The sequence below is a fragment of the Ruegeria sp. AB6 genome (genome assembly GCF_056542685.1).
The window spans coordinates 1-115343 of sequence record NZ_JBQGAD010000009.1; the positions used below are offsets into that span (position 1 = coordinate 1).

Below are 115343 nucleotides of genomic sequence, written 5' to 3' on the forward strand. Positions count from 1 at the left end.
CCAGTCTATCCTGAGCGTCTCAACCGTCTTTCCAGTCCGTCAGCACCGTCTCCAGCGCCCCAGCACCGCCTCAGCAGCGCCGGTGAAGGGGTATTTACGGATTAGGTCTGGAACCTGCAACCCCCATTTTGAAAAAACTTTGAATTTCCAAGCAGAAACTTATTTAATTTAACAAAAACAACAGACTAACTTTAATAGTCGCATCGAAAACCCACCGAACAGAGTGTCACAGTAGAGGATGCATACCCCTTTCGCAGGAATCGTACCCAATGCTTGGTAGCCGTTCATGACTCGCAAATAAAACGCCGCCCAAGTTTCCCCGCGCGGCGTCGTATTGTGAGTGATGGTGGTCTAAATTACTTCAGGTCGAACCGGTCCGCGTTCATCACCTTGGTCCAAGCGGACACAAAGTCGGTGGTGAACTTGGCTTCGGCCCCGGCCTGACCATAGACCTCGGCCAGCGCCCGCAGTTGCGAGTTCGAGCCAAAGACCAGATCGACACGGGTCCCGGTCCACTTGACCTCACCGCTGGCGCGGTCGCGGCCTTCATAGACGCCCTTGCCTGCGGGCTTCCATTCGGTGCTCATGTCCAACAAGTTGGTGAAGAAGTCGGTGCTGAGCGTACCGACCCGGTCTGTGAACACGCCATGCTTGGTATCGCCGAAACTGGCGCCAATCACGCGCAGCCCACCAACCAGTGCGGTCATTTCAGGCGCGGACAAGGTCAATAGTTGCGCTTTGTCGACCAGCAACTCTTCGGGTGAAACGGTATAGTCACCTTTCTGATAGTTGCGGAAGCCATCAGCGATGGGCTCCATCACCGCAAAGCTATCGACATCCGTCTGGTCCTGCGACGCATCAGTGCGGCCCGGAGTAAACGGAACCTCGACATCCTGACCGCCAGCCTTGGCCGCCTGTTCGATACCTACGGCGCCGGCCAGAACGATCACATCCGCCAGCGAGACCTTTTTGCCGCCCGACTGCGCATCGTTGAACGCGGCTTGAACACCCTCGAGCACGGACAGCGCCTTGGACAATTTCATCGGCTCGTTCACATCCCAGTCTTTCTGGGGGGCAAGGCGGATACGGGCACCATTGGCGCCGCCGCGCTTGTCCGACCCACGGAAGGTCGAGGCCGAAGCCCAAGCGGTCGATACCAGTTCCGACACCGACAGGCCGGTTGCCGCGATCTTGGCTTTCAGGTTCGCCACATCCGCATCATCCACCAGATCATGATCTATGGCGGGGACGTTGTCCTGCCAGATCAGCTCCTCGGTCGGAGCTTCTTCACCGATATAGGCCGCGCGGGGGCCCATGTCGCGGTGGGTCAGCTTGAACCAGGCGCGGGCGAACGCATCTGCGAATTCTTCGGGGTTCTCATGGAAGCGCTTCGAGATCGGGCCATAGATCGGGTCCATGCGCATCGCCATGTCGGCGGTGGTCATCATGGTTTTGACCTTTTTCGACGGGTCATGGGCCTGCGGGGCCATGTCTTCTTCTTTGACGCCGACCGGCTCCCAGATCCATGCGCCCGAGGGGCTTTTGGTCAGGTTCCAGTCATATCCGAACAGCAGGTCGAAATAGCCGTTGTCCCATTGGATCGGGTTCGCGGTCCATGCGCCTTCGATTCCCGAGGTTGTGGTGTCGTCACCTTTGCCCGAGCCAAACTTGTTGATCCAGCCAAAGCCCATTTCCTCGATCGCGGCAGCTTCGGGTTCGGGGCCAACCAGATCGGGATCGCCCGCGCCATGCGCTTTGCCAAAGGTATGACCACCCGCAACAAGAGCCACGGTTTCCTCGTCATTCATCGCCATCCGACCAAAGGTGTCGCGGATGTCACGGCCCGAGGCCAGCACGTTCGGCTCACCATCGGGGCCTTCTGGGTTCACATAGATCAGGCCCATCTGCACAGCGGCCAGCGGGTTTTCCAGATCGCGTTCACCGGAATAGCGGCTGTTCGGGTTGTCGGTGGGGGCCAGCCATTCGGTCTCAGTGCCCCAATAGATGTCTTCCTCGGGGGCCCAGATGTCTTCGCGACCACCGGCAAAGCCAAAGGTCTTGCCGCCCATGGATTCGATGGCGCAGTTGCCCGCAAGGATCATCAGGTCAGCCCAGGAAATCTGGTTGCCGTATTTCTGCTTGATCGGCCACAGAAGACGGCGCGCCTTATCGAGGTTGCCGTTATCCGGCCAGCTGTTGAGCGGGGCAAACCGCTGGTTCCCGGTCGAAGCACCACCCCGGCCATCCGCCGTTCGGTATGTCCCGGCGCTGTGCCACGCCATACGAATGAACAATCCGCCGTAATGACCGTAATCCGCTGGCCACCAGTCCTGCGAATCCGTCATCAGCGCATACAGGTCTTCTTTCAGCGCCTTCATGTCGAGTTTTTTGAACTCTTCAGCGTAGTTGAAATCGGCATCCATCGGGTTCGAGGCCGGTCCGTGCTGATGCAGGATCGACAGGTTCAGCTGGTTCGGCCACCAGTCCCGGTTAGACCGGGTTCCTGCGCCGTGCATGACAGGGCATCCGCCTGCTTTGGGGTTATCACTTCCGTCCATGTCGATCTCCATTCCTGGCAAAATTCCGGCGCAGGTGCGCCGCTAAAAACTCGGTCGATCAAGAGCACATATAGATGACACTTTTATCCATCCTAAAAGCATGACGAAAAATCGCGCAGTCGTGATGGGCAGTAGCGACTCGGTAGGTCTTGTCTAGAACCGTTCTAGCAAAGACAATCCATGCGAATAAGTTTTGTTTATGGATGATTGTGATAACTAAAAGCTATCACAATTCAATCATTCCGCGCGCATCAGAGACGTCAGCCCGACCCGGTAGTCTGGATAAAGCAACTTTACCCCCAACTCATCCTTGATCCTGTCGTTTCTGACCCGCTTGTTCTCGTTGTAAAAACTGCGGGCCATCGGGGTTAGGTCGGCCTTGTCAAAAGGAACGGCGGGGGGCAGAGGCAATCCCTGCAACTCAGCCGCATAGGCAATGACATCCTGTGGTGGAACCGGTTCATCATCGCAGACATTATATATGGCGCCGGGATTTGGCGCGGCCATCGACGCCGCCAATACCTGCGCGATATCGGCCACGTGAATGCGCGAAAAGACCTGACCCGGCTTTATGATCCGCCGCATCCCAACGCGTTTCAGCTTGGAGAACGGACCGCGACCGGGGCCATAGATCCCCGCCAGCCGGAAAATATGCGTGGGCAGACCCGGAATGGTCAGCCATTGCTGTTCCGCCTGCACCCGCCATCTGCCCCTTTGGGCCGTGGGTGTTGCAGGGGTAGTCTCATCTACCCAATCACCCTGATGATCGCCGTAAACGGCTGTGGTCGACAAGTACCCGACCCATTTGAACTGCGCGGCGCGCTCGGTGATTTCGTCCTTCAAGGCCGCCAGAACCGGGTCACCTTCGGCATTAGGCGCCGTCGAGATCAGCAGATGCGTCACCCCGTCCAAATCAACCTGCTGTCCAGGCCAAACAACCGGCTCTGCCCCCGAAGCCCGCAGGGTTGGTGATTGCGCGGGGTCACGGGTGGTTCCGATGATGCGCCAGCCCGCGGGTGCCAAAAGCCGCGACAATTCCTGCGCGGAATAGCCATGGCCGAATGAATAAAGAGTACCAGTCATGCCGCCATTGATGATCCCCAAATCAGCCGGATGCAAGCGCGGGCGACGGGATACTTGATTCGAATCCCACAATGGGCCTTTCTTTTAGGCATGAGCGATAAAACCCCTGATCTGCATACGGCCTATGCGCTGGAAACGCCGGACGACAACCGGCGGCTTTATGCGGAATGGGCCGGGGACTATGACACAGGCTTTGCCACGCGTGAGGATTATCAGCTCCACATCCACACGGCGCGCGCCTTTGTAGGGGCGGGAGGACAGGGCCCGGTGCTGGATGTGGGCGCGGGGACCGGTCTGTGCGGTGATGTCCTGGTCGGGCTGGGCGTCGGTCCCATCGACGCCACCGATATCAGCGCCCAGATGCTGGATCAGGCCATGCGCAAAGACATCTACCGCGATGCAATCGAGGCCGACCTGAACGAGGGCATCCCTGTGCCGCGCGAAAGCTACTCGGGCATCGTGTCATCGGGCACCTTCACCCACGGCCACCTCGGCCCCGAGGCGCTGTTGCCCTTGCTGCGCGTCGCGCGCCACGGTGCGCAATTCGCCCTGTCGATCAACGCCCAACATTATGAGGCACTTGGCTTTGCCGAGGCGCTTCACAAGCTGGCTCAGGGACTGATCAGAAACCTGTCTCTGCCCGAAGTACGTATCTATGGCGACCTCGCCGTTGGTCCCAACAAGGACGACACGGCGCTCATCGCCTTGTTCGAGCGGATTTAGCGCCCTTTCCAGACCGGGTCGCGTTTCTCGGCAAAGGCGCGGGCGCCTTCCAGATTGTCCTCGGACCCATACAGAACATCCACGGTCGGCAATTGCCGCCGTGTGATCCGGTTCATAACGTCCTGAAACTTTGAATCCTCGGCCTCGCGCACGATCTCTTTGAGCGCGGCATAGACCAGGGGCGGCCCGCTGGCCAATAAACGCGCCAGTTCCCAAGCGCGGTCCATCAATTGATCACCGGGCACAATCTCGTTGATCAAGCCCCATGCCTTGGCCTCGCCCGGATCGAACCAGCGTCCGGTCAGCAGCAGTTCCATCGCGATATGATAGGGGATGCGTTTGGGCAGTTTGACACTGGCGGCATCCGCAACGGTGCCGGATCGGATTTCGGGCAGGGCAAAGCTGGCGTGATCTGCGGCGATGATCATGTCCGCGCTCAGCGCCAGTTCCAGCCCGCCACCACAGGCGATACCGTTCACGGCGGCAATCACCGGCTTGTTCATATCGCGCAGCTCTTGCAACCCGCCGAAGCCGCCCACGCCATAATCGCCATCCACCGCGTCGCCATCCGCCGCAGCCTTCAGATCCCAGCCGGGGCAAAAGAACTTGTCGCCGCCACCGGTGATGATTGCCACGCGCAGGTCCGGGTCATCGCGGAAATCCCGAAACACCTCCCCCATAACGCGGCTGGTAGCCAGATCAATCGCGTTGGCTTTGGGACGGTCCAGAGTGACCAGTAGAATCGCGCCGTCGCGCTGGGTTTTGACCGGGTTCATGTGCGTGCCTTTCGGATCAGTGCATCCACCGCCACGGCCCCTTTAGGCCCGCAAATCAGCGGATTGATTTCAACTTCGCTGACATGGGTTGCGTTGGCAATAACATAGGCCTGAACGGCCTCGACCGTAACCAGGATCGCGCCCATGTCGGCTGCGGGTTTGCCGCGATAGCCAGCCAACAAAGGCGCACAAGCCAGCTCGCCCAGCGCCTTTTCAACTACATGCCGAGGTGACGGGATCAGCAGCGACACCGAGTCCCGTAGGATTTCCGTCAACACCCCGCCCGCGCCTAAGGTCAGAACATAGCCATGGGCCGGATCGCAGGTGACACCGATTAGCAACTCGGCAACGCCTTCAGGTGCCATTTCCTCGATCAGAACCTCAGAGGTGCCGATCTGGGCCGCGACCGCTGGCAGATCGTCCGCGCTGACCCCTAACTGAACCGCCCCATGGTCTGATTTATGCGCCAGTCCAACGCCCTTGACGGCGAAAGGGCCCGTCATGTCACCGGCACTAGCGGCATCGGCCTGAGTCACCCGCCTTTTTGGAGTGGACACACCGAAGGCTGCTAGCTGGTCCTTGGCTTCCGCCTCGGTCAGCGTGACGTTTGGATTGGCAGTACTGGGAAGGACCACCGGATCAGAGTCCTGACCTGCAGGGCGCGCCGCCGCTTCGACAGCCGACAGTGCCTCATGCAGCCCGGCGAAGGGAATAACCCCGCCATCCATCAGGCGCTGCGCGACGTCCTCAGGCATCAGCTCGGGCAGAGTCGCTGTCACTGCAAAGGGCCGCCCGGTTTGTGCCACGCAATTCAACGCGGCCTGCGTCGCACAGGTCCAATCGGTTTGATCCGTGTGCGGATAGTCCACAATGGCCATAGTCAGTGCCTGTTCTGGCCCCATCATCGCCGACCAGGCGCGCGTCATCGCCTGCGTGTCGCGCCAGATATAGGTGTGGTAATCCAGCGGGTTCGCCAGCGCCACCATCGGCCCCAATGCCGCGCGTAGTTCGGTACTTTGCGTGTCAGTCAGAGGCGGAAAGTGCAGATCACGCCCCTCGGCCATATCCGCGGCCAAACTGGCCTCGCCCCCCGAGCAGCTGATCGTACCCAGCCCGTTGCCGTCCAGACGCCCGGTCACATGCAACAGCTTGAGGCATTCCAGAAAGTTGGGGATGTCATCCAATCGGGCAATCCCCAACCGATCCAGAAACGCCTGCGCACCCGCGTCTTGCCCCGCCAGCGAGGCCGTATGCGAAACCGTTGCCGCTTGGGCATGGACCGACCGACCCATCTTCAGCGCGATGATCGGGACACCGCGCTGACGAGCCTTTTTAGCCAGCGCCTCCCATTTGCGCAGATCGCCAAACCCTTCGATGTGCACGCCGATGGCCGTAATGCGGTCGTCATCCAACAACGCCGAGGCAATCTGGGCCTGATGCGTCTGTGCCTGATTCCCACAGGTCAACATGAAGGCCAACGGCAAAGCGCGGCGCTGCATGGTCATGTTGATCGCAATGTTCGAGCTTTGCGTTAGGATCGCCACCCCGCGATCCACAGGCCGCATGCCGTGCTGATCAGGCCAGACAGCCACACGATCCAGGCCATTGACGAAACCGTAACAATTCGGCCCAAGAATCGGCATGTCCCCTGCGGCGGCGATCAACTGATCCTGAAGGTCCGCGCCTGAATGGTCTTCAGCCTTTGCCTCGGTATAGCCCGAAGCGAAACAGACCGCACCGCCTGTCCCCATCGCAGACAGAATCCTGACAGCCTCAATCGTGGCGTGGCGGTTGATGCCGACAAAGGCCATGTCGGGCACATCAGGCAACGACTCGAGTGTCGGGTAAGCACTTTCCCCCGCGACGTCGGTTGCTCTGGGGTGCACAGGCCAAATTTCGCCCTCGAATCCAAACTTGCGTGCCTGCTCGATAACAGACGTACACCACGCGCCACCGCCGATCACGGCAATGGTCTTTGGGTTCAGCGCTCGGGCCAGCGCTGTCGTCATGCGCCCAGCGCCCGCAAGAGATCGCGGCTGATGATGTGGCGCTGAATCTCACTGGTGCCGTCCCAGATACGCTCAACCCGCGCGTCACGCCAGAATCGTTCCAGCGGGTAGTCGTCCATCAGACCCATCCCGCCATGCACCTGAATCGCCGCATCCGTCACCCGTGCCAGCATTTCAGAGGCGTACAGTTTGGCCGAGGCGATCTCACGGTTGGCGGGCAGCCCCTTGTCCAGACGATCGGCGGCGGCGAGGGTCAGCAAATCGGCGGCGTCAATCTCGGTGATCATGTCTGCAATCTGGAATGAGACGCCCTGAAACTTGCCGATCTTCTGGCCGAATTGCTCACGCGTGGCGGCATAGTCCAGCGCATAGTCGAACGCCCGCCGCGCGCGCCCAACCGACATTGCGGCAACGGTGATCCGGGTGGCGTAAAGCCAGGTGTTCATCACCTCGAACCCGCCATCGACCTCGCCCAGAACCTGTGCATCCGGCAAGCGGCAATCGTCGAAGTCCAGCACCATGTTCTTATAGCCGCGATGGCTGACCGACTTGTACCCATCCCGGATTGTGAAGCCGTGGGTGCCGCGATCGACCAGAAAGGCCGTGATGCGTTTCTTGGGACCTTTCGGCGTCTGATCTTCGCCGGTTGCGATGAAGACGATGATAAAGTCTGCATGTTCCGCGCCCGAGATGAAGTGCTTGGTGCCATTGACCACCCAGTCGCCCCCATCTCGCACGGCAGCGCATTTCATCCCCCGCACGTCCGAACCCGCACCCGGTTCAGTCATCGCCAGCGCGTCCATCTTTTCGCCCCGGACGGCCGGCATCAGGTAACGGTCGACCTGATCGCCTTCGCATGCCATCAGAATGTTCTGAGGCCGCCCGAAGAAATGGTTCAACGCCATCGATCCCCGGCCCAACTCGCGTTCGACCAGCGCAAATTCCAGATGGTTTAGCCCGGCACAGCCGACGCTTTCCGGGAAGTTGCAAGCGTAAAAACCCAACTCGATCGTCTTGCGCTTGATCTCGGCGGCGATCTCGTGTGGGACTTCGCCGGTCCGCTCGACCAACTCTTCGTGCGGGTAGATTTCGTTTTCGACAAAGCTGCGAACGGTCGCGGCGATCATCTCTTGTTCGTCGGACAGGCCATATTGCATCTGGGGTCTCCACATCTGGGGTTGCGGATATCCTGACGTGGCTTGCCAATCTGAATATGCAAAAATAGACCTATATCATGCAAAAATGGATCAAATCCCCCGCTGCGCCGCAGCAATTCGGAGTGCTTCTGTTCGACGGCTTTTCCAACCACTGCCTTGCGAATGCGGTCGAACCCTTGCGGGCGGCGAATTCCATCGCGGGGCGCAAGCTGTATGACTGGCAATTTCTGTCACTGGATCGCGCTCCCGTCACGTCATCTTCGGGGCTGCAAGTCGCACCGCACGACATCTTGCAGAATGCACGCGGCGATACTTTACTGGTCATGCCCTCTTACGGGTATCGGGCCCATGGCGGGTGGCGGACGCTGGCGGGGTTGCGGTCCGCAGCGAGGCGCTACAGCATACTGGCCGGGCTGGATACCGGAAGCTGGTTGTTGGCGTTGGCCGGATTACTGGACGGGCACCGCGCCACAATCCATTGGGAGGAGCTGGACGGTTTCACCGAACGTTTCCCCGAAATTGACGCACAGCGCGAACGCTACGTGATCGACGGCGACCGCATTACCTGTTCTGGTGCGATGGCGGCGTTTGATCTGGTGTTGCACCTGATTGGGCAAGATCACGGGCAGGCTTTGGCGCTGGAGGTCGCGCAGCTTTTCATGACTCGCGATTCCGCCAGGTCTCATTCCGGCGGGGCGGGTGCGACCAGCAGCTATGTGAACAAAGCGTTGGCCCTGATGCAGGAACATCTGGAAATGCCTTTGCCTATCCCCGAGATCGCCCGCCGGGTTGGACGATCGCAAAAGGCGCTGTCCGTGCGAATGCAAACCGAACTGGGCGCAGGCCCCGCACAGGTCTATCGCCGCCTGCGCCTGAACCTGGCCCGGAAACTGGCAGCCGAGACCGACCTGACTATCGCCGAGATCGCCCTGCGCGCAGGCTATGACGACCCAAGCGCCCTGACCCGAGCCTTTCGGACCGAGTTCGGGACCACCCCGCGCGCAATGCGATCCGGCTAGGTATACATCTGCTTTTTATAGGCCCGCGTCCGCGTCGTCGCCTCGGCAGACCCATCGTGATAGGTGCCAAACCACTTGTCGAAGGGGATTTCCGAGGTGCCGTAGTTGCACTCGAAATACCGGTGATGAAGCTGGTGGAAAAAGTCCCCCGCACGGGCCGCTTCAGTTTCTCCGGCTTTCAGCTTTTCAAACCCTGAATGGGACAGAACCGGGCTGATCTGCTGAAAATACGTGTGAAACAGAAGATGCAGAGGGTGGGACGGCACGATCAGATGGATGAAATAGGTCGTGAAATACAGCAGGTTTTCATACCAATGGTTCGATATCCCCGACCACGGGCCGATATTGACGTTGCGATGATGCACGGCGTGGACGTGTTTATAGAGCTTTGGGTGATGCTCCAGCCGATGTACCCAATAGAAATGCAAGCCAGACCACATCGGGATGAACAACATCCAGACGATAAACCAAATCGGCGCGCTGGCCCAAGTGACCGTCGGCACATATCCGTTGGCCATCGCCCAATAGATCACCCATTGATACACGGTTGCCACGGTCATGGCGCTGCCCAGCGTCCACCAGATATTGTCCCAGACCTGATTGCGGAAGGTGAAATTGCCGTTGTCTCTGGTCAGGTCGCGACGGTCGAACTTTTTGTACATGCCCTGCCCCTTGCGCATGTAAAGCCACCAATGCAGCCCGCCCGCCACCAAGATCTGAGGCACCATGTTCAGCAGCCAAATGCGGAACATCCACCACGGAGCAAAGCTCTTCATTGACTCTAACTTAGGGAAAAATACGACATAGGCAATGACCGCCAGCCCCATACACAGGGTCAGTGAGGAAATCTGCAACCAAGCTCCACTGTACCACTTCAGCACAGAGGCGGGGCGCGGAGGCCACGCGAACAGCGGGTTCAAACCCACCGGACCTTCGGGGTGATAGTGCCAGCGGGCGGCTTCGGGGTCTTGTGCAGTATCAGTCATGGAAATCCCTTTAGCTGGCGTAGTCCGAACCCTCTGCATCCAGCAGAGCCTTGATTTCCCGCAGATGCGCCTCGGCCTGATCAGGGTAGTCATCCAGTTCATGTGCGGTCTTTTCCGCAATCTCATCGGATAGCACGCGCAGCGGCTGGCCGGTTTGCAACGCGCGGATATAGGTCTCGGCCGCGCGTTCGAAGTAATAGAGGCGGTTGAACGTATCGGCCGGGTCGCTGCCAATCACCAGCACGCCATGGTTGCCCATGATCATCACCTTCTTCTTCGGGTCCGACAGCATCGCGGCGCAACGCTCCCCTTCGCTTTCAAAGGCCAGCCCGCCGAATTCCTGATCCACCACATAACGGTTGTAGAAGGTGGCCGTGTTCTGGTCGATCGGCGGAAGGGTGCTGTCCGCCAACGAGGCCAGAACGGTCGCAAAGATCGAATGCACATGCATCACGCAACGCGCATGCGGGCAATGGCGGTGAATCGAGCCATGCAGACCCCAAGCGGTCGGGTCGGGCGCACCGGGCTGGCTCATAACGTCGGGATCATTGGCATCCAGCAGCAGAAGGTTCGATGCTTTGATCCGTGCGAAATGCATCTGGTTGGCGTTCATCAGGAACTGCGTTCCGCCATCGTTCACCGCCAGGCTGAAATGGTTGGCCACGGCCTCGTGCATGTTCAGACGCTCAGTCCAGCGGAAAGTGGCAGCCAGATCGACCCGCTCGGGCCAGTGGTCGATATTGGGACGCAATTCAGTGACGGTCATGGCGGGCTCCTCCATCTGGTTTCTCAAGAAGGTGGCGACGCGAGGCGGATTTGACCAACGAAAAATTCTCGCCTATCCCATAAGCTCAGCTAATGGTGAGGTTATGCCAATGCAGACATCGCTGCCTCCGCTGGGTTGGCTGCGCACGTTCGAGGCCGCCGCGCGACACCTGTCCTTCACGGGCGCGGCGCGTGATCTGAACATGACGCAAAGCGCGGTCAGTCAGCAAATAAAATCGCTTGAGGGCTATCTGGGCCAACCTCTGTTCTTGCGCCGCCCCCGCGCGCTGGAATTGACCGAGGCCGGAATCACCTATCTGCCCGTGGTGCGCGAGGCGTTTCGCACGCTGGTGCGTGGCACGCAGGCCGTCACCGGCGCGCAGCAGAACGCGGTACAGGTTCAAAGCAACATCACCTTTGCGGTGAACTGGCTGGGACCGCGCCTGCCCCGGTTCCGGGCGGCGCACCCGGATGTGCAGCTGAACATCTTCACCGAACTCTGGGAGCCGCGCGAAATGGCCGAGGGTGCTGCGGTTGAGATCCGATACTCTCTGCGTCCATCCGACACGGTGCGCACCGAGTTACTGTGCACCGACCACTACTACCCGGTCTGCGCGCCGGGCTATGAAGTGCGGCTGGAAGATATTCAGGAACAGCCCCTGTTTGATTGCTCGAACCTGTTGTCGAATTGGCAGAATTGGATCACTGAACAGGGCCTAACTTGGGAAAATTCACCCATTACCTATTCAACAACCTATCTGGTTAGCCTCTCCGTTGCGATGGCCGGGGGTGGGTATTGCCTGACCCATGACACCATCGCCCGCGACCTGATCAAGCGCGGGCAACTGGTAGCACCCTTTGAATACCGCGCGCAGATGCCCGAGGCTTACTACCTGCTGCTGTCGCCTCAGGCCGAGGAAACGCCGGGTGCCGTCCTTTTCGCCGATTGGGTAAGGCAGGAAATTGCCCGCGATCTGGCGGGATAGGCGCTCCCGCCCATCGTCCGGGGGCGCTTGCGCGCCCCCTCCTCTGGTTGGGCCGGGCAGCGCTGACGCGCTGCGTGACGGTTTGATGATAGATGTTCGGCAGGGGTTGCACCTTCGGACACATTCAGAAAAGTTGAGCCATGGAATATACGCCTATCCCAAGTTGGCCCGATACCGCCCCCCGATTGATCGCTGTTGCCGCTGGACGTGATCCAGCCGACATGGTCGTGCGCGGGGGGATCTGGGTGAATGTTCACACACGTGAGGCGCTGCCGGATCACGACATCGCCATTGTCAACGGGCGCATCGCCTTTGTGGGACGGGATGCCGGACATTGCATCGGGCCAGATACACAGATCATCGAGGCCAATGGGCGCTATATGCTGCCCGGTCTGTGCGACGCGCATATGCATATCGAATCGGGGATGCTGACCCCGGCGGAGTTTGCCCGCGCGGTGATCCCTCATGGCACGACGTCGATGTTCACCGACCCGCACGAGATCGCCAACGTGCTAGGGCTGGAAGGCGTGCGCATGATGCATGACGAGGCGCTGATGCAGCCCGTGAACATCTTCACCCAGATGCCATCTTGCGCGCCGTCGGCCCCAGGGCTTGAAACCACGGGTTATGAAATCACCCCCGAAGACGTGGCCGAGGCGATGAACTGGCCCGGTATCATCGGGTTGGGTGAGATGATGAATTTCCCCGGCGTGATCCACGGCGACCCCAAGATGCTGGACGAGATCGCGGCGACTCAGAATGCGGGGAAAACCGTGGGTGGGCACTATGCTTCGCCCGATTTGGGGCCTGAATTCGCGGCTTATGTGGCCGGGGGCCCCGCTGACGACCACGAGGGAACTTGCGAAGCCGACGCCATAGCCCGGGTGCGGCAGGGGATGCGGTCGATGATGCGGCTGGGCTCGGCCTGGTATGACGTGGAAAGCCAGATCACAGCCGTGACCGAGAAAGGGTTAGACCCGCGCGGCTTTATTCTGTGCACGGATGATTGCCACTCGGGCACATTGGTGAATGAGGGGCATATGAACCGCGTGGTGCGCCACGCGATTGCCTGCGGTTGCGATCCGTTGATTGCGTTGCAGATGGCGACGATCAACACCGCCACCCATTTCGGGCTGGAACGCGAGATCGGGTCGATCACGCCGGGCCGGCGGGCGGATATTATCCTGAGTTCTGATCTGGCTGCGTTGCAGATTGAGGTGGTGATCGCCCGCGGCCAGATCGTTGCCGAAAATGGCGCGATTTCAGTAGACTGCCCGCATCTGAACTGGCCGGACAGTGCGCGCAATACGGTGCATCTGGGCCATACCCTGACCGATAAGGATTTTGAGATCAAAGCCCCCGAGGGCGCCAACCGCGTGCGGGCCAATGTGATCGGCGTGGTAGAAAACCAAGCCCCGACCAAGGCGCTGAAGGCAGAATTGCCGATCATCGGCGGGCTGGTCGAGGGCGAAGGCGACGTCTGCCAGATTGCGCTGGTCGAACGCCACCGCGCGACCGGAGGGGTCACGAACGCGTTTGTCTCGGGCTTTGGGTATCGAGGGCGCATGGCCATGGCCTCGACCGTGGCGCATGACAGCCACCATATGATCGTGGTGGGGACCGACCGCGAACAGATGGCACTGGCGGCGAACCGTCTGGCAGAGGTGGGCGGCGGCATCACCCTGTTCCGCGACGGAGAAGAACTGGCACTGGTGGAACTGCCGATCGCGGGCCTGATGTCCGACAGTCCCGCCGCCGATGTCGCCGCCAAGGCGGACCGGTTGGTTCAGACGATGCAAGACTGCGGCTGCCGGTTGAACAACGCCTATATGCAGCACTCGCTGCTGGCCCTTGTCGTAATCCCCGAGCTGCGGATTTCCGACCTTGGGCTGGTGGACGTGCGGACATTTGAAAAGATCGACCTTTTGGAACCCCTCGCATGACAATAATAAGAACACCCGACGTCCCAAACCCTGAGAAATTCACCGACCCTGCTGCAGCCGTGGCGCGCCTGGAAGAGCTCTACGAAAAGGCCACAAGTTTCCTGTGCGAAAACTTCGCCAAAGCGATGGAGGCAGGCACTCCGACCGAGCGATTCAGAGCCTATTACCCAGAGATTCGAATCAAAACGACCTCATACGCGCATGTGGACAGCCGTCTGAGCTTTGGTCACGTCTCGGAACCCGGCACCCATGCCACCACGGTCACACGGCCCGATCTATTCCGGGCCTATCTGACCCAACAAATTGCCCTGCTGATCAAAAACCATGACCAACCAGTGACGATTGGTGCCTCGGATACACCCATCCCGGTGCATTTCGCCGTGGCCAATAACCCTGACCTTGTGGTGCCGCATCAGGGCGCGGCGGGGTTCACCCTGCGCGATGTGTTCGACGTGCCCGACCTGACGACCACCAATGACGATATCGTCAACGGGGTGCATGACCACGAAACCGAGATTGGCCCGCTGGCGCTGTTCACCGCCCAGCGTGTGGATTATTCGCTGGCCCGTCTGGCGCACTACACTGCCACCGATCCCAGCCACTTCCAAAACCATGTGCTGTTCACCAACTACCAGTTCTACGTGTCCGAGTTCGAGAACTACGCCCGCGAACAACTGGCCGACCCGGAAAGCGGCTATACCAGCTTTGTGTCGACCGGGAATGCGCAGATCACCTCGGCCGATGGCGTTTTGGAGCAGCCGCTGAAGCTGCCTCAGATGCCGACCTACCACCTGAAACGCGCCGATGGGTCGGGGATCACGTTGGTCAATATCGGGGTGGGGCCATCCAACGCAAAAACCGCGACCGACCATATCGCAGTTCTGCGGCCGCATGCGTGGCTGATGGTTGGCCATTGCGCCGGCTTGCGCAACACGCAGGCGCTGGGGGATTTTGTGCTGGCCCATGCCTATCTGCGTGAAGACAAGGTGCTGGACGATGACCTGCCCGTCTGGGTGCCGATCCCGCCCTTGGCCGAAGTGCAGGTGGCGTTGGAACGCGCCGTGGCCGAAGTGACAGAACTGGACGGCTACGAGCTAAAGCGCGTCATGCGCACCGGCACCGTCGCCTCGGTCGACAACCGCAACTGGGAACTGCGCGACCAGTCCGGCCCGGTGCAGCGCCTCAGCCAGTCTCGCGCGATTGCGCTGGATATGGAAAGCGCCACGATCGCCGCCAATGGATATCGGTTCCGGGTGCCCTATGGCACTTTGCTCTGTGTCTCGGACAAACCGCTGCACGGGGAATTGAAGCTTCCGGGCATGGCCTCGGACTTCTATACCACACAGGTCAGCCGCCATTTGGCGATCGGAATTCGCGCGATGGAACACCTGCGAGGCATGCCGCTTGAGCGTCTGCACAGCCGGAAATTGCGTTCTTTTGACGAAACAGCCTTTCTCTGAAGCAAAAAAGCAACGTTTTCCCCCTATTTTTAGGGTTTTTCGCGCTACTATTCGTTGTGTTCGGCCACAATATCCCGTTACAGTTACGCGGTGAGGCCCAAGACATCGGGCACGTTAAGGAGACCAAGAAATGGCAAAGCCTATGACAAAGACTCAGCTGGTTGCTGCTCTCGCTGAGGAAATGGGGACTGACAAAAAAGCCGCGAACGCCGCGCTGGAGGCCATGACCGGCCTGATCACACGCGAAGTTTCGGCCGGCGGCGCAGTGACCCTGCCCGGCGTTGGCAAAATCTACTGCCGCGAACGCCCCGAGCGCATGGTGCGCAACCCCGCCACCGGCGAGCAGTTCAAGAAAGAGGCCGACAAGGTGGTTAAAATGACCATTGCGAAGGCACTGAAGGACAGCGTCAACGGCTGATCTCAGCTGTCGCAAACATACGATCAAGGGCCGCCGTTTGGGGGCCCTTTTTCTTGGGGATCAGTGCAAACTTAATAGCACTTCCAGATCACGACGGCTGAGCCGGTTCATCAAGGCCCGATCGTCTGCAGACAGTTTTGCTTCCTTACGAATATACGTTTCAAGGTACGTCGCGATCTCACTGGTCGGGCGATAGTACAGATCAGGCGAAGATTGACTGAGTTCATCCACAAGCCGAAACAGCAGCTTTTTCTGCCGCTCCGAATCCAGGTCTTTTCGCTTCTCTTGCAACATAACGGGCTTCGCCTTTGTTGTGGTCACTTATGATCTAGCGGGCCGAAAAGTAACTCCAACTCCGGTAAGAATTAAATTGTGCGCCCCGCGTGTAGTGCCCTTATGAGATTCCTAGTTACTACGGCCAGACGGTACATCTTGCGACCCTTACTGATTTAAGGAACAGTGCGCGAAACCAAAAAAGGGGATGGGCGATGGATCTGCGCGCCATGGCGATGGGGCTGACATTTGCACTGATCTGGTCGTCGGCCTTTACTTCGGCGCGGATCATCGTGATGGACGCATCACCGCTGTTTTCGCTGGCATTGCGCTTTTTGATTTCCGGGTTGATCGGCGTCGCCATTGCGCGCGCAATGGGGCAAAGTTGGCGGCTGACGCCGCAACAATGGTACGCAACCATCCTGTTCGGCATCTGCCAGAATGCCCTGTATTTGGGTCTGAATTTCTATGCGATGCAGACGATTGAGGCGTCAGTTGCGGCCATTATCGCCTCGACCATGCCGCTGCTGGTGGCACTGGCAAGCTGGCTCTTTCTGGGTGATCGTCTGCGACCGCTAGGCGTGATTGGCCTGCTCGCCGGGTTTGCTGGCGTCGCTTTGATCATGAGCAGCCGCATCAGCGCGGGCGTTGATATGGTCGGCGTGATGCTCTGCGGTGTTGGGGCCTTGGCGCTGACCTTCGCCACCTTGGCGGTGCGGGGGGCGACCTCAGGCGGGAATTTCATGATGGTCGTGGGGTTGCAGATGCTGGTTGGTTCAGCCGTTCTGTTCGTCGCGGCTCCTCTGTTCGAGGTGATCCATATCCACCTCACCGTTCCGCTGGTGCTGGCTTTCACCTACACAACCCTGTTCCCCGGCTTGTTGGCCACGCTGATATGGTTCCTTCTGCTGGATCGGATCGGGGCGACTCGTGCAGCCACCTTCCATTTCCTCAACCCCGTATTCGGCGTGACCATCGCCGCGATTCTGCTGGGTGAGAAACTGGGCCCGCTGGATGCTGTTGGCGTTTTGATCACCACCGCTGGAATCCTGGCGGTGCAACTGTCGCGACAGCCTGCTCAGGGCAGCAAAGCCTCGACCTGAGACAGCACTTGCCGGGAATCGGGGCGCGTGGTCGCGCCATAGGTCGCTATAACTTCGCCTTCGGGATCCAGAAGGATTTTGTTGAAGTTCCAACTGGGCTCAAATCCTGTCTGCGCCGCAACCTGTTGATAGAAAGGATGCGCTTTTGCGCCTCGAACCGGGGTGATGTCGGTCATCGGCAGGGTCAGGTTATAGTTGAAATCGCAGAATTCCTTGACCTCTTCCGCCGATCCCAATTCCTGATTGAAGGAATCCGACGGTACCGCCAGCACGACCAGTCCGCGCGGACCATAGTCTTCGTGGACTTGCTGCAGCGCGTTGTATTGCCCAGTAAAGCCGCAATGCGAGGCCGTGTTCACCACCAAAACCGGCTGCCCGCGCCAATCCGCGATCGACAGGGTACCGCCGTCGATGGACGGAAACTCTCCGCTCAACGGCGCAGCCTGCACGGTGCGCCCGGTCAGAATCAAAGCGGTCAACAGCAAGATGCGGAACATGGTGAACCCTCCTCTACCCAAGTATACGCGCCAAATCGTCCCCCGGATCAACGCACGAGGGCGCGAGGCGCATGAAACAGGCTTTGATTTCTGCGCCCCAACCCCCAAATAATGGTGCAACTCAACCGACCGGAGGATCCATGACCCAATACACCAAATCCCCCGAGGCCATCGCTGCCCTCTCGCCCGAAGAATACCATGTCACGCAGAACAGCGGGACCGAGCGTCCGGGCACCGGCAAGCTGCTGAACAACAAGGAACCGGGGATTTATGTGGATATCGTCTCGGGCGAGCCGCTGTTCGCTTCGACTCACAAATACGAATCCGGCTGCGGCTGGCCTAGTTTCACCAAGCCCATCGTGCATGAACATGTAGAAGAGTTCCGGGATACCACCCACGGCATGATTCGCACCGAGGTGCGTTCAAAACACGGCGACAGCCATCTGGGCCACGTCTTCCCCGACGGCCCGCGTGAACATGGCGGGCTGCGCTATTGCATCAACTCAGCCTCCTTGCGGTTTGTCCATCGCGATGACATGGAGGCCGAAGGCTATGCCGACTATCTGATCCATGTGGAGGAAATCCAATGACCGAAGAACGCGCTGTCCTAGCAGGAGGTTGTTTCTGGGGAATGCAGGACCTGATCCGCAAGCTACCGGGCGTGTCCCGCACCAACGTCGGCTATACTGGCGGCGATGTCCCCAACGCCACCTATCGCAACCACGGTACCCATGCCGAAGGGATCGAGATTTTCTTTGACCCCACGCAGATCAGCTATCGTGACCTGCTGGAGTTCTTTTTCCAGATCCACGACCCGACCACGGTGAACCGTCAGGGCAATGACCGCGGGATGAGCTATCGCTCGGCCATCTACTATGTGGACGACGCGCAGAAACAGGTGGCGTTGGACACGATTGCGGATGTGAGCGCCAGCGGTTTGTGGCCCGGCAAGGTCGTGACCGAGCTGGAGCCCGTCGGTGATTTCTGGGACGCCGAGCCCGAGCATCAGGACTATCTGGAGCGTATCCCCAACGGCTATACCTGCCATTTCCCGCGCCCCGATTGGGTTCTGCCCAAACGCGACGCGGCAGAATAAGCGATCAGCCGGCGGCAACCCTTGGGCGGCCGCTGGCTTCGACCGTGATCATGGCCTCGACAAAGACCTCCTGCGCCTCGACGCGGGCTGTGCGGATGTCGCGGTCAACGATCACGCGGATATCCTCGGCCCCGGCGTCGCGTACCGCGCCCTCAGCCTCGGATCGCAGTACGGATTCCAGCAGCGACAACGCCGCCTCGGAATCGTTGAAATCCTGCGGTCCGTCCTCAAGATGCACCCGGAACTTGCCCTCGGAAGGCGACGTGACCGTCCCCGCCCGGCGCAAGGTCAGGCGACCGACGACCGCGCCGATGGCATTCGCCACGCCAGTATGTTCGGGCAAGGTCATCTTGCAATGCAAACGCTCCCCGACCGCCGGGTAATAGCTGGGGGCCGAGGCGCCCAACCCGATCACATCCACATTCAGCGCCGCATCCAGCGCCAGCAGGCCCCGATGCCCGGCCAACCCCTTGCAGGTCAGAACATGCCGGGCCAAGTCGGCCGGGGGAATGCCAAAATCCTCGGCTTCTTCGGCAAAAGCAGTCTCTAACAAGGTCAAAGAGGTCTGTTCGGTCAACTGATCCACGATCATCTGCGCCAAAGCCTCGGGCGTTTTCGCCAGCACATCACCCGACCCAACCCGTTTGCGCGACACCAGTTCCAGCGCCTTACGCGCGGCTTCGGCATCCCAGGCGTTCAACCTTCCTAGAACGTGGCTTGCATCCGACGGCGTCACGCCCGAGACCTGAACGATCCCGCGATCCACCAGCCGCGTCAGGGCTCCATTCTCCAGCCGTGTGCGCAACAGGTCGCTTAGCGGCAAAACCTGATCGCCAAGACGGTCCAACAACACCGCTTCCCGTGCACCCAGCCCTTCGGCATGGATACCGGGCACGCGGCGGGCAAACCGCGTGTCATGTTCACCTACCGTGGTCGCGCGCAGTTGTTTGTCCAACTCAGCGTGCACCACATCCGGGGCCTCGGCCGCGATCAGCGACACCGGCAATACCCTGCGCGGGCCAAGGACCACGCCGCCTCCCAGCCCCTCGGTCACCACATGGACCTGACTGTCGCCGCCCAAACCATGGGTGCGCATCGCCACCGCCTCGACCATGGTGCGGAAACCGCCAACCTGCGCACCATTGGGATCAATCGCGGGCTTACCGTCGCGGATCAGCGCAATATCCGTAGTTGTCCCGCCAATATCCGATACCAAGGCATTCTCAGCCCCGGTCAGCCAACTGGCCCCCACGATCGAGGCCGCAGGCCCGCTGAGGATCGTCTCGATCGGGCGTTCCCGCGCCTGCTCGGCGTTCATCAACGCGCCGTCACCGCGTACCACCATCATCGGCGCGGTGATGCCCAGCGCCAGCAACTGATCCTGCGCGCGCCCGATCAGCCGGTCAATCATCCCAATCAGCCGCGCATTTAATACCGCCGTCACCGCCCGTTTCGGCCCATTCAGCTTGGCTGACAGGTGATGCGAACATGTGACCGGAGCCCCCGTCCGCTCGGTAATAATCCGCGCCGCTTCCAACTCATGCGCGGGGTTGCGCGTGGCAAATTGCGCGGCCACAGCAAAGCCGGAAATGCCTTTATGAGTGTCTAAAAAGGCCTCCAACGCGGCCACATCCAACGGCGTTGCTTCGCCCCCCGCATGACTGTGACCCCCAGCAATAACCAAGGCCGGATCACCCTTCAGCGCGTCGCGCAACCCGTGCCGATCTAAATCGCCTTCCTTGAACCCGATATAGACCAGCGCCACACGCCCGCCCTGCCCCTCGACCAGAGCATTGGTGGCCAAAGTGGTCGACAAAGATGCCATGGAGATTTGCTCAGGGCCAACTGCCGCCTGTTCCAACACAGCCGAAATCGCTTTGCCCACGCCGATTGCCAAGTCTGCCCGCGTGGTCAGCGACTTGGCCGAGGCGATAACCTCAGCCTCATCCCGGATCAGCACCGCATCCGTATAGGTTCCGCCCGTATCCACCCCCAAAGCCAGCGTCATCGGGTTCTCCTTTCTGTTCGCTGAATTGGGTGTAGCGGTTTGGACCGACACGTCCAGCCTGTTTGCGTCACTTAAGGCAGTTGTTGCACCGCCCAGCGCGCGGCATCAGCCACGGATGCATCCGGATCTTCCACCAACCCCTGCGCCACCGGCTTCAGCGCGGGCAAACCGGAATTCCCAATCGCATACAGCACGTTGCGCACAAACCGATCCCGCCCGATCCGCTTGATGGGCGAGCCCGAGAACTTGACCCTAAACGCCGCATCATCCAACCCGGCCAATTCAACCAGCGGCGGGGCCACCAAATCATCCCGCGCCGCATAGCGCAGATCGCTGGCCGCGACAGCAAATTTGTTCCACGGACAGGCTGCGAGACAATCATCGCATCCGTAAATCCGATTGCCCAACTTGCCGCGCAGCTCTTCGTCCACCGGCCCGTTATGTTCGATGGTCAGATAGGAAATACACCGCCGCGCATCCAACTTGTACGGCGCAGGAAACGCATCCGTTGGACAGGCATCCAAACAAGCGCGACACGACCCGCAATGATCCACCTCGGCCATATCCGCAGACAGGTCCAATGTGGTGAAAACAGAGCCTATAAAGGTCCAATTTCCCCAATCGCGGCTGACCAGATTGGTGTGCTTCCCCTGCCAACCCAACCCCGCCGCATGGCCCAGGGCCTTCTCAGGCACCGGCGCGGTATCCACGAACACCTTCACCTCGCCGCCACCTTCGGCAATCAACCACCGCGCCAACCGCTTGAGGCGTTTTTTCACCAGATCATGGTAATCCTTGTTTTGCGCATAGACCGAAATCGCACCCCGATCGGGATGGCCCAAAACCTCGGTCGGATCATGTTCAGGCGTATAGCTCTCGGCCAGCATGATCACCGACCGCGCCTCGGGCCACAAAGCCGACGGATCGCCCCGCCAATGGGTCCGTTCGGCCATCCACCCCATCTGTCCGTGATACCCGGAATCCAAAAACGCCTGCAACCGCGCGGGCACTTCCGGCACATCCCACGGCCGACAAATCCGACAGGACACAAACCCCTCACTCAATGCCTGAGCGACCACCTTGTCCTTTAAATCCGATCCGCTCTTCATCTGGCTAAAATATCCTCGGGGGGAATCGCGCCCCGGCGCGATGGGGGGCAGACAGCCCCCCTGCCACCCTATCAGAAATCCAGATCCGCGTAATGCGGCGGAGGCCGAAACCCCGGCACCTGATCCGCCAGTATAGACCGAAACGCAGGCCGAGATTTGATCTTGGCGTACCAATCCTTGACCGCCGCCGACCGGTTCCAATCCACGTCCGAGATATAGTCCAGCGCCGACAAATGCGCCGCGGCCGCGAAATCGGCCAATGTCATCTGGTCGCCCGCCAACCAACGCCGGTGATCTAGCAGCCATGCCATGTAGTCCAAATGATACTTGATGGCCTTGGCGCCCTCTTTGACATTCTTGCTGTCCGGGTATCCCTGGCCGGTCATCTTCTTGTTGACCCGCTCGTACAACAGTTTCGATGTCACCTCGTGATGAAACTTGTCGTCAAACCAGCCGACTAGCCGCCGGACTTCATACCGGGCTTCCGGTGTTTTCGGCATCAAAGCGGGCTCGGGGCGCGTTTCCTCGATGTACTCGCAAATGGCGCTGCTTTCCGCCATGACATGCCCGTCCAATCGCAGGACCGGCACTTTGCCTGCAGGGTTGCGGCGCAGGAAATCCGCGTCCTGTTCCCAGTATTTCTCTTCGGCCAGCTCGACCTCGATCTTCTTTTCCGCCAGTGACAGACGGACCTTGCGGCAGTACGGTGACAGGGGAACGTGAAACAGACGCGCCATGAGCTTCCAATCGAACCAGTGAATACCCCTCAGCTTTAGCCCCGAGTGGGTTCGGTTTTCAATCCTCGAAACAATCCGCGCGACCATCTGCGCGGATGGTGGCCGCCCCGTCCAGAATCGCAGCCGCACGTCTGCGGGTGCGCACCGACGGGTCGGTTACCGACCGATTTCGCGGGGATGGCAGGATCGCCGCAATCCGCGCCGCCTGAACCGAGGACAGTTTGGACGCCGGAACGTTGAAATTACGCTGTGCCGCTGCCTCAACCCCGAATACGCCATTTCCGGTTTCGGCGACGTTCAAATAAACTTCAAGAATACGTTGTTTGCTCCAGAAAATTTCGACGACCGGCGTCATCGAAGTTTCAAGCGCCTTGCGCACCCAGCTGCGCCCTTGCCACAAAAAGACATTCTTCACCACTTGCTGCGTAATCGTCGACGCACCTCGGGCACCACCCCCTTCAATCGCGTCACGAATAGCTTCGACATCAAACCCCCAATGGCGGCAGAAATTGGCGTCCTCAGCCGCTACGACTGACCGCGCCATGATCGGCGAAATCTGTTCGATGGGAACCCAGTCACGCTCGACCTTGCCCAATCTGCGCCATTCGGACCAGATCGTATGGGTCACCGGTGGGTTGACTACCGAATAGAGCCCAATCAGCGCCACTACAAACACCGCAATCGCCAATAGCCCACGCGTGACCCAGCGGCGAATCCGCATCACGACGTTGGGTTTGGCTTTCGACGCCTTCTTTTTCTTACCGCTTGTCTTGCGGACTGCTTTCTTTGCCATGCCACAGCTATACGACGTGTAGGTCTTGTTTGAAATGTCTGTTGTAGAGGTCCATGAATAAGAAAACCCGCGTACCGGAGTGGTACGCGGGTTTTGCAATTTGACTGATTGGCGACTTATTCTGCCGGAACGGCTTCAACCTCATTGGTCAGAGGATGGCTGAGCTTGTTCAGCATCTCTTTCGGGCAGACCTGCAGGAAATTGGCCTTTTCCACATCCCAATGTTGCAGGATATCAGCGGCCTTGCGGCTGAAGGTCTCAGACTGATGAGTTTCGATCAGCGTTTTCAGCTGGTCTTCCCAATGGTCCACCGTAACCGGGCAGGTCACCAGCGTTTCCATGTTCATCAGAGCCTGTGCCTTGCCTTCGGGATCGTACAGGTACGCCATGCCGCCGGTCATGCCCGCGCCAAAGTTGGCACCAATGTCGCCTAGAATCACGGCGACACCGCCGGTCATGTATTCGCACCCGTTCGAGCCACAGCCCTCGATCACCACTTTGGCGCCCGAGTTCCGAACCGCGAACCGTTCGCCTGCGCGGCCTGCTGCGAACAGGTGGCCATCGGTGGCGCCGTACAGAACAGTATTGCCGATGATCGTGTTGTCATCCGCCTTAAGCGGGCTGACCTGCGGTGGGCGCACAACGATCATGCCACCGGAAAGGCCCTTGCCAACATAGTCGTTAGCATCGCCAGACACTTCCAGCTTGAGCCCCGGAGCCGCAAACGCCCCCAGCGACTGACCGGCCGAGCCCTGCAATTTCACATGCAGGTGGTCGTCCTGGAACGTGTTCCGCATCCCGAAATTCTGCACGATATGGCTGGACACCCGCGTACCCACGGTCCGGTGGGTATTCTGGATCGCGTAGGACAGCTGCATCTTCTCGCCGTCTTTCAGGAACCGCGCCGCATCGCGCACGATCTCAGCATCCAGTGTATCGGGCACTGCGTTGCGATCCTTGTCACGGTCATAGACGATATTCTGCGCGCCATCGACGGTAATCAGCAGCGGATTCAGGTCCAGATCGTCCAGATGCGCCGAACCCCGGCTGACCTGCGCCAGCAGATCGGCCCGTCCGATGATCTCATCAATCGAGCGCGCGCCAAGGCTGGCCAGCAGCTCGCGCACTTCCTGCGCGTAGAAGGTGATCAGGTTGACGACCTTGTCGGCATTGCCGGTGAATTTGGCACGCAAGGATTCGTCCTGCGTACACACACCGACCGGGCAGGTGTTCGACTGGCACTGACGCACCATGATACAGCCCATCGCGATCAGGGCGGCGGTGCCGATACCGTATTCCTCGGCCCCCATCATCGCAGCCATCACGATATCGCGCCCGGTGCGCAGCCCGCCATCGGTCCGCAGGGTCACGCGGTCGCGCAGGTTATTCATCGCCAGAACCTGATGCGCCTCAGTGAGGCCCATCTCCCACGGCAGACCGGCGTATTTGATCGACGTCGCGGGCGACGCGCCCGTACCACCATTGTGACCCGAAATAAGGATAATATCCGCTTTCGCCTTGGCCACACCGGCAGCAATCGTGCCAACGCCCGAGGACGCCACCAGCTTGACCGTCACCTTGCAGCGCGGGTTGATCTGTTTCAGGTCATAGATCAGCTGCGCCAGATCCTCGATCGAATAAATATCGTGGTGCGGCGGCGGTGAGATTAGCGTCACGCCTTTGGTCGAATGGCGCAGACGCGCGATCAGGTCGGTGACCTTCATGCCCGGCAGCTGACCACCTTCGCCGGGTTTCGCACCCTGGGCGACCTTGATCTCAAGCTCCTCACACTGGTTCAGGTATTCGGCTGTCACACCAAACCGGCCCGAGGCCACCTGTTTGATCTTGGCAGACGGGTTGTCGCCATTGGGCTCGGGCACGAAATGCGCCGGATCTTCGCCACCTTCACCCGAGTCGGATTTCGCGCCAATCCGGTTCATCGCCACGTTCAACGTCTTATGCGCCTCGGGGCTCAGCGCACCCAGCGACATGCCCGGCGTGACAAAGCGCTTGCGGATCGAGGTGATCGACTCGACCTCTTCAATCGGCACCGGTTTGCCCAGCGGTTTGAAATCCATCAGGTCGCGCAGATGAATTGGCGGGTTCGATTGCATCTTGGCCGAGTATTGCTTCCACAGCTCGTAAGATGCGCGGTTACAGGCCATCTGCATCATGTGCATCGAGGTCGCTTCCCACGCGTGGGTCTCACCCGATTTGCGCGCCTTGTAGAAACCACCGATGGGAAGCACGTCCAGACCGCTGTCCCAGCCCTTGGCATGGATTTCCTCGGCCTTGGTCTGAATACCGGTCACACCGATACCGGAAATCCGGCTAGTCATGCCGGGGAAATACTCCGCCACCATGGCACGGCTAAGGCCCACGGCCTCAAAGTTTAAACCGCCGCGATAAGAGGAGATCACCGAAATGCCCATCTTGGCCATGATCTTCAGCAGACCTTGGTCGATTGCCTCTCGATAGCGTGCGACGTTTTCGGTCAGCGTGCCGTCCAGCAACCCGCGATCAATGCGGTCTGCCAGCGAATCCTCGGCCAGATAAGCGTTCACCACGGTCGCGCCACAACCGATCAGAACCGCAAAGTAATGCGGATCGACACATTCGGCCGAGCGCACGTTCAGCGAACAGAAGGTCCGCAGCCCCTGACGGGTCAGATGCGAGTGCACCGCGCTGGTCGCGAGAATCATCGGCATCGCCACGCGACCTGCGCCCGAACCCATGTCGGACAGCACCAGATGCCCCGCGCCCGAGCGCACGGCCTCTTCTGCCTCGGCTCTAACACGGGTCAAAGCGGCGCTTAACGCGCCCCGACCGGGTTCAAAGCTACAATCTATTTCCGCCAGCGGCGAACCGAGATTTTCTACCAGCTTGTCCCATTGGGTGTTGCCGACAAAGGGGCTGTCCAGCGTGATGATCTCGGTCTGGCTGCTGTCTTCGTCCAGCACGTTTTTCAGGTTGCCGAACCGGGTTTTCAGCGACATGACGCGGTATTCGCGCAGACTGTCGATCGGCGGGTTAGTCACCTGGCTAAAGTTCTGGCGGAAGAAATGGCTGAGCGGGCGGTATTGCTTGGACAAAACCGCCGATGGCGTGTCATCGCCCATCGAGGCCAGGGACTCTTTGCCGTCTTCAGCCATGGGGGCAAGGATTTGCTCCAGCTCTTCAACAGAATAACCGGCTGCGATCTGGCGCTTGCGCAGTTCCTCTCCGCTGAACTTCGCGGTTTCGGTCACGCCTGACAGGCTTTCATTCAGATCGTTGATCTTGCCAACCCATTCGCCAAAGGGCAGGGCACGGGCCAGTTTGTCCTTGATCTGCGTGTCGCGGTACAGCTTGCCACGCTTCATATCCACGGCCAGCATCTGACCCGGACCCAGCGCGCCTTTTTCCGTCACCGATGCCTCATCAATCGGCACCATCCCGGCCTCCGACCCGGCGATAACCAATCCATCACCCGTCACAACGTAGCGCATCGGGCGCAAACCATTCCGGTCGAGCCCGGCGCAGACCCAACGGCCATCTGTCATGGCCAACGCGGCAGGGCCGTCCCATGGCTCCATCACCGAGTTGCAGTAGGAATACATGTCGCGCCATGCCTGCGGCAGCTCAACCGCCTGCTTGGACCAGCTCTCTGGCACCAGCATGGTTTTTGCCATCGGAGCAGACCGGCCTGCACGCACCAGAACCTCGAAAACCGAGTCTAATGCGGCCGAATCCGACGATCCACCTGCGATGATCGGCTTGATATCCTCGGCATAGTCACCAAAGGTCGAGGACGCCATGCGAATCTCATGGCTCTTCATCCAGTTGATGTTGCCTTTCAGCGTGTTGATCTCACCATTGTGCGCCAGCATGCGGAAGGGCTGGGCCAGCCACCACTGCGGGAAAGTATTGGTCGAATAGCGCTGGTGATAAATCGCAAAGGCGGATTCGAAACGCTCGTCAATCAAGTCGGGATAGAAAACCGCTACCTGCTCGGCCAGCATCATTCCTTTATAGATGATCGAACGGCACGACAGCGACGCCAGATACAGGCCGGAAATTCCTGCCGCCAACGCCGCCTTTTCGATCCGGCGACGGATCACGTAGAGCTCGCGCTCAAAAGTGTCTTCGTCCACACCTTTGGAGTTCGAGATCAGGATCTGCTCGATTTCGGGCCGGGTCGCATTGGCCTTTTCACCCAGGCAAGTCACATCGACCGGCACGTGGCGCCAGCCATAGATGTAGTAACCCATGCGCAGCACTTCGGTTTCCACGATGGTCCGGCACTGTTCCTGCGCACCAAAGTCCGTACGGGGCAGAAAGACCTGACCGACTGCGATCAGCTCATCCAGATTGGGTTCGTGGCCGGTACGGCGAATCTGGTCATAGAAGAAGGGTACAGGGATCTGCACATGGATACCCGCGCCATCGCCGGTCTTGCCATCGGCATCCACAGCGCCCCGGTGCCAGATCGCCTTGAGCGCATCAATCCCCGCGTCGACCACCTTGCGCGACGGCTTACCGTCGACAGACACGACAAGGCCTACGCCGCAGGATGAATGTTCTTCCTCCTCGGAATAGAGACCGTTTTCAGCCATCCACTGACGTTTGGCTTCTTCGGCGCGCACCCAATCGGCATCATATTTGGTCATTGGCTGTCTCCTTCTTCCGAGGGGGCGTACATGGCCTCGACCTCGGCTTTGGTCATTTGCTTGCGTTCACCTGCGAACGCGTATCCTTCGGGCTTTTTGTCGAAGTAAAGTTCAAGTTTCAGCGTGTGGCCTGTATCCTGAAACAGGCCTGCCGCGATTTGCGTGTGTCCGTGCATTTCACCTGGAAGCGTGATCCGGTACCACAGCGCCGAGCCGCAGTCAGCGCAGAAGGCGCGCTCGGCCCAATCGGACGAGGTGAAGGTCTTGACCGGCCCAAGCGCGGCGTAGCCTTCTTCGGCCTGAAAAGTAACCAGCATCGAACTTGTCCAGCGTCGGCATTGGTCGCAATGGCACGCGCCCAGCGCATCGCGCGCGGGCGTCGCGGTCACCGTGACCGCGCCACACATGCATTGGCCTTGCAACTCGGGCATTTCGAGGCTCCTGATCGCTGGGTCTATTCGGCTGCGACTGCAGCCTTGGCGTTGAACCGGTCGATGATCGCATCGGCACAATCGCGCCCGTCGCGGATCGCCCACACGACCAAAGAGGCCCCGCGCACGATGTCACCGATGGCATAGACGCCGTCCATCTCGGTCTCGCCGGTCTGGAAGGCGGCCTTGACGGTACCCCAGCGTGTCACCGGCAGGTCGGGCTGGCCGAACAGGCTGGGCAGGTCTTCGGGCTCAAAGCCAAGCGCTTTGATCACCAAATCGGCGTCTTCGACATAGTCCGCGCCTTCGATCACCTCGGGGGCCTGACGGCCGGTTGCGTCGGGCTGGCCCAAGCGCATCTTCTGCACCATCACGCCTGTGACTTCGTCGTCGCCGGTAAAGCCCTTGGGCGCGCTAAGCCACTCAAACACCACACCTTCTTCCTCGGCGTTCTGAGTCTCGCGCTGCGAGCCGGGCATGTTCGCGCGGTCGCGGCGATACAGGCATTTGACCGACGTCGCCCCCTGACGGATCGAGGTTCGCACACAGTCCATAGCGGTGTCGCCGCCGCCGATTACGACAACCTTTTTGCCAGCAGCGTTCAGGCGACCATTGTCGAAGTCTTCAACCGCGTCGCCGAAGCTTTTGCGGTTCGAGGCCGTCAGGAAGTCAATCGCCTTCTCGATCCCGGCCAAACCGCTGCCCGGCATGGACAGGTCGCGCGACTTGTAAACGCCAGTGGCGATGATCACTGCGTCGTGCTTCCCACGAATTTCTTCGAATTTCGTGGCGTCGACGTCGCAATTCAGTTCAAATGTCACGCCACCATCTGCCAGCAGATCGTTGCGACGCTGCACGATGTCCTTTTCCAGTTTGAAACCCGGAATACCATACATCAACAAACCACCGGCGCGGTCATAGCGGTCATAGACCGTTACCTGAATACCGGCGCGGCGCAGCATGTCGGCAGCCGCCAGACCACCAGGACCCGCACCGATGATGCCGACGCTTTCGCTGCGCTCGGTGCCCGGAACAACGGGCTTAACCCAACCTTTGTCCCATGCGGTATCGGTGATGTATTTCTCGATCGTACCAATGGTCACGGTGCCATGGCCGGACTGTTCAATCACGCAATTGCCTTCACACAGACGGTCCTGCGGGCAGATACGGCCACAGATCTCGGGGAAGGTGTTGGTAGCCTGACTGGTCTGATAGGCCTCTTCCAGACGGCCAGTGGCGGTCAGGTGCAACCAGTCGGGGATATTGTTGTGCAACGGGCAATGCGACTGACAATAGGGCACACCACATTGGCTGCAGCGGCTGGCCTGCTCTTCCGCCTTGGCCGAGGCGAATTCGGCGTAAATCTCGTCAAAGTCTTCCTTGCGCGTGTCTGCGGCACGCTTTTCGGGCATGGCGCGATCGACTTGCACAAATTTCAGCATCGGTTGCTTGGCCACGGGTCAGACTCCATGAATTGGCTTGGTCGAGCTTCCATAAAAGATGCAAGATCAGATGAAAAGTCATAAATGCTGACCTATTTAGTAATTTCCAAAACAAAATTTCCAATGATGTCCAAAAACTTTGAAAAAATAGATCCGATTCGGACCTATAAGTGTCCTTTCCTTTTCAACGCAGCACTTATACCCATGAATCGCATAAAACACGTGGCAATGGCACGGGCAGGTTCATGAGTCTTTTTCAGCTGATTCTTGTGGCAATCATTCAGGGCGTCACCGAATTCCTGCCGATCTCATCCTCGGGCCACCTGATTCTTCTGCCCAGCCTGACCGGCCTGCAAGATCAGGGTTTGGCCATAGACGTAGCGGTTCATGTGGGAACTTTGGGTGCCGTGGTCCTGTATTTCTGGCCCGACGTAAAGTCCGCAGCGGCGGGGCTGCCCCGCGCGCTGCGCGGTAAAACGGACACTGAACAAGCGCGACTGGCCTTGGGGCTGATCGTTTCGACCATCCCGACCGTAATCCTTGGGGCGGTCCTGTTTCAAAGCGGACTCAGCCAATCCCTGCGCTCGATGGCGGTAATCGGATGGACCATGCTGGGCTTTGGGCTGTTGCTTTATTGGATGGATCAGAAAGGCCCGCAAACAAAAGAAGCCAAGGACTGGGGACTGAAAGATGCAGCCATCATGGGGCTGTGGCAGATGCTGGCGCTGATCCCCGGCACGTCGCGGTCCGGCATCACAATCACCGGCGCACGGCATCTTGGGTATACGCGGGAAGAGGGCGCACGGATCGCTATGCTGATGTCGATCCCGACGATCCTGGCCTCGGGCATCCTGCTGTCGGTCGATGTGATCAAAGAGGCCGACCTGCGGCTGGCCATCGACGGCGCCATCGCCGCCCTTTTTGCCTTTGCCGCCGCCTTGCTGGCGCTATCCCTGATGATGCGCCTGCTGCGCAGTGTCAGCTTTACGCCTTACGTGATCTACCGCGTTTGTCTGGGCGTGATCCTGCTGATCATCGCCTACAGCTAATCAGGTGCGCAGATTGTTGGCCGATCTCTGGATCTCGTCATACTGACCCGAGGGGCGGAACTTCCACAGATAGTCCGGAAGAACCGATTCCAGCGTGGCGGGTTCAATCCCCAGATCGGCAAAACCTTTGACCCCATCCGAGACCACATTGTCGCGCCGAAGGTTCTTTAGCTGATCGCGGGTCAGGATGTTGTTGGGGAACAATTGGAAACTGACGAACTTCACAATATCCAGAACGCCGGCCATTATCCGGGCCACAAAAAACGGCATCCCCAGAATGATGCGGCGGCGATGGATCACATCAAGCATCTGCTGCATGAGCGCGCGGAAAGATTTCACCTCGGGCCCGCCCAGCTCATAAATGCCAGCCTTGGCTTGTCCCAAAACGCCCTGCACAGCGGCTTTGGCTACATCATCCACATACACAGGCTGGAATTTCGTCTCAGCGCCCACCAGCGGCAGGAATGGCCCCATGCGGGTCATCCCGGCAAAGCGGTTGAAGAACTGATCCTCGGTCCCGAAAATGACCGAGGGGCGCAAGATCACGGCACCGGGCATATGTTCCAGTACGCCGGCTTCACCCTGCGCCTTGGTTTGCGCGTATTCGCTGTCCGAGTCCGCATCCGCGCCGATAGCCGAGATATGGACCATCGTCGCGATCCCCTGCTTGGCCGCAATCCGCGCGATCCGTTCGGCACCTTCGGCCTGCACGGCATCAAATGCGTTCTTGCCCAGCTCGTTCAGCACACCCACGCAGTTCACCACCGCATCCGCGCCCTGCATCGCTGCAGTGACCGAGGCATCGTCGCGGATGTTGCACAGAATAGGTTCGACCTGCCCGACCACGCCATAGGGTTTGACAAACATCGCCTCGTTCGGACGGCGCACCGCCACCCGAACACGCCACCCTTCGCCTGCCATGCGCCGCGCGACATACCGGCCGACAAACCCAGATCCGCCATAAATCGTGACCAGTTTTGACATAGAAGGGCTCCTGTTTTTAGGTCCAGATCCGATCTACCGCCCAAAAGGTCGCGGAACAAGGCGCAATAACGCCGCGTGCAAGGGAAAAACCCCACCATTCTCAGGGGTGTTCCGAATGCGGTCAAAAAACTTTCAAAAAACTTCCCGAATCCGGTTGACGCCCCTCGCCAGTGGGCTTAAACGCCCCTCCACGACACCTGCCCAGGTGGCGGAATTGGTAGACGCGCTAGCTTCAGGTGCTAGTGTCCGTATGGACGTGGAGGTTCGAGTCCTCTCCTGGGCACCACTTTTTCCCAAATAATTTCATATAATCAATCCACTGGGATATTTTGACTCCCCCAGTCCCCCAAATAGTCCCCCATTTGATTTGTGATGGATGAGCCGCTCGAAACTAAAGAATCTAATGCATCGGATGTCTCGGATTTTTTCAGTCCAACGTGAAGTTGACTATAAGGCGGTCGGTACCCACCTCATCACCATCCTGTTTCCGCGGCAAAGCTTTGGCATGCCCAAATGGAATGAGAAACATCGCAATCTTGATAGCCTTGTCATGATTGCCCTTATCAACCGCGCCTTTCAGCTGCCCAAACAAGTATTGCATCGGTTCAACGTAGTTTCGACGCGATGCTAAATCTTCGTACCGTTTCATACGGTTACGCTTCAGTTTGTTCTGCTTTGACATGCTAGGATTATAGCTAGCTAACGCATATTAGGAAAGAAGCGACATTCGTTCTGCCCGCAAAGCAGACCTTCGCGCTAAATGCAGCGAAGGTCTGCACTGAGCCCGAAGCAGACTCCGGTTCACGACACCGGGCCAACGCACGTTCAATAATTTGTCCGCGAGCCGAGATGGTCTGCAAGCTGATCAAAAACCAACCTGATCCTTCGCGCTGTTTGTAGCTCAGAGTGTGTGGCCAACCAGATAGGAAATTTGAATGGTTCGCGTTCGGGCAGAACACGCTCCACACCGGGTGTAAGGGCCGCCACATCGTCTGACATAACACTAATGCCGAAGCCTTGGCGCACAAGCTCCCATGACACTATCCCGCTCTGCGATCCAATCCGAAAATTCTTGCGGGTTACTTCGATGTCAGCCGGATTGAGAAATCCAATCATCGTGTCAACATCGCCAAAGCCGACGAAATCCAACTTAGCAAGTTCGTCTTCATTTCGTGGTCGCCCAACCTGTTCGAGGTATGAAGGGGCAGCGTAAAAATGTGCCGTCGCTTCTGCCACGAGCTTTGCAATCAGATCCGGCTGTGTCGGGCGCACATGCCGAATTGCGATATCTGCCTCGCGCCGCTGTATGTCTCGTATGTCATTTGCTGCGACAACGTCGATCTCAAGCCGCGGTGCCGCGAGCCTGATCTGTTTGAGAATAGGCGGTAGCTGATAGGCTGACATCACGTCGGACGCAGTGATCCTGACTTGCCCTTCAACTGCTTGTGACTGGCTTGTTGCGGTCAGAGAAATTCTGTTAGCGACATTTGCCATTTCACTGACATGCACCAAAAGCTCAGCACCGGCTGTTGTCAGACTAAGCGACTTGCCAACCCTTTCAAACAAGGTGACGCCAAGCGCCTGTTCCAGCGCGGCGACCTGACGACCGACGGTTGGCTGGGTCTGCTCAAGCACGCGCGCCGCGGCGGAAAACGAGCCTTCTTCTGCTGTTGCAAGAAAGGACCGAGCCTGGTTCCAATCGAAATTGATAGCCTTCCAATTCATGCATTAATGCATAACAGTTCTGCAATATCTGGCAATTTAATAAATCGGCGTTTTAAGATATTGGCTGCGGTGACAACAAAGGAAAAGAGAAACGATATGGCTGCATTGTCCAAAGATGCCGCATTTTGGAGCAAGATTTCGCGCAAATATGCGGCTGATCCTATCCGAAATATGGAAGGGTATCTGAACACGCTCGAACGTACAAAGTCCTACCTGAAAGCCGAAGACAGCGTGCTGGAAATCGGGTGTGGGACGGGGTCAACCGCGTTGCTACTGGCACCACATGTGGCTCAAGTCACTGCCTCCGATCTCGCACCGGGGATGATCGAAATCGCCAACGAAAAACTCGCTGAAGAAGAGCTGGAGAATGTAACGTTCAAAGTGGCCGAGGTTCTGCAGCACGATCCTAACGACGGTTCTTACGACGCTGTCCTCGCACATAATCTACTGCACCTTGTGCCCGATATGGGCCATGCACTCGAACACATTGCGACCCTTACAAAACCCAGTGGGGTATTCATTTCCAAGACCGTTTGCGCTCCAGAGAGTGGAGGGCTCAAATATGGCATAATCAGCCGAATAGCGATCCCGATTATGCAGGTGCTCGGGAAAGCTCCGTTCGTAAAATTTGTATCCGTAGCTGAACTCCAGCTCGCCATTGAACTTGCGGGCTTCGATATCGTCGAGACAGCGGATCAAGCCGGGTTATTGCCGAGCCGGTACATTGTCGCGAGAAAGCTGTAAAAAAGTATTCGCGCCAAAATTACGGTGCATGCAAGGGACAGCTCGGGCCATCAAATGAGAATAATGATGAAAGATGGGATTTCATTTGCACGCCTTTCGGAAATCGATCCGAATGACATTGCGGTTCATATGTCCGATCCCCGGGTAGCAGAGCATATGCCGCTTTTGACGTTCAAATGGAATGTTGACGTCGCAAGAGAGTTTATCGCCAAGAAGGAAGGCTACTGGGCACGGGACGGCCTTGGACATTGGGCGTTTTTGTCAGGCGGTCGGTTTGTTGGTTGGGGGGGCTTTCAAAAAGAAGGTGACGAATGGGATTTTGGGTTGGTTTTGCGGCCCGATGCCCTTGGACTTGGGAAACGGATTTCCAAAATGGCAATCGATTTTGCGATCGCTGACAAACGTATCCCCTTTGTCACGTTTCTGTTGCCACCAAGTCGAAAAAATCTGGGTGCGCTCCGGAAACTCGGCGCCAAACACATCGGCGAGATCGAATACGAAGAGGCTCAGTTTCTCAAGTTTCGCCTGGATACGGAGTGAACTCCGTTCTTCCTGATTTTTCCCGGTGGTGCGCCATACACCCGTTTGAAGGCCTTGTTGAACGCAGGCTCTGACAAGTATCCGATGTCAGCGGCAATCTGCGAGATTGGTTGATCCGTGTACACCAACCTTTCGCTGGCCAGGTGCATACGCCACGTTGCAAGATACTGGATTGCTGGAATGCCTACCAACTCAGTAAACCGCGCCGCGAAAGCGGATCTGGACATACCAGCAACCTCCGCGAGAGACCCGACTGTCCAAGCCACAGCAGGCGTTCGGTGAATTGCGACTATCGTGCGCCCGATCTGCGGATCTCGCGCAGCTTTTAACCAGCCTCGATCCGCATCGGGTGCGCTGTTCAACCAACGACGAATGGCCTCAATGACAACCACATCGGCCAGTCGCGTGATCACGGTTTCGCCGCCCGGTCTCAATTCCCGCGCCTCTTTCGCGATGAATTGCAAAGTTGCCTGTAGCCAGCTTCCGGCATCCTCTTCCCACGGGTCGATTTTGAGTACATCCGGAAGCAAACCCATCAACATATCACTGGCGGCGTGATCGATCCGGACGAGGCCATACATGATGCCCGTCTCCGCTCCACCACCACCGTACTCCAGTGTTTCATAGAGTTCGGTCACCTTGCGAATGGGCAACTCTTCCAGCGTCAAAAGCGGCGCGTCTTCTGAGCTAAAGAAACCGACCGGTGCTCCGTTGGTCATCAAGACCAGATCGCCTTTTTCGACCTCGAATGGGTCATCGTCACCGACCCTCATCAAGCACCGCCCGTGTGTGATGACCGCAAAGCTCAGTACGCTGGGAAACCCTGGGATGGATACGCCCCATGGTGCTGTCATGCGAGACTGGCAATAGAATGTGCCAGTGAGTTTCAGAAGATGAAGGATTTCCCCCAGCGGATCGCCGATCGGCTTTGCCAGCGCATCTGGGTCAGGGACATGTGGTTCAACCTTGTTCATGTCGCGACTTTGGCTGAAATTTGGCTCTTCGTCTATCCATTTAGGACGATTGGATAAGAATACTGGATTCTGAAGAATAGAACATCTCTATTGATTGCCTAATTTCGGGCCATCAACTGAACTCATGGAGATGACCAATGATACAGCAAACCATTCTCGTACTTGGCGCAACAGGCAAAACGGGATCGCGGATCGCGACACGTCTGGAAGAAAAAGGCCAGACAGTCCGGCGCGCATCGCGGAACAGTGAAACGCCATTTGACTGGGAACAACCGCAGACCTGGCCCGCAATTCTGGAAGGCGTCTCGTCTGCCTATATTTCTTACTTTCCTGACATCGCTTTTCCAGGCGCGGTTGAGCAAGTCGAAGCCTTCACAGCATTGGCTCGTGAAAAGGGATTACGGCGTTTTGTGCTGCTAACCGGGCGTGGCGAGTTTCATGCGGAACGAGCGGAAGCAGTCGTACGCAATTCCGGAGTTCCGTTCACTATCGTTCGTGCAGCATGGTTTGCACAAAACTTCTCTGAAGGGGCATTGCTTGGTCCGGTCATGGCAGGTGTCTTGCCGATGCCCGCCGGTGATGTACGCGAACCAATCATCGACGTGGACGACATCGCCGATGTTGCCGTAGCTGCTTTGACAGAAGAAGGACACGACGGCGAACTGTACGAGGTCACGGGACCACGCCTCATGACGTTTGCTGACATTGCCGCAGAGCTTTCGCGTGCCATGGGACGGACTGTGCAATACCTGCCAATTTCATTCGAAGACTTCCACGCGGAAATTGCCCATGCGAATGGCGAGATGATTGCTGATGTGATTACGGACATCGCGCGTGAAACGCTCGACGGGCGCAATGCGAACCTCGCGGACGGGGTCCAGCGTGCGCTTGGACGCGCGCCACGCGACTTCGCCGACTTCGCAAACAAAGCTGAAATGTCTGGCGCGTGGACCAAAGCCGCTTAAGCCAGGCCAAAGGACATTGGAGACAAACATGAAACTTGAACTTAGAGGCAGACTTATCTTGGGCATGTCCGGATTAACTGCATTCGCCATAGGTCTGGCCATCACTCTGGACCCACAGTCTTTCTACGCCAACTACGGCATCGTACTCTCGCCGCAGCCAAACCTGATGAGTGAGTTGCGCGCACCTGCTGCCAATCTCGCGGTACTTGGCCTGATCATTTTGTGCGGAGCATTTTACAAAAAGTTGGTCCAGGCCTCAGCCTTGCTTGGGGCTACGGTTTTCTCAGCTTTCGCCGTGGGCAGGACGATCAGTTTCGTCCTCGATGGTTGGCCATCCGAAAACATTCTTGCCGCATTTGCGATAGAGGTTTTGCTTGCGGTGTTGTGTTTGTGGGTTGTCGGTGGAAATGCGAAATCTGCAGCGCCGGCCTGAGACGGCTTTGTCCGCAAAACAGTCATTTGGCGAATTTCACTGAATGACCGCTTTGCGGACAAACCGCTGCTCCCATCGTCTAACCCAAAGTCGTCAGCCAGACTAAAGCGGACAATCGCTCAGAGGCGCTGCACCAATGGCCGGCTGAAACTAGCGCATCCTGAGTTCAGTGTAATTCTGTTTCAAGGTAAGATCGGCTTTCCGGCTCTCAAGAATGACATGTTCAGCATTGGGCAGGTCGTTGGCTTTAACGCGTTGCAACGCGGTATTCGTGTCAAAACCATATTTGATCCAGCGATGCTGAAGCCTGTTTTCGAGTTCTTCCATAGTTGGGCTGACAAAAACCGTTGCGGCATAGACGTCCGCCAGCGTTCTCCACGGGTCGCGATCTATAAGAAGGTAATTCCCCTCAACAACAACAGTCGGAGTGTCAGGGTGAACCGTAATCGCGTTGGCAATGGCTAAATCCATTTGGCGGTCAAATATGGGGTGAAAGGACTCAAGTTGCGAGGATTTCAACCCTTTGATTGCATTGCAAAAACCAATTGCGTTGAAGGTTTCTGGTGCGCCTTTTCTCGCCAACAAACCTCGCGCTTCAAGTATACGATTGTCCAAATGGTAGCCATCCATAGGCACCAGCGTGGCTAATGGAAACGCCGAGCTCTGTTGTGCGTTCAGCGATTGCACAACGGTCTCTGCCAAGGTCGACTTTCCGGACGCAGGAGGTCCTGCGATTGCGACAATCGTCCGAACCCCAACCTGCCTCCGAGAGGAGATCAGGTCGCACACGCGCGCTGCATCTTGCTCGATCACGCAGCGTCTTCTTTTGGTGGTTCTTTGGCGCCTGTCATAAACGCTACGGCATCGGACATCGTGTAATCCTTGGGATCAATTGTGCAGAGCCTTTTGCCAAGCCGGTGCACATGGATTCGGTCAGCTACTTCGAAGACATGTGGCATGTTGTGGCTGATCAGGATGATAGGAATGCCACGTGCGCGTACGTCTTGTATGAGTTCAAGCACCTTGCGGCTCTCTTTCACGCCCAAAGCTGCTGTGGGTTCGTCCATGATGATGAACTTGGTCGCAAAGGCGGCTGCGCGCGCAACGGCAACGCCTTGGCGCTGGCCACCAGACAGTGTTTCAACCGCCTGATTAATCGACTGTACGGTCATCAGCCCAAGCTCAGTAAGCTTTTCACGAGCAAAATTCTCCATAGCTGGCCGGTCTAGCTGACGCATGTACTTGCCCATGAAACCTTGTTTGCGTATCTCGCGCCCCATGAACATGTTGTCCGCAATTGAAAGGGCAGGAGACATGGCAAGCTGCTGATAAACGATTTCGATACCCATATTTCGGGCGTCTATTGGAGAGGTAAAGTTTACCTTCTTTCCTTCGATCAGAATCTCACCCTCATCTGGGATTGTGGCACCGCATATCGCCTTAACGATAGACGATTTGCCAGCGCCGTTGTCCCCGATAACTGCAAGGATTTCTCCTTTCAGCAGTTCAAAGTCGGAATGGTCAATAGCGGTAACGTGGCCATAGCGCTTTACGATACCACGCCCTTGGACGACTGGAGTTGCGTCTGACATTAGCCTGATACCTTTCTAATCCACTGGTCAACTGCGACCGCTGCGATGATGAGAAGACCGATGAGTAGAAAGGTCCACTGCGCGTCCGCGCCGAGCAACCTCAGCCCAAGTGTGAATACGCCAACGATCAAAGCACCGAACAGTGACCCCAGAATGGAGCCTCGCCCGCCGAACAGAGAGATGCCTCCGATCACAACAGCAGTGATACTTTCAATGTTGGCCAATTGGCCGGACGTTGGCGAGACTGATCCGATGCGCCCAATCAGAGCCCAGCCCGCGAAGGCACAGATCAGGCCAGACAACATATAGACGGACATAAGCGTTCGATGGACGTTGACACCTGATAGTTCGGCGGCCTCAGGATCATCACCCACGGCATAGACATGCCTTCCCCAAGCTGTGTGTTTTAGCGCGTAGGCCAATACGAAGATAAGGGCGAGCATGAAGATGACGCCAACAGTAAAGGTCGCTCCACCGATGCTGAATTTGGTTCCAAAAAACTGCAGGAAAGGTGCGTTCGCTTCGATATCCTGGCTGCGGATTGTCTCGTTTGCGGAGTACAGGAAGTTGGTTGCGAGAACGATCTGCCACATTCCCAGCGTGACAATGAACGGGGGCAATTTAACGCGGCTTACAAGCCAACCGTTCAGCGCACCGATCATGGTTCCTACTGCAAGCCCGCACACAACAGCAATTGGTACTGGAATGCCGTACCGGAACGTGAATTGCCCCATAATGACTGATGAAAACACCATGATCGCGCCGACGCTTAGGTCGATGCCAGCGGTGAGAATGACCAAGCTTTGCGCTGCGGCAACGATACCTACAATCTGAACCTGCTGGAGGATCAATGTCATTGCAAAGGGTGAAAAGAATTTTGAACCCAGAGCCAGGCCGAAAATCACGATTGCACCGACCAGCACGATAAGCGGGACAAAGGACGGGTTCACGTGGAGAAGGTGCTGTAACTTCCCTAGCACGCCGCGCCGATGATCTTCAAATTCCGCCACCGTTTCCGTTTTATTTGCGGCGGTTTCAAATCCCTGAGCGCCTCGGTTTGCTTCAGACATATCTCCCCCTTTTCGCGACTAGCATTGCGCCCACGAGATCAGTGTACAGGAAGTTTCGGTTTGCTGGTGAAAGGAATGATGGGGCGCGTGTGCGCGCCTCATCAATTAAGTCTGCGTTAGCCCCAGCAGAGTTCCAAACCTTCGGCGACTGAAATTGATTCCACGCCATCAACAGGCTGGTCCGTGATGAGCGCTACACCGGTATCGTAGAAGTCTTTGCCCGGTGTATTTTCAGGCTTAACGCCCTCTTCGGCCCATTTCTTTACAGCCTCAACACCAAGCGAAGCCATCAACAGTGGGTATTGCTGGCTTGTCGCACCGATTACACCGGCCTGTACATTTTGCACGCCGGGGCAGCCGCCATCGACCGAGACGATCAGCACATCGTTTTCGCGCCCAATTGACTTCAAGGCTTCATACGCACCTGCTGCTGCCGGCTCGTTGATTGTGTGAACCACATTGATCGTCGAGTCTTTTGCCAGAAGGTTCTCCATGGCGCGGCGCCCGCCTTCTTCGTTGCCGTCGGTCACGTCACTGCCAACCAGTCGGGCATCGGTCTCATCGCCGATAACATTTGGATCCGCTAGGTCCACTCCGAAACCGTCAAGGAAGCCCTGATTACGTAGAACATCCACTGTTGGCTGACTAACGTTCAAGTCCAGCGTCGCGATTTTGGCGTCCGCTGCCGCGTCACCCATTTTTGCCTTTGCCCATTGGCCAATTAACAGGCCTGCCTTGTAGTTATCCGTGGCAAATGTTGCGTCGGCAGAGTCAATCGGGCTCAGCGGTGTGTCCAAAGCAATTACCAGCAGGCCGGCGTCCCGCGCCTGCTGAACCGCAGGGACAATCGAGCTGGTGTCAGACGCCGTCAGCAAAATTCCCTTTGCTCCATCAAGGATGCACGTTTCAATGGCCTGAACCTGAGTTTCGTGGTCGCCGTCGATCTTGCCCGCGAAGGCCTTTAGAGTCATGCCAAGCTCTTCAGCTTTGGCTGTGGCGCCTTCTTTCATCTTTACAAAGAATGGATTGGTGTCAGTCTTCGTGATCAGGCAAACCGTCTCCCCGGCCGCTTGAACAGATGCAGCAGCGAGTGTGAGTACAGTCGCTGATGCAGCAAGCTTGAGTAGATTTCTCATGTTGTCCTCCCAGAAAGTTGTTTTTGTCCCGCGTGGCATGACAGCGAGACCCACCTCCATCCTCCAATGCAGGTTGCGTTCAAGCAAACCGCGATTCTAGCCTTCATGTCAATAAATAAATAAAGTTTATTTATTAATTTGCTTCGGCATCTTTTCATAAGAAAACAAGGGGTTTATGTTCAGGCTTATGGAAAGAGAAGCGCTAAAAACACTGACTGGCGGGGTAAGTCAAAGCGGGGTTCGCGATCACAACGAACGTTTGATTTTGACGGTTTTACAAAGGCATGGCCCTGCTGCGGGTGCCGAAGTCGCGCGACTAACGGGCCTGTCCCCTCAGACTGTCTCAATTATTCTTCGTAAGCTGGAAAAGGACGAGATTCTCAAACGCGGAACCCCTTTGCGAGGAAAAGTAGGTAAGCCCTCAGTCCCTATGGAGCTCAACCCGGAAGGCATCCTTTCAGTTGGGATGAAGATCGGGCGGCGCAGCGCCGATCTGCTTTTGATCGACTTTATGGGCAACCCGCGCCACCAACTTTCCACGACATACGATTATCCGTTGCCAGAGGTCATTTTTGGGTTTCTGGAGTCTGGCCTGCAAACACTTCTCTCTCGCGAACCTCAACGTCTTCGCGACCGAGTATGCGGTATCGGGATCGGCACCCCGTTCGAGCTTTGGAAATGGCATGATCTGTCCGGGCTCGCCGCCAAGAAATTCAGGTCATGGAAAAACGTGAATTTCTTCTCCGAGGTCGCCAAGTTCAGCGACTTGCCGGTTTTTGTGGTTAACGACGCAACGGCAGCCTGTCACGCGGAGCACCTTTATGGCCGCGGGGCTGAGTATCGTGATTACTTCTATTTTTTCATCGGCTCGATGATCGGCGGTGGCGTCGCATTGAACGGCACCGTATTCGAGGGCAACCAAGGCAATGCCGGTGCGCTAGGCGCTATGCGGACTACGGGCCCATTGGGTGAAAGCCAGCAACTGATCGACACAGCTTCGCTGTTCCTGCTCGAGGACAGATTGATCGAAGCAGGTGTAGATCCTGAAATTCTCTGGAAGAAGCCTCAGGATTGGAATAGCATCTCTCGCTATGTCGAACCATGGATCGGCACGACGGCTCAGGAATTGGCCAAGGCCGCACTGTCAATTTGCGCGGTCATCGACTTTGAGGCGATTTTCATCGACGGTGCATTCCCACCTGAAGTGCGGGAAGAGTTGGTCTCACGTGTTCGCCGATACCTAATCAACCAAGACAAACGCGGTTTAATTCCTCCAGTTGTAGAAGCCGCAGCGGTCGGGGAAAACGCCCGAGGCATTGGTGCGGCGAGCAGCCCAATTTTCCGCCAGTTTCTATTGAATACTAATGCTGGGCTTTCTGGGATGTAGTCTCAACTCATTGGCGGCAAACTTCCTAGGTAGGACGGAACCGCGACTCCTGCTCAAGGTGGCTGCCTTAGAACGGCCCATTTTCGGGCTGTTGCAGTGCCGTAAGGCAAATAGCAACTGAGGACTGCTTTGCGCCTGCTGCTGAGCATTCCAATTTCACCTAACTGCGCATAGCAAAAATCCATACGAAGCGTAGCTTCGGTAGAGAAGGGCTCAGAGCGTTGATTGAAGCCATTTTCGCGAACGTCCTTTTCTCTGCTTAAACCCGCCGTTCGCCCGCCATTTCGCACAACTTATGACAGCGAGAGCGCGAGCCCGAGGGCTTTGCCCGGGCTCGCGCTCTCGCCCCTGTTGCAATGGTTCAAGCAACGCGCGAGATGCGAGTTTATCTATAGGGACCTCGCGCCAAACCTCGCGCCCGCGAGAAACCGCGATCTCGCGCGTTTCTCGCGTATCTCGCTCACGTTTAAACAAGCCAAATCCAATCTCTGTTTGTTCCTACGCGACCCGCAGTCTGCAGTGCATCTATCATCCGGGTAATTTCTCGTTTTTGGTCGCGATCGCGCGATGCTTTGGAGATGCCCAACTTCGAAGCGTACGCAATGAGCTCCTCCTGGTTAACAATCCGGTGCATTTCCGGTTCGGGCCATTCTTCGCCTCCGGGATTCCAGCTGCCATGCTCATCGATGTAGAGCGAAAGAGCCTCAATGAGATTTTGCTGTTTGTCGGGCAGTTGTACCGCCGCGTCAGCAGTTTCATGCGGTGAGTTGGGCATCGGCTCGATATAGCATGACGTGACATGCTCCCCGTCGCTGTCGAGACCCAGCGCCACCTGCTGGAGTTGGCCTTCAAACTTTCCACTGCAGTTTGAATATCGCTTTCTGGCCAGCGGGCCGCATATCCAAGTTTGACGGGTTTTGGCAGCAATCCGGCCTTGGCATGTCGCCAGATTGTAGCTTTGGACAAGCCAAGGCGCTCGGCAACTTCGCGGTCAGTTAAAAGTCGATCGGTCATTCAATACCCCGTTTCATTTGACGTTACGGGGTAAGAATGCGTGAGCCCATGGCTTCAAGTCACGGTCAATAAAAGGCTGAATAAATGTCCGCTTCTGCTAGAGGCCATCGGTGTCTTCTTTCGAAATCCTATCTCGCAGGCGTTCCAACACTTCGTCTAGCTCAGCTTGCTTCTTTCGCGATCGTTCCCTTTGCCTACGCTCGGTGCGCTCACTGACTTTGAGCCCGTTCGGAGTAAAAGAACCTTTGGGCCTGCCCCGAGGTTTCCGCAACTCTTTTGGGGTGTCTGCCTTTAGACTTAACACGGCAATGTAGAGCGCGGTTTGCGCTTCAACCTTTGCGCCAATATCCGATAGTTGCTCTAATAGTAGGAGAGCCGCTGAAATGTCCGTCCGAGCCAATTCGCGCAGCTCTCCGTCGTGTCTCATTTTCCATGCGCCAAGCTGCGGATTACAATTTTTACTGTTCATCCCCGCACCCCATTGATCGACACAACATCGGCCTCGCCTTGGCCTGTTACGTGATCAGCCCACGCCGCCATTAAAACGCGACGCTTCTCAATCAGGTCGGATCGCTGATACGCCCGCTCCACCGCATTGCCGACAACGTGACCAAGTGCTGTTTCAGCGACTTCGTACGGCTGGCCGGTTTCCTCGGCCCACGTTCGCAAACTCGATCTGAACCCGTGCGGGCGGGCTGCCATGTCCCGGTCACGCATGAGTTTGCTCATCGTCATATCGCTGATCGGTTTTCCGCGCTGCCCCGGAAACAACACTTCACTACCGTGACGCAGAGCATCCTCTACGACCATCACAGCCTCGTCGGTCAGTGGTACTCGAAAATCTCCCGTCGCACCTTTGCGACTCTTCACAAGCTCGGCGGGGATCGTCCAGATGCGCGCGCCTAGATCGATTTGATCCGGTCTTGCGTGGCGGATCGGGGCAGATCGCACTCCGGTGAGGATCAACATGCGTAACGCGAGCTCAGTGGCACCCTGACCCAGCGATGCATAGAAACCCGGCACCTCTTGCCACGGCAGAGCCGGAATGCTCTTCGCTTTATGCCGTTGTTTGCCGAGAAGAGCGCGGGCCTTGTCCACCGCCTGTAAATCCACATTTAGGCCCAAAGCGGCTGCATGCTTCAAAACGAGATTCAGGCGGTTCGCAGCTTTGCGAGCCGTCTCCGCCTTTTCATGCCAGATCGGCGCCAGCGTGTCTCGTACAGAGATCTGATCCACCTCAGCGATGGGCATCTTTCCAAGCTTGGGCAAGATATGGATTTCCAACGGCGAGAACCAGCGTCCCGCAGTTCCATCGCCCTTCAGTTCTGCCTTGCGGGCCTCAAAGCAATCCTGTGCCACATCCCGAACAACGTGCAGATTACGGATGGCTTCCAGCTTCTCTGCTTCGCGCTTGGCTATAGGATCGATACCGCGCTTGGTCTGTTGCCTGTACTCGGTCGCCATTTCTCGCGCAGCCTTCAGGGAAACATCGGGGTAGGGACCAAGGCCCATTTCCCTGCGCCTGCCGTGTATCGTGAAACGAAATACCCAAGCAGCCGTGCCATCCTTACGCCGCACAAACCGTAGATCACCCGAACAGGCGCATTCGATGTGCCAGCGGGCCGTCATCGACTGGTTCTGTTGGGCACACCGAAAAGCGACGATGTAGGCTACCAAATCGCGACAATGCAGTTTCGCGCAGATGGATTAAGTCAAACGGCTCTGATCTCACGCTACGCAGACGTGCCTTGGCGAGACTATGTCGGCGAGGCCGTCAAACAGGTAGAAGAACGTATCGAAGACATAGAATCTCGAATCCAAGCGGTCGAGGATCAGGCTGACACCGCCCGATTGAAGGCCCAAGCTGCCGGTCACACGATTGCGTTCCTCACCAATCTGGGGCGTAACGTAGGCTCGGCCGAGTCGGATCCCGAAAACCTGCGCAGCATTGCCCGCATGGTTGGCGACGAAACCCTTGATGCTGAAAACACCGCGCAGGCAGCAGAACTTGAGGCGCGAGAAACTGAAACCCAACTGGCAGAGCTTGAGGCCGATTTGGAAACGGCGCACGCTGATCTGGCCGCGCTTGTGCCGGAAGCGGATGAACGTACCTTTATCGCCGTAGATGTTATTGCCGAAGAAGATACAAACGGAACACTATCGCTGTCATATCTCACTTATGAAACTGCATCATGGCAACCGGCTTATGTCTTTGATCTGAAAACCGGAAATACCCCGAAGGTGCAGATCAAACGCAGCGTCTTTGTGGCTCAAACGACTGGTGAAGACTGGAACGACATCGCCCTGAGCGTTTCCACACTGCAACCCGACGATCAAAGCACTGCGTCTAGGATTCGAACCAAACGCCGCTCTATCCGTGAAAAACCCAAAACGTTGGAAGAACCGGTCGTAGAGGCCCCGGTTGTGGTCGAAGAAACCGCGAGAAGTTGGAACCCGAGCGCCGCGTCAGTCCAAGGAACGGGCACGACCTATACGCTGCCAGTGCCGATCTCGATTTCCAGTGGATACGGGGCCGCCGAACTGGAACTGGATAGCATGTCTCAACCTGCAGAACTTTTTGCCTTGGCCAACCCAAGCAGGGACGACACGGCTTATCGTACTGCGCGTTTCACGAATCCGTATGCACAAAACCTAATCTCCTCGGAATATGCCAGATGGCATGTCGATGGCGTTCTGGTCGCAATCGATGCCAGCCCCGAAATCGGACCTCGTGAAGAGGTGGAATTGGGATTTGGTCCTCTTTATGCTCTGACTTTGAAGCACCAAATCCTGGGACGGCGCAGTGGTGACGTTGGGTTGATATCACGCTCGAACGAAAGAGTTGAACGCGCTCAAATTCACATCGAGAATCTCTCGGACCAAACTTGGCCCCTACGTCTGCTCGAGAGCGTCCCCTTTTCCGAACAGGATGATCTGAATATCACCTGGAGCGCAAATCCCAGCCCTGCCGAAGAAAATGTCGATAACCGGCGGGGAGTTCTGGCGTGGGAAATGGAGTTGGCCCCCGGACAGGCAGAAACCATTCAAATCGAGACAGAACTAAACTGGCCCGAGGGTATGATCCTACGGTGATGCAGTTGCGTAAAAAAGAAGGGCCTGACCGGCCCTTCACATCGCATTGCTCCTATCGAAAATCAAACAACCACGAACTTCTTTTCGTGCGGGTCATAGCATTGCAGCCCGCCCTCTCCGATATCGGTCCACAGACCGTGCAGGCTCAGTGATCCGTCCTCGACTGCTGACGCAATGAACGGAAAGGTCAGCAGGTTTTCAAGTGAGGCAACAACCGCATGCCGCTCGAATTGGCGTGCTTGGTCCGTGCTGTCCTCGATATCGGCCACCAGATCGTATTTCGGCTTGAGGATGTCCATCCAGCGCCCGACAAAACTGTCCTTGGCTTCAAGCTGAGGGGCCTGACCCTTGCACATGTCGATACAGCCCTGAACGCCGCCACATTGCGAATGGCCCAACACGATCAGATGCGCCACTTTCAGCGCGGTCACGGCGTATTCGATGGCGGCGCTGGTGCCGTGGTGATCTCCGTCCGGGGCGTATGGGGGGACGAGGTTGGCGATGTTACGGTGAATGAAGAAATCGCCCTGATCCGCGCCGAACATCGACGTCACGTGCACCCGGCTGTCGCAACACGAAATAACCATCGCGCGCGGGCGCTGACCCTCGGTCGCGAGACGCCGGTACCAGACCTGATTTTCGGAATAGGTGGTGGCTTTCCAGCCGTGATACCGTTTGACCAGATAGCTCGGCAGAGGTTTGGCGCGTTCCATTCTTACGTCCTTAGTCTTGTGTCTGACGAGTGCTGTAACCCAAATTCACCGAAAATTCGAGCCATTATCCCGCAGCACTGCAAGGTTTTGCAAAGGAATTTCACGCCACAGTAGGGCCACACCGTGGGGGTGCAAGGAATTGGGGTGAATGTGGTGGAAAAGATAGTCACGCTTGAACACAAGGAATCCGTCCGCTTGGACCCGGAGCGTCTGAACGGATTGTGCGGACAGTTGGGGGATCAGAATGCATTGGACGTGTTGTGTCGCACGGTCGAGGAACTGGCCGTGCGCCTGTCAAATTGCGAACGCTACTGGCGGCGGCGCGACTGGGTGAGCTTGCGCAAATGCGCGCGTTCTCTGGTGGCGATTTCCGAACAGGTTGGGATGAACGCTTTGGCGCGCGTAGCAGGGGACGTGGCGCATAATGTTGATGTCGGCGATGCCGTGGCCACAGGGGCAACACTGTCACGTCTGATCCGTGTGGGTGAAAAATCGCTGACCGTGATCTGGGACCAGCAGGATCTTTCGGTCTGACGGGGCTTGCGGACGGATCGTGGGTGACTAGGCTGGGCGCAATTCGAACCAGTTGAGATCGCCATGACCCTGTCTTTTGCCCCCGCCTCTGACCCGTCCCTGCCGCTGCATGTGATCGCGCAGTCCGATCTGGAAAGCTGGATTTCGGATCAGCCCGGTTCCGTGGCGACTTGGGTGGAACACAGCGGGTTCACAGCCGGTTTGGGTCAAACGCTATTGATCCCTGATGCAGACGGCGCGCCGTCCATGGCGCTGGCGGGTTACGGCAAACCAGCAGGGCGGGCGCGCAAACGGTTCCCACTGGCCGCAGCGGCCGAAGCGTTGCCCAAAGGCACCTATCGCATTGCCTCGGGCCTGTCGGATGATGTGCTGGAGACCGAGTGCCTAGGATGGTTGCTGACCGGATACAGTTTCGACCGCTATGCTAGTCAATCCGCCGCCAAAGCGCGCCTCGTCGCACCGGATGGCTTGGATGTCGCCCGGTTAGAGGTTCTTGCCAAGGCCGAGGCGTTGATCCGCGATCTGGTCAACACGCCTGCGTCGGATATGGGGCCGGACCAGTTGCAGGCTGCATCTGAGGCGCTGGCGCAGGAATTCGGTGCCTCCTGTTCGGTGATTGCAGGCAATGACCTGTTGGACCAGAATTTTCCCATGATCCACACGGTGGGTCGTGCCGCCGCGCAGGCGCCTCGGCTGATCGAGATGAACTGGGGCGACGCAGGACCGAAACTGACTCTGGTCGGTAAGGGTGTCTGTTTCGATACTGGCGGGTTGAACCTGAAACCCGGTTCCTCAATGGGGTTGATGAAAAAGGATATGGGCGGGGCAGCCAACGTGCTGGGGCTGGCGCGGATGATCATGGCGCTGAACCTGCCGCTGCAACTGCGTGTTCTGATCCCAGCGGTTGAGAATTCGGTGGCTGGGAACGCTTTTCGACCCGGCGATATCCTGACCTCGCGCAAGGGTCTGACGGTCGAGATCAATAATACCGATGCCGAAGGGCGTCTTGTTCTGGCGGACGCGCTGGCGCTGGCGGATGAGGGGAAACCAGACCTTGTTATTTCGATGGCGACGCTGACCGGGGCGGCGCGTGTGGCTGTTGGTGCCGATCTGGCGCCCTTCTACACCGACAGCGACACGGCTGCCGACGCCTTGACCCACGCGGCGCGCGCAGCTGCCGACCCAGTCTGGCGGATGCCCTTCCATGAGCCTTACGAAGGCATGATCGAACCCGGCATCGCCGATCTGGACAACGCCCCTGCGGGTGGATTTGCCGGGTCGATCACTGCCGCCCTGTTCCTGCGCCGTTTTGCGGTCGACAGTCCCTATGTACACTTCGACATCTATTCGTGGCAGCGCAGCAAAGAACCCGGACGCAGCAAGGGCGGGCTGGGTCAAGGCCCACGTGCCCTTTTGACCGCCCTGCCCGAGATGCTGGGCCTATGACCCAACACCGCATCATACAGCCGGTCGTCGATCTGATGCGCAGCCCAGATGGGCCCCGGGATCGGCAACTTTTGTATGGGGATACGGTCGCAGTCACTGATACAGTAGAGGGTTGGAGCCGGATCACATCAGACAAGGACGGTTATCCGGGCTGGGTCCGGTCGGGCCAGCTTGGCCCGGACACCCCCGCAACCCATTGGATTACCGCCCCAGCCACCCATGCTTATACCCAAGCGGATATGAAAAGCCCGGACATCGCGTCACTGAGCTTCGGCGGCAGGATAGCCGCCCGGTCCGAAGTGAACGGGTTTCTGGAAACCGAACTTGGTTTCATTCCCGCCATTCACGCCAAACCCATCGGCGTCACCCTGACCGACCCGGTCGCCGTGGCCGAGCTGTTTCTGGGCACACCGTATCTGTGGGGCGGCAACAGCCGCAGCGGGCTGGATTGCTCGGGCCTTGTGCAGGCCGGATTGCTGGCCTGCGGGATGCCTTGTCCGGGTGATAGCGGAGATCAGGAACGCGCGGTCGGGCAAACTCTGCCAGACGGAACTCCGCCTCAACGCGGTGATTTATTGTTCTGGAAGGGCCATGTTGCGTGGGTCTATGCCGAGGACATGCTTCTGCACGCCAATGCCTTCCACATGGATGTGACCTTTGAGCCGATGGAGCAGGCCATCGCGCGCATCAAGGATCAGGGCGACGGGCCTGTGACCAGCCACAAAAGGCTCTAATCAAGGTCAACCGAACGGATCAGCTTGCGTTCCAGTACCCGCAGCACAGTGCGCAAGTCCTGGCCGCGCTTCAGGATGCGGCCATCCATGCCGATCACCGAATACATCCCCTGTTTCTGCCGCAAACGCGGGTGCTTTTCGACCCGGTATATCGGGTGTTCGGCCGTGCGGCGAAAGATCGAAAACACCGCCATATCGCGGAGGTTGGAAATGCCGTAGTCCCGCCATTCTCCGGCGGCGACCATCCGTCCATAGACGGACAGGATATGGGACATCTCGTGGCGGTTGAAGGCGACGGGCATCTGGGCCGAGTTACCAGAGAACCGGCTGGGAGGCTGCATGTTCATACCCCAAGCCTTGCCGGAAAACGCATCTGAATCAAGCCCACGCAGCGCAAGGTGTGGTAATTTTGAAGCGCCCTAGCGTCTGCGACCCACTTGTCGGCAAATCAGAATGACCGGCAGTAGTCCAACAGCCAGAATGACCAGCGACGGCACCGCAGCCCCCTCAAGCCGTTCGTCCGAGGCCAGCCGATAGGCCTGCACCGCCAGTGTGTCGAAGTTGAACGGGCGCATGATCAGGGTCGCGGGCAGCTCTTTCATCACGTCCACAAACACGATCAGCAGCGCGGTCAGCAGCGATGGTGTCAGAATCGGCAAGTGCACGCGGCGCAACGTGCCCAGCGGGCTTTGCCCCAAGGACCGAGAGGCCGCGTCCATATTGGCGTGGACTGTGCTTTGTCCGCCCTCATAGGCACTTAGCGCAGCGGCCAGGAACCGGACCATGTAGGCCGCAACCAGCAGCCAGATCGAGCCGGTGACAAGCAACCCGGTCGAGATATCGAAAGTCTGCCGCATCCACGCATCCAGAGAATTGTCGAAACTGGCAAAGGGCACGATCAGTCCGACTGCGATAACTCCGCCCGGCACCGCATAGCCCAGCCGCGCCATATACCCTGTGCTAGAGGATACCCGACCAGGCCGAAGCCGTTGAAAGAACCCAACGCAGATCGCAGCAAAAACCGTCACAATCGCAGCCGTCCCTGCCAAAATCAGTGAGTTTTGAATGAACCCGATATAGCGTCGCGACAGCAGGTTTTGTTCCGATTCCATCCCCATCTGAACCAGGATGAACACAGGCAACAGGAACCCCAGCAACACCGGGATGATACACAGCGTGAACGCCGCTGCCGCCTGCCATCCCTTTAATTGGGCCGAGGGCAGCGCGGCGTGGTTTTTGCCCGCCTGATAATATTTCGCTTTGCCGCGTTGCATCCGTTCAGCCACGGCCATGACCAGCGCAAAACCCAGCAGGCACAAAGCCAGTTGCGCGGCGGCAGCGCGGTCTCCGATAGAAAACCAACTCGTGTAAATGCCAGTGGCAAAGGTCTGCACGCCAAAATAGGCGACGGTGCCGAAATCTGCGATGGTCTCCATGATCGCCAGCAACACGCCCCCTGCAATCGCCGGGCGCGCCATTGGCAACGACACGCGCCAGAATGCGCCCCAAGGGCTGTTACCCAGCGCGCGGGCCGCCAGAAAGGCAGTGGCGCTTTGCTGCAAAAAAGCCGCGCGAGCCAGCAGATAGACATACGGGTACAGCACGAGGATCAGCATAACCGCCGCGCCTTCGGTCGAGCGGATCTCGGGGAACCAATAGTCGCGCGGACCCCAGCCGGTCATGTCGCGCAGGGTGGTCTGAACGATACCGGGGTGGTCCAAAATAAACGTATAGGCATAGGCCAGAACATAGGCCGGAAAAGCCAGCGGCAGCACCAGAGCGATTTCCAGAAACCGAACTCCGGGAAAGCGCGTCATCGTTACCAGCCACGCCGCACCGACACCGATGGCAAACGTCCCCATCGCCACCAAAACAACCAGCACCGCAGTGGTCAGCGCATAGCCCGGCAAGACCGTGTCCATCAGGTGCGAGATCGTGTCCGTCCCGCCCGTCACCGCCGCCAGAACAACTGCGAGCATAGGCAGCAGACAGGCCGCCGCCACCAGACAGGCTACGGTCGCCACCAACCGGGTGCCCAACGCGCCGCGATTGCGCGTTCCATGTTCTGAGAATTCGACGTCGGCCATGATCCTGGCTTGTTACTGGCTAAGGCGCAGGTTTCGTCTTTAATCGACCAAAACGGTCGGAAACACCAGTGGGCAGGGATACAAATCTGCGGCACATACTGCCGCAGACCTGCTTGGCCTCATTCGTAAACGCGCTGATCCTCGATCACCAGCCCGTCCTTGGGCAGTGATCCCGGCGCGACGACCTCGATCGCGCCTTTCAGTTTCAGCAGCTCGACAACCGATTTGGCATAGGCCATGTCATCGCCACCGGGGCTTTCGATCTGAACGGTCATCATGTCCATCTCACCCTGACGGGCGGCAATGACGCGGGCTTTGACGATCTCGGCATGTTTATCGACCAGCGCGGCCACCTGTTCGGGGCGCACAAACATACCCTTGATCTTGGTGGTCTGATCGGCGCGGCCCATCCAGCCCTTGATCCGTGCATTGGTGCGCCCGCAAGATGACTGGCCAGGCATGATCGCCGATAGATCGCCCGTCGCGAAACGGATCAGCGGATAGTCGGGGTTCAAAGAGGTCACGACGACCTCACCCACTTCACCCTCTGCCACTGGGGTTCCAGTGCCGGGGGTCACGATCTCGACAATGACATGTTCGTCGATGATCATCCCTTCCATGGCGGGGCTTTCGTAGGCGATGTTACCCAGATCGGCGGTCGCATAGCATTGCAGGCACGAGATTCCACGATCCGCGTATTCCTGCCGCAGTGACGGGAACAAGGCCCCGCCCCCTACGACGGCGGTGGTGAAATGAAGCTGGACGCCCATCTCATCCGCCTTGTCCAGTATGACCTTCAGATAGTCCGGCGTCCCGGCATAGGCGGTGCAGCCTACATCGCGCGCCGCCGTCACCTGCAGCTCGGTCTGGCCGGTGCCTGCGGGCAAAACAGCCGCCCCGACCGCGCGCGCGCCGCTTTCAAAGATCATACCCGCAGGCGTCAGGTGATAGCCAAAGCAATTCTGAACGATATCGCCCGGCCCTACACCAGCAGCGTGCAGGAATCGGCCCATGCGCCACCAGTCGGGATCGGTGCTGCCCGGTTCATAGATCGGGCCCGGAGATTGAAACACATGGTGGAAATGCCGTGCGGGTTTGACGGTGAACCCCCCGAACGGAGGGCGCGTCGCCTGCGCCTGCGCCAAGTCTGATTTGCGCAGAACCGGTAGTTTGGGCAAGTCCTCAACCGATGTGACACCATCTGTCTCCACATCCGCCAGATGCGTTTGAAAACCGGGGGCAGACAGGGCCCGTGCAAGTTGTTTTTGTAGCGCCTCGGCCTGATCGACGGCGCGTTTGTCGGCTGATCGGGTTTCGAGTGCGTCGAAATAGGTCATCGCCAGATCCTCCATCCGCTTACAGCCACCTCTTGCGGCGGCGATAGGACCGCACATCGCGGAAGCTTTTGCGGCCCTCATCCGACATACCGAGGTAGAATTCCTTCACATCCGGGTTTTCGCGCAGTTCCGCCGCCGGGCCATCCATCACCACACGACCCGATTCCAAGATGTAGCCGTAATGCGCAAACCGCAGCGCCACGTTGGTGTTCTGTTCGGCCAACAGGAAGGACACACCCTCTTTCTCGTTCAGGTCCTTCACGATTCCGAAAATCTCTTCGACCAGCTGCGGGGCCAGACCCATCGAGGGTTCGTCCAGCAGGATTGTCTCGGGCCGCGACATCAATGCGCGCCCCATGGCGACCATCTGTTGCTCACCGCCCGAGGTATATCCAGCTTGAGATTTGCGGCGTTCGGCCAGCCGCGGGAAATAAGAATAGACAAGCTCAAGGTCTTTCTGGATCGCAGCCGCGCCATCCTTGCGGGTATAGGCACCGGTCAACAGGTTTTCCTCGACCGTCAGGTGTTCGAAACAATGGCGGCCTTCCATCACCTGGATGACGCCCTTTTCAACCAAATCCGCCGGATCGCTTTCATGCACGCTGGTGCCGCGATATTTGATCGTGCCTTTCGTCACCTCGCCGCGTTCGGAATGCAGCAGGTTCGACACCGCCTTGAGCGTCGTCGTCTTGCCAGCCCCGTTTCCACCCAGCAGCGCGGTAATACCGCCCTTGGGCACGGTCAGGCTGACGCCTTTGAGGACGAGGATCACGTGATTGTAGATCACCTCGATATTGTTGACCTCAAGCAGGGTTTCGGTCTGCACTTCGGTGTTTTGAGCCGCATCCAGCATCAGCGCGTGTCCTCAAGCCTTGTGTTTAGGTCGGGACGGCGAGAGCCCGCCGCCCCGTGTTTCAGATCACCGGATCAGCAGCGCGAACCGATGTTGTTTTCCGACGCATATGCACCCGAATCCTCGTTGATCAGCGGACCGATCACGTCGCCATCGGTGGCTTTGAACTCGGAAATCAGGCTCCAGGTCTTGTTGGTCGCATCCCACTGGGTCACACCGACCAGAGCGTCGCCGCCGTGGTTTTCACACGAAACCGAGAAGGTCGGGCCAAAGTTTGGCAGGCCCAGTTCGGTCATTTTGGCTTCGGTGATTTCCAGCGCTTCCATGCCGTCGCGCATCATCGCAGGGGTGATGTCGGCGGTGCCGTGGATTTCCTGCGCTTTCTTGGCAGCTTCGGCAGCCAGCATTGCGGCATAGAGGCCACGGTTGTACAGAACCGTACCCACCTGATCGCCCGCGCCAGCGGCTTTACCGGCATCGACGACATATTTCTGCAGGTCATCAAAGACCGGGAAATCGGTGCCCACATTGTGGAAGGTCAGCGCCTTGTAGCCATTCGCAGCTTCACCCGCTGGCAGCACGTCGTTTTCCGAGCCCGACCACCAGATGCCGATGAAGTTTTCCATCGGGTAACGGATGTTGGCAGCTTCCTGCACCGCCACCTGGTTCATCACGCCCCAGCCCCACATCAGGACGAAATCGGGACGATCACGGCGGATTTGCAGCCACTGCGACTTCTGCTCCTGACCAGGATGATCCACCGGCAGGGCAACCAGCTCGAACCCGTGCTTGGCAGACAGCTCTTCCAGCGTGCGGATCGGTTCCTTGCCATAGGCCGAGTTGTGGTAGACCAGCGCGATTTTCTTGCCGCTCAGGTCGCCATTGTTGGTATCCAGCAGGTAGTTGATCGCGCCCGAGGCTCCATCCCAGTAGTTCGCAGGATAGTTGAACGTATGGCTGAACACATCGCCGTTTTTGGCCGAGGTGCGCCCATACCCCATCGTGTGCATCGGTATGCCATCTGCGGTGGTTTTGGGGATCAGCTGATAGGTGATACCAGTCGATAGCGGCTGATACACCAGCGAGCCTTCGCCCTTGGTGGATTCATAGCATTCCACACCTTTTTCGGTGTTATAGCCGGTTTCGCATTCGATCACCTTGGTCGCCACGCCACCAATACCGCCATCGCGTTCATTCAGCAGGGTAAAGTAATCAGCATAGCCATCCGCGAACGGGATACCGCCCGCCGCATAAGGCCCGGTCCGATAGCTGAGCGACGGGAATACGAGGTCGGCCATAACCGGACCTGCCGCCATTGCGGCGCCGAGCGCCATGGTTGCCAGTTTCAATTTCATCGGGTGTCTCCTCCCTTGGTTGGTCCGATGGTGAGTTCGGGCTTTGCACCCGTTATCTGATTGGGCCGAACCGCTTAGTGCGGGAACGGCCAGAGTCTGAGTTTCTCTTTGGCCACGCGCCACAGCTGCGCCAGCCCGTGCGGTTCAAGGATCAGGAACATGATGATCAGCGCGCCAACGATGACGAGATTCAAATGAGCCACGATATCGGTGGGCCAGCCCAGCATGTCCGCGCCGACGACCTTCAGGACAACGGGCAACAGCACAAGGAACGCAGCCCCGGCAAAAGATCCAAAGATGGATCCCAGTCCACCGATAATGATCATGAACAGCACCAGGAACGATTTCTGAATACCGAAGACTTCGCCGACCTCGACCGCGCCCAGATAAACCGCAAAGAACAACGCACCCGAAATACCCACAAAGAACGAGCTGACAGCAAAAGCCGTCAGCTTAGCCCGAAGTGGATTCACACCAATGATCTCGGCCGCGATGTCCATGTCCCGGATCGCCATCCATTTACGTCCTGTGGTACCACGCGTCAGGTTGCGAGCGACGACGGCGCAGACTGCTAGGAAGATCAGGCAAAACAGATAGGTTGCCCATGCCGGAGCATTCGGGCCGGTAATGATGATACCAAACACATCGCGTTCCGGCGCATTAATTTGCCCCGAGGCCGAATAGTTGTAGAACCACGGCACCCTGTTGAACAGCCAGACAAGGAAGAACTGCGCCGCCAAAGTCGCCACGGCCAGATAGAACCCTTTGATCCTAAGGCTTGGAAGGCCAAACAGCACACCGACCAACGCGGTGATACCTCCGGCAAGGATGACATGGATGAACATGCTGACATCCGGGAAGGCCGTCATCAGCTTATAGCAAGCATAGGCCCCTACAGCCATGAACCCGCCGGTGCCCAGCGAAACCTGCCCGCAATAGCCCACCAGAATGTTCAGTCCGATCGCCGCAATCGCATAGATCAGAAACGGCAGCAGCAGCGCATTTGCCCAATAGTCGTTGATGATGAACGGGATAATCCCAAACGCCACGGCAAGCACCACATAGTACCGATACCGGTCGAACTTGATCGGGAAGGTCTGGCTGTCATCCACGTAAGAGACTTTGAAATCTCCGGCCTCACGATAGAACATGTCTTACTTTCCCCATTCTTCCTGCGCCCGGTTGCGGGCTGCGGCATCCAGTTGGTTCGATCCTTTGGCATATCCCGTCGCCTCGGACGCACGGACCAGCTTGAGGTAGGCCAGGATGCCCATGACCAGTCCGGCAAAAGCCAAGATCGCTGCGATTGTCACCTGCCCGTCCGTCAGATCATCCGACGTCAGAGCGATATACCCAAAGGCCCAGAACCCGGCCCATGCGATCACGTTGGTGATGGCGAGGAACTTTTGCATCGCTACACCCTCTCGATGATCTTCTCACCGAACAGACCCTGCGGCCGGAACACGAGGAAGATCAGCGCCAGCACATAGGCAAACCAGTTCTCGGTCGCACCGCCCACAAGCGGGCCGATGGCAAATTCGAACAGTTTCTCGCCCACACCGATGATCAACCCTCCGACAATCGCTCCGGGGATCGAGGTGAACCCGCCCAGCATCAGTACCGGCAGCGCCTTGAGCGCGATCAGCGATAGCGAGAACTGCACACCCGATTTCGTACCCCACATGATGCCTGCGACAAGGGCCACGAACCCGGCGACCGACCAGACCATCACCCAGATGAAGTTCAGAGAAATCCCAACGGACAGCGCCGCCTGGTGGTCATCGGCCACCGCACGCATCGCCCGGCCTTGCTTGGTGTACTGGCTGAACGCCACCAGCGCCGCCACCAGCAATGCCGCGATAACTGTTGCAACAATGTCCAGATTGTCGATGAAGAAGCCGTAGCCGAAGATGTTGAATGTGCTCTCATCAATCCACAGGTTGATGCCCTGCGGCAGGCCCACATCCAGCGTCTTGATTTCAGAGCCCCACATCAGATCGGCCACACCTTCCAGCAGATAAGCCAGGCCGATCGTCGCCATGAACAGGATGATCGGCTCCTGACCCACCAGATGGCGCATCACAAAGCGCTGCACCGCCCAGGCCAGCAACACCATCACCGCCATGGTCAGAATAATCGCCAGCAGCGCAGGCACGTTCCAGCCAAAATAGTGGATATGCGTGCCGAACATGGCATTGATCAGATGCGCAAACGGCACCTGACCTTTCATGATCCCCACCAGAGTCATTGCCGCAAACAGTGCCATAACCCCTTGGGCATAGTTGAAAATCCCCGATGCCTTGTAAATCAGCACAAAGCCCAGCGCGACCAGCGCATAAAGGACCCCGGCCATCAGGCCATTCAGAATGACCTCCATCGCAAATACCAACTGATCAGGCATGTCCGCCCCCTCTCATGTCTGTCAGATGTTTAGTCATGGCTCACCCCCAGATAGGCGTCGATGACTTCCTGATTGTTGCGCACCTCATCGGGTGTGCCATCACCGATCTTGCGGCCATAGTCCATCACCACCACGCGGTCGCTCAGGTCCATCACAACGCCCATGTCGTGTTCGATCAGCGCGATTGTGGTGCCAAACTCGTCATTCACGTCCAGGATAAAGCGGCTCATGTCCTCTTTTTCCTCGACATTCATGCCCGCCATCGGCTCATCCAGCAGCAGCAGCTTTGGCTCCGCCGCCAAGGCTCGCGCCAGTTCGACCCGTTTCTTCAGCCCGTAGGGCAGGCGAGACACAGGTGTTTTGCGGATGTGCTGGATTTCCAAGAAATCGATGATCTTTTCGACCGCCTCGCGGTTTTCCGTCTCTTCCGCCTCGGCTTTGCCCTTCCACAAGGCCTGTTGGATAATATTCGTCTTCATGAAGCCCAAACGCCCTGTCATGACGTTATCCAAAACGCTCATCCCCTCGAAAAGAGCGATATTCTGGAACGTCCGTGCAATCCCCTGCTGCGCCACCTCAAAGGGTCGCATCTGCGGGCGTTTTGATCCGTGAAACCAAACCTCACCCTCCTGCGGCACATAGAACCCCGAGATCACGTTCAGCATCGAGGATTTACCCGCACCGTTCGGCCCGATGATGGCCCGGATCTCACCCTCGCGAATGTCGAACGAGATATCCTTGATTGCCACCACGCCGCCAAAGCGCAGGGTGATGTTTTTCATCTCCATCACCACACCGCCGATCTTACGACCGTCTTCGGTGACATATCCTTCGGAACTATCCAGCATCAGATCCTCCCTGAGCTGCGAAAAAACGGGACGGCGGGCGGGGCGATGACCGCAAGGTCGAGCGGCGCTCGAACGGCCTTCATTCCGCCGCCACCTTGTGCGAGGTCGCAGCAACAACCGGCGCGTCCACAATCTCCAGCGTTGCCGAGATCGACCCCTTGCGCCCGTCCTCATAGGTTACTTCAGTCGTGGTCGAAACGCTGGATGATCCGTCATAAAGCGCATCAATGATGTCGTGGAATTTCTCTTCCACAAACCCGCGCCGCACCTTTCGGGTCCGAGTCATTTCACCATCGTCCGCATCCAGCTCTTTGTGCAGGACCACAAAGCGATGCACCTGACAGCCCGACAGCATCTCATCTGCCGCAACCGACTTGTTGACCTCTTCCACATGCGACTTGATCGTCTCTAACACACGCGGATGACTGGTCAGTTCCTGATAGGACCCATAAGCCACATTGTTCCGCTCGGCCCAGTTACCCACCGCCGTCAGGTCGATATTGATGAAGGCCACGCAGCGATCCTTGCCGTTACCGAACAGTACAACTTCCAGAATATCGGGATAGAACTTCAGTTTGTTCTCGACATATTTCGGCGCAAACATCGACCCGTCGGCCATTTTGCCCACGTCCTTGGCACGGTCGATGATCCGCAGATGGCCGGACCCTTCCTCGATGAACCCTGCATCACCTGTGGCCACCCAACCCTCGGCATCCTTGGTCGAGGCGGTCGAATCCGGGTTATTGTAATACTCGACAAACACACCGGGCGATCGATAGTGAATCTCGCCCTTATCGTCGATCTTCAACTCAACATCCGGCGCAGGAACACCAACCGTATCCGCGCGCACCTCGCCGTCTGGCTGTACAGTAATGAAAACGGTGGCTTCGGTCTGACCATATAGCTGCTTCAGATTGATACCCAGTGAGCGGTAGAAATCAAAAATCTCAGGCCCAATGGCTTCACCCGCTGTATAGCCGACGCGGAACCGGCCATAACCCAGCGTATCCTTCAACGGACCATAAACCAGCATGTTGCCCAGCGCGTATTTTACCTTGTCGCCAAACCCGACCGGCTTGCCATCCAGCAACAGACCGCCCACCTTTTTGGCGTGATCCATAAAGTGTCGGAACATGCGTTGCTTCAGCTTGCCCGCATCCTCCATCCGGATCATCACATTGGTCAGCTGCGTCTCAAACACGCGCGGAGGGGCAAAGAAATAGGTCGGCCCTATCTCGCGCAGGTCGGTCATCATCGTGTCGGCGCTTTCGGGGCAGTTCACGCAGAAGCCGCACCAATAGGCCTGACCGATCGAGAAGATGAAATCGCCCACCCACGCCATCGGCAGGTAGGACAGAATATCTTCGTTCCGGGTCAGATGATCGAACTCGGCCGAGTTCTTGGCGCTTTCGATCACATTACGGTTCGACAGCACCACGCCCTTGGGCTTGCCCGTAGTGCCCGAGGTATAGAGCATCACGCAGGTATCGTCATAGGTGATCGCCGCGATACGCTTGTCCAGTTCCGCGTCGAACCGTGCGTGACCGGCGCTGCCCTCGGCCATGATGTCGTCCAGCGCGTTCATCTGACTGTGGTCGTATTTCCGCATCCCGCGCTTGTCAGTGTAGAGGATATGCTTGACCTGTTGCAGGCCCTGCTGAATCTCGATGACCTTGTCGACCTGCTCCTGATCACCGCAGACGACGTATTTTGCGCCGCAATGTTCCAGCACATAGGCCATCTCTTCCGCGACAGAGTCCTGATACAGCGGCACCGGCACCGCCCCCACCATCTGCGCGGCCACCATCGACCAGTAATGCGCCGGGCGGTTGCGGCCTATGACGGCGATATGGTCGCCCTTCTCAACGCCGATCTCCAGAAATCCCAACGCCAGTTTACGCACCTCGGCGGCGGTCTCAGCCCAGGACCAGCATTGCCAGATCCCGAATTCCTTTTCCCGGTAGGCCGGGGCATCCCCGAACTGCGTCGCATTGCGATGTAACAGCGCCGGAAGGGAAACCAACCCTTCAGCGCCCGATTGCGTCTGAGCCAATCTTTCTCTCCTCCCCACCCGACCCCTCCCTTGGGTCGGAAATGGCGGGTTCGGGATGGTGCCCGAACGCCAATGCCCCACGAAGGGACAGGCGGAGGATCAGCGGCAAGTTTTGCCTGATGTTTTCTCAATTCTTACGAATTGTAACAGGGGTGGAAGGGTGATGGATTGGATGGATCGCCGGAGCACATCAGTCAAAATGTCGTCACCAAGCCACGATATTTCCGCGCATTTTGATAATGAGCTATTTCAGCGTACCCTGTTTCTTACTGCTTCAGTTGATGGCCAACACGGTTGGCCACAGTTTCGTAGGGGGGAAACACATGTCTATCCGAAAAGCCGCAAGAGAATTCTTTGAGGCCTGCGATACAGGCAAAGGCTGGGACGCCTGCAAAAACTTTTGCCATGAGGGCGCGACGTTTTCAGCACAAGCCGACGCATTGGCCGACGTCACTTCCCTGGAAGGTTACGCAGACTGGATGAAAAACCTGCTGACTCCGATCCCGGATGGTCATTATGAGCTCAAATCATTTTCTGTTGATGAAGAGCGTGGAATTGCAAGCATATTTGCCGTGTTCCATGGAACTCATTCCGTGGATGGCCCAGTGCCTGCTACGGGAAAAACTCTGGCCGCGGAATACGTCTATGCCATTGAGTTTGACGGTGACAAAATCAAACACATGACCAAGATATGGAATGATGCGCATTCCTTGAAACAGCTCGGCTGGGCCTAATACTTTAGGATCAGGGGTACAGGTCACAAATCACGCAATTCCGACCACCGCGTGCTCTCTTTTGGCCACAGGGGGCATGCGCCCTGCCGCGACACTACAACCAATCCCGCAGAATCGGGATCAACGGCACATCAGCTGCGGGCATAGGATAGTTCCGCAGATCATTAGCGCGGACCCATTTCAGCGCCTGACCTTCTTTTGATTGTGGTATCCCCTCCCATTTCCGGCAAGCGAACAGCGGCATCAACAGGTGGAAATTGTCATAGCTGTGGCTGGCAAAGGTCAGCGGTGCTAGGCAGGAGGCCCAGGTGTTGATGCCCAGTTCTTCCTCCAGCTCGCGGATCAGGGCGACCTCGGGGGTTTCGCCGGGTTCGACCTTGCCGCCGGGGAATTCCCACAGACCGGCCATGGACTTCCCCTCGGGGCGCTGCGCCAGCAGCACCCGGCTTTCGACGTCGATCAGGGCGACGGCCGACACCAAAACGGTCTTCATGAACGATAATCCGCGTTGATCTCGATATAGCCGTGCGTCAGGTCGCAGGTCCAAACGGTGGATGCGCCTTCACCCAGCCCCAGATCGACCGCGATCACCAGATCCTGACCTTTCATATAGGCGGCAGCGTCTTCCTCGCGGTAGTCGGGGCTGACCCAGCCTTTCTCAGCCACCAGAATATCGCCGAAAGAGATGCTCAGAAGGTCGCGATCCGCAGCCGCTCCGGATTTGCCGATGGCCATGACCACGCGGCCCCAGTTCGGGTCTTCGCCCGCAATCGCCGTTTTCACCAGCGGCGAGTTGGCAATCGCCAACCCATGCACCTTGGCATCCGCGTCCGTGGCTGCTCCGGTCACACGAATTTCTACGAATTTCGTGGCACCTTCACCGTCGCGCACCACCTGCTGCGCAAGGTCCAGCATCACCGTCTCAAGCGCCTGCGCAAACGCGGCGTTTCCGGTTGCATCCACGCCAGAAGCCCCGGTCGCGCACAAAAGCAAGCTGTCCGAGGTCGAAGTATCACTGTCCACCGTGATGCAGTTGAAGGTGCGGTCGGTCTGCGCGCCCAGCATCGCTTGTAGCGCCGATTGTTCGACTTGCGCATCGGTGAAGATGTAAACCAGCATCGTCGCCATATCCGGCGCGATCATGCCTGAACCCTTGGCGATCCCAGAAATAGAGACTGTTTTGTCGTCAATCTCGACCTGTGCGCTTGCCCCCTTGGGGAAGGTGTCGGTCGTCATGATCGCCCGCGCGGCGTCTTCAATGGCGTGGCGGCTGAGACCCATTTTAAGCGTCTCAAGCTGCGATACGATGCGACCATGGGGCAGCGGCTCGCCGATCACGCCGGTGGACGATGTAAATACCCGCTCGACCCCGACGCCGGTGGCTTTGGACACGGCCTGCGTCACTTCGGCCACAGAGGTCTGGCCGTAGTGCCCGGTGAATGCATTGGCATTGCCCGAGTTCACCAAAATAGCCGCCGGACCATCGCTGGCCCCACCGATCTTGTCCTGACAATCCAGCACCGGGGCCGCGCGGGTGGCGGAACGCGTGAACACCCCCGCCACCGAGGTACCGGGATCCAGCACCGCCAGCATCACATCGGTGCGGCCCTGGTAGCGCACACCCGCCTCAACAGTGGCAAAGCGCACACCGTCAATTGCGGGCAGGTCGGGGAATGCCGCCCGAGCCAGCGGCGAAACTTTGGTAATCGTTGTCACGGACGGTTACTCCTGAAGCAGTTCGATCTGACGCAGTGCCTCGGGTCCGACACCCTCGGTCGTGGGGCGCTCGATCTCGGCCTGCTGGGTCAGCTCGTCGATGCGCGCCTGAATGATCTCCTGCTGAAGACCTTGGGACAGTTCGACGCGGACAGCCTCAATATCCGGGGCTTCGGTTTTGCGCTTGTCGTTCAGGGTGACAACGTGCCAGCCGAACTGAGTTTTCACAGGGTCCGAAACCTGGCCCTTTTCCAGACTGACAACGGCAGCCTCGAAGGCAGGCACCATGCGACCCGGGCCGAACCAACCCAACTCACCCCCATTCGGGCCGGACGGGCCGGTGGATTTCTCGCGCGCCAGTTGCGCGAAATCGGCACCGTCATCAAGCTGAGCCTTGATTTCATTCGCTTCTTCTTCGGTTTCGACCAGAATGTGGCTGGCGTTATATTCATCCGCGCCCTGGAAATCAGCATATTGCGCATCATAGGCGGCCTGGATCGCCTCATCCGTCAGATTTTCCTCGATCAACGCATTCACAGTCTGCACCGCACGCAGAGATCGGGTTTCATTCTCGATGCCCAATGCGTTCAGCCGGGTCAGCGCGTCCTGCTGTTGGCCCAGCAATTGCTGCTGGATCAACTGATCGACAATCAGATCATAGAGAACATCGTCTTCGATCTGCTGATATTGCTCGGGCAAGGCTGCGGCAGTAGCGATGATGTGACCCAATGTGATCTCTTCCCCGTTCACACGGGCCACGACCGCGCTGGGATCGGGCTGGGTTTCGGCGGCCAGTGGCAGGGCCAGCACGGCAGTCAGGGCCAGCGATGGCAGAAAAGTGAGGCCTTTGGGCATGGATTCATCCTATTTTCTAGCCGCGACGGGGCGCAGCGTTGACACTGTGGAACCTGCCGCTTACATCGCTTTGAAGCCTTGGACAGGGCCGCCTTTCACCCCCCGTATCTATGGGTTGCGCGCAAGGTGGGCAAGCCTGTCGCAACCAAGACAAGAACAGATCCGCTGGAGTGAACATGCTGGGACTCGGAACGCTCGCCAAAAAGGTGTTCGGAACACCGAACGACCGCAAGATCAAGGCGACCCGCCCCCTGATCGACCAGATCAACGCGCTGGAACCCGAGTTCGAGAAATTGTCGGATGACGGTCTGAAGGAAAAGACCGAGGAATTGCGTAAACGGGCGTTGGACGGCGAGAGCCTGGATGACCTGCTGCCCGAAGCCTTTGCCAACGTACGCGAAGGCGCCAAGCGCGCGCTGGGTCTGCGTGCCTTTGACGTGCAGTTGATGGGCGGCGCGTTTCTGCATCAGGGCAACATCTCGGAAATGAAAACAGGTGAGGGCAAAACGCTGGTCGCCACGTTCCCGGCCTATCTGAACGCTCTGACCGGCAAGGGCGTGCATGTGGTCACCGTGAACGAATACCTGGCCAAGCGCGACTCGGACTGGATGGGCAAGGTTTTTGGCGCTTTGGGCATGACCACGGGTGTGATCTGGTCTGGTCAGCCAGATGCGGAAAAGAAAGCCGCCTATGCCTGTGACATCACCTATGCCACCAATAACGAGTTGGGATTCGACTATCTGCGCGACAACATGAAGTCCGATCTGGCCGAGATTTATCAAAAATACCACAATTTCGCGATTGTGGACGAGGTCGACTCGATCCTGATTGACGAGGCGCGCACGCCGCTGATCATCTCGGGCCCGTCGCAGGACCGGTCTGACATGTATACTACGATCGACGGGCTGATCCCTTCGTTGCAGGACGACCACTATTCGCTGGACGAGAAATCGCGGAACGTGACCTTCACCGATGAAGGCAACGAGTTTCTTGAAGAACAACTGATCGCAGCCGGACTGATCCCCGAGGGCCATTCGCTGTATGATCCCGAAAGCACCACGGTCGTTCACCACGTGAACCAAGGTCTGCGGGCGCACAAACTGTTCCAGCGCGACAAGGACTATATCGTGCGCGACGGCAATGTCGTTCTGATCGACGAATTCACCGGGCGCATGATGCCGGGTCGCCGTCTGTCGGAAGGTCTGCACCAGGCCATCGAGGCCAAGGAAGGTGTACAGATCCAGCCTGAGAACGTGACGCTGGCCAGCGTGACCTTCCAGAACTATTTCCGCCTTTATGACAAGTTGGGCGGCATGACCGGCACTGCCCTGACCGAGGCCGAAGAATTCCAAGAAATCTATGGCCTGGGCGTGGTCGAGGTTCCGACCAACAAGCCAATTGCACGTGTAGACGAAGATGATCAGGTCTATCGCACTGGTGCCGAGAAATACGGCGCGATGATCGAAGAAACCAAAGAAGCGCAGGAAAAGGGCCAACCAGTTCTGCTGGGCACCACCTCGATCGAGAAATCCGAACTGCTCAGCCAGATGCTGACCAAAGAAGGCATCCAGCACAACGTTCTCAACGCCCGCCAGCACGAGCAAGAGGCGCAGATCGTCGCCGATGCGGGGCGTCTGGGCGCAGTCACCATCGCCACCAACATGGCCGGTCGCGGAACCGACATCCAGTTGGGCGGCAATGTGGAAATGAAAGTGCTGAAGGCGCTGGCCGAAAACCCCGAGGCCGACCCCGCCGAACTGCGCGCGGCCGAAGAAGCAACTCACGCCGAGGAAAAAGAAAAGGTTCTGGCCGCTGGTGGTCTGTTTGTTATGGCATCAGAACGCCACGAAAGCCGCCGCATCGATAACCAGCTGCGTGGCCGTTCGGGCCGTCAGGGTGATCCGGGCCGCACAGTATTTTACCTCAGCCTCGAAGACGACCTGATGCGCATCTTTGGCTCGGAACGTCTGGACAAAGTTCTACACACCCTGGGCATGCAAGAGGGCGAGGCCATCGTTCATCCCTGGGTCAACAAATCGCTGGAGCGGGCGCAATCCAAGGTCGAAGGCCGCAACTTTGACATGCGCAAGAACGTCCTGAAATTTGATGACGTGATGAACGACCAACGGAAAGTGGTGTTCAGCCAACGGCGCGAGATCATGTCTGCCGATGACCTCTCAGATGTGGTCTCGGACATGCGCGAACAGGTCATCGACGATCTGATCGACGAATACATGCCGCCGAAATCCTATGCTGATCAGTGGGACACCGATGGATTGCACGAGGCGATCAAGGACAAGCTGACCATCGACGCGCCCGTACAGGATTGGGCCGCGGAAGAAGGCGTGGATGACGAACAGGTGCGCGAGCGTTTGGTCAAGGCCGCCGACGAGATGATGGCGCAAAAGGCGGCCGCTTTTGGCCCCGAGAACATGCGCAACATCGAAAAGCAGGTTCTGCTGAACACCATCGACAGCAAATGGCGTGAACACCTGCTGACACTGGAGCATCTGCGCTCGGTCGTTGGGTTCCGGGGCTATGCCCAGCGCGATCCGCTGAACGAGTATAAGAACGAAAGCTTCCAGCTGTTTGAAAGCATGTTGGACAGTTTGCGCGAAACCGTGACTCAGCAATTGTCGCGCGTGCGCCCTCTGACCGAGGAAGAACAGCGCGAGATGTTGGCGCAGATGCAGGCCCAACAGGCCCAAGCGCAGCAGGCGGTCGATCAGGCCGCAGGCCAGGCCGAAGCTGTGGCCGAGGCCGAAGCCTCGGGTGATGCGCGACCCGGTTTCGATGAAAACGATCCAAGCACATGGGGCAACCCGTCACGCAACGACAGATGCCCCTGCGGTTCGGGCAAGAAGTTCAAACATTGCCACGGACGCCTGACCTGACATCACCTTAGTTCAGACACAATTAACCCGCGTCACGGCCACATATTGGCCGTGATTGACCCGCAGGGTGCGACTCGCTCCTTCAACTGGGGAGGGTGTTTTGTTTGTAATTAAGAACTACGTGACCACTGGGGGTACCGTTGCCTGTGCCCTGGCCATTGGTTACCTGATGCAGAATGGAACGCCTGCGGAACCTGACGTCCCGCAGACGCAGATCAGTTCTGTCATGGATCACACGGCGATCATCGCAGGGCTGGAGGATATCGTTCTGACCTCCTCGACTCCGGCCCACGAAACGCCGGACGACACCACAACCGGACATCGCAAGCTGCACGCCAACGGGTCTGCCCCCTCGGGCCCGACGGACTGCGCTATCGGCGCACGGGCGCGGGCTGTACCCGGTGCTGCAGCGCAACTGACCGTCCTTGCCCCTTGCCACGCGGGCGAACGGATTGATGTGCATCACAGCGGCCTGACCGTCACGCAACAAACAGACGCGACCGGTCATCTGGAAGTGACAATCCCAGCGCTCAGCGAATATGCGATCTTCCTGATCTCGGTCGGGGATCAGGCGGGCACTGTTGCGACCACACATATCCCCGATATCACCCATTTCGATCGCGTGGCCCTGCACTGGCAAGGCAATACGGACCTGCAAATCCATGCGCTGGAGTTTGGCGCAAGCTATGGCAGCACCGGCCATGTCTCGGTTGACGCCAAAACACAGGGCGCCGGGCAAGTTGTCCATCTGGGTCAACCCGACCTGAACGACGCGCAGAACGTTCAGGTCTATTCCTACCCTGCAGGGCAATCCGATCAGACCGGCTCGATCGCCCTGTCGGTCGAGGCCGAAGTGACCCGGGCAAATTGCGGCCAGGAACTGCACCTGCAATCGCTGGAACTGCGCGGCGATCAGCGCCTCAGCGCGCGCGACCTGTCCGTCACTCTGCCGGAATGTTCGGAAGCGGGTGAGTTTCTGGTGTTGAATAATTTGCTCGAAGACCTGAAAATCGCGGCAAACTAAAACCGCAGGCGGGCTCGGGCACCTTATGACATTTCTTCGTGTGGCAGCGGCCGCACTGTTTTCATTGGCATCCGCGTTACAGGTGGTTGCGCAGGACATCACCCTGACCTCGCATGACGGCAAGGTCGAGGTGGTCGGCAATCTGCTCGGCTATGACGGTGAGTTCTATCGCATTGACACGCAGTTCGGTGAACTGACCGTGGATGGGTCCGGCGTGACATGCACGGGCCCTGCCTGCCCCAGTCTCACAGATTTCATGGCCGAGATTCACCTATCGGGCGCGTCAGTCATGGCCGAGAACATCCTGCCCGCGCTTTTGGTGGCCTTTGCCCGACACGAAGGGTGGGCCGCGACCCCGCTACATCTGGAGGGCGGGCAATTTGCCTATGAGCTGACTAAACCCAACCGCGCGGCACCGCTGGGTCGGTTCGTATTCACCCCCACAACCACCGACCAGGGGTTTGCCGATCAAGTGTCAGGTTCGGCCGACATCGTCATGGCCCTGCGCGAGGTTCGACCAACCGAGCAAGACAGCGCCATCAAGGCCGGTTTGGGCGATCTGTCCCTGGCCCGGCGGTCCCGCATCGTGGCACTGGACGCGTTGGTGCCGGTGGTGTCACCGGACAATCCGATCCGACAGATATCACCCGCTGATCTGGTCCGCATCTTCACCGGAGAGATCACGAACTGGACCAGCCTGGGCGGACCCGACGCGCCAATTGCCGTGCATCTGCCGGACACCGACCCGTCGCAAGCCTTGCAGGACAGTTTGCTGACACCGGTAAACGCCTCCCTGCCCGCAAGGATCAACCAGCATAACCGCAGCAGCGCTCTGGTTCAGGCAGTTGCACGGGATCCGTTCGCCATCGGCATCGCCAGCCAGGCGGCGGTCGACACGGTCCGCGCGTTGCCCCTGACCGGCGGCTGCGGTCACGCGCTGGCGGCGACCCGACAATCCATCAAGACCGAGGACTACCCCCTCACCTCGCCCATGTTCTTATACTTGCCCAACCGTCGCCTGCCCCGGATCGCAAGGCAGTTTCTGGCTTTCGCCCAAAGCCCCGAGGCACAAGTCGCAATCCGAGATGCAGGTTTCGTCGATCAAGCCCCCGAGCTGTTGTCCATCGACCAGCAGGGACATCGCCTGGCCAACGCCGTCGCCTCGGGCGGAGTTGAAATCGGGCTGGACGAGCTACAACGCATCGTAGGCACATTGCGCGCCCAATCTCGGCTGTCGCTGTCCTTCCGGTTCGAAACAGGCTCCTCCCGCCCTGACGCGCAATCGCGCGCCAACATCCAGCTTTTGGCGCAGCTTCTGGAATCCGGCCAATTCGACACCCAACGCCTGACCTTTATCGGCTTCAGCGACGGCGACGGATCGGCACAAGCCAACGCCCGGATCGCCCTGCTGCGCGCCAAAACCGTGCGCAACGCGGTTCTGGCCGCGATTGAGGCTTCGATCTCCGAAAAGGTCGAGCTGAATGTCGACGGTTTTGGCGAAGCCATGCCCATGGCCTGCGACGACACCGAATGGGGCCGAAAAGTCAATCGCAGGGTCGAAGTTTGGGTCCAATAGCCCAATACTTCTTCTCGTTCCAAATACGGTGGGGGTGAATTGGCCCAATGGGCCAAGAGGGGGCAATGCCCCCTACAAATACCCGTCCGAGCGGAAACTCAGTTCTGTCGATTTCCCGATGATCAGGTGGTCATGCAAGGTCAGACCCAAAGCGACACAGGCATCCTGAATCCGGTTGGTCATGTCGATATCCGATTGCGACGGCGTCGGATCACCTGACGGATGGTTATGCACCAGAATAAGCGCCGAAGCATTTAGCTCCAGCGCCCGTTTCGCCACCTCCCGCGGGTAGACCGGCACATGATCGACGGTGCCTTTGGCTTGTTCTTCATCCGCGATCAACACGTTCTTACGGTCCAGATAGAACACCCGGAACTGCTCGGTTTCGCGATGGGCCATCGTTGTATGGCAGTAATCCAACAGCGCGTCCCAGCCCGAGATCACATGCCGCTGAATCACCCGCGCGCGGGCCATGCGATGGGCGCAAGCCTCAAGGATTTTCAGATCGGTAATGACCGTCTCACCCACACCCTTGATCTGCCGCAGCCTCTCTTTGGGGGCAGTTAGTACTCGGTTGAAATCTCCAAACGTATCCATCAGCGCCCGCGCCAGAGGTTTCACATCCTGCCGGGGGATGGACCGGAACAGCACCAACTCCAAAAGCTCGTAATCCGGCATTGCGGCGGACCCGCCCGACATGAACCTTTCGCGCAGCCGCTTACGATGGTCTTTGATATAGGAGGGCAATCGACCACTTGGCAGCGGCTGCGCGGGCGCTTCGTCCGTTTCAAACAGCATGGGGGCTTCGGCAAAGGCGTCCTTGGTCATGCCCTTATCCTGACGCCGAATCGGTTTCTAAACCGTTAACGCGCTTCTCCTGCCATGCGCGCCGTGGCCCGGCGGATGATCAGATGCAATAGGATCGAAAACACGCCCAAGGTCAGCATCGCGGCAAACATCAGGTCGGTCTTGGCACGCCCGTTGGCCAGCAGCATCAGATAGCCCAAGCCCTGAGACGAGCCCACCCACTCGCCAATCACAGCCCCAATGGGCGCATAAACCGCCGCCAGCCGCATCCCCGAGGCCAGCGAGGGCAGCGCCGCCGGGATGCGGATATGCCACAACACCGCGCGCGGGCTGGCCTGCATGGTGCGCGCAAGGTCCAGATAGCCCGGTGGCGTGCGCATCAGCCCGTCGAAAAAGGATGAGGTGATCGGGAAATAGATGATCAGAACCGCCATCGCGACCTTGGACCACAGCCCATAACCCAGCCACAGGGTCAGCAACGGGGCAAGCGCAAAGACCGGAAGCGCCTGCGTAAAGACCAGCATCGGCTGCACCAACACCCGCGCGGCGCGTGAATTGGCCAGTTGCAGCGCGGTGATCACGCCCAGAACCGTGCCGAGGGCGAGCCCGATCACTACCTCTACCGCTGTAATCCACGTATGTTCGGCAATCACCCAGCGGTTCTGCCACCATGTCTCGGCCACCAGTGCCGGACCGGGCAGGATGAATTTCGGCAGACCCGTCAGGCTGACAATCGCCTGCCATACGGCCAGCGCGAATACAGTTGCGGCAAGGGCGGACAGGATCTTCATGCAGCTTCTCTCAGCAACCGCAACAGCGCGCCCTGCGTCTCCAGAGTTTCCAGGTCATCCACATGTCGCGGGGCCGGGGCCGAAGGTGGCTCGCAGGGCGTCAGCCCCTGCGCGGTCATCACCATGATGGATTGACCCAATCGTGCGGCCTCGGCCGGATCGTGCGTCACCAAAAGAACGGTGCGCCCCGCCAGCGCCTCGGCCGCCAGATCCTGCATATCGGCGCGGGTGCGGGCGTCGAGGGCCGAGAACGGCTCATCCAACAACACGATGGGCCGGTCCTCCATCAAGGTACGCGCCAAGGCCACGCGCTGACGCTGACCGCCCGACAATTCGCCGGGTTTCTTGGTTAGATGATCCTGCAAGCGCATCCGCTCGATCAGACGATCCCGGCGCGCAAGATCGGGTTTCTCGCCCCGCAGACGCGCGCCCAGCGACACATTCTGCGCCACCGTCGCCCAAGGCAGCAGTAGATCGTCCTGCGCCATATAAGCGACGCGGCTTGTCACTGGCTGTGCGCCACCGGCAATGATCTGACCATTGAACGCGGCACCTGTTTCCAACCCCGCGATCAGGCGCAGAACGGTGGTTTTCCCTACGCCCGATCCACCCAGCAAACAGGTCCACTGCCCGGCCCCAAGGGTCAGGGTCAAAGGCGCGAATAAGGGCGCGCCGTCGATTGTGGCCGAGCCACTGATGGTCAGATCAGGCGCTTGGGTCACGGGGTCAGGCCCATTTGCCAGAAATTGACCTCAAGCTCTGTGGCGGTACGGAAGGTTTGACACAGACGCTTCCAACGTGGTGACGATTCGAATTCTGCTCCAATGCGTCGTGTTAGAGCCTGATCCAGCAATTCTCCGACCGCCTTGCACGCGCCCTGGTAGTCCTCACCGGCATAGGTGTTGATCCAATCGCGATAGGTCTCGGATGAGGTCTCGGCAGCCAACCGCGCGCCGATCTCACCATAGCCCATGACACAGGGTGCAAGGGCTGCCAGCAGGTCCAGCAGATCTCCGCTATACCCGGCCTCTAGCACGAACCGCGTATAGGCCAGGTTCTCGGCCCGCTCGGGGGTCGCGAACAGCTCCTCCTGCGAAATCCCGGCAGCCTCGCAGATGCCGATATGCAGCTGCATTTCTTCGGCGACCAGAGCGTTCACTGTGCCCACAGCGGTCAACATCTCAGAATGCGTTTCCGATTTCACCACCGCCAAAGCCCAGGCACGGCTGAAATGGATCAGGAAGACGTAATCCTGACGCAGATAGTGTAGGAACGCCTCACGCGGCAGCGTGCCGTCCTTCATGCCTTCGACAAAGGCGTGGCGGGTATAATCCCGCCACGGCCCCTGCGCCGCATCACGCATCAGCGCGAAGGCTTTGCCGTAGCCGCTCATTGCGCGGTCACATCAATGGTGATGTCGCTGACCGGATTGATGCTGTCGATCATGCCGCTGTCCTTCAGAAATGCCTCGAACCGCGCGTACCGACCAGCGTCAAAACCAGCCGGGCGCAGGGCGAAACGGGGCAGAGTGTCGACCCATGCGCGCGCGTTCAGCTCATCCTGCAGCTCTGGCGAGGTGGCGGCGAAAATTTCCCAGCTTTTTTTCGGGTTGTTGACGATATACTGCGTGGCTTTCTCGGTCGCGGCCAGAAAACGCGCGATCATGTCGGCATCCATGGTTTCGGGGTTGGCTACATAGATCAGCTCATCATAGGGCGGTACGCCTTCTTCCTCGATGTAAAAGCAGCGGCCCGCGACACCTTCGATATCCATCTGGTTCAGTTCGAAATTGCGGAACGCACCGATCACCGCATCCACCTGCCCGGTCATCAGCGACGGCGAAAGCGAGAAGTTCACGTTGATCAATTCGATATCGTCCAGCGCCACACCATGGGCATTCAGCATGGCGGTCAGAATGGCCTCTTCCACGCCCGCGACCGAGAAGCCGATCTTTTTACCCTTGAGGTCGGCCAAAGATTTAATCGGACCGTCTTTCAACACCAGCAGGCAGTTCAGCGGGGTCGCAACCAGCGTGCCCACGCGTTTCAGCGGCAGGCCTTCGTGGATTTGCAAGTGCAGCTGCGGCTGGTAGGACACGGCCAGTTCAGCTTGACCTGCGGCCACCAGACGCGGGGGGGCCGAAGGGTCAGCGGGCGGGACGATTTCAACCTCAAGCCCCTGCTCGGCGAAATAGCCATTTTCCTGCGCCACGATGATCGGGCCGTGATCGGGGTTGATGAACCAGTCCAGCAGGACGGTCATTTTGTCCTCGGCCCAGGCTGGCGCAGCGGCCAGCAAAGCAATGGCGGTAATCAGCTTTTTCATATTTCGCGTTTCCTTTTCGCTTACGAGGTCGAGGCCGCGACGAGGACAATCTCGCCCGGCCAATCCGGTTGAATCTGTTCGGCTGCACGCCATGCGCGCAGACCGGTTGCACAGCACAAGGCCAGTCTTTTGCCTTGTTTAGGGTCTATTTCTTGCAAATTTTCAGGCGAAACCCGCTGCGCATTGGGGTGGGCTGCGATGGAAGCTTCGGTCTCATCGCGCAGCTCAATAATCTGGTCGTCCGCGCTGAGTTGACTGGCCGAGACGAACCGAAAACAGCTATTCGGTTCGGGCGCGGTGTCGAACCGGAAGGTGCTGATACGCAAGGTACGGGCGTCGTATTGAACCATCTGCCCCAAGGGCGAAGGCGCGATCCCAAGGATCAGGTTCAGTGCCATCTGCGCCTGCATCGCGCCAATTGTCCCAACGACCGGACCCAGTACACCGGCGGTAGCGCAGCTCGCTCCGCTATCGGGCGCGTCAGGGAACACCGCGCGCAGCGAGGGCGCCCCTCCGCAGAACCCACCAACATAGCCCGACATCCTCAGCACCGAGGCGCTGATCAACGGTTTCCCCTGCGCTAAACAAGTATCGGACAGAATATAGCTGGCCGCATAGCTGTCAGCACAATCCAGGATCACATTCGCCTGCGCGGCCATATTGGGCGCATTTGTACTTGTTAAAGCATGTTCTAGCGCCTCAACTTCGATCTCATCGTTTAAGGCCCGACACCTCTCGGCGGCCACTTTGGCCTTGGGTCGCTCGCAATCCGCCTGCGCGAACAGAGTCTGGCGATGCAGGTTGGACAGATCAACTGTATCCCCATCCATCACCGTGATCCGCCCTACCCCAGCCCCGGCCAACAAGGGCAAGACCGGCGCAGCCAGCCCTCCGGCCCCCACAACCAGCACATGCGCCGAGGACAGACGCGCCTGCCCTTCTGCGCCTACCTCGGTCAGGATGGTTTGGCGGGCATAACGGCTCATCGGGTGGCCTCGATCCATTCGCGCACGCGCGCTTCGGGGTCAGTGTTCAGGGTGATATCTGTGACGACCGAGACGATATCAGCCCCCGCCTGCAGAACACCCGACGCGCGCTCGACGCTCATCCCGCCGATCCCGACCAGAGGGATATCGCCCACCCGCGCCTTCCATTCGGTGACGCGCGGCAGACCCTGCTGATGCCATTTCATCTTTTTCAGGATGGTCGGATAGACCGGCCCAAGCGCTACATAGTCCGGGTCCATGGCCAGAACGCGTTCCAGTTCGTCGTCATCATGGGTCGACACGCCCAGCTTCAGCCCAGCCTTGCGGATAGCTTTCAGATCGGCATCGTCCAGATCCTCCTGCCCCAGGTGAATCCAATCACATCCGGCCTCAATCGCGGCCTGCCAATAGTCGTTCACCACCAGAACCGCGCCATGCTGGCGGCACAGATCGCGTGACTGCGCAATCTGTTCGTGCACCACCGCATCGGGTTGATCCTTGGCGCGCAGCTGCACCAGTTTCACGCCCAAAGGCAGCATCCGCCGCAGCCAGTTCGAGTGATCAAAGATCGGGTAAAAGCGGTCGAGGCTCATGACAGAAACGCCTTTCCGATCACGGGGGTCGAGGCTTCGGCCATATCGCGCGCCTCGATCGGGTCGGCTTGATGGGCCAGTTGCCCGGCCTCAATCGCCTGCATCATGGCCCGCGCCATCGCCGGCGGATCACCCGCGCGCGCCACGGCGGTGTTCAGCAGTACCGCGTCATAGCCCAGCTCCATCGCGCGCGAGGCGTGGCTGGGCAGGCCAATGCCCGCATCAATCACCAACGGCACATCCGGGAATTCTGCCCGCATCGCCCGCAACGCGTATTCGTTGTTCAGCCCGCGCCCCGACCCAATCGGCGCGCCCCAGGGCATCAGCACCTCACACCCTGCAGCCAGCAGACGTTCACCCACGATCAGATCGTCGGTGGTGTAGGGGAAGACCTGAAACCCTTCCTCGGTCAGGATGCGGGCAGCCTCGACCAGTTGGAACACATCCGGTTGCAGACTATCCGTGTGCCCGATCAGTTCCAGCTTGATCCATTTGGTGTCGAACACCTCACGCGCCATCTGCGCAGTAGTCACAGCCTCTTTGACCGTATGGCACCCGGCAGTGTTTGGCAGGATCAGCACGCCGAGGTCCTGGATCATCTGCCAAAAGGTCTGACCCGCCCCGGATTCACGCCGCAGCGACACAGTGGCCACTCCGGCCCCACTTTCCCGAAACGCCTGCTCCAGAATGGCCGGGCTTGGATATTGTGCTGTGCCCAGCATCAAGGGGTTGGGCAATTCGGTACTGTAGAACGTCTTCATCCTCAGCCCCCCTGCATCGGTGCGACGACCTCGACCCGGTCGCCATCCACCAATTTGTGCGAGATGCGCAGGCTCGAAGGAACGAATTCCTCGTTCACCGCCGTTGCGACCCGGCCCGAGAATCCGCACTCAACCAGCATATCGGCCAGTGTCAGAGCCGCAATTTTGCGGGATTCGCCATTAAGCACGATCTTCATCGACCATCTCCGAATGTTTGTTCTCAAGTGCCAGATCGGCCACACCCCGCGCCAAAGCCGGGGCCAGCAGATAGCCGTGGCGATACAGGCCGTTGGCGTAGATCGTGTGGCCCAAGCGCCGGATACGCGGCAGGTTGTCGGGAAATGCAGGACGTAGATCGACACCAATCTCCAGAACCTCGGCCTCACCGAAGGCCGGGTTCAGCGCGTAGGCTGCACTGAGCAGCTCTAGCATGGAGCGCGCGGTGATCCGGCTGCTATCCTCGGATTCGATCATCGTTGCACCCAGCATGTAAACGCCATCTCCGCGCGGTACGATGTAGAGCGGCATCCGCGGATGCAACAGCCGCACCGGGCGGGTCAGGTGGATATCCGGGCAGCGGATCACCAGCATCTCACCCTTCACGCCGCGCAGATCATGCAAAACCTCGCGTGCATGTAACCCTCGACAGTCTATCGCGTTTTCCAGACGGGGCGGGGCGAGTTTCTGGTGAAATTCAACCCCTTGACCCTGCAACTGCCGATAGAGGTCCTGCAGCGCTTGCCGAGGGTCCAGATGCGCCTCATCCGGGAAGAACAAAGCTTTGGAGAAGCCATGCAGATCAGGCTCTAATTCTCGAATTTGGGTTTGATCAACATCTGCGAATGCCTGGGTCCTGCGCGCAAACCGCCGCAAATCCGGCAGATCGCGCGGATTAGCCACGACCAGAGTTCCGCGCCGCTGCACCTGTGTACGCGCGGCCCACCAGTCCAACGCGGTCTTTCCCAATCGCAGCACCGGCTCTTCGGCATTTTCATATTCGCACCATGGGGCCAGCATCCCGCCAGCCCACCACGAACACCCATGCGCACCGGGCGGGCCACCGGGATCAAAGACCTGCACCTTGGCGCCGCGCGACACCATCTCGCTGGCCACGGCCAATCCGGCAACACCGGCACCTATGACCGACCAGATCGTCACGCAGGCCAAACCTCATGAAAATGATGAACCGGGCCGTGGCCCTGCCCAATATCCAATGCATCCGCCTTGGCAATCGCACCTTGCAAATAGTCATGAGCCTGCGCAACCGCGTCCGGGATCGTCAGGCCCTTGGCCAATCCGGCCGCAATAGACGAAGACAAGGTGCACCCGGTGCCATGCGTGTTTCTGGTTTGGCGGCGCGGTGCGGTGAACTCGGCGATCAGCCCTGCCGAACTGACCAGAAGATCATGGCAAATCTCGCCTTGCCCATGCCCCCCTTTCATCAGAACAGTTTGCGCCCTATACCCACATAGGGCGCGACCTTGTTCAACCATCTCATTGGGGCTTTGTGCATCAGAAGACCCCAGCAAACACGCCGCCTCGGGCAAATTCGGTGTCAAGACCGAGGCACGAGGCACCAACACATCCCGAAGAGTTTGAACAGCATCCTCGGCAAGCAAAGCGTCGCCGGATTTGGCGATCATCACAGGGTCTAACACAATAGGGCCGTCGAATTCAGCGATGCTGTCGGCCACAGTGTGGATAATGTCAGGCGTTGCGAGCATTCCGATCTTGACGGCACCCACGTCCAAGTCCGTCAGAACCGCTTCGATCTGCGCCGCAATCACATCCAGCGGGATCCCGTGAACCGCCGTAACCGCCCTGGTATTTTGCGCCGTCACTGCCGTTATCACACTGGCGCCGTATACCCCAAGCGCCGACATGGCCTTGAGGTCAGCTTGAATTCCAGCCCCACCGCCGCTGTCCGAACCGGCAATCGTCAATGCAATACGGGCCATATCGTTGCTCCAAATTCTTGGGGCAATCGCGGCGTAGAAACCGTCTATAGTTTGACGACCGTTCCCTCCGCCGGAATTGCCCGGATCAGGTTCGATGGGTTGATGCGAAAGCACCTCTCAGCCCCTTCTAGGAGGCACCCCAACGGTTGGCGCGGAACATCTCAGGCGCGCAAGAAATAATCAAGAGGATTCTGCGAGGCTCTGCCTCGCGCTCCGGGATATTTATGGCCAGATGAAGAGCGGATCCCACTTTACCTGGCCAAAAGTATACCGGGGGAGTCGCCCGAAACGGGCGGCTGGGGCAGAGCCCCCTTTTCGACTTTTCAGCCCTTCATTCCATCCCAGAAAGATTTGACGGATGAGAAAAAGCTTTTGGACTCTGGGTGGTTATCTTCTCCTAAGTCGTCGAACTCTTTCAACAGTTCTTTCTGACGGCTAGTCAGGTTCACCGGCGTTTCCACTGCAAGTTCAATGAACATGTCGCCTACACCGCCGCCGCGCAAAGCCGGCATACCTTTACCGCGCAAGCGCATCTGACGACCTGACTGGCTGCCCGCCGGGATTTGCACGCGACCGCGGCCACCGTCGATGGTGGGAACTTCGATCGAACCGCCCAACGCTGCTTTGGCCATGCTGACTGGCACGCGGCAATAGAGGTTTACGCTGTCTCGCTCGAACAGTTTATGGTCCGACACTTCGACGAAGATGTACAGATCACCCGGAGGGCCGCCGCGCATTCCGGCCTCACCCTCGCCCGCCAGACGTATACGGGTACCCGTTTCCACCCCGGCGGGGATGTTGACGGATAGCGCGCGCTCTTTTTCCACGCGACCCGCACCGCCACAGGATTTACAGGGGTTCTTGATGATCTGGCCCAGACCCGAGCAAGTCGGGCAGGTGCGTTCCACAGTAAAGAAACCCTGCTGTGCCCGAACTTTGCCCATACCCGAGCAGGTCGGGCAGGTTGTCGGTTCTACACCACCTTCGGCACCCGAACCGTCACAGGCTGAACAGGCCACAGCGGCCGGCACGTTGATGGTTTTTTGCAGACCCGAGAACGCCTCTTCTAGCGTGACGCGCAGGTTGTAGCGCAGGTCCGAGCCGCGGGCGGCGCGACGTCCACCGCCTCCGCCACGTTGGCCACCCATGAAATCGCCAAACAGATCGTCGAACACGTCCGAGAAGGCGCTGGAAAAATCGCCCTGACCGAAGCCACCACCAGGACGGCCGCCACCGCCCATGCCATTTTCAAACGCGGCGTGGCCAAAGCGATCATAGGCCGCTTTTTTCTCGGCATCGCGCAGCACGTCATAAGCCTCATTTGCTTCTTTGAACTGCGCTTCGGCATCCGGGTTGTCTTTATTGCGGTCCGGATGCAATTCCTTGGCTTTCTTGCGAAAACCCTTTTTGATCTCATCCGCCGATGCGCCCTTGGCTACGCCGAGCACATCGTAATAGTCGCGTTTTGACATCAGTATGTCCTTCTGCCTCAACGTAAATAGGCCGGCCCGGAGAACGGACCGGCCCGCATTGGCCCGGTGAGCCGTTAGTTACGTTTGTCGTCGTCCAGATCTTCGAACTCAGCGTCGACAATGTCATCATCGCCCGGCGCTGCATCGGCTGCGGCCGGTTCTTCTTCGCCTTCCTCGGACTGCGCCTTGTAGATGGCTTCGCCCAACTTCATCGCGGCTTCGGTGACGTTCTGAATGCCCGACTTGATCTTGTCGGCGTTTTCAGTTTCCAGCTCGTCCTTCAGCGCGGCAATCGCCAGCTCGATCGCTTCGATAGTGGTCGGGTCGACCTTGTCGGCATGCTCTTCCATCGACTTTTCGGTCGAGTGGATGAGGCTTTCCGCTTGGTTCTTGGCGTCGACCAGCTCGCGGCGTTCCTTGTCGGCCTCGGCGTTTTCCTCGGCGTCCTTGACCATCTTCTCGATATCCGCGTCGGACAGACCGCCCGAGGCTTGGATGGTGATCTTCTGCTCTTTGCCGGTACCTTTGTCCTTGGCCGAAACCGAGACAATGCCGTTTGCGTCGATGTCAAACGTCACCTCGATCTGAGGCATACCACGCGGTGCGGGCGGGATATCCTCGAGGTTGAACTGACCAAGGATCTTGTTGTCCGCAGCCATTTCACGCTCACCCTGGAACACGCGGATGGTCACGGCGTTCTGGTTGTCCTCGGCGGTCGAGAAGACCTGAGACTTTTTGGTCGGGATCGTGGTGTTGCGGTCGATCAGACGGGTGAACACGCCACCCAGCGTCTCAATACCCAGCGACAGCGGTGTCACGTCCAGCAGAACCACGTCTTTGACGTCACCCTGCAGAACACCGGCCTGAATGGCGGCGCCCATGGCAACAACTTCGTCCGGGTTCACGCCTTTGTGCGGCTCTTTACCGAAGAATTTGGTGACCTCTTCGATCACTTTCGGCATCCGGGTCATACCACCGACCAGAACAACCTCATCTACGTCGCCTGCCGACAGACCTGCGTCTTTCAGAGCGGCTGCACAGGGCTTCATCGACTTCTTGATCAGATCGCCAACCAGCGATTCCAGCTTGGCACGGGTCAGCTTCATGACCATGTGCAGCGGCTGACCGTTGGCACCCATCGAGATGAAAGGCTGGTTGATTTCGGTCTGCGAGGTCGAGGACAGCTCGATCTTGGCTTTTTCGGCGGCTTCTTTCAGACGCTGCAGAGCCATCTTGTCCTGAGACAGATCGACACCGTGTTCCTTTTTGAACTCATCCGCCAAGTAGTTGACGATGCGCATGTCAAAGTCTTCACCACCCAGGAAGGTGTCACCGTTGGTCGATTTAACCTCGAACAGGCCGTCGTCGATTTCCAGAATTGTCACGTCGAAGGTACCACCACCAAGGTCATAAACCGCGATGGTTTGCGTTTCTTCCTTGTCCAGACCATAGGCCAGAGCAGCCGCTGTCGGTTCGTTGATGATCCGCAGCACTTCCAGACCAGCGATTTTGCCGGCGTCTTTGGTGGCCTGACGCTGAGCATCGTTAAAGTATGCCGGAACAGTGATAACCGCCTGCGTGACTTCCTCACCCAGATAGCTTTCTGCGGTTTCCTTCATCTTGCCCAGAGTGAAGGCCGAGATCTGGCTTGGGGAGTACTTTTCGCCGCGAGCTTCAACCCACGCGTCGCCGTTGCCACCATTCACGATAGCATACGGCACCATTTTCTTATCTTTTTCGACTTCGGCATCATCCACACGACGACCGATCAGGCGCTTGACGCCAAAGATCGTGTTGTCGGGGTTGGTGACCGCCTGACGTTTTGCAGGCTGACCGACCAGTCGCTCATCTTCGGTGAAGGCGACGATCGAGGGCGTGGTCCGCGCCCCTTCGGCGTTTTCGATGACCTTCGGCTGCGAGCCGTCCATGATAGCCACGCACGAGTTGGTGGTTCCGAGGTCAATCCCGATTACTTTACTCATATGTTCGATCCCTTTCTCTTCAAGGCGATGTCCCGAGGCCGGGACCCGTTATGGCATCCCTGCCTCGATCTCAATTGCGCAATGGCCCTACACCATCACGCGTCCCGGCGTATATAAGGGCGAGACCAAAAGCCTGCAAGCGGTGTAAATCGCAGGTTTTCGGGAATCTGGGGCCTTTTTTGCAACGTTTCGGCAAGGATTGAGGAATCTTCGATGACGCGGCTGCTTTTGCGCGATTTCGATATCAGAAAAGCCTATCTGGATGTGGCAGCGCAGACCGCGCTGATAGATCTGTTGCGCCCGATTCTGAAATCCGCACCCCTGTTCCGCCCGACGACGCCATCGGGCAAAGAGATGTCGGTCCGAATGACCTCGGCCGGGGCGCTGGGATGGGTGTCGGACCGGGCGGGGTACCGGTATCAGGATCACCATCCCAAGGGGGTGGCATGGCCCGTGATCCCCGATCCGATCCTTGAAATCTGGCACGTCCTCGCCAGCGTCGAGCGCGACCCGGATTGCTGCCTGATCAACTATTATGGCGAGGGCACCCGCATGGGACTGCATCAGGACAAGGATGAAGCTGACTTTTCCTGGCCAGTCCTGTCAATCTCGCTGGGCGATGATGCTTTGTTTCGCATCGGCAACACCACCCGTGGCGGCAAGACCGAGTCGATCTGGCTGAACTCGGGCGATGTGGTGATCATGGGCGGCCCCGCGCGCCTGACCTATCACGGGGTGGACCGTATCCGGTTCGGATCATCCAAACTGTTGCCCAAGGGTGGTCGGATCAATCTGACGTTGCGCGTGGCGACCTAGCTGCGCGCCCCCCAGCTTTTCGACACGTGCTGACGGGTGAAGAAAATGCCCAGCAAACCGATCAAAAGCAGGATAATGCCTACCCAAAGCGCGTATTCCCAGCTGGTCTGGCGCGGGAAATAGTTGCGAAACACGAACCCGCGGCATTGGTCGATGACGTGAAACAGCGGGTTCCAGATAAACATGGTCAAAGTGAACCCACCCAGACTGTTGGCCACAAACATCTTGCCAGAAAAGATCATATTGATCCGACGGTAGACGACGGACGAAATGGACACAAATGTCGGAAGCCAGGGCTTGAGCGCCATAAACAGGACGCCAACTGCGCTGCCGGTAAACCAGGCCAGCACAAGCATATAGAACGCGCCACCCGGATCCTGTATTTCAAGCGGTTCGATGGCGACGTGATACATGAACAGGATGACCAGGATCGAAACCAGTTGCGTGTAGAACGTCCCGAACGCCGCTGCCAGAAGCGACACCATCATGTTCATTGGCGAATGCAGCATCATTGGGTTGTTTCCGGTCGCAACCCCGGCCACGCCGCTTACGGATTTCACGTGCGTCAGGAACAGAAACACCCCAGACAGCAAGAACAGGATCGAATTGCCGCGAATCTTGGACAAGCCGGTTACCCTTCCGACCAGCGTCATGATCAGATAAAACACCGTCACCAGTGCAAGAATCTGGACGATATTCATGATCACCGCCAGCACCGCGTTCGATCGTTGCGAACGAATGCTGCGCACCACCGAATGAAACACCAGTTCCGAGGTGGTGAAGGCACCACCCAAAAGCGTCCGGTTTCGCTTAAAGTAATACACCTGCGCGGTCTTTCCTGCTTTATTGCCAGCAATCTGGCACGAAATTCTTGCTGTTCCGTAACCGGGACATCATAAGGCCGTCAGGATTTTCAATCAACAAATCACAGGAACGGAGCCTTTTTGTGACCTACGACGCCCTCATCCCCGTCATTCGACGTTTGGCACTGGAAGCCGGTGACAAGATCATGGAGATCTATAACTCGGATGATTTCGACGTGAAGGTCAAATCTGATGCCAGCCCTGTAACCGAAGCGGATGAGGCTGCGGACGCTCTTATCTCGGCCGGCCTGCGCGCAGCCTTCCCCGATATCCTGCTGGTGACCGAGGAACAGGCGGCCTCGCACTCTGAGAAAGGCGACACGTTCCTGATCGTGGACCCGCTGGACGGCACCAAAGAGTTCATCAACCGTCGCGGGGATTTCACAGTGAACATTGCGCTGGTGGAAAATGGCGTACCGACGCGCGGGGTGGTTTACGCCCCAGCCAAGGGACGCATGTTTTATACCCAGCCCGATGGACAATCAGTTGAGGAAACCGGCGCTCTGGACAAGGATGTTGTGGGCAACGTGACGCCGATACTCGTCTCTAAACCGAACAATTCGGCGCTTTTGATCGTGGCCTCCAAGTCGCACCGCGATCAGGCAACTGAGGACTACATCAACAAGTATCAAGTGCGCGACAGCAAAAGCGCGGGTTCATCGCTCAAATTCTGTCTGGTCGCAACCGGTGAGGCCGATCTGTACCCTCGCGTTGGCCGCACAATGGAATGGGACACAGCCGCAGGTCACGCAGTTCTGGCCGGTGCCGGCGGCAAGGTGGTTCGCTTCGACAACCACGAACCGCTGAGCTATGGCAAGGACGGCTATGCAAACCCGTTCTTCATCGCCTACGCTCCGGGTGTTGAGTTGAAGGAAGCCTGATGTCCGTTCTGATCGCCATTCCCGCCCGCTATGCCTCGTCCCGCTATCCGGGCAAACCGCTGGTGCCTCTGACCGGGGCAAGCGGCAAGGCGATGACGCTGATTGAACGGTCGTGGCGTGCGGCCTGTTCAGTGTCGGGCGTGGACAAGGTAGTTGTCGCCACCGATGACGACCGTATCCGCGCGGCGGCCGAAGGGTTTGGGGCCGAGGTGGTGATGACTTCGGACACCTGCCATAATGGCACCGAACGCTGCGCTGAAACCCATGCCAATCTGGGCGCGGGCTATGATATCGTGGTGAACCTTCAGGGCGACGCGCCACTGACACCGCATTGGTTTGTGGAAGACCTGATCGCGGGTCTGCGCGCCGCACCCGAGGCCGGTGTGGCCACGCCTGTTCTTCGCTGCGATGGCGATGCGCTCAACAGCCTGCTGAACGACCGCAAACATGGCCGGGTCGGCGGCACTACAGCGGTTTTTGCGTCCGATCACAGCGCCATGTATTTCTCGAAAGAGGTGGTGCCTTTCACAGCGCAGACCTATGCGGGCACCAAGGATACCCCGGTGTTTCACCACGTAGGCGTCTATGCCTATCGCCCTGACGCGCTGGCCGCCTATCCCACATGGCCCGTGGGCCCGCTGGAACAGCTGGAAGGTCTGGAACAGCTGCGCTTCATGGAAAATGGTCGCAAAGTTCTGTGCGTCGAGGTCGAGGCCAAAGGTCGCCAGTTCTGGGAACTGAACAACCCCCAAGACGTGCCCAAGCTAGAGCAGATGATGGCCGAAATGGGCTTGGAATAAACCATGAGCCTTGATGCAGAACTGCATCCTTCCACAACGCGGGAAAAGACTGTCCGATGACGAATATTCTTGTAACCGGCGGCGCCGGATATATCGGGTCCCATGCCTGCAAAGCGTTGAAACTGGCCGGATACACGCCCGTCACCTATGACAACCTGATCACCGGCTGGCAGGATGCAGTGAAATTCGGCCCGTTCGAACAGGGCGACCTGCTGGACCGAGCCAGGCTGGATGAGGTCTTTGACGAATACAAACCCGCCGCCGTCATGCATTTCGCAGCCCTCAGCCAGGTGGGTGAAGCGATGTCGGAGCCCGGAAAATACTGGACCAATAACGTCACCGGCTCGCTCAATCTGATCGAAGCCACGGTCGCTGCGGGCTGCGAAAATTTCGTATTCTCATCGACCTGCGCGACCTATGGCGAGCACGACAATGTGGTTCTGGACGAAGATACGCCGCAATTGCCGCTGAACGCCTACGGGGCTTCGAAACGCGCGATCGAAGATATTTTGCGCGATTTTGATGCAGCGCATGTGCTGAACCACGTGATTTTCCGCTATTTCAACGTAGCAGGTGCGGACCCCGAGGGCGAAGTGGGCGAATATCACCGTCCCGAGACTCATCTGATCCCCCTGATGCTGGACGCCATAGACGGCAAGCGCGACGGGCTGACCGTGTTCGGCACCGACTACGACACGCCCGACGGCACCTGTATCCGCGACTATGTGCATGTCTGCGATCTGGTCGATGCGCATGTGCTGGGCCTGAACTGGCTGGAGCAAGGTAAGGGCAGCCGCGTGTTCAATCTGGGCACCGGGACGGGTTTTTCAGTGATGGAGGTCATCGGCCATTCCAAAGCGGTCACCAACCGTGATGTGCCCTACTCCATCGGTCCGCGTCGGGCGGGGGATTGCACCAAGCTTGTATCCGGCTCGGTTCGCGCCGGGGCTGAACTGGGCTGGACGCCAAAAAGCTCAACGTTAGAGACGATGATAGCGGATGCATGGCGCTGGCATCAAAACGGGCATTACGAGAAATGAGGGCGCGGTGACCGGTGCCGCCGACCCTCTTCCGCCGGTCTCTTGGGCGCAGAAATACCGGTTGCGCCTGAAACGTCGGCGGCTTTTGTGGCGCGCGTTCCGCAGCCGACATGACCTGACATGCCTGAGGGACCGGACCAGCGACATTCGTCCCAATGCCATTCTGGCCTTCACCACCCTGCGCAATGAACGCAATCGGTTGCCGTGGTTTTTCAACCATTACCGTGCGTTGGGCGTTGATCATTTTCTGGTCGTCGACAATGACAGCGACGATGGCTCAACCGAGTATCTCCAAAGCCAACCCGACGTTTCGCTTTGGCAAACCACGGCCAGCTATCGTGCGTCACGTTTTGGTCTGGATTGGCTGACATGGTTGCAGATGCGATATGGTCACGGCCATTGGACGCTGATGGTCGATGCAGATGAGCTGTTAGTTTATCCCGACCACGACACCCATCCTTTGCCGGACCTCACCGGGTGGCTGAACCGCACCGGGCGAAACGCATTTGGCGCATTGATGCTGGACCTCTACCCCGACACGTCACTCGGGACGCAGGACTATGACCCCAGCGCCGACCCAACCGAAGCTCTGAACTGGTTCGACACTGGGCCATATCGGATGCAGAGGCAGGCTCCGCTGGGGAACCTATGGGTTCAAGGGGGCGCGCGGGAACGGATGTTCTTTGCCAAAACGCCGCAAAAGTCACCCACATTGAACAAAATCCCGCTGATCCGCTGGTCGCGGCGCTATGCATATGTGAATTCGTGTCATTCCGCCCTGCCGCGCAGGCTGAACGCAGCCTATAACGGACCGGGCGACAACGCGCCCTCTGGGGTTTTGCTGCATACGAAATTCCTGCCCGAAGTGGTTGAGAAATCAGGTGTCGAAAAGACCCGCCGACAACATTTCCACGACCCCGATCAATTCAACACGTATTACGACGGCATTCTTAATCGCCCCTCCATGTGGACGCCCAACTCGGCCCGTTACAAAGGCTGGAGACAGCTTCAGCAGCTTGGCCTGATGGGAAAAATTGAGTGGAAATCCGCCGCGCGGGCTAACGACTTGTAAATGCGTTGCTTTGATAGATGGAAAGATGGCATAACGCGGCAATGCTCCGGCACCACTCTGGTTGATCCAGGCCCCGGAGATGCTCGCGTAAAGTAAAAGGTTGGGCCGTCACGTGAGCCTGTTGGATTCGTATCGCATGAGATTGCGGCGCAAGCGCCGCCTTTTGCGTTGCCTGCGCAAGCGGCGCGAACTGACGCCTGTCTTGGACCAGACTAACAAGATCAGCCGCCGCGATATTCTGCTGGTCAGCGTCGTGCGGAACGAGAAAATTCGCCTGCCGTATTTCCTGGACTATTACCGAAAGCTGGGGGTCGATCACTTTCTGTTCGTCGACAATGACAGCGAGGACGGAACCGGTGCGTTTCTGGCCAATCAACCCGATGTCTCGCTTTGGTCAACTGATGCCAGCTATCGGCGGGCAACCTTTGGCATCGACTGGTCCAACTACCTGCTGCGGAAATACGCCCACGGTCATTGGGTACTGACAGTCGACCCGGACGAGTTCTTTATCTACCCGTTCTGCGACACGCGCCCCATCCGCGCTTTAACCGATTGGTTGAACGGATGTGCCGTGCGCAGTTTCGGCACCATGCTGGTCGATATGTACCCACGCGGACCCGTGGATGATGAACCTTACCGCGAGGGTCAGGACCCATTCGAAATCGCCCGTTGGTTTGACGCGGGCAATTACATGATCACCAAGAACCCCGAGTATGGGAACCTGTGGATACAGGGCGGCCCCCGCGCACGCACGTTTTTTCGCGACACACCGGAAAAAGCCCCCGCGTTAAACAAGATCCCGCTTGTGAAATGGGACCGGCGCTATGTCTATGTCAGCTCGACCCATTCCCTGCTGCCGCGCGGGTTGAATCAGGTCTATGACGAATGGGGGGGCGAGAAAGCCAGCGGCGCCCTGCTGCACGCCAAGCTGATCGATACGTTGGGTGCCAAAGCGCTGGAAGAAATGCAGCGCGGCCAGCACTACCGCAAGTCCGGCGAATACCGCGCCTATGCTGAAGGGCTGGAGGATCAGACCGTGTTCTGGTGCGACTGGTCCGAGAAATACATCAACTGGCGGCAGCTTGAGATTCTGGGCCTGATGTCCAAGGGGAACTGGGCATGAGCCTTGGGGTTGTCATGCTGGTCCACACTGCCTTCAACCGGGCCGAACAGGTTGCCCGCCATTGGGCCGCCGCCGGATGCCCTGTTGTCATTCACGTGGATCGCAAAGTGCCCGACCCCACATGCGCTGCGTTCAGAGCCGCTTGTAAAGATGAACCCCTGATCCGCTTTTCAGACCGGTCCACCTGCCATTGGGGTGGCTGGGGAATTGTGCAAGCCACGCAATCAGCGTCCGAGATGATGTTGAACGCTTTTCCCGATGTGCATCACGTTTTTCTGTCCTCCGGCGCGTGTCTGCCTCTGCGCCCAGTTGCCGAACTCATCGACTACCTTGCACAGCGGCCCCGCGTCGATTTCATCGAAAGCGCCACGACCGCAGATGTCAGTTGGACAATTGGCGGGCTGGATCAGGAACGGTTCACCCTGCGGTTTCCGTTTTCGTGGCGCAAGCATCGCAAATTGTTTGATGTCCATGTGAAGCTCCAACGCGCGCTCGGTCTGCGCCGACGAATTCCAGACGGTCTTGTACCACATATGGGCAGCCAATGGTGGTGCCTGACCCGTCAGACTCTGTCCGCCATTCTGCAAGACCCCAAACGCAAGACCTATGACCGCTATTTCAGTCGGGTCTGGATACCGGATGAAAGCTATTTCCAGACGCTGGCCCGAATGTATTCGACACATATTGAAAGCCGGTCTCTGACTCTGTCGAAATTCGATTTTCAGGGTCGTCCGCATATTTTCTATGACGACCATCTACAATTGCTGCGCCGGTCCGACTGTTTTGTTGCCCGCAAAATCTGGTGCGAGGCTGATCGTCTGTACCAAAGTTTTCTGACGGATCAATCCGGCGCGTTGGAACGGGCAGAGCCCAACCCCGGCAAGATTGACCGAGTCTTTTCCAAAGCGGTCGAACGTCGGACCCGCGGTCGGGACGGGCTGTACATGCAAAGCCGCTTCCCCCGCCATGGCAGCGAAAATGGCCTGACCTGTTTCCCCTATTCTGTGTTTCAGGGCTTTGCCGAGTTGTTCGAAGATTTTGCACCCTGGTTGACGGATTGTACTGGAACGCGTGTCCACGGACATCTGTTCGACCCTAAGCGGGCCGAATTTGTGGATGGGGCATCTGTCATCAACGGTGCCTTAAGCGATTGCGCCACTTTGCGCGACTATAATCCTACTGCATTCGTTTCAAACCTGATCTGGAACACGCGGGGTGAACGGCAATGTTTTCAGTTCAGCCCACGCGACACGCAAAAGATCAACTGGTTCTTTGCCCGCGACCGAAATGCCCAAATCTCGGTCATCACTGGGGCCTGGGCGATCCCCTTGTTCCAGTCCAACCGGGACTTCGCCGACGTTCGGGCCGAGGCGGCGCGGCTTCAGCAAATCGAGACCAAACAGCTCGAGGTTCTGAACTCGGTCTGGACCAAGGCACGGGTCAAGACCTGGACCTTGGCCGAGTTCGTGGAATCGCCGATGGAAGCACTACAAACCGTGATTGATGAGATTGGTACACAACCCCACGGCCACTTGACCAAAGCCCCCACCATGGTGGATCTCAGTGGATTTGGGCAATTCCTGCAAAATCTGAAAAACCAGGGCATGCACCCCTATCTGATGGGCGATTTTCCGGCAGATGACGTGTTTAGCACCAAACTCCGCGCGTTTCCGAAACCCTATCTGGTACAATAGCGCGCAATGGCCAAAACCTTCGACTATTTTGTCATTCTCGCCGCCATGCGCACCGGTTCGAACCTTTTGGAAGCAAACCTGAATGCGCTGGACGGTGTGACCAGCCATGGAGAGGCGTTCAACCCGCATTTCATCGGGCGCATCAAAAAGGACGATCTGTTAGGAATCACGTTGGATGAACGCGATGCGGACCCGCTGTCCCTGCTGGACGCCATCCGGTCGGACGACGGTCTGAACGGGTTTCGGTTTTTCGACGGTCACGACAATCGTGTGTTAGAGCCTGTTTTGACCGATCCGCGCTGCGCCAAGATTATTCTGACGCGCAATCCTTTGGACAGCTATGTTTCGCTTAAGATCGCGCGGGAAACCAAGCAATGGCAGCTCAAGAACATAAAGCGGCGGCGCGAAGCGCAGGTTGGTTTTGACGCGGCCGAGTTCGAACGGTTTCTGGATCAACACCACGCCTTCCAAACCTCGATCCTACACCAGATGCAAGCCACCGGTCAGACCCCGTTCTACCTTGCCTATGAGGATCTGCGGCGGCTGGACAGTTTGAACGGCCTGGCCGCATGGTTGGGGGTTGAGGCGCGGTTGGATGCATTGGACGACACGCTCAAACCGCAAAACCCGGAACCGGCGCGCTCCAAAGTGACAAACCCTGATGAGATGGAGCGCGCGCTGCCCACTCTGGACCGGTTCAACCTGCATCGCACGCCGAATTTCGAGCCCCGGCGCGGTCCGGCTGTTGCGACCTATGTGGCCGCCCCGCAAACGCCGCTGATGTATCTGCCTGTGCGCGGCGGGCTGGAAGGGCCGATCACGCAATGGCTGGCGGATCTGGATGGCGTGCCGCAGGATGATCTGACCACGGGCCAGAACAGGCGACAAGCACGGAACTGGCTGCAATCACATCCCGGACACCGCAAATTCACGGTGCTGCGCCACCCTTTGGCGCGGGCTCATACGGCCTATTGCCGCTATATCCTCAGCACCGAACCGGGCGCTTATCTGAAAATTCGCAACATGCTGCGCAATCGGTTCAAACTGCCAATCCCCGGTCAATTGCGCGACGGCAATTATCCGATCGAGCAGCACCATCAGGCTTTTTGCGAATTCCTGACCTTTCTCCGCCAGAATCTGGCCGGTCAGACTCCGGTGCGCGTTGACGGGGTCTGGTGCAGCCAGGCACAAGTGCTGGAGGGGATGGCGGGTTTCACGCCCCCTGATCTGATCCTACGCGAAGAAGACGTCACCACTGCCCTGCCCGAGTTGGCGCGCCGTTTCGGCCATGAGGCCCCCCCGACTCCAACGGCCGTAGTGCGCGATGCGCCTTACGACCTGTCAGACATTTGTGACGAAAAAATCGAGGCGCTGGCGGCCGAGACCTACCAGCGCGACTATATGCAATTCGGATTTGATCGGTGGAAACCGGTTACGCGCGCAAGGTGATGATCGTGCCGCGGTTTACCATCGCGTAGATCTCTTCAATCTCTTCATTCTTGACGGCGATGCAGCCTGCCGTCCAATCGGGCGTTTTCTTGGCTCGTTTGCGTTCAGCCCGTCTGTTCGGTTGGCCGTGGATAAAGATATCCCCACCCGGATCAACCCCGGCGGCTTTGGCCTGCGCAACATCGTTGGAATTGGGATACGAGATTCCCAACGACAAGTGATATCGGCTGTTGGGGTTGCGGCGGTCGATCAGATAGGTGCCCTCGGGGGTGCGCCCATCGCCGCGCTTGGTCTTGGTCCCTTCGGGGGCGAATCCAAGATCAACATCATATTCCTTGAGGACGTGTTCGTTGTGCAGAAGATACAACTTCCGCGCGCCCTTGTTGATGACCAAAGATGTTACTTCGGGTCCATCATAAGTTAGAAAACGTGGGCTGGCCGAGGCACAGGCCGAAAGGCCTACCGCTGCCACAGCACCCAATCCAAATGCTCGACGATCCATATTTCACTGCCTGCTACTTATTTTTTTCCGAAATTATGCCATAAAACCCAAAAACTGAAATCATTTTTTGCTGTTCGCCTGCTCGGCCAGGCGTCGTTCGATATTTTCCAGCCGTTCCAGCACCTCGTCCCGATAGGCATCGGTTTTCACTTCATCCTCGGCATGGTGCGCGTCCTGCATCGAGTTCACGATCAGACCAACCAGCAGGTTCACCACTGCAAAGGTCGTGACCATGATGAAGGGAACAAAGAACAGCCATGCATAGGGATAAACCTGCATCACTGGGCGGACGATCCCCATAGACCAACTTTCCAGCGTCATGATCTGAAACAGTGTATAGGCCGACAGACCCAGATCGCCGAACCAGTCGGGAAAGCTGCCCGAGAACAGCTTGGTCGAGATCACAGCCCCGATATAGAACAGTATCGCCATCAGCAAAAATACGCTGGCCATGCCCGGCAGCGCCGAGATAAAGCCTTCGACCACCCGACGCAGGCGCGGCGCGACCGAGATCACGCGTAACACTCGCAGAATTCGCAATGCCCGCAACACAGACAATGCGCCGGCACTGGGGACAAGAGCTATGCCCACAATGATAAAATCAAAGATATTCCAGCCGCTTGTGAAGAACCGACGCCCGGTCGCGACCAGTTTCATCGCGATCTCGGCCACAAAGATCGCAAGACAAAGCTTATCCAGAGTCACGATCAAAGGGCCCGCAGCCTCCATCAACGTCTCGGAGGTTTCCATGCCCAAGAGAGCGGCGTTAAACAGGATGACACCGGTGATGAATTTGCCGAAAATCGGCGCTTCTATAATGGTCAGCAGACGCTGATTGATGCCCATTCGGGATCTCCAGTGCGATTAGGGGTTCAGAGCGAACCGGGCGGCAAGTTCGGTGTGGGACGACCACCGAAATTGGTCAACCACCTGTACCCATTCAAGGGTGTAGTCTGCGTTAACCAGCGTCTTTGCGTCGCGGGCAAAGGTGACCGGGTTGCACGAAACATAGGCAATCACCAGAGGTTTGGCCTGCGCCAGCTCGGCAGTTTGTGCCTCTGCCCCGGCGCGGGGCGGGTCCAGCACCACGGCGTCATAGGGTTTCAGCTCGTCCGGCATCAGCGGGCGGCGGAACAGATCGCGCGCCTCGGTCGTGACTTTTTTTAACCCCTGTGCCCGGCGCCACCCCTGATCCAACGCGTCGGTCATCGCAGACTCGCCCTCAACTGCATGAACTTCGGCAGTTTGCGCCAGAGGCAGCGAGAAGGTTCCGCATCCTGCAAACAGATCGACAACCCGCTTTGTCCCCTGCGTGGCCTGCAAAACCGCCTGTAACAGAGCCTGTTCGCCCTCTTTCGTCGCCTGCAAAAACGCACCAGGCGGCGGTACAACCGCAGCTCCGTTAAAGCGCTGAACCGGGGCGTGGCGCATCGCAATAACCTCGCCCTCCCAGCTGAGGCGGGCAAGCCCATGTTTCTCGGTCGCTTGCGCAAGGGCCAGTTCCATCGGGCCATCCAGCGGTTTGCCGCCTTTGACCGCAACGTCCAGCCCGCCTTCGGACAGGGTCAGGGTCACCGCCAGCACACCTTTGCGACTACCACCCAACAGCGCAAGCGCCTCGGCCACGGGAATGGCAGCGATCAGGGCCGGGTCCAGCAGGTGACAATCGGGGATCTCGGTGATGGTATCAGACGCGCGTCCATGGAACCCGGCAAGCGTGCCTTTCTTCGTCCGCCGCACGGCAATCGTTGCACGGCGACGCGAACGTTCCGGCGAGGTGTGAATGGGCCGCATCGGGGCATCGAGCCCCTGCGCGGCCAGCGCGTTGCGCACCACCGCCACTTTCCAGTCAGCAACAAAATCATCCGCCGCGTGCTGCAATTGACAGCCGCCGCAGGCCTTATAGTGGCGACACGGTGCCTTCACCCGTTGGTCCGAGGGGGTTTCGACCCGGATATCAGTCAAAACCTGCCCGTTAAGCGTGCCGCTGACCACCTCACCCGGAAGGGTTCGGGTGGCATAAACGGGACCGTCGGCTATCCCGTCGCCCTGATGGCCAAGGCGGTTTATGGTGAATGTCTGAGTCATGCGGGCCTGATACCGGTGCTTTGCACACAACAAAAGCCCTTTGGGCGCTATTCCGCCGCCTCGGCCTGAATGAATCCGCCCGACTGGCGGTGCCAGAACCGCGCATAAAGCCCGCCTTGATCCAGCAGCGCGTCATGCGAGCCGGATTCGACGACGCGGCCCTGATCCAGAACCACGATCCGGTCCATCTCGCTGAGGGTGGACAGGCGGTGGGCAATGGCCAGAACGGTTTTGCCTTCCATCACGCGGTGCAGGGCTGTCTGGATCGACGCCTCAACCTCGGAATCCAGCGCCGAGGTCGCCTCATCCAGCACCAGAATTGGGGCGTCTTTGAGGATTGCGCGGGCCAAAGCGATGCGCTGACGCTGTCCACCCGACAGCTTTACGCCCCGCTCACCCAGATGCGCGTCATAGCCGGTGCGACCGTGAGCATCTTGCAGGGACAGGATGAATTCATGCGCCTCGGCCTTTTTTGCGGCGGCAATCATCTGATCCTCAGAAGCATCGGGGCGGCCGTACAGAATATTGTCACGCGCCGAGCGATTGAACATCGCGGTTTCCTGCGTGACCATGCCTATCTGACGGCGCAGGCTGTCCTGCGTCACCTGCGACACGGCTTGCCCATCAATACGAATAGCGCCTTTTTCCCCGTCATAGAGCCGCAATAGAAGCGAAACGAGCGTCGATTTCCCTGCGCCAGAAGCCCCAACGATCCCCAGTTTTTCGCCGGGGTGAATGACCAAATCCACATCCGATACGCCGCCGATATCACGACCATAGGCAAAGCTAACGTGGTCGAAGGCGATCTGACCCTGACCCACTTTCAGATCCTTTGCGGCAGGTGCATCCTCGACCCGGTCACGTTTGGCCAGGGTTTTCATGCCATTTTCGACCTCGCCGATATTGGCGTAGAGACCCATCAGGGTGAAACTGACCCAGCCGGTCATCTGCGAAATGCGGATCGAGACCGCGCCCGCCGCAACGATATCACCCGCCGTCGCAATGCCGCTGCGCCACAGCCACAAGGTCGCGCCCATCAGCAAGACCGGCAGAACACCTGCCAGCACCATCAGGATGAACCGGAAAGCGGCAGACAGGCTGCCGAACTCCAGAGATCTTTCGCGCAGATCGACCATAGCTGTACGCGCGGCCTGATCTTCGAACGCGGAATGGGCGAACAGCTTGACCGTCTTGATATTGGTGATCGTATCCACCACTTGCCCCGACACCATCGCCCGCGCCCCGGCCCGCGCGGCCGAGCGCAACCGGATTCGCGGCAGATACCAGCGGATCAAAAGGAAGTAGACGATGAGCCAGCCGATAAAAGGCATCATCACCAGTGGATGAATCGATCCTAACAAAAGCAAAGAACCCACAAGCGAGGCCAGCGCAAAGACAATCGCACTGATCGTCTCGGACACGACCGAGGCCATCGCGTTCGAGGTCTGCATCTGTTTCTGCGCAATCCGTCCAGCGAAATCGTCATCGAAATAGGTAACCGACTGGCCCAGTGTCCAGCGGTTTAGCTTGGCCAACACCAAAGGCGTGATATTGGGCATCACGACATAGTTGTTCGACAGGGCCGACATGCCGAAAAACACAGGGCGCAGCAGCATGAAGAACGCGGCACCGCCAAGGATGACCCACAGATTGCTGCCGCTCAGAAAACCCTCGGGACCGCCTTGGGTCGCCACGTCGATGACGCGCCCCAAAATCCAGGCGGTTCCGGCTTCCATCGCACCTGCCGACGCCGAGAAGAACGCGGCAACAAAGATCATCGGCCAGGCGCCCGAAAGGCTCCAGCGAATGAACGCCCCCAGCGTTTGCGGCGGGGGCGTTTCGGTGGATTTGAACGGGTTTATGAGGTCAGCAACCCTCATTCCGCGGCCTCCGGGTTCAGAAAGCCGCCGGATTGCCGCGCCCAGAACTGAGCATACAGTCCGCCCTGCGACAGTAGCTCTGCATGGCCACCCTGCTCGACGATCTTGCCGCCATCCATGACCAGAATACGGTCCATGCGGGCGATCGTGCTAAGACGGTGAGCAATGGCGATCACGGTTTTTCCCTGCATCATGCCGTAGAGCGTTTCCTGGATTGAGGCTTCGACCTCGGAATCTAGGGCGGACGTCGCCTCATCCAACAGCAAAATCGGCGCATCTTTCAGAATGACTCGCGCCAACGTCACCCGTTGCCGTTGGCCACCAGACAGTTTCACGCCACGCTCACCCACATGCGCGTCATAACCCGTGCGCCCCTGCGGGTCTTGCAGATCAAGGATGAACTCATGCGCTTCGGCTTGCTTGGCGGCGGCGATCATTTGCTCCTCTGTCGCTCCGGGGCGGCCATAGAGGATGTTGTCCCGGACCGAGCGGTGCAGCAACGCGCTGTCCTGCTGCACCATGCCGATATGGCTGCGCAAACTGTTCTGCGTGACCTGTGCGATGTTCTGATCGTCAATCAGGATCGCGCCCTGTTCGACATCATAAAACCGCAAAAGCAACTTGACCAAGGTCGACTTACCGGCTCCGGACCGCCCGATCAGACCGATCTTTTCACCAGGCTGAATTTTCAGGTTGATGTGATCCAGCCCTCCGGTCTCGCGCCCATAGTGATGCGACAGATCGCGGATGTCGATCTGACCGTGGATCAGCTGCAAAGGCTGTGCGTCCGGTGCATCGAGCAGGTCGATGGGTTGAGCAATCGTCTCCATCCCTTCGGCCACGACACCCAGCTCCCGAAAGAAGCTGGTTAACGCCCACATGATCCAGCCGGTCATCGCATTCAGCCGCAAGGTCAGCGCCGTCGCCGCCGCGACCACCCCGACCGAGGCGCTGCCCTGCATCCAAAGCGCAATGGCCCAGCCGACCACGCTGACGATCAGCAGCCCGTTCAGCGCAACTAGGACAGCATCCATGATGGTGAAAATCCGCATCTCGATCTGGAATGTGCGACGCGTTTCCTCGATCGCTTCGCGGGCATAGCCCAGCTCTTGCGCGTCATGGGCAAACATTTTGACCGAATGGATGTTGGTATAGCTGTCCACCACCCGCCCTGTCACTTCGGACCGCGCATCCGAGGCCGCCTTGGACGCGGGCCCCACCCGCGCAACCGTCCATCGTACTAGCAGCGCATAGAGCGCAAACCAGATCAGCAACGGCAATAACAGGCGCGGATCGGCGGCCATCAACAGGATCGCCGCACCCACCAGATACGCAAGCGAGAAAGAGATCGCGTCAAACACCTGAAACACCGCCTCACCCGCGGCGGGAGGCGTCTGCATGATGCGGTTGGCGATACGGCCGGCGAAATCATTTTCGAACCATTTCACCGACTGGCGCAGCACATGATTATGGGCACGCCATCTAAAAATAGTCCCTACATTGGGCAAAATTGCATTGTTCAGCAGCAATACATCCACCACATGCAACAGCGGACGCAGCAGCAGAACGAAGATGGCCATCAGAATCAACTCGGTGCCATGGGCTTTCCAGACTTCGGCCGGAGAGCCGGACAACAGGTCCACAACGCGGCCCATGTAGTAGATCAGCCCAACTTCGACCGCGGCCACAATGATCGAGATCAGCGCCGCCCAGACAAACAGCCCATAGAAGGGCCGGGTATATTCCAGCATGAACGGCCACAGCCGCGTGGGCGGCGTGTTGGTTTCCGTGTAATCGGCAAAAGGGTCAACAAGGTTTTCGAAATAGCGAAACATGAAGCGTGCTCCAGATTGAGCAGATAATAGGTCGTGCGAAGAAAGATGGTGCCAGAACACCACCCTTACGGGTCAACGTGTCCCGGCTTTAGCCGAACCAGATCCCGTAATACATTCGCATCCCTCCATTCATGTGACAGGCGCACGTAAGCACAAAGAAACCAAATTGTCATCCCTTTTTGAGACTTTGGCTCAGCTTCCCAGCAGTTCTTCACGGGTGAGGACAAACCCGGACGCAATCCACCGCGTCTCAAGCTCTGCCAGTTTTTTGCCCAGCGCGGGGCCGGTGAAATCCGGGATCAGATCGGTCGCTTGAACTGGGAAATCGGCGGCAGCCCCTTTGCGCAGATCAGCACGCATGTCTTCTGACCAAGGCTGTTCCAGAAGAGCGCAGCGCAGCAAAGCTTCGTGCAGACCATCCTCTTCGCCGTCGCGAAAGCCCAACTCGGCAATGGATGCGGTGTCGCTGGCCTCATCCCGCATCCGGGTCAAGCGTTGAAGCTGGGTTTTGCTCAGGCGCAGGGTCTTGGCGATCTCAGGCGGGGCAATGGCGGCCAGACGGCGGATCGGTTCGGGATCAACCCCCGCCTGTTCTTCTAATGCAATCAAAGGAGCAAGCGCGCGGTCATCCGCCCCTGGCAGGATTTGAGACAGAGCCCCCGCCTGCCGCATCGCCGCGACCGAAGGCGCAGGATTCGGCGAACCCAATAGTTTCAACAGTTCAGCGCCAACGCGTTCGCGAGACAGGGCGGCAAGCCCGTCCAGATTGGACGCAATCGCGGCCAGTGCATCGGGGTCAAACCCCGCCTCAGCGTCGCCATACCACGCATGAAACCGGAAATAGCGCAGCGACCGCAGGTAGTCTTCGCGAATGCGGTGTTCTGCCGTGCCTATGAACCGCACCCGTCGCGCCTGCAAATCGCCCAACCCGTTCAACGGGTCCAAAACCGAGCCGTCAGGCTGGGCGTAAAGCGCGTTCATGGTGAAATCGCGGCGGGCCGCGTCCTCTTCCACGTGATCGGAAAAGGCCACTACGGCCCGGCGACCGTCGGTTTCCACGTCACGGCGAAAGGTCGTGATCTCATGCGGGATGCCATCGCTGACGACAGTGATGGTACCGTGATCAATCCCGGTGGGGATCGCTTTCAGACCAGCACCCTGCGCCAGCTCCATCACGCGTTCAGGCCGCGCATCCGTGGCAATGTCGATATCCGAGACCGGAGCCCCCAGCAGCGCATTGCGCACGCAACCACCCACAAACAAGGATTGCGCGCCCGCATTCACCAGCGCCGCGCAAACTGTTTGCGTCGCCGGGTTTGACACCCAATCTTCGGTGATCACCGTCATTCGCTCATCCGTGCAGCCAAACCTCGCAGCATTCGGGCCGTCGCGCCCCAGATGTAGTAGGGACCATAGGGCACCGTAAAATAATACCGTTTCTGACCCCGCCACCGGCGCGATTCAACGAGATAGTTTTCAGGGTTCAGCACATGCGCAAGCGGGACCGAGAAAACCTCGTCCACCTCACCAGGTTCAGATACAAACCGGACCCTGTCATGCAAGATTGCCACGACCGGCGTGACCGTGAAGGATGTCACCGTCTCATGCGTGGGCAGATGGCCCAGAATTTCCGGCAGATCCTCGGGCAAGCCAATCTCTTCACGGGCCTCGCGCAGGGCGGTGGCGGTGACATCCACATCCCCTTCATCCTGCTTACCGCCCGGAAAGGCGATCTGCCCCGGATGATGTTTGAGGGCCGAGGATCGTTTCGTCAGGATCAGGCGCGGCGTGCCATCGGCGATGGAAATCGGAACCAAAACGCCGGCCGGTCGCAGCTTGCGCCCTTCGGGCAGAACCGTGTCGGGGTTCAGGTCAAAATCGCTTGACCTGTTGCCGGGACGGCGCAGGGCCGCCCGCAGTTGATCTGTCAGTTCAGGCGTCGTCAGCATCGAAACCAACAGTGCTGGGATCCAGCACGTAATGCGCTCCGCAGAACTGGCAATCCGCGGTCACGTCACCCTCGGGCGTGGTCATCTTTTCGATGTCCTTGGCCGAATAGATCGACAGGCTTTGCCGCACACGGTCTTCGGAGCAGGTGCAGCCGAACTGCACCGGCTGCGCATCGTAAACACGCGGCTGTTCCTCGTGAAACAGGCGGATCAGCAGGTCGGTCGGCGCAATGGACGGTCCTATTAGTTCAAGATCGTCCACCGTATCCAACAGGATGTTGACGCGGCCCCAGTTTTCGCCCTCTTCCCCGTCCACCAGATCATTGGCGGTCAGAATCTCGCCCGCGCCCTGACCCGAAGCCGCAAAAGGCGAGGCTTTGGGCATGTGCTGCAACATCACCCCGCCCGCGCGCCAATGCTCACCGACGCCCGGTTCGGTCGATTTCCCAAAACTCAGCGAGAACCGCGTCGGCAACTGTTCGGACTGTGCGAAATAAGCTTCGGCACAGGCGCTGAGTGAGCCACCGGCCAGCGGCGTAATGCCCTGATAGGGCTGCGTACCCTCGCCCTGGTCGATGAGGATGGCGAAATACCCCTCGCCAACCTGATCAAACGGCGCGGCATCGGTCAGCTTATCATGGTCGAAACTGGCATAGGCGCGGATGCGGGCCGGTTCACCCTCGGCCTGCGGGGCATAGTAATCGGTTGCAATCATGCGCACCGCCCCCTTGGATTGCACCTGCAAAGACAGCTTCCAGCGCAGCGAAACCGTCTGACCGATCAATGCGGTTAGCAGGGCCATCTCGGCCACCAAAGCCTCGACCTTTTCAGGGTAGTCATGCTGCTTCAGGATGCCGTCCAGCACCCCGTCCAACCGCGCTACGCGGCCACGCATATCGGATACATCGAGTTGAAAGGGCAGGACGGTGTCGTCCCACGCGATTTTGGTTCCAAGAGACATGGGGTTTCCTTACACGCCACAGATTGGCATACCGCCAGCATATAGGTCGAAGATTTCGGGTTGTAAGGGGCCATACATGATCAGACGGTTCGGTGAAACCCCGCAAGCAGGGCGCAAATACACGCAGCGAGTAGGAGTTTACGCCTTATTGCCGCGCGGGCAGCAGCTTTTGCTGACCTGTCAGTTGGAACCCGGCCCCGATCTGCAACTTCCGGGCGGCGGTATCGATCCCGGCGAATCACCCATCACCGCGCTGCATCGCGAAGTGGCCGAGGAAACCGGCTGGCTGATCGCCGCGCCCCGGCGCGTCGGTGCCTTCCGGCGCTTTACCTACATGCCGGAATACGACCTGTGGGCCGAGAAGATCTGCCTGATCTACCGCGCCCGCCCGGTGCGGCGCATCGGCCTCCCGACCGAGCCGTTTCACGAAGCGCTGTGGATGGAGGCCGCAGATGCAGCCCAAATGTTGGGCAATGACGGGGATCGTCACTTTGCCACGCAATATCTGCTGGATCTATAGTTCCCGTTATATTCGAAGAATACGGCCGAGACGTCATCATCCATGCCCTTCCCCGGTGCCATGGATTGCGTCAACCGCCAGAACATGTCGTCCAGAAACTCGGTCCCGCTGCGACCCGGCGCGCAGTCGGTTGCCAGGCGCCGCAGCCCGTCTTCGTCTAGCAGAGAGCCATCGGCCAAGCTGCATTCGGTGAACCCATCTGAATAGAGCAGCAGCTTGTCGCCCGGTTCCATATAGATTTCGGTCCGCTGAAAAGACACGTCTGACAGCAATCCGATCGGTAAACCGCCTTCGCCCAGAAACTCGGTCCCACCGTTCCGGCGCAACAACAGTGGATGCGGATGGCCAGCCTGCACCATTTTGACATGCCCGTTGCGCAAATCGACAATGGCATAGACCATGGTGAAATATTCTTCGACCCCTGCATCCGCCATTAAACGGGAATTGAGCGTTTCGGCCACGTCTTCAGGCGGTAAAAGCGCAAAGAACTTTTCAAAGCGCCGCTCCATCGCGACGTTTTGGTCAAAATGCTGACTGGAGAGATATCCACCCAGTCGCGCGGTCATCATCGCCGAAGTGATCCCGTGGCCCGAGACATCTATGCTATAAAATCCCACGCGATTCACGCCCGGTGAGAACATGCCGACAAGATCGCCCCCGATGTGACCGCAGGGCTTCAACAACATGCTGACACGCGACTTACCGAATTCCCGCGACAATTCGGGCACCAGAGATTCCTGGATCTTGCGCGCCTGCATCAGGTCCTTGTCGATTGCATCATGGGCCACCCGCAATTCGCTGAGCGCCGTTTCGATCAACCGGTTCTTTTCCGAAAGCTCGTGCTGCATGTCCAAGATGCGCGCCCCGGCCGAGATGCGCGCGCGCAGCTCATCCGCCTCAAGCGGTTTGATCAGAAAGTCATCCGCGCCGGCATCCAGACCCCGTGCCACCTCTTGCTTTTCACTTTTAGCGGTCAGCAGGATAAAATAGCTGTATTGATCCGTTTCCAACGCCCGAAACGCCCGGCAAAATTCCGGCCCGCTCATCCCCGGCATAACCCAATCGCTGAGCACTAGATCGGGCAGGTCCTGCGCACAAATCTCAATTGCGGCATCGCCACTGTCAGCTTCGAGAACATCGAAGCCCCATTTTTTCAGCGACGCCACCAGGATTCGGCGCTGCAGGCGACTGTCGTCAACGACAAGCACCGTGCGGATACCGCCAAACCCCAGCTCTGCCCTGGTTTCTGCCTGACTGACCTCTGCCACCTGATCCCTCATGTCCATCCTTGCGCGGCAACCCTAGCGCGCGGCTATTTAATATCCGGTGAAAGCATGGGGTTCGCGGTCTTTAACCAGGCTTTTACCGATCCCGCGCTATCAAATTCTTGAAGCGGAAATTGTGGAGGCTAGGTTATGATCGACTGGCCCAGGGTCAGACAGTTGCGGGACGAAGTCGGGACCAGTGAGTTCGACGAGGTGGTCGCAATTTTTCTGGACGAAGTGCAAGAGGCACTTTCCCGCCTGCGCACCGACTCCAACCGCAGCGGGTTCGAACAAAATCTTCATTTTCTGAAGGGTGCCGCACTAAGTCTTGGATTCAAATCGCTGGCAAAGCTCTGTCAGGACGGAGAGAGGCAATCTGCGCAAGGACAATCTCAGATGGTAGACATAGCGCAGGTATTCGCGGTGTTTGAAACTTCGCGTATAGAGTTCAAGTCCGGTTTAGATCGTTTGTAGAGGCTACAGCTTAATCGGGAATTTTTCTGGGAAGCGGAATTTTCTAAAGGTGACGTCCTCCCGCCGATCGTGGGTGAAATAACCGTCATCCAGTGTCTTCAATGTTCGAAGCGCATCTCTCCGACACATCTCCACACACTCTTCCATGGGAAATTCTGGGGATCGCTTCACATCGCGGGCCAGACGTGTGTGGCGGTACATTCGCCGCCGCCAACCGACAATACCAACAGATTGACCGGGCGTCACTGGGATTGAGACGCCGTCTGCTGTCGCGTCGTCGACCAACGGCACTCGCTCATCTTCGCGGCGCTGAACTTCCTGCAAGTTTCCATAGTGAAAATGCAAATTGAACAAACCGGGCAGCAGGTCGAAGCTGTCATTCATCACACCATGCCCGCCAGTCCCAAAAGAAACCCGCCGTTGGACGACAGACGGTTTGGAATGTGGAACCTCCAATAGACAAAACTTGTCGCTCGAAAACAGTGTTTCCTGATCACTGCCCTGCGTTGCCACCAGATTGAACCCCACCGCCCCGGCCACATTTTCCTGGAAGTCGAACTTGTAATCCAACAGTGCAGACCCGTCCGCCGTTACCAGCAATTCGTCGCAATCTGCCACGATCACCCGGACATAGAACTGCGTCAGCATGGCCGAAAAATCCGACAACATGCGCCAGCGGGCGTAGTCAAAGCTTTGATGCAGCCCATCACGCAAAATGGCGATCACGTTGCAGCCCTGTCCGATCCGATCAATCTCGGGATCAGCACCGTGCGACAGGATATACACATTCTCGGGGCCAAGCTGAGTTGTGTAATAGGCGACCCATTTCTCAAGGTACCAATAATCGCGCCATACCATGGTCACTGCTGCAAGCGGCTTCATCTGTGCACTTTCCGGTCCTGTTCACCTGAACGTGCGTAGGCGAAAACCAGAAGGCAAACAAGGCGGTCGGCCCGCTTGCAATCAGATCACGAACTGCGCCAGCGTTTCGTCTTCGGTAATATCGGTATAGGTGAACCCAGCCTCGTCCAGATGCGCAAACAAGCGGGCGAAATTCTCGGGTTTGCGCGTTTCAATCCCTATCAGGACCGAGCCGAAATTGCGGGCCGATTTCTTCATATATTCAAACCGGGCGATGTCATCCTCAGGGCCGAGGATATTGAGAAACTCTTTCAGCGCACCCGGACGTTGCGGCAGGCGCAGGATGAAGTATTTCTTGACCCCCGAATAACGCTGTGCTCTCTCTTTCACTTCCGGCAATCGCTCGAAATCGAAGTTGCCACCCGAGGTCACGCATACGACGGTTTTGTCTCGGATAAAGCTTTGAATGTCGCCCAGCGCCTCGATCGCCAATGCACCTGCGGGTTCCAGCACGATGCCTTCGACATTCAGCATTTCGATCATGGTGGTACAGATACGGTCCTCGGACAAGACATGCACGTCAGACAAGTGGCGCGATTTCAACAGCTCGAACGGTTTCGCGCCGATTTTTCCGACGGCCGCTCCATCAACGAAATTGTCTACGTGATCCAACGCAACCGGATGCCCGGCCGCCATCGCTGCGTGCAGGCAAGCCCCGCCTTTGGGTTCGACAAACAGACAATGGGTGCGGTCCCCGAACCACGTTGCCACGCCCGAGGACATCCCGCCCCCGCCCACCGGCAGGATCACGTGATCTGGTATTTGGCCCAGCTGTTCTTCGATCTCAACCGCCAGAGAGGCCTGCCCTTCGATCACGTCCTCATCGTCGAAGGGCGACAGGAAATGCCCGCCCTCCCGCGCGCACCACGCTTGCGCGGCGGCCAGAGTGTCATCGAAATAGTCGCCGGTCAGGTGGATTTCGATATTGTCGCCGCCGAAGATTCGGGTTTTCTGGATTTTCTGCTGCGGAGTCGTCACCGGCATAAAGATCACGCCACGCACGTTCAGGTGTTTGCACATGAACGCCACACCCTGTGCGTGATTGCCCGCGCTGGCGCAGACAAACAGGTCTTGTCCCTGTTGCTTACGCATGGCGTTGAACGCGCCACGAATTTTATACGAGCGCACCGGGCTGAGATCTTCGCGCTTCAGCCAGATATCCGCGCCATAGCGATCAGACAGATGGGCATTCCGTTGCAACGGCGTCGCCGGAAAGACTGAGCGCATCGCCTGTTCGGCAGCGCGGGCGCGGGTCATGAAATCACTCATGGCCCGTTCAGTGGCCGATCCTGACTAAAAGAGCAAGGAATACATATGTGTACGAGACCTTAATCCAGCGAACGGTTTTCTACAACGTACCCATAGAGCGTCGTCAGAATCGTAACGTTCAAAAGGAAAACAAAGAACTGCGCTGCGACCCCGACCGGGCCCTGATACGCCGGCATATCTGCCATTTTCTCGATACCTGTTTGTAGCAAGCCCTGAGCAATTGAGTTCGCCGCTATCAATACAACGATCATTCGGTTGGGGCTTTGTATCTTCCTCCAGGCACGCCAGCTTTCTGCCAATGAAATAGGATTGCCAACGGCGTATGCAGGCAGGATTAGGCTGCACCTGAACAAGATCAGAGCAGAGAATACGGCGGGCACAATCATGGCCGCGAAACCCAACAGCACGGAAAACTGCCCGAAGACCTGAAACGCTCCAAAAATGAAGAAGGTCGCCGGTACAAACAAAACCAACGATACAGCGGCCAACAACAAAGCGCGCAAGAAGTATCCGCCAATCCTCAGAATGCTAAAGGGCGGAACGATCCCGTAGCGGTATTCCCCAAGGAGAATATGGCGATGCCAGGCGGTGATACCCCACATAGTCAGGATGCCGTTGATGACTAACAGAACAAAAAACCAGGGGAAAAAGAACCTGAGGACAGCACCATCTGGCAACTCTATCTTCTTGCCCCAGCCAAAGCTTTCTCCGATTGCCGAGAGATAAGCCAGATCCAGGCCGGAAAGGTGAAGAAACAGAAAGAAAAAGGCCAAAGAAATGAAGAACGGCGCCCAGAACACGCGAAATGCCGAAATAAAGTTTCTCAATATTAACGTAATAGCATGAACAAAAATACCCAACCCAGCAACGAACCAACTACCCTCAACCAAAAATTGTACACAATACAAGCAATACATCCGATTTCCGAAAGCCCGTCAACGCAGATAACTTGCCCCGCGCGGCAAAACCCGTTAGGGGCCAGTCGTTCTACGCATAAAGGGAAGTCAGATGTCCGCGCCCAAGAAAGTTGTTCTGGCCTATTCCGGTGGCCTTGATACCTCGATCATTCTGAAATGGTTGCAGACCGAGTATGGCTGTGAGGTGGTCACCTTCACCGCCGACCTAGGTCAGGGTGAAGAGTTGGAACCAGCTCGCCAAAAGGCCGAGATGCTGGGGATCAGCCCCGAGAACATCTTTATTGAGGATATTCGCGAAGAGTTCGTCCGTGATTTCGTCTTCCCCATGTTCCGCGCCAATGCCCAGTATGAAGGTCTGTACCTGCTGGGCACGTCGATTGCGCGGCCTCTGATCTCGAAGCGTCTGGTTGAGATCGCTGCCGAAACCGGGGCCGACGCCGTGGCGCATGGCGCGACCGGCAAGGGCAACGATCAGGTGCGCTTCGAACTGGCCGCCTATGCGCTGAACCCCGAAATCAAGGTGATTGCGCCGTGGCGTGAATGGGATCTGACCAGCCGCACGCGTCTGATCGAATGGGCCGAAGCACATCAGATTCCGATCGCCAAAGACAAACGTGGCGAGGCTCCGTTCTCGGTCGATGCGAACCTGCTGCACACCTCGTCCGAGGGCAAGGTTCTGGAAGACCCCGCCGATATGGCGCCCGACTATGTCTATCAGCGCACAGTTCATCCCGAAGACGCCCCGAACGAGCCCGAGTTCATCGAAATCGGCTTTGAAAAAGGCGACGCGGTCAGCATCAATGGCGAGGCGATGAGCCCGGCTACCATCCTGACCAAGCTGAACGAATATGGCGGCAAGCACGGCATTGGCCGTCTGGATCTGGTCGAAGGCCGGTTCGTTGGTATGAAATCGCGCGGCATCTACGAAACGCCAGGCGGCACAATCCTGCTGGAAGCGCACCGTGGTATCGAATCCATCACCATGGACCGGGGCGCGATGCACCTGAAGGACCAACTGATGCCGCAATATGCCGAGCTGATCTATAACGGCTTCTGGTACTCGCCGGAGCGTGAGATGCTGCAGGCCGCCATCGACAAGAGCCAGGAACATGTCACCGGCACCGTCCGTGTGAAACTGTACAAAGGTCTGGCCTCGACCGTGGGCCGCTGGTCGGATCACTCGCTGTATTCCGAAGCGCATGTGACCTTTGAGGAAGATGCCGGTGCCTATGACCAAACCGACGCGGCGGGCTTCATCCAGTTGAACGCGCTGCGCCTGAAACTGCTGGCCGCGCGTGACAAGCGTCTGTCGAAGTAGTCAAAACCGATCTTTGATGGAACCCGGTGCCCGAAACGGCGCCGGGTTTTCTTGTGCCATCACTGCCGCGTCAGTTCCCGTTGGGTCATGCTTGCCTGACGTCGCGCTTTACCCTTACGCAAAGGTCAACCGAGGAGGACCACCATGTTGCAAGAGATCGCGGACGGCATTCAAAAAGGCCTGAGCGGCAAGAACTTTGACGGCTCGCTGAAATTCGATTGCGGCGACGATGGCGTGATTGTTCTGGCAGACAATCAAGCCACGACGCAGGATCAGGACACTGACTGTACGATCCGCATTTCCAGAGACAACCTGACGAAACTGCTGACCGGCAAGCTGAACCCGATGACGGGCGTGGCCTTGGGCAAGCTCAAGATCTCGGGGAATATGGGTGTGGCGATGAAGCTGGGGCAGTTGCTGGGATAAACTCGTCTCACCACCGCGTGACAAACGATGTCAGCGGATTGCATGAGACGAAAAGAGAGGGCAGATTTCTCTCAGAAGGAGACCTGCCATGACCCGCATCGCTTATCTCGACTACGTCAAACCGACGCTTCTTTTTACTCTGATTACGATCGCAGCTTTGCTGCGTGCAGCCCCCGCGCCCGCTGCGGGGACCGAAACCCTGACCGTTGCCGGAGGGTGTTTCTGGTGTGTTGAATCTGATTTCGAATCCGTCCCCGGCGTGCTCGAAGCGGTTTCGGGCTTTACAGGCGGTCAGGTGGCCAACCCCACTTATGATCAGGTGTCCAAAGGTGGCTCGGGCCATTATGAGGCCGTGCAGATCACGTTCGATCCGGCTCGCGTTTCCCGTGAAACCCTGCTGAACATGTTCTTCCGCTCGGTCGACCCCACGGATGCTGGCGGTCAATTCTGTGACCGAGGTGACAGCTATCGCACCGCGATTTTCGTCTCCAACGCAGGCGAAAAAGCCAAGGCCGAAGCTGCCAAAGCCGACGCCCAACGCGCCTTGGGCCAGACGGTCGTAACGCCGATCCTGCAAGAAGGCGCGTTTTATCCGGCAGAGGAATACCATCAGGACTACTACAAGGGCGACAAGCTGGTCTTCACCCGGTTCGGCCCAAAGCGTCAGAAGAACGCCTATAAGGCCTACCGCAAAGCCTGCGGCCGCGATGCCCGCGTTAAACAGCTTTGGGGTGGCGACGCACCCTTTGCCGGGTCTTAATCGAACCGCGCCTCCCGGACGTCTTTGAGGTCCGGTATTACATCCGCCGTACCGTGCCGCGTGACCATTAGGGCCGCGGCACGATTTGCTTGGGTGATCGCCTGCGCCATTGGCATCCCGCGATCCATCCCGGCCAGAACATACCCCGTAAATGTATCGCCCGCACCCGTAGTATCCACGGCATGCACCTTGTGGGCCGGAAAATCCGAGACCTCTCCACGGTGATAGTACCGCGCGCCCTCGGCACCCAGTGTGACAATCACATGTTCAATCTGAAGGTCAGTTACAGATTGACCGGTGGCCTCACGCAGCTGCTCGGCCTCGACCGCGTTGAGGATCAGGAAATCCAGAAATGGCAGCACCGCCTGTACCGAATCCGCCTGAAACGGGGCAGCGGCGTAACAGACCGTCAGACCCAACTCGCGGCCCATCTTTGCAGCCTCAACCTGCATGTTGGTTTCGTTCTGCATCACCAGCAAGTCGCCCTTTGACGCCGATGACAGCGCCTGCCCCAGCTGATCCTGAGAGATCGCGTGGTTCGAACCCTGGAACAGGATGATATTGTTCTCACCCTCGGAATCCACAGCGATAATCGCATGGCCCGTGGGCACATCCACCTGCGCGATATAACGGGTATCAACGCCATATTCCGTCAGCCGATCCCGTGCCCAGCGCCCGTCGAAACCGACGGCCCCGATATGCGCAATCCGCGCCCCTGCTCTGGCCGAAGCCACGGACATGTTTGCGCCCTTGCCGCCCAGAAACCGGTCCAGCCGATTGGCCGACAGCGTTTCCCCCGGTCCGGGAAGGTGCGGCACATCATAGATCATGTCCGCATTGATCGAGCCGAGGTTCCAGATCGTCATGGTTTGCCCGAAATGTCACACGAGGCCAGAATGGCCATGTTCAGGATGTCATTCGCCGTCGAGACGGTCGAACAGATTTGAATCGGCTTGTCGATCCCAGACAGGATCGGGCCAATCACGGTCGCGCCGCCCATCTCCTGCATCAGCTTGGTCGAGATCGAGGCCGAGTGCCGCGCGGGCACGATCAGGATATTGGCTGGGCCGGTCAAACGCTGGAACGGATAGCCCGCCTGTTGATCCACATTCAGGGCCACATCCACGGTCATCTCGCCTTCGTATTCGAAATCGACGCCGCGCTGATCCAGAACCGCAGGCGCACGGTGCATCTTTTCGGCGCGTTCCGACACCGGATAGCCAAAGGTCGAGAAACTGACGAAGGCAACGCGTGGTTCAAGCCCCATATGGCGCGCAACGGCGGCTGAGCGTTCGGCAATATTTGCCAGATCATTCTCATCCGGCCATTCATGGACCAGCGTATCGCCGATCAGAACAATCCGCCCCTTGTGCAAAAGGGCCGTCACACCCGCAGCTCCGTGCGCGGCGTCGGCGTCAAACACATGGTTGATCCGGTCCAGCACATGCGCCGACTTGCGCGTCGCCCCCGTGACCAGACCATCGCCATGGCCATGGGCCAGCATCAGCGAAGAAAACACATGCCGGTCGCGCGCGGCCAAACGGTGAATATCCTTGCGGTCGAACCCTTTGCGTTGCAGACGCTGATAAAGAAAATTCGAGTAGGTCTCGAGATGGTTGGTATTGGCAGCATTCACCACCTCCAACTCGCGCACGGCATCGCCCAGACCGGCCTCTTCCAGCTTTTGCTTCACGTCATCGGGGCGCCCCACAACCAGTGCCTTGCCAAAGCCCGACCGCTGATATGTCACTGCGGCGCGCAGCACGCGAGGGTCGTCGCCCTCGGCAAAGATCATCCGGCTTTGCGCGGCGCGGGCACGGGCGTTCAGACCACGTAGGATACTGGCGGTCGGGTCCATGCGGGATTTTAGGCTCAGCTCATAGGCGTCCATGTCGATGATCGGACGCCGCGCTGCGCCGGTATCCATCCCGGCCTTGGCAACGGCAGGCGGAATGCGGTGGATCAGACGCGGGTCGAACGGCGTCGGTATGATGTAATCGCGCCCGAATGTCAGCGACTTACCATAGGCCATTGCCACCTCATCCGGTACATCCTCGCGCGCCAGATTGGCCAGCGCGTGGGCACAGGCAATCTTCATCTCGTCATTGATAGCACGGGCGTGGATATCCAGCGCACCGCGGAACAGGTAGGGAAAGCCCAACACGTTATTCACCTGGTTGGGGTAATCGCTGCGTCCTGTGGCGACGATGGCATCGACGCGGACCTCATGCGCTTCTTCCGGGGTGATCTCGGGGTCGGGGTTTGCCATAGCGAAGATGACAGGGTTGTCGGCCATCGAGGCAACCATATCCTGCGTCACCGCGCCTTTGACCGAAACGCCCAGGAAGACGTCTGCGCCCTTCATCGCCTCTTCCAGCGTGCGCAGGTCCGTGGTGATCGCATGGGCTGATTTCCACTGGTTCATCCCCTCGGTCCGGCCTTGATAAATCACGCCCTTGGTGTCGCAAACGATGCAGTTCTCATGCCGAGCGCCCATGGATTTGAGCAGCTCAATACAGGCGATCCCCGCCGCACCTGCCCCGTTCAGAACGATCTTCACGTCCTCAATCTTCTTGCCCGAGATATGTAGCGCATTCAGCAGGCCCGCTGCACAGATCACCGCAGTCCCGTGCTGGTCATCGTGAAAGACGGGGATATCCATCTCTTCCTTCAGGCGCTGTTCGATGATGAAGCATTCGGGCGCTTTGATATCTTCCAGGTTGATGCCACCGAAAGTCGGCCCCATCAGTTTCACCGCACGGCAGAATTCATCCGGGTCTTCGGTGTCCAGCTCGATGTCGATCGAATTCACATCAGCGAAGCGTTTGAACAGAACGGCCTTGCCCTCCATCACCGGCTTACCGCCCAGTGCACCAAGGTTCCCAAGGCCCAGAACTGCCGTCCCGTTCGAGATCACGGCCACCAGATTGCCCTTGTTGGTATAGTCGTACGCCGTCTCGGGCGCGGCAGCGATGGCCTCACAAGGGACCGCGACACCTGGACTGTAAGCCAACGACAGATCGCGCTGCGTGGTCATGGGAACGGTGGCCTGCACCTCCCACTTGCCGGGGGTGGGGTCCAGGTGAAAGGCCAATGCCTCTGCTTCGGTGATCTTCGTTTTGGGCATCTTTTAGGTCGTTTCCATGACTTCGGGGCTTATGCGTCATAGCGCAGGCGGGGCTGCGCCTCAACGACAATACGTTTTCACCTTTCGTCACGGATGGGGGATTTGTAAGGTCGCGACCGGAAGACGCCAGAAGGGGGCCGCTTTTGTCCACAGTCACGCCGATGATGGCGCAATATCTTGAAATCAAAGAGGCCCATTCAGACGCCCTGCTGTTCTACCGCATGGGCGATTTCTACGAGATGTTTTTCGAAGATGCGGTAAACGCCGCCGAGGCATTGGATATCGCCCTGACCAAGCGCGGCAAGCACAACGGGGACGACATCCCAATGTGCGGCGTGCCGGTTCACGCCGCCGAGGGCTATCTGCTGACGCTGATCCGCAAAGGCTTTCGCGTGGCCGTGTGCGAACAGATGGAAAGCCCGGCTGAGGCGAAGAAAAGAGGCTCTAAATCAGTGGTTCGGCGCGATGTTGTGCGTCTGGTGACGCCCGGCACGCTGACCGAGGACGCCCTGCTTGAGGCCCGCCGCCACAACTTTTTGGCCGCCTATGCCGAGGTTCGGGATGAGGCCGCTTTGGCCTGGGCGGATATCTCGACCGGGGCGTTTCACGTGATGCCTTTGACCTCGGTCCGGCTTAGCCCCGAACTGGTGCGGTTGGCCCCGTCCGAGTTGATCGTGGGCGACGGAATGGAGCAGGCGTTGAACGAAACGGTGCGCGATCTGGGCATTTCGCTGACCCCCATCGGACGCGCCAGTTTCGACAGTACGTCGGCAGAAAAGCGGATCTGCGGGTTGTTTCACGTGGGCGCTTTGGATGCGTTCGGGTCCTTTGGCCGTGCCGAAGTGTCGGCTATGGGCGCGCTGATCGACTATCTTGAGATCACGCAAAAGGGCAAACTGCCTCTGCTGCAAACGCCGCTGAAGGAATCCGAAGACCGTGTGGTGCAAATCGACGCAGCCACGCGCCGCAATCTGGAACTGACTCGGTCTTTGTCCGGTGGGCGCGCCGGATCACTGTTGTCTGTGGTTGACCGGACCGTAACACCGGGCGGCGCACGGTTGCTGGAACAACGCCTGTCCAGCCCGTCCCGCAATCTGGAGGTGATCCATGCGCGGCTCGATGCGCTGAGTTTCGCCGTAGAAGATAGCCTAATCTCCTCAGACCTGCGCGAGGCGCTGCGCAAAACCCCCGATCTGGACCGCGCCCTGTCACGCCTGTCCCTGGAGCGTGGAGGCCCGCGCGATCTGGCTGCCATCCGCAACGGGTTGACCCAAGCCGCCGCGATTGCCGAAATCTGCGAGGCGCAGGATCTGCCGGTTCTGCTGGCGACCGCCCTGCAAAACCTCGTTGGCTTTGACGACCTGCTGAACCTGCTGGACGAAGCGCTTGTGGTCGAACCACCCCTGCTGGCCCGCGACGGTGGCTTTATCGCCCCCGGTTTCGACGCAGAACTGGACGAAGCCCGCACCCTGCGCGATGAAGGTCGATCCGTCATCGCGGGGTTCCAACAGAAATACGCGGAACATACCGGCATCACCTCGCTAAAGATCAAGCACAACAACGTGCTGGGCTATTTCATCGAAACCACGGCTACACATGCCGAGAAAATGCTGAACCCGCCATTCTCTGAGACCTATATCCACCGCCAGACCACCGCGAACCAAGTGCGGTTCACCACCGTCGAATTGTCCGAGATCGAAACCCGCATCCTGAACGCGGGAAATCTGGCGCTTGAGATTGAAAAACGGCTCTATCAAAGGCTTTCTTGCGATATTCTGACCCTCGCCGCCCGTCTCAACCAAGCTGCCCGAGGGCTGGCGGAACTGGACCTGACCACCGCGCTCGCCGATCTAGCGCGGGGTGAAAACTGGTGCCGCCCACAGGTCGACAGCTCGCGCGCGTTCAACGTGCAAGGCGGTCGCCATCCGGTCGTGGAACACGCGCTGCGCCAGCAATCGGGTGATGCTTTCATCGCCAATGACTGCGATCTGAGCGCCGATCAGGGGGCCGCGATCTGGCTGCTGACCGGTCCCAACATGGCCGGTAAGTCAACCTTCTTGCGCCAAAACGCGCTGATCGCCCTGCTGGCCCAAATGGGCAGCTATGTCCCAGCAGAACAGACCCATCTCGGCGTGGTCAGCCAACTGTTCAGCCGGGTCGGAGCCTCCGACGATCTGGCCCGCGGCCGCTCGACCTTCATGGTCGAAATGGTCGAAACCGCCGCCATCCTCAATCAAGCCGACGACCGCGCGCTGGTCATTCTGGATGAAATTGGCCGCGGCACCGCCACTTATGACGGCCTCTCGATCGCCTGGGCCACGCTGGAGCACTTGCACGCCGCCAACCAATGCCGCGCGCTGTTTGCCACCCACTACCACGAACTCACAGCACTGGCCGGAAAACTCGAAGGCGTCGACAACGCCACCGTCGCTGTCAAGGAATGGGAGGGCGAGGTGATCTTCCTGCATGAGGTCCACAAAGGCGCCGCCGACCGCTCCTATGGCGTGCAGGTCGCACAGCTGGCGGGCCTCCCAGCATCTGTCGTCGATCGTGCCCGAACCGTCCTTGAACAACTGGAAAAAACCGAACGCGAAGGCGGCAAGCAAAAAGCGCTGATTGACGACCTACCACTTTTCTCGGCTGCGCCACCACCTCCACCACACACGCCGAAACCCTCGCCGGTCTCAGACATGCTGCAAGATATCCTGCCGGACGAACTCACTCCACGCGAAGCACTCGACCTGATCTACAAACTAAAAGAGGCGGCCAAAAACTGACCGCCCCTTCTTCTGTTCAAAAATACCTCCGCCGGAGGCTTGGCTTCGCAGAAGCCAATCAGCTCGCAGGTGTCGACGACACTCCAACCTGCGCCGGACGCAGCAAACGGTCATGTAGCATGAATCCTTCAGCTGAGACCTGAATGATGTCGCCCGCCTTGGTGCCAGGCACCGGGGCTTCGAACATCGCCTCATGCATGTTTGGATCAAACCGGTCCCCAACTTCCGGCGTGATCACCACAATCCCATGTTTTTGGAATACGTCCTTCAGTGCGCGCATGGTCAGTTCCACGCCTTCTATCAAACCAGCAGCCACTTCTTTCTGCTCATCGGTCGCAGCCTCAAGCGCGCGTTTCATGTTATCGTAAACCGGCAGCATGTCACGGGCCAGCTTTGACCCTCCATACTGTTCCGCATCGCGACGGGCCTTATCGCCACGTTTCCGCGCGTTCTCTGCATCCGCCAGGGCGCGCATGAACTTGTCCTTGAACGCATCTCGCTCGGCGCGCAACGCGTCGATCTCAAGCTCTTCTTCGCTAATCTCAACAAGGTCCTCGGCCAGCTCTTCCGCTTCGGCCATTGCGATATCGTCCAGAAAATCTTCGTTTTTGGGCTCTGCCATCTCTTACCCTCTAGCTCCGGTCGGAAATCAGCTTGCCGACCAGTTGCGCCGTATAATCCACGATCGGCACGATCCGTCCATAGTTCAGTCGCGTGGGTCCAATAACCCCGACCGCACCAATTATCTTACGATCAGCGTTCATATATGGAGACACCACCAAAGAGGAACCCGAAAGTGAGAAAAGTTTGTTCTCAGAGCCGATAAAAATGCGCACACCCTCGCCATCTTCGGTCAATTCAAGGAATTCGGCGATGTCACGCTTACGTTCCAGATCGTCAAACAGGGTGCGAATGCGGTCCAGCTCTTCAACTTCGCCCGAATCCGCCAGCAGATTCGCCCGCCCCCGCACGATCAACCGGGCCGAGTCGCCTCCGTCCCCGTCCCAGGCCGCGATTCCGCTTTCGACCATGTCACGCGCCAGAACATCAATTT

107 protein-coding genes, 1 tRNA gene, 1 pseudogene and 1 riboswitch (1 of these 110 running past the window's edge) are annotated in these 115343 nt (G+C 58.4%); of the genes and pseudogenes, 38 read left to right on the forward strand and 71 right to left on the reverse strand.

Annotated features, from left to right (window positions below; genetic code table 11):
* Positions 1-356: 356 nt before the first annotated feature.
* Positions 357-2558, reverse strand: a complete 2202-nt coding sequence (katG, locus tag ACR0DB_RS16800; protein ID WP_480552160.1) for a catalase/peroxidase HPI — start codon at positions 2556-2558, stop codon at positions 357-359.
* 237 nt (positions 2559-2795) lie between these two features.
* Positions 2796-3641, reverse strand: coding sequence for an SDR family oxidoreductase (locus ACR0DB_RS16805; RefSeq protein ID WP_480552161.1), 846 nt, complete (start codon positions 3639-3641; stop codon positions 2796-2798).
* A 90-nt stretch (positions 3642-3731) separates the two neighbouring features.
* Here ACR0DB_RS16805 and ACR0DB_RS16810 point away from each other — a divergent pair, with 90 nt between their 5' ends.
* A complete protein-coding gene (locus ACR0DB_RS16810; RefSeq protein ID WP_480552162.1) occupies positions 3732-4364 on the forward strand; it encodes a class I SAM-dependent DNA methyltransferase in 633 nt (210 codons plus the stop codon).
* Here the strand turns inward: ACR0DB_RS16810 and ACR0DB_RS16815 are convergent.
* From ACR0DB_RS16815 to ACR0DB_RS16825, 3 genes are read right to left on the reverse strand one after another with little or no spacing between them, the layout of a single operon-like run.
* Positions 4361-5140 carry a carnitinyl-CoA dehydratase gene (locus tag ACR0DB_RS16815; RefSeq protein ID WP_480552163.1) on the reverse strand — a complete coding sequence of 260 codons (780 nt, stop codon included), beginning with the start codon at positions 5138-5140 and terminating at the stop codon, positions 4361-4363. The two genes, ACR0DB_RS16810 and ACR0DB_RS16815, sit on opposite strands and share 4 nt — an antisense overlap.
* Positions 5137-7149, reverse strand: coding sequence for an acetate--CoA ligase family protein (locus tag ACR0DB_RS16820; protein WP_480552164.1), 2013 nt, complete (start codon positions 7147-7149; stop codon positions 5137-5139). The genes ACR0DB_RS16815 and ACR0DB_RS16820 overlap by 4 nt, the downstream gene beginning before the upstream one ends.
* On the reverse strand, positions 7146-8306 hold the full coding sequence (locus tag ACR0DB_RS16825; protein WP_480552282.1) for an acyl-CoA dehydrogenase family protein: 1161 nt from the start codon (positions 8304-8306) through the stop codon (positions 7146-7148). The genes ACR0DB_RS16820 and ACR0DB_RS16825 overlap by 4 nt, the downstream gene beginning before the upstream one ends.
* Before the next feature lie 77 nt (positions 8307-8383).
* Here ACR0DB_RS16825 and ACR0DB_RS16830 point away from each other — a divergent pair, with 77 nt between their 5' ends.
* A complete protein-coding gene (locus ACR0DB_RS16830; RefSeq protein ID WP_170771536.1) occupies positions 8384-9325 on the forward strand; it encodes a GlxA family transcriptional regulator in 942 nt (313 codons plus the stop codon).
* Here ACR0DB_RS16830 and ACR0DB_RS16835 read toward each other — a convergent pair.
* Positions 9322-10311 carry a sterol desaturase family protein gene (locus ACR0DB_RS16835; protein ID WP_480552165.1) on the reverse strand — a complete coding sequence of 330 codons (990 nt, stop codon included), beginning with the start codon at positions 10309-10311 and terminating at the stop codon, positions 9322-9324. The genes ACR0DB_RS16830 and ACR0DB_RS16835 overlap by 4 nt on opposite strands.
* A gap of 10 nt (positions 10312-10321) precedes the next feature.
* On the reverse strand, positions 10322-11077 hold the full coding sequence (locus ACR0DB_RS16840) for a class II aldolase and adducin N-terminal domain-containing protein (RefSeq protein ID WP_480552166.1): 756 nt from the start codon (positions 11075-11077) through the stop codon (positions 10322-10324).
* Between the two features lie 109 nt (positions 11078-11186).
* On the opposite strand from ACR0DB_RS16840, the gene ACR0DB_RS16845 reads away from it, so the two are divergent.
* The 4 genes from ACR0DB_RS16845 to ACR0DB_RS16860 all read left to right on the forward strand — a co-directional run bounded on the left by ACR0DB_RS16845 (position 11187) and on the right by ACR0DB_RS16860 (position 15883).
* Positions 11187-12062 carry a LysR family transcriptional regulator gene (locus tag ACR0DB_RS16845; protein WP_480552167.1) on the forward strand — a complete coding sequence of 292 codons (876 nt, stop codon included), beginning with the start codon at positions 11187-11189 and terminating at the stop codon, positions 12060-12062.
* A gap of 140 nt (positions 12063-12202) precedes the next feature.
* Positions 12203-14005, forward strand: coding sequence for an adenine deaminase (gene ade / locus ACR0DB_RS16850; RefSeq protein WP_480552168.1), 1803 nt, complete (start codon positions 12203-12205; stop codon positions 14003-14005).
* Entirely contained in the window at positions 14002-15465 is a 1464-nt protein-coding gene (locus ACR0DB_RS16855) for an AMP nucleosidase (protein WP_480506068.1), read from the forward strand. Before ade ends, ACR0DB_RS16855 begins: the two co-directional genes overlap by 4 nt.
* 130 nt (positions 15466-15595) lie before the next feature.
* On the forward strand, positions 15596-15883 hold the full coding sequence (locus ACR0DB_RS16860; RefSeq protein WP_039533371.1) for an HU family DNA-binding protein: 288 nt from the start codon (positions 15596-15598) through the stop codon (positions 15881-15883).
* Between the two features lie 60 nt (positions 15884-15943).
* On the opposite strand, the gene ACR0DB_RS16865 is transcribed toward ACR0DB_RS16860, so the two are convergent.
* Positions 15944-16177 (reverse strand): hypothetical protein, encoded by a 234-nt coding sequence (locus ACR0DB_RS16865; RefSeq protein ID WP_170355542.1) that lies wholly within the window; start codon positions 16175-16177, stop codon positions 15944-15946.
* 194 nt (positions 16178-16371) lie between these two features.
* Here ACR0DB_RS16865 and ACR0DB_RS16870 point away from each other — a divergent pair, with 194 nt between their 5' ends.
* Entirely contained in the window at positions 16372-17259 is an 888-nt protein-coding gene (locus ACR0DB_RS16870) for a DMT family transporter (RefSeq protein WP_170771522.1), read from the forward strand.
* Here the strand turns inward: ACR0DB_RS16870 and ACR0DB_RS16875 are convergent.
* Positions 17235-17756, reverse strand: coding sequence for a glutathione peroxidase (locus ACR0DB_RS16875; protein ID WP_170771520.1), 522 nt, complete (start codon positions 17754-17756; stop codon positions 17235-17237). The genes ACR0DB_RS16870 and ACR0DB_RS16875 overlap by 25 nt on opposite strands.
* A gap of 140 nt (positions 17757-17896) precedes the next feature.
* Here ACR0DB_RS16875 and msrB point away from each other — a divergent pair, with 140 nt between their 5' ends.
* Together msrB and msrA (ACR0DB_RS16885) are read left to right on the forward strand one after the other, a co-directional pair.
* Positions 17897-18346, forward strand: a complete 450-nt coding sequence (gene msrB / locus ACR0DB_RS16880) for a peptide-methionine (R)-S-oxide reductase MsrB (protein ID WP_170786053.1) — start codon at positions 17897-17899, stop codon at positions 18344-18346.
* Complete coding sequence (gene msrA / locus ACR0DB_RS16885; protein WP_480552169.1) at positions 18343-18852, forward strand: peptide-methionine (S)-S-oxide reductase MsrA; 510 nt, start codon at positions 18343-18345, stop codon at positions 18850-18852. The genes msrB and msrA (ACR0DB_RS16885) overlap by 4 nt, the downstream gene beginning before the upstream one ends.
* Before the next feature lie 4 nt (positions 18853-18856).
* On the opposite strand, the gene ACR0DB_RS16890 is transcribed toward msrA (ACR0DB_RS16885), so the two are convergent.
* The 7 genes from ACR0DB_RS16890 to ACR0DB_RS16920 form a co-directional block, all read right to left on the reverse strand.
* Positions 18857-20860 (reverse strand): hydantoinase/oxoprolinase family protein, encoded by a 2004-nt coding sequence (locus ACR0DB_RS16890; RefSeq protein ID WP_480552170.1) that lies wholly within the window; start codon positions 20858-20860, stop codon positions 18857-18859.
* A 71-nt stretch (positions 20861-20931) separates the two neighbouring features.
* Positions 20932-21969 carry a tRNA epoxyqueuosine(34) reductase QueG gene (gene queG, locus ACR0DB_RS16895; RefSeq protein WP_480552171.1) on the reverse strand — a complete coding sequence of 346 codons (1038 nt, stop codon included), beginning with the start codon at positions 21967-21969 and terminating at the stop codon, positions 20932-20934.
* Between the two features lie 71 nt (positions 21970-22040).
* Positions 22041-22706, reverse strand: coding sequence for an FtsZ-binding protein FzlA (fzlA, locus tag ACR0DB_RS16900; protein ID WP_480552172.1), 666 nt, complete (start codon positions 22704-22706; stop codon positions 22041-22043).
* Positions 22707-22764: 58 nt separating this feature from the next.
* A complete protein-coding gene (gene mtgA, locus ACR0DB_RS16905) occupies positions 22765-23499 on the reverse strand; it encodes a monofunctional biosynthetic peptidoglycan transglycosylase (protein WP_170790274.1) in 735 nt (244 codons plus the stop codon).
* Positions 23500-23615: 116 nt separating this feature from the next.
* Positions 23616-28148 carry a glutamate synthase large subunit gene (gene gltB, locus ACR0DB_RS16910; protein WP_480552173.1) on the reverse strand — a complete coding sequence of 1511 codons (4533 nt, stop codon included), beginning with the start codon at positions 28146-28148 and terminating at the stop codon, positions 23616-23618.
* Positions 28145-28579, reverse strand: coding sequence for a GFA family protein (locus tag ACR0DB_RS16915; RefSeq protein ID WP_170771505.1), 435 nt, complete (start codon positions 28577-28579; stop codon positions 28145-28147). Before ACR0DB_RS16915 ends, gltB begins: the two co-directional genes overlap by 4 nt.
* Positions 28580-28602: 23 nt before the next feature.
* The gene (locus ACR0DB_RS16920) at positions 28603-30036 is read right to left on the reverse strand and encodes an NAD(P)-dependent oxidoreductase (RefSeq protein WP_480552174.1); all 1434 of its coding nucleotides are present in this window, start codon (positions 30034-30036) and stop codon (positions 28603-28605) included.
* Positions 30037-30266: 230 nt separating this feature from the next.
* Here ACR0DB_RS16920 and ACR0DB_RS16925 point away from each other — a divergent pair, with 230 nt between their 5' ends.
* On the forward strand, positions 30267-31070 hold the full coding sequence (locus ACR0DB_RS16925; RefSeq protein WP_480552175.1) for an undecaprenyl-diphosphate phosphatase: 804 nt from the start codon (positions 30267-30269) through the stop codon (positions 31068-31070).
* On the opposite strand, the gene ACR0DB_RS16930 is transcribed toward ACR0DB_RS16925, so the two are convergent.
* Complete coding sequence (locus ACR0DB_RS16930) at positions 31071-32054, reverse strand: complex I NDUFA9 subunit family protein (RefSeq protein WP_480552176.1); 984 nt, start codon at positions 32052-32054, stop codon at positions 31071-31073.
* 199 nt (positions 32055-32253) lie between these two features.
* On the opposite strand from ACR0DB_RS16930, the gene ACR0DB_RS16935 reads away from it, so the two are divergent.
* Positions 32254-32340: transfer RNA gene (locus tag ACR0DB_RS16935), tRNA-Leu, on the forward strand.
* Between the two features lie 141 nt (positions 32341-32481).
* Here ACR0DB_RS16935 and ACR0DB_RS16940 read toward each other — a convergent pair.
* Positions 32482-32736, reverse strand: coding sequence for a hypothetical protein (locus ACR0DB_RS16940; protein ID WP_170555522.1), 255 nt, complete (start codon positions 32734-32736; stop codon positions 32482-32484).
* Positions 32737-32879: 143 nt separating this feature from the next.
* Entirely contained in the window at positions 32880-33779 is a 900-nt protein-coding gene (locus ACR0DB_RS16945) for a LysR family transcriptional regulator (RefSeq protein ID WP_480552177.1), read from the reverse strand.
* Between the two features lie 96 nt (positions 33780-33875).
* Here ACR0DB_RS16945 and ACR0DB_RS16950 point away from each other — a divergent pair, with 96 nt between their 5' ends.
* A complete protein-coding gene (locus tag ACR0DB_RS16950) occupies positions 33876-34523 on the forward strand; it encodes a class I SAM-dependent methyltransferase (RefSeq protein ID WP_480552178.1) in 648 nt (215 codons plus the stop codon).
* Positions 34524-34589: 66 nt separating this feature from the next.
* Positions 34590-35063 carry a GNAT family N-acetyltransferase gene (locus ACR0DB_RS16955; protein ID WP_480552179.1) on the forward strand — a complete coding sequence of 158 codons (474 nt, stop codon included), beginning with the start codon at positions 34590-34592 and terminating at the stop codon, positions 35061-35063.
* On the opposite strand, the gene ACR0DB_RS16960 is transcribed toward ACR0DB_RS16955, so the two are convergent.
* Positions 35030-36037: an AraC family transcriptional regulator gene (locus tag ACR0DB_RS16960; RefSeq protein WP_170774059.1), complete on the reverse strand. Its 1008-nt coding sequence runs from the start codon at positions 36035-36037 to the stop codon at positions 35030-35032. The genes ACR0DB_RS16955 and ACR0DB_RS16960 overlap by 34 nt on opposite strands.
* Positions 36038-36174: 137 nt before the next feature.
* Here ACR0DB_RS16960 and ACR0DB_RS16965 point away from each other — a divergent pair, with 137 nt between their 5' ends.
* A complete protein-coding gene (locus tag ACR0DB_RS16965; protein WP_171127093.1) occupies positions 36175-37002 on the forward strand; it encodes an NmrA family NAD(P)-binding protein in 828 nt (275 codons plus the stop codon).
* Positions 37003-37030: 28 nt separating this feature from the next.
* Positions 37031-37435, forward strand: a complete 405-nt coding sequence (locus ACR0DB_RS16970) for a DUF4345 domain-containing protein (protein WP_171127094.1) — start codon at positions 37031-37033, stop codon at positions 37433-37435.
* A 150-nt stretch (positions 37436-37585) separates the two neighbouring features.
* On the opposite strand, the gene ACR0DB_RS16975 is transcribed toward ACR0DB_RS16970, so the two are convergent.
* The 4 genes from ACR0DB_RS16975 to ACR0DB_RS16990 all read right to left on the reverse strand — a co-directional run bounded on the left by ACR0DB_RS16975 (position 37586) and on the right by ACR0DB_RS16990 (position 41233).
* Positions 37586-38248, reverse strand: a complete 663-nt coding sequence (locus tag ACR0DB_RS16975) for a nucleoside/nucleotide kinase family protein (protein ID WP_170555527.1) — start codon at positions 38246-38248, stop codon at positions 37586-37588.
* A complete protein-coding gene (locus ACR0DB_RS16980) occupies positions 38245-39027 on the reverse strand; it encodes an ATP-binding cassette domain-containing protein (RefSeq protein WP_170412879.1) in 783 nt (260 codons plus the stop codon). The genes ACR0DB_RS16975 and ACR0DB_RS16980 overlap by 4 nt, the downstream gene beginning before the upstream one ends.
* Positions 39027-40097: an ABC transporter permease gene (locus ACR0DB_RS16985; RefSeq protein ID WP_170412876.1), complete on the reverse strand. Its 1071-nt coding sequence runs from the start codon at positions 40095-40097 to the stop codon at positions 39027-39029. The genes ACR0DB_RS16980 and ACR0DB_RS16985 overlap by 1 nt, the downstream gene beginning before the upstream one ends.
* A 116-nt stretch (positions 40098-40213) precedes the next feature.
* Entirely contained in the window at positions 40214-41233 is a 1020-nt protein-coding gene (locus ACR0DB_RS16990; protein WP_170413026.1) for a sugar ABC transporter substrate-binding protein, read from the reverse strand.
* 187 nt (positions 41234-41420) lie between these two features.
* On the opposite strand from ACR0DB_RS16990, the gene ACR0DB_RS16995 reads away from it, so the two are divergent.
* Positions 41421-42620: an ROK family transcriptional regulator gene (locus ACR0DB_RS16995; protein ID WP_170412873.1), complete on the forward strand. Its 1200-nt coding sequence runs from the start codon at positions 41421-41423 to the stop codon at positions 42618-42620.
* 466 nt (positions 42621-43086) lie between these two features.
* Here ACR0DB_RS16995 and ACR0DB_RS17000 read toward each other — a convergent pair whose 3' ends face one another.
* From ACR0DB_RS17000 to ACR0DB_RS17010, 3 genes and pseudogenes are all read right to left on the reverse strand, one after another.
* Positions 43087-43452, reverse strand: a complete 366-nt coding sequence (locus ACR0DB_RS17000) for a hypothetical protein (RefSeq protein WP_480552287.1) — start codon at positions 43450-43452, stop codon at positions 43087-43089.
* A gap of 35 nt (positions 43453-43487) precedes the next feature.
* A pseudogene (locus ACR0DB_RS17005) lies at positions 43488-43634 on the reverse strand (helix-turn-helix transcriptional regulator); the annotation flags it as partial.
* Between the two features lie 465 nt (positions 43635-44099).
* Positions 44100-45263, reverse strand: a complete 1164-nt coding sequence (locus ACR0DB_RS17010; protein ID WP_480552180.1) for a tyrosine-type recombinase/integrase — start codon at positions 45261-45263, stop codon at positions 44100-44102.
* Between ACR0DB_RS17010 and ACR0DB_RS17015 the strand changes: the two genes are divergently transcribed.
* The gene (locus ACR0DB_RS17015; protein ID WP_480552181.1) at positions 45246-46727 is read left to right on the forward strand and encodes a DUF4139 domain-containing protein; all 1482 of its coding nucleotides are present in this window, start codon (positions 45246-45248) and stop codon (positions 46725-46727) included. The genes ACR0DB_RS17010 and ACR0DB_RS17015 overlap by 18 nt on opposite strands.
* Before the next feature lie 62 nt (positions 46728-46789).
* Here the strand turns inward: ACR0DB_RS17015 and ACR0DB_RS17020 are convergent, their stop codons facing one another.
* Positions 46790-47440, reverse strand: a complete 651-nt coding sequence (locus ACR0DB_RS17020; protein WP_170771492.1) for a carbonic anhydrase — start codon at positions 47438-47440, stop codon at positions 46790-46792.
* Positions 47441-47584: 144 nt separating this feature from the next.
* Between ACR0DB_RS17020 and ACR0DB_RS17025 the strand changes: the two genes are divergently transcribed.
* The 3 genes from ACR0DB_RS17025 to ACR0DB_RS17035 all read left to right on the forward strand — a co-directional run bounded on the left by ACR0DB_RS17025 (position 47585) and on the right by ACR0DB_RS17035 (position 50154).
* A complete protein-coding gene (locus ACR0DB_RS17025; protein WP_480552284.1) occupies positions 47585-47974 on the forward strand; it encodes a hypothetical protein in 390 nt (129 codons plus the stop codon).
* Between the two features lie 63 nt (positions 47975-48037).
* The gene (locus ACR0DB_RS17030) at positions 48038-49420 is read left to right on the forward strand and encodes a leucyl aminopeptidase family protein (protein WP_480552182.1); all 1383 of its coding nucleotides are present in this window, start codon (positions 48038-48040) and stop codon (positions 49418-49420) included.
* Positions 49417-50154 (forward strand): C40 family peptidase, encoded by a 738-nt coding sequence (locus ACR0DB_RS17035; RefSeq protein WP_480552183.1) that lies wholly within the window; start codon positions 49417-49419, stop codon positions 50152-50154. The genes ACR0DB_RS17030 and ACR0DB_RS17035 overlap by 4 nt, the downstream gene beginning before the upstream one ends.
* Here ACR0DB_RS17035 and ACR0DB_RS17040 read toward each other — a convergent pair.
* The 10 genes from ACR0DB_RS17040 to ACR0DB_RS17085 all read right to left on the reverse strand — a co-directional run bounded on the left by ACR0DB_RS17040 (position 50151) and on the right by ACR0DB_RS17085 (position 61088).
* Positions 50151-50501: a DUF2794 domain-containing protein gene (locus tag ACR0DB_RS17040; RefSeq protein WP_480552184.1), complete on the reverse strand. Its 351-nt coding sequence runs from the start codon at positions 50499-50501 to the stop codon at positions 50151-50153. The two genes, ACR0DB_RS17035 and ACR0DB_RS17040, sit on opposite strands and share 4 nt — an antisense overlap.
* Before the next feature lie 72 nt (positions 50502-50573).
* Complete coding sequence (locus ACR0DB_RS17045) at positions 50574-52241, reverse strand: ABC transporter permease (RefSeq protein ID WP_480552185.1); 1668 nt, start codon at positions 52239-52241, stop codon at positions 50574-50576.
* 119 nt (positions 52242-52360) lie between these two features.
* Positions 52361-53578 carry a phenylacetate--CoA ligase family protein gene (locus ACR0DB_RS17050; RefSeq protein ID WP_480552186.1) on the reverse strand — a complete coding sequence of 406 codons (1218 nt, stop codon included), beginning with the start codon at positions 53576-53578 and terminating at the stop codon, positions 52361-52363.
* A gap of 19 nt (positions 53579-53597) precedes the next feature.
* Positions 53598-54431 carry an ABC transporter ATP-binding protein gene (locus ACR0DB_RS17055; protein WP_170771463.1) on the reverse strand — a complete coding sequence of 278 codons (834 nt, stop codon included), beginning with the start codon at positions 54429-54431 and terminating at the stop codon, positions 53598-53600.
* 74 nt (positions 54432-54505) lie between these two features.
* A complete protein-coding gene (locus tag ACR0DB_RS17060; RefSeq protein ID WP_170771461.1) occupies positions 54506-55786 on the reverse strand; it encodes an ABC transporter substrate-binding protein in 1281 nt (426 codons plus the stop codon).
* 74 nt (positions 55787-55860) lie between these two features.
* Positions 55861-56937, reverse strand: a complete 1077-nt coding sequence (locus ACR0DB_RS17065) for a branched-chain amino acid ABC transporter permease (RefSeq protein WP_170771459.1) — start codon at positions 56935-56937, stop codon at positions 55861-55863.
* Between the two features lie 3 nt (positions 56938-56940).
* Positions 56941-57198 carry a hypothetical protein gene (locus ACR0DB_RS17070; RefSeq protein ID WP_170771457.1) on the reverse strand — a complete coding sequence of 86 codons (258 nt, stop codon included), beginning with the start codon at positions 57196-57198 and terminating at the stop codon, positions 56941-56943.
* A gap of 2 nt (positions 57199-57200) precedes the next feature.
* On the reverse strand, positions 57201-58187 hold the full coding sequence (locus ACR0DB_RS17075) for a branched-chain amino acid ABC transporter permease (RefSeq protein WP_170771455.1): 987 nt from the start codon (positions 58185-58187) through the stop codon (positions 57201-57203).
* A 29-nt stretch (positions 58188-58216) separates the two neighbouring features.
* Positions 58217-59035, reverse strand: coding sequence for an ABC transporter ATP-binding protein (locus ACR0DB_RS17080; protein WP_170355671.1), 819 nt, complete (start codon positions 59033-59035; stop codon positions 58217-58219).
* A gap of 79 nt (positions 59036-59114) precedes the next feature.
* Entirely contained in the window at positions 59115-61088 is a 1974-nt protein-coding gene (locus ACR0DB_RS17085) for an AMP-binding protein (protein WP_480552187.1), read from the reverse strand.
* A gap of 323 nt (positions 61089-61411) precedes the next feature.
* Between ACR0DB_RS17085 and ACR0DB_RS17090 the strand changes: the two genes are divergently transcribed.
* Positions 61412-61822, forward strand: coding sequence for an ester cyclase (locus ACR0DB_RS17090; RefSeq protein WP_170790241.1), 411 nt, complete (start codon positions 61412-61414; stop codon positions 61820-61822).
* Between the two features lie 94 nt (positions 61823-61916).
* Here ACR0DB_RS17090 and mutT read toward each other — a convergent pair whose 3' ends face one another.
* From mutT to ACR0DB_RS17105, 3 genes are read right to left on the reverse strand one after another with little or no spacing between them, the layout of a single operon-like run.
* Positions 61917-62315 (reverse strand): 8-oxo-dGTP diphosphatase MutT, encoded by a 399-nt coding sequence (gene mutT / locus ACR0DB_RS17095; protein ID WP_480552188.1) that lies wholly within the window; start codon positions 62313-62315, stop codon positions 61917-61919.
* Positions 62312-63538: a bifunctional glutamate N-acetyltransferase/amino-acid acetyltransferase ArgJ gene (argJ, locus tag ACR0DB_RS17100; protein WP_480552189.1), complete on the reverse strand. Its 1227-nt coding sequence runs from the start codon at positions 63536-63538 to the stop codon at positions 62312-62314. The genes mutT and argJ overlap by 4 nt, the downstream gene beginning before the upstream one ends.
* Before the next feature lie 6 nt (positions 63539-63544).
* A complete protein-coding gene (locus ACR0DB_RS17105; protein WP_480552190.1) occupies positions 63545-64393 on the reverse strand; it encodes a peptidylprolyl isomerase in 849 nt (282 codons plus the stop codon).
* 176 nt (positions 64394-64569) lie between these two features.
* Here ACR0DB_RS17105 and secA point away from each other — a divergent pair, with 176 nt between their 5' ends.
* The 3 genes from secA to ACR0DB_RS17120 all read left to right on the forward strand — a co-directional run bounded on the left by secA (position 64570) and on the right by ACR0DB_RS17120 (position 69887).
* Complete coding sequence (gene secA, locus ACR0DB_RS17110; protein WP_170786096.1) at positions 64570-67287, forward strand: preprotein translocase subunit SecA; 2718 nt, start codon at positions 64570-64572, stop codon at positions 67285-67287.
* Between the two features lie 100 nt (positions 67288-67387).
* Positions 67388-68311 (forward strand): hypothetical protein, encoded by a 924-nt coding sequence (locus tag ACR0DB_RS17115; RefSeq protein ID WP_480552191.1) that lies wholly within the window; start codon positions 67388-67390, stop codon positions 68309-68311.
* Between the two features lie 25 nt (positions 68312-68336).
* Positions 68337-69887, forward strand: a complete 1551-nt coding sequence (locus tag ACR0DB_RS17120; RefSeq protein WP_480552192.1) for a substrate-binding domain-containing protein — start codon at positions 68337-68339, stop codon at positions 69885-69887.
* Between the two features lie 72 nt (positions 69888-69959).
* On the opposite strand, the gene radC is transcribed toward ACR0DB_RS17120, so the two are convergent.
* The 13 genes from radC to dnaK form a co-directional block, all read right to left on the reverse strand.
* On the reverse strand, positions 69960-70715 hold the full coding sequence (gene radC / locus ACR0DB_RS17125) for a RadC family protein (RefSeq protein WP_480552193.1): 756 nt from the start codon (positions 70713-70715) through the stop codon (positions 69960-69962).
* 35 nt (positions 70716-70750) lie between these two features.
* On the reverse strand, positions 70751-71485 hold the full coding sequence (locus ACR0DB_RS17130) for an ABC transporter permease (protein ID WP_480552194.1): 735 nt from the start codon (positions 71483-71485) through the stop codon (positions 70751-70753).
* Positions 71482-72207: an ABC transporter ATP-binding protein gene (locus ACR0DB_RS17135; protein ID WP_480552195.1), complete on the reverse strand. Its 726-nt coding sequence runs from the start codon at positions 72205-72207 to the stop codon at positions 71482-71484. The genes ACR0DB_RS17130 and ACR0DB_RS17135 overlap by 4 nt, the downstream gene beginning before the upstream one ends.
* The gene (gene tenA / locus ACR0DB_RS17140) at positions 72204-72878 is read right to left on the reverse strand and encodes a thiaminase II (protein ID WP_480552196.1); all 675 of its coding nucleotides are present in this window, start codon (positions 72876-72878) and stop codon (positions 72204-72206) included. Before tenA ends, ACR0DB_RS17135 begins: the two co-directional genes overlap by 4 nt.
* The gene (locus ACR0DB_RS17145) at positions 72875-73810 is read right to left on the reverse strand and encodes an ABC transporter substrate-binding protein (RefSeq protein ID WP_480552197.1); all 936 of its coding nucleotides are present in this window, start codon (positions 73808-73810) and stop codon (positions 72875-72877) included. The genes tenA and ACR0DB_RS17145 overlap by 4 nt, the downstream gene beginning before the upstream one ends.
* 20 nt (positions 73811-73830) lie before the next feature.
* Positions 73831-74796, reverse strand: a complete 966-nt coding sequence (locus tag ACR0DB_RS17150) for a ThiF family adenylyltransferase (protein WP_480552198.1) — start codon at positions 74794-74796, stop codon at positions 73831-73833.
* Positions 74793-75389, reverse strand: coding sequence for a thiamine phosphate synthase (locus ACR0DB_RS17155; protein WP_480552199.1), 597 nt, complete (start codon positions 75387-75389; stop codon positions 74793-74795). The genes ACR0DB_RS17150 and ACR0DB_RS17155 overlap by 4 nt, the downstream gene beginning before the upstream one ends.
* Positions 75386-76150 (reverse strand): thiazole synthase, encoded by a 765-nt coding sequence (locus ACR0DB_RS17160; RefSeq protein WP_170786117.1) that lies wholly within the window; start codon positions 76148-76150, stop codon positions 75386-75388. The genes ACR0DB_RS17155 and ACR0DB_RS17160 overlap by 4 nt, the downstream gene beginning before the upstream one ends.
* A 2-nt stretch (positions 76151-76152) precedes the next feature.
* On the reverse strand, positions 76153-76347 hold the full coding sequence (gene thiS / locus ACR0DB_RS17165) for a sulfur carrier protein ThiS (protein WP_480552200.1): 195 nt from the start codon (positions 76345-76347) through the stop codon (positions 76153-76155).
* Entirely contained in the window at positions 76331-77308 is a 978-nt protein-coding gene (gene thiO, locus ACR0DB_RS17170; protein WP_480552201.1) for a glycine oxidase ThiO, read from the reverse strand. Before thiO ends, thiS begins: the two co-directional genes overlap by 17 nt.
* Positions 77305-78108 (reverse strand): bifunctional hydroxymethylpyrimidine kinase/phosphomethylpyrimidine kinase, encoded by an 804-nt coding sequence (gene thiD, locus ACR0DB_RS17175; RefSeq protein ID WP_480552202.1) that lies wholly within the window; start codon positions 78106-78108, stop codon positions 77305-77307. The genes thiO and thiD overlap by 4 nt, the downstream gene beginning before the upstream one ends.
* A 45-nt stretch (positions 78109-78153) precedes the next feature.
* Positions 78154-78260: riboswitch (TPP riboswitch) on the reverse strand.
* A gap of 171 nt (positions 78261-78431) precedes the next feature.
* A complete protein-coding gene (gene dnaJ / locus ACR0DB_RS17180) occupies positions 78432-79580 on the reverse strand; it encodes a molecular chaperone DnaJ (protein WP_170786125.1) in 1149 nt (382 codons plus the stop codon).
* 74 nt (positions 79581-79654) lie between these two features.
* On the reverse strand, positions 79655-81562 hold the full coding sequence (gene dnaK / locus ACR0DB_RS17185) for a molecular chaperone DnaK (protein ID WP_480552203.1): 1908 nt from the start codon (positions 81560-81562) through the stop codon (positions 79655-79657).
* Positions 81563-81775: 213 nt separating this feature from the next.
* On the opposite strand from dnaK, the gene ACR0DB_RS17190 reads away from it, so the two are divergent.
* The gene (locus ACR0DB_RS17190) at positions 81776-82378 is read left to right on the forward strand and encodes an alpha-ketoglutarate-dependent dioxygenase AlkB family protein (RefSeq protein ID WP_480552204.1); all 603 of its coding nucleotides are present in this window, start codon (positions 81776-81778) and stop codon (positions 82376-82378) included.
* On the opposite strand, the gene ACR0DB_RS17195 is transcribed toward ACR0DB_RS17190, so the two are convergent.
* Positions 82375-83202 (reverse strand): ABC transporter permease, encoded by an 828-nt coding sequence (locus ACR0DB_RS17195; protein ID WP_170786131.1) that lies wholly within the window; start codon positions 83200-83202, stop codon positions 82375-82377. The genes ACR0DB_RS17190 and ACR0DB_RS17195 overlap by 4 nt on opposite strands.
* Positions 83203-83324: 122 nt before the next feature.
* On the opposite strand from ACR0DB_RS17195, the gene cysQ reads away from it, so the two are divergent.
* From cysQ to ACR0DB_RS17230, 7 genes are all read left to right on the forward strand, one after another.
* A complete protein-coding gene (gene cysQ / locus ACR0DB_RS17200) occupies positions 83325-84122 on the forward strand; it encodes a 3'(2'),5'-bisphosphate nucleotidase CysQ (protein WP_480552205.1) in 798 nt (265 codons plus the stop codon).
* Entirely contained in the window at positions 84122-84922 is an 801-nt protein-coding gene (locus ACR0DB_RS17205; protein WP_480552206.1) for a 3-deoxy-manno-octulosonate cytidylyltransferase, read from the forward strand. Before cysQ ends, ACR0DB_RS17205 begins: the two co-directional genes overlap by 1 nt.
* A 56-nt stretch (positions 84923-84978) precedes the next feature.
* The gene (gene galE / locus ACR0DB_RS17210; protein WP_480552207.1) at positions 84979-85962 is read left to right on the forward strand and encodes a UDP-glucose 4-epimerase GalE; all 984 of its coding nucleotides are present in this window, start codon (positions 84979-84981) and stop codon (positions 85960-85962) included.
* Between the two features lie 7 nt (positions 85963-85969).
* Positions 85970-87034 carry a glycosyltransferase family 2 protein gene (locus ACR0DB_RS17215; protein WP_480552208.1) on the forward strand — a complete coding sequence of 355 codons (1065 nt, stop codon included), beginning with the start codon at positions 85970-85972 and terminating at the stop codon, positions 87032-87034.
* 136 nt (positions 87035-87170) lie between these two features.
* Positions 87171-88157: a glycosyltransferase family 2 protein gene (locus ACR0DB_RS17220; protein ID WP_170786542.1), complete on the forward strand. Its 987-nt coding sequence runs from the start codon at positions 87171-87173 to the stop codon at positions 88155-88157.
* Positions 88154-89851 (forward strand): DUF5927 domain-containing protein, encoded by a 1698-nt coding sequence (locus ACR0DB_RS17225; RefSeq protein ID WP_480552209.1) that lies wholly within the window; start codon positions 88154-88156, stop codon positions 89849-89851. The genes ACR0DB_RS17220 and ACR0DB_RS17225 overlap by 4 nt, the downstream gene beginning before the upstream one ends.
* 6 nt (positions 89852-89857) lie before the next feature.
* Positions 89858-91300: a nodulation protein NodH gene (locus tag ACR0DB_RS17230; protein WP_170771397.1), complete on the forward strand. Its 1443-nt coding sequence runs from the start codon at positions 89858-89860 to the stop codon at positions 91298-91300.
* On the opposite strand, the gene ACR0DB_RS17235 is transcribed toward ACR0DB_RS17230, so the two are convergent.
* The 8 genes from ACR0DB_RS17235 to hslO form a co-directional block, all read right to left on the reverse strand.
* Entirely contained in the window at positions 91284-91802 is a 519-nt protein-coding gene (locus ACR0DB_RS17235) for a L,D-transpeptidase family protein (protein WP_480552210.1), read from the reverse strand. The two genes, ACR0DB_RS17230 and ACR0DB_RS17235, sit on opposite strands and share 17 nt — an antisense overlap.
* A gap of 60 nt (positions 91803-91862) precedes the next feature.
* Positions 91863-92648 carry an ion transporter gene (locus ACR0DB_RS17240; RefSeq protein ID WP_480552211.1) on the reverse strand — a complete coding sequence of 262 codons (786 nt, stop codon included), beginning with the start codon at positions 92646-92648 and terminating at the stop codon, positions 91863-91865.
* An 18-nt stretch (positions 92649-92666) separates the two neighbouring features.
* Positions 92667-93890 carry a class I SAM-dependent RNA methyltransferase gene (locus tag ACR0DB_RS17245; RefSeq protein ID WP_480552212.1) on the reverse strand — a complete coding sequence of 408 codons (1224 nt, stop codon included), beginning with the start codon at positions 93888-93890 and terminating at the stop codon, positions 92667-92669.
* A gap of 47 nt (positions 93891-93937) precedes the next feature.
* Positions 93938-95770 carry an ABC transporter ATP-binding protein gene (locus ACR0DB_RS17250; protein WP_480552213.1) on the reverse strand — a complete coding sequence of 611 codons (1833 nt, stop codon included), beginning with the start codon at positions 95768-95770 and terminating at the stop codon, positions 93938-93940.
* Positions 95767-97605: an ABC transporter ATP-binding protein gene (locus tag ACR0DB_RS17255; protein WP_480552214.1), complete on the reverse strand. Its 1839-nt coding sequence runs from the start codon at positions 97603-97605 to the stop codon at positions 95767-95769. The genes ACR0DB_RS17250 and ACR0DB_RS17255 overlap by 4 nt, the downstream gene beginning before the upstream one ends.
* 192 nt (positions 97606-97797) lie before the next feature.
* A complete protein-coding gene (locus tag ACR0DB_RS17260) occupies positions 97798-98952 on the reverse strand; it encodes a CCA tRNA nucleotidyltransferase (RefSeq protein WP_480552215.1) in 1155 nt (384 codons plus the stop codon).
* On the reverse strand, positions 98949-99554 hold the full coding sequence (locus tag ACR0DB_RS17265; RefSeq protein WP_480552216.1) for a CoA pyrophosphatase: 606 nt from the start codon (positions 99552-99554) through the stop codon (positions 98949-98951). Before ACR0DB_RS17265 ends, ACR0DB_RS17260 begins: the two co-directional genes overlap by 4 nt.
* Positions 99538-100515 carry an Hsp33 family molecular chaperone HslO gene (gene hslO, locus ACR0DB_RS17270; RefSeq protein ID WP_480552218.1) on the reverse strand — a complete coding sequence of 326 codons (978 nt, stop codon included), beginning with the start codon at positions 100513-100515 and terminating at the stop codon, positions 99538-99540. Before hslO ends, ACR0DB_RS17265 begins: the two co-directional genes overlap by 17 nt.
* A gap of 76 nt (positions 100516-100591) precedes the next feature.
* On the opposite strand from hslO, the gene ACR0DB_RS17275 reads away from it, so the two are divergent.
* A complete protein-coding gene (locus tag ACR0DB_RS17275) occupies positions 100592-101035 on the forward strand; it encodes an NUDIX hydrolase (RefSeq protein WP_480552220.1) in 444 nt (147 codons plus the stop codon).
* Here ACR0DB_RS17275 and ACR0DB_RS17280 read toward each other — a convergent pair.
* Entirely contained in the window at positions 101002-102315 is a 1314-nt protein-coding gene (locus tag ACR0DB_RS17280; protein WP_480552222.1) for a PP2C family protein-serine/threonine phosphatase, read from the reverse strand. The two genes, ACR0DB_RS17275 and ACR0DB_RS17280, sit on opposite strands and share 34 nt — an antisense overlap.
* Before the next feature lie 135 nt (positions 102316-102450).
* Here ACR0DB_RS17280 and ACR0DB_RS17285 point away from each other — a divergent pair, with 135 nt between their 5' ends.
* Entirely contained in the window at positions 102451-102774 is a 324-nt protein-coding gene (locus tag ACR0DB_RS17285; protein WP_480552224.1) for an Hpt domain-containing protein, read from the forward strand.
* Between the two features lie 3 nt (positions 102775-102777).
* Here ACR0DB_RS17285 and ACR0DB_RS17290 read toward each other — a convergent pair whose 3' ends face one another.
* From ACR0DB_RS17290 to ACR0DB_RS17300, 3 genes are all read right to left on the reverse strand, one after another.
* The gene (locus tag ACR0DB_RS17290; RefSeq protein WP_480552225.1) at positions 102778-103656 is read right to left on the reverse strand and encodes a glycosyltransferase family protein; all 879 of its coding nucleotides are present in this window, start codon (positions 103654-103656) and stop codon (positions 102778-102780) included.
* Positions 103657-103737: 81 nt separating this feature from the next.
* Positions 103738-104964, reverse strand: a complete 1227-nt coding sequence (ilvA, locus tag ACR0DB_RS17295) for a threonine ammonia-lyase IlvA (protein WP_480552227.1) — start codon at positions 104962-104964, stop codon at positions 103738-103740.
* 59 nt (positions 104965-105023) lie between these two features.
* The gene (locus tag ACR0DB_RS17300) at positions 105024-105872 is read right to left on the reverse strand and encodes a hypothetical protein (protein WP_480552228.1); all 849 of its coding nucleotides are present in this window, start codon (positions 105870-105872) and stop codon (positions 105024-105026) included.
* A gap of 100 nt (positions 105873-105972) precedes the next feature.
* Here ACR0DB_RS17300 and ACR0DB_RS17305 point away from each other — a divergent pair, with 100 nt between their 5' ends.
* From ACR0DB_RS17305 to msrA (ACR0DB_RS17315), 3 genes are all read left to right on the forward strand, one after another.
* Positions 105973-107199: an argininosuccinate synthase gene (locus tag ACR0DB_RS17305; protein WP_170771370.1), complete on the forward strand. Its 1227-nt coding sequence runs from the start codon at positions 105973-105975 to the stop codon at positions 107197-107199.
* Positions 107200-107343: 144 nt separating this feature from the next.
* Complete coding sequence (locus ACR0DB_RS17310; protein WP_480552231.1) at positions 107344-107625, forward strand: SCP2 sterol-binding domain-containing protein; 282 nt, start codon at positions 107344-107346, stop codon at positions 107623-107625.
* Between the two features lie 88 nt (positions 107626-107713).
* A complete protein-coding gene (msrA, locus tag ACR0DB_RS17315; RefSeq protein ID WP_480552232.1) occupies positions 107714-108385 on the forward strand; it encodes a peptide-methionine (S)-S-oxide reductase MsrA in 672 nt (223 codons plus the stop codon).
* On the opposite strand, the gene ACR0DB_RS17320 is transcribed toward msrA (ACR0DB_RS17315), so the two are convergent.
* Together ACR0DB_RS17320 and ACR0DB_RS17325 are read right to left on the reverse strand one after the other, a co-directional pair.
* On the reverse strand, positions 108382-109251 hold the full coding sequence (locus ACR0DB_RS17320; RefSeq protein WP_480552233.1) for a ribokinase: 870 nt from the start codon (positions 109249-109251) through the stop codon (positions 108382-108384). The genes msrA (ACR0DB_RS17315) and ACR0DB_RS17320 overlap by 4 nt on opposite strands.
* Positions 109248-111512, reverse strand: coding sequence for an NADP-dependent malic enzyme (locus tag ACR0DB_RS17325; protein ID WP_170771362.1), 2265 nt, complete (start codon positions 111510-111512; stop codon positions 109248-109250). The genes ACR0DB_RS17320 and ACR0DB_RS17325 overlap by 4 nt, the downstream gene beginning before the upstream one ends.
* A 161-nt stretch (positions 111513-111673) precedes the next feature.
* Here ACR0DB_RS17325 and mutS point away from each other — a divergent pair, with 161 nt between their 5' ends.
* Positions 111674-114289 (forward strand): DNA mismatch repair protein MutS, encoded by a 2616-nt coding sequence (gene mutS, locus ACR0DB_RS17330; RefSeq protein ID WP_480552285.1) that lies wholly within the window; start codon positions 111674-111676, stop codon positions 114287-114289.
* 58 nt (positions 114290-114347) lie between these two features.
* Here the strand turns inward: mutS and ACR0DB_RS17335 are convergent, their stop codons facing one another.
* Positions 114348-114911, reverse strand: coding sequence for a nucleotide exchange factor GrpE (locus ACR0DB_RS17335; RefSeq protein ID WP_170771360.1), 564 nt, complete (start codon positions 114909-114911; stop codon positions 114348-114350).
* A gap of 10 nt (positions 114912-114921) precedes the next feature.
* Positions 114922-115343, reverse strand: the 3' portion of a protein-coding gene (hrcA, locus tag ACR0DB_RS17340) for a heat-inducible transcriptional repressor HrcA (protein WP_170771358.1). Its footprint extends 643 nt past the window's final position; only the last 422 of its 1065 coding nucleotides appear in the window; its start codon lies beyond the right edge, outside the window; it ends in the stop codon at positions 114922-114924.

Bases quoted from the DNA above. Each gene is read 5' to 3' on its own strand.
- ACR0DB_RS17320 (WP_480552233.1), bottom strand. From the start codon at position 109,251: ATGACGATCTGGAACCTCGGCTCGATCAATGCGGACATGATCTATGAT.
- ACR0DB_RS16990 (WP_170413026.1), bottom strand. From the start codon at position 41,233: ATGAGAAATCTACTCAAGCTTGCTGCATCAGCGACTGTACTCACACTC.
- fzlA (WP_480552172.1), bottom strand. From the start codon at position 22,706: ATGGCGCGTCTGTTTCACGTTCCCCTGTCACCGTACTGCCGCAAGGTC.
- ACR0DB_RS16995 (WP_170412873.1), top strand. From the start codon at position 41,421: ATGGAAAGAGAAGCGCTAAAAACACTGACTGGCGGGGTAAGTCAAAGC.
- ACR0DB_RS17280 (WP_480552222.1), bottom strand. From the start codon at position 102,315: ATGAGGGATCAGGTGGCAGAGGTCAGTCAGGCAGAAACCAGGGCAGAG.
- ACR0DB_RS17045 (WP_480552185.1), bottom strand. From the start codon at position 52,241: ATGGCCGACGTCGAATTCTCAGAACATGGAACGCGCAATCGCGGCGCG.
- hslO (WP_480552218.1), bottom strand. From the start codon at position 100,515: ATGTCTCTTGGAACCAAAATCGCGTGGGACGACACCGTCCTGCCCTTT.
- ACR0DB_RS17285 (WP_480552224.1), top strand. From the start codon at position 102,451: ATGATCGACTGGCCCAGGGTCAGACAGTTGCGGGACGAAGTCGGGACC.
- ACR0DB_RS17070 (WP_170771457.1), bottom strand. From the start codon at position 57,198: ATGCAAAAGTTCCTCGCCATCACCAACGTGATCGCATGGGCCGGGTTC.
- radC (WP_480552193.1), bottom strand. From the start codon at position 70,715: ATGACCAAGGACGCCTTTGCCGAAGCCCCCATGCTGTTTGAAACGGAC.
- ACR0DB_RS17305 (WP_170771370.1), top strand. From the start codon at position 105,973: ATGTCCGCGCCCAAGAAAGTTGTTCTGGCCTATTCCGGTGGCCTTGAT.
- ACR0DB_RS16985 (WP_170412876.1), bottom strand. From the start codon at position 40,097: ATGTCTGAAGCAAACCGAGGCGCTCAGGGATTTGAAACCGCCGCAAAT.
- ACR0DB_RS16810 (WP_480552162.1), top strand. From the start codon at position 3,732: ATGAGCGATAAAACCCCTGATCTGCATACGGCCTATGCGCTGGAAACG.
- ACR0DB_RS17090 (WP_170790241.1), top strand. From the start codon at position 61,412: ATGTCTATCCGAAAAGCCGCAAGAGAATTCTTTGAGGCCTGCGATACA.
- ACR0DB_RS17225 (WP_480552209.1), top strand. From the start codon at position 88,154: ATGAGCCTTGGGGTTGTCATGCTGGTCCACACTGCCTTCAACCGGGCC.
- ACR0DB_RS16815 (WP_480552163.1), bottom strand. From the start codon at position 5,140: ATGAACCCGGTCAAAACCCAGCGCGACGGCGCGATTCTACTGGTCACT.
- ACR0DB_RS17055 (WP_170771463.1), bottom strand. From the start codon at position 54,431: ATGCTGGATGCGGCTCAAAACACCGAAGTGCAGACCGAAACCCTGCTT.
- gltB (WP_480552173.1), bottom strand. From the start codon at position 28,148: ATGACCAAATATGATGCCGATTGGGTGCGCGCCGAAGAAGCCAAACGT.
- thiD (WP_480552202.1), bottom strand. From the start codon at position 78,108: ATGGCCCGTATTGCATTGACGATTGCCGGTTCGGACAGCGGCGGTGGG.
- ACR0DB_RS17255 (WP_480552214.1), bottom strand. From the start codon at position 97,605: ATGTTTCGCTATTTCGAAAACCTTGTTGACCCTTTTGCCGATTACACG.
- ACR0DB_RS16860 (WP_039533371.1), top strand. From the start codon at position 15,596: ATGGCAAAGCCTATGACAAAGACTCAGCTGGTTGCTGCTCTCGCTGAG.
- mtgA (WP_170790274.1), bottom strand. From the start codon at position 23,499: ATGGCAAAGAAAGCAGTCCGCAAGACAAGCGGTAAGAAAAAGAAGGCG.
- ACR0DB_RS17155 (WP_480552199.1), bottom strand. From the start codon at position 75,389: ATGAGCCTCGACCGCTTTTACCCGATCTTTGATCACTCGAACTGGCTG.
- ACR0DB_RS16970 (WP_171127094.1), top strand. From the start codon at position 37,031: ATGAAACTTGAACTTAGAGGCAGACTTATCTTGGGCATGTCCGGATTA.
- dnaJ (WP_170786125.1), bottom strand. From the start codon at position 79,580: ATGTCAAAACGCGACTATTACGATGTGCTCGGCGTAGCCAAGGGCGCA.
- ACR0DB_RS16840 (WP_480552166.1), bottom strand. From the start codon at position 11,077: ATGACCGTCACTGAATTGCGTCCCAATATCGACCACTGGCCCGAGCGG.
- ACR0DB_RS17265 (WP_480552216.1), bottom strand. From the start codon at position 99,554: ATGCTGACGACGCCTGAACTGACAGATCAACTGCGGGCGGCCCTGCGC.
- mutT (WP_480552188.1), bottom strand. From the start codon at position 62,315: ATGAAGACCGTTTTGGTGTCGGCCGTCGCCCTGATCGACGTCGAAAGC.
- ACR0DB_RS16835 (WP_480552165.1), bottom strand. From the start codon at position 10,311: ATGACTGATACTGCACAAGACCCCGAAGCCGCCCGCTGGCACTATCAC.
- ACR0DB_RS17310 (WP_480552231.1), top strand. From the start codon at position 107,344: ATGTTGCAAGAGATCGCGGACGGCATTCAAAAAGGCCTGAGCGGCAAG.
- ACR0DB_RS17030 (WP_480552182.1), top strand. From the start codon at position 48,038: ATGACCCTGTCTTTTGCCCCCGCCTCTGACCCGTCCCTGCCGCTGCAT.
- ACR0DB_RS16960 (WP_170774059.1), bottom strand. From the start codon at position 36,037: ATGAACAAGGTTGAACCACATGTCCCTGACCCAGATGCGCTGGCAAAG.
- queG (WP_480552171.1), bottom strand. From the start codon at position 21,969: ATGAAGAGCGGATCGGATTTAAAGGACAAGGTGGTCGCTCAGGCATTG.
- ACR0DB_RS16820 (WP_480552164.1), bottom strand. From the start codon at position 7,149: ATGACGACAGCGCTGGCCCGAGCGCTGAACCCAAAGACCATTGCCGTG.
- ACR0DB_RS16925 (WP_480552175.1), top strand. From the start codon at position 30,267: ATGAGTCTTTTTCAGCTGATTCTTGTGGCAATCATTCAGGGCGTCACC.
- ACR0DB_RS17035 (WP_480552183.1), top strand. From the start codon at position 49,417: ATGACCCAACACCGCATCATACAGCCGGTCGTCGATCTGATGCGCAGC.
- ACR0DB_RS16870 (WP_170771522.1), top strand. From the start codon at position 16,372: ATGGATCTGCGCGCCATGGCGATGGGGCTGACATTTGCACTGATCTGG.
- ACR0DB_RS17040 (WP_480552184.1), bottom strand. From the start codon at position 50,501: ATGAACATGCAGCCTCCCAGCCGGTTCTCTGGTAACTCGGCCCAGATG.
- ACR0DB_RS16980 (WP_170412879.1), bottom strand. From the start codon at position 39,027: ATGTCAGACGCAACTCCAGTCGTCCAAGGGCGTGGTATCGTAAAGCGC.
- ACR0DB_RS17145 (WP_480552197.1), bottom strand. From the start codon at position 73,810: ATGAAAAAGCTGATTACCGCCATTGCTTTGCTGGCCGCTGCGCCAGCC.
- secA (WP_170786096.1), top strand. From the start codon at position 64,570: ATGCTGGGACTCGGAACGCTCGCCAAAAAGGTGTTCGGAACACCGAAC.
- ACR0DB_RS17010 (WP_480552180.1), bottom strand. From the start codon at position 45,263: ATGACGGCCCGCTGGCACATCGAATGCGCCTGTTCGGGTGATCTACGG.
- thiS (WP_480552200.1), bottom strand. From the start codon at position 76,347: ATGAAGATCGTGCTTAATGGCGAATCCCGCAAAATTGCGGCTCTGACA.
- ACR0DB_RS16875 (WP_170771520.1), bottom strand. From the start codon at position 17,756: ATGTTCCGCATCTTGCTGTTGACCGCTTTGATTCTGACCGGGCGCACC.
- ACR0DB_RS16950 (WP_480552178.1), top strand. From the start codon at position 33,876: ATGGCTGCATTGTCCAAAGATGCCGCATTTTGGAGCAAGATTTCGCGC.
- ACR0DB_RS16930 (WP_480552176.1), bottom strand. From the start codon at position 32,054: ATGTCAAAACTGGTCACGATTTATGGCGGATCTGGGTTTGTCGGCCGG.
- ACR0DB_RS17105 (WP_480552190.1), bottom strand. From the start codon at position 64,393: ATGCCCAAAGGCCTCACTTTTCTGCCATCGCTGGCCCTGACTGCCGTG.
- ACR0DB_RS17190 (WP_480552204.1), top strand. From the start codon at position 81,776: ATGACGCGGCTGCTTTTGCGCGATTTCGATATCAGAAAAGCCTATCTG.
- ACR0DB_RS17080 (WP_170355671.1), bottom strand. From the start codon at position 59,035: ATGCTGGATAGTTCCGAAGGATATGTCACCGAAGACGGTCGTAAGATC.
- ilvA (WP_480552227.1), bottom strand. From the start codon at position 104,964: ATGAGTGATTTCATGACCCGCGCCCGCGCTGCCGAACAGGCGATGCGC.
- ACR0DB_RS16915 (WP_170771505.1), bottom strand. From the start codon at position 28,579: ATGCCCGAGTTGCAAGGCCAATGCATGTGTGGCGCGGTCACGGTGACC.
- msrA (WP_480552232.1), top strand. From the start codon at position 107,714: ATGACCCGCATCGCTTATCTCGACTACGTCAAACCGACGCTTCTTTTT.
- dnaK (WP_480552203.1), bottom strand. From the start codon at position 81,562: ATGAGTAAAGTAATCGGGATTGACCTCGGAACCACCAACTCGTGCGTG.
- ACR0DB_RS16955 (WP_480552179.1), top strand. From the start codon at position 34,590: ATGAAAGATGGGATTTCATTTGCACGCCTTTCGGAAATCGATCCGAAT.
- ACR0DB_RS17250 (WP_480552213.1), bottom strand. From the start codon at position 95,770: ATGAGGGTTGCTGACCTCATAAACCCGTTCAAATCCACCGAAACGCCC.
- ACR0DB_RS17290 (WP_480552225.1), bottom strand. From the start codon at position 103,656: ATGAAGCCGCTTGCAGCAGTGACCATGGTATGGCGCGATTATTGGTAC.
- ACR0DB_RS17325 (WP_170771362.1), bottom strand. From the start codon at position 111,512: ATGCCCAAAACGAAGATCACCGAAGCAGAGGCATTGGCCTTTCACCTG.
- ACR0DB_RS17060 (WP_170771461.1), bottom strand. From the start codon at position 55,786: ATGAAATTGAAACTGGCAACCATGGCGCTCGGCGCCGCAATGGCGGCA.
- ACR0DB_RS17260 (WP_480552215.1), bottom strand. From the start codon at position 98,952: ATGACGGTGATCACCGAAGATTGGGTGTCAAACCCGGCGACGCAAACA.
- ACR0DB_RS17205 (WP_480552206.1), top strand. From the start codon at position 84,122: ATGTCCGTTCTGATCGCCATTCCCGCCCGCTATGCCTCGTCCCGCTAT.
- ACR0DB_RS17335 (WP_170771360.1), bottom strand. From the start codon at position 114,911: ATGGCAGAGCCCAAAAACGAAGATTTTCTGGACGATATCGCAATGGCC.
- ACR0DB_RS17120 (WP_480552192.1), top strand. From the start codon at position 68,337: ATGACATTTCTTCGTGTGGCAGCGGCCGCACTGTTTTCATTGGCATCC.
- katG (WP_480552160.1), bottom strand. From the start codon at position 2,558: ATGGACGGAAGTGATAACCCCAAAGCAGGCGGATGCCCTGTCATGCAC.
- ade (WP_480552168.1), top strand. From the start codon at position 12,203: ATGGAATATACGCCTATCCCAAGTTGGCCCGATACCGCCCCCCGATTG.
- ACR0DB_RS17075 (WP_170771455.1), bottom strand. From the start codon at position 58,187: ATGCCTGATCAGTTGGTATTTGCGATGGAGGTCATTCTGAATGGCCTG.
- ACR0DB_RS17220 (WP_170786542.1), top strand. From the start codon at position 87,171: ATGAGATTGCGGCGCAAGCGCCGCCTTTTGCGTTGCCTGCGCAAGCGG.
- ACR0DB_RS16940 (WP_170555522.1), bottom strand. From the start codon at position 32,736: ATGTCAAAGCAGAACAAACTGAAGCGTAACCGTATGAAACGGTACGAA.
- msrA (WP_480552169.1), top strand. From the start codon at position 18,343: ATGACCGAAGAACGCGCTGTCCTAGCAGGAGGTTGTTTCTGGGGAATG.
- ACR0DB_RS16945 (WP_480552177.1), bottom strand. From the start codon at position 33,779: ATGAATTGGAAGGCTATCAATTTCGATTGGAACCAGGCTCGGTCCTTT.
- ACR0DB_RS17275 (WP_480552220.1), top strand. From the start codon at position 100,592: ATGATCAGACGGTTCGGTGAAACCCCGCAAGCAGGGCGCAAATACACG.
- ACR0DB_RS17065 (WP_170771459.1), bottom strand. From the start codon at position 56,937: ATGTTCTATCGTGAGGCCGGAGATTTCAAAGTCTCTTACGTGGATGAC.
- ACR0DB_RS17150 (WP_480552198.1), bottom strand. From the start codon at position 74,796: ATGAGCCGTTATGCCCGCCAAACCATCCTGACCGAGGTAGGCGCAGAA.
- ACR0DB_RS16825 (WP_480552282.1), bottom strand. From the start codon at position 8,306: ATGCAATATGGCCTGTCCGACGAACAAGAGATGATCGCCGCGACCGTT.
- ACR0DB_RS16865 (WP_170355542.1), bottom strand. From the start codon at position 16,177: ATGTTGCAAGAGAAGCGAAAAGACCTGGATTCGGAGCGGCAGAAAAAG.
- ACR0DB_RS17245 (WP_480552212.1), bottom strand. From the start codon at position 93,890: ATGACTCAGACATTCACCATAAACCGCCTTGGCCATCAGGGCGACGGG.
- tenA (WP_480552196.1), bottom strand. From the start codon at position 72,878: ATGAGCGGCTACGGCAAAGCCTTCGCGCTGATGCGTGATGCGGCGCAG.
- ACR0DB_RS17160 (WP_170786117.1), bottom strand. From the start codon at position 76,150: ATGAAGACGTTCTACAGTACCGAATTGCCCAACCCCTTGATGCTGGGC.
- ACR0DB_RS16855 (WP_480506068.1), top strand. From the start codon at position 14,002: ATGACAATAATAAGAACACCCGACGTCCCAAACCCTGAGAAATTCACC.
- msrB (WP_170786053.1), top strand. From the start codon at position 17,897: ATGACCCAATACACCAAATCCCCCGAGGCCATCGCTGCCCTCTCGCCC.
- ACR0DB_RS17020 (WP_170771492.1), bottom strand. From the start codon at position 47,440: ATGGAACGCGCCAAACCTCTGCCGAGCTATCTGGTCAAACGGTATCAC.
- ACR0DB_RS17130 (WP_480552194.1), bottom strand. From the start codon at position 71,485: ATGAAGATCCTGTCCGCCCTTGCCGCAACTGTATTCGCGCTGGCCGTA.
- ACR0DB_RS17240 (WP_480552211.1), bottom strand. From the start codon at position 92,648: ATGGGCATCAATCAGCGTCTGCTGACCATTATAGAAGCGCCGATTTTC.
- ACR0DB_RS17230 (WP_170771397.1), top strand. From the start codon at position 89,858: ATGGCCAAAACCTTCGACTATTTTGTCATTCTCGCCGCCATGCGCACC.
- ACR0DB_RS16830 (WP_170771536.1), top strand. From the start codon at position 8,384: ATGCAAAAATGGATCAAATCCCCCGCTGCGCCGCAGCAATTCGGAGTG.
- ACR0DB_RS17235 (WP_480552210.1), bottom strand. From the start codon at position 91,802: ATGGATCGTCGAGCATTTGGATTGGGTGCTGTGGCAGCGGTAGGCCTT.
- ACR0DB_RS16890 (WP_480552170.1), bottom strand. From the start codon at position 20,860: ATGACGCTGGCTTTGGGGGTGGATACGGGCGGAACCTATACGGATGCG.
- ACR0DB_RS16845 (WP_480552167.1), top strand. From the start codon at position 11,187: ATGCAGACATCGCTGCCTCCGCTGGGTTGGCTGCGCACGTTCGAGGCC.
- mutS (WP_480552285.1), top strand. From the start codon at position 111,674: ATGATGGCGCAATATCTTGAAATCAAAGAGGCCCATTCAGACGCCCTG.
- galE (WP_480552207.1), top strand. From the start codon at position 84,979: ATGACGAATATTCTTGTAACCGGCGGCGCCGGATATATCGGGTCCCAT.
- ACR0DB_RS16965 (WP_171127093.1), top strand. From the start codon at position 36,175: ATGATACAGCAAACCATTCTCGTACTTGGCGCAACAGGCAAAACGGGA.
- ACR0DB_RS16805 (WP_480552161.1), bottom strand. From the start codon at position 3,641: ATGACTGGTACTCTTTATTCATTCGGCCATGGCTATTCCGCGCAGGAA.
- ACR0DB_RS17050 (WP_480552186.1), bottom strand. From the start codon at position 53,578: ATGACCTATTTCGACGCACTCGAAACCCGATCAGCCGACAAACGCGCC.